The 111,494-nt window shown below is 61.9% G+C and carries 119 protein-coding genes, 3 pseudogenes and 2 riboswitches (2 of these 124 running past the window's edge); of the genes and pseudogenes, 37 read left to right on the plus strand and 85 right to left on the minus strand.

The window, feature by feature from the left end; genetic code table 11:
* Positions 1 to 95, plus strand: the final stretch of a protein-coding gene (locus TMS3_RS22805) for a lytic murein transglycosylase (protein WP_025167616.1). The gene continues 1,198 nt to the left of window position 1, outside the view; only the last 95 of its 1,293 coding nucleotides appear in the window; the start codon falls outside the window, past its left edge; it ends in the stop codon at positions 93 to 95.
* 108 nt (positions 96 to 203) lie between these two features.
* Here the strand turns inward: TMS3_RS22805 and TMS3_RS25215 are convergent.
* Positions 204 to 329: pseudogene (locus TMS3_RS25215) on the minus strand (lipoyl synthase); the annotation flags it as partial.
* Between the two features lie 137 nt (positions 330 to 466).
* On the opposite strand from TMS3_RS25215, the gene lipA reads away from it, so the two are divergent.
* Complete coding sequence (gene lipA, locus TMS3_RS22810) at positions 467 to 1,519, plus strand: lipoyl synthase (RefSeq protein ID WP_025167617.1); 1,053 nt, start codon at positions 467 to 469, stop codon at positions 1,517 to 1,519.
* A 105-nt stretch (positions 1,520 to 1,624) separates the two neighbouring features.
* On the opposite strand, the gene lipB is transcribed toward lipA, so the two are convergent.
* From lipB to TMS3_RS22865, 11 genes are all read right to left on the minus strand, one after another.
* Complete coding sequence (lipB, locus tag TMS3_RS22815) at positions 1,625 to 2,251, minus strand: lipoyl(octanoyl) transferase LipB (protein ID WP_025167618.1); 627 nt, start codon at positions 2,249 to 2,251, stop codon at positions 1,625 to 1,627.
* Positions 2,251 to 2,529 (minus strand): DUF493 domain-containing protein, encoded by a 279-nt coding sequence (locus TMS3_RS22820; protein ID WP_025167619.1) that lies wholly within the window; start codon positions 2,527 to 2,529, stop codon positions 2,251 to 2,253. Before TMS3_RS22820 ends, lipB begins: the two co-directional genes overlap by 1 nt.
* A gap of 78 nt (positions 2,530 to 2,607) precedes the next feature.
* Positions 2,608 to 3,768, minus strand: coding sequence for a D-alanyl-D-alanine carboxypeptidase family protein (locus TMS3_RS22825; protein WP_025167620.1), 1,161 nt, complete (start codon positions 3,766 to 3,768; stop codon positions 2,608 to 2,610).
* A gap of 117 nt (positions 3,769 to 3,885) precedes the next feature.
* The gene (locus TMS3_RS22830) at positions 3,886 to 4,890 is read right to left on the minus strand and encodes a septal ring lytic transglycosylase RlpA family protein (RefSeq protein WP_025167621.1); all 1,005 of its coding nucleotides are present in this window, start codon (positions 4,888 to 4,890) and stop codon (positions 3,886 to 3,888) included.
* The gene (gene mltB, locus TMS3_RS22835; RefSeq protein ID WP_025167622.1) at positions 4,890 to 5,900 is read right to left on the minus strand and encodes a lytic murein transglycosylase B; all 1,011 of its coding nucleotides are present in this window, start codon (positions 5,898 to 5,900) and stop codon (positions 4,890 to 4,892) included. The genes TMS3_RS22830 and mltB overlap by 1 nt, the downstream gene beginning before the upstream one ends.
* A 17-nt stretch (positions 5,901 to 5,917) precedes the next feature.
* Positions 5,918 to 7,021, minus strand: a complete 1,104-nt coding sequence (rodA, locus tag TMS3_RS22840) for a rod shape-determining protein RodA (RefSeq protein ID WP_200929754.1) — start codon at positions 7,019 to 7,021, stop codon at positions 5,918 to 5,920.
* Positions 7,022 to 7,062: 41 nt separating this feature from the next.
* The gene (mrdA, locus tag TMS3_RS22845; RefSeq protein ID WP_025167624.1) at positions 7,063 to 8,952 is read right to left on the minus strand and encodes a penicillin-binding protein 2; all 1,890 of its coding nucleotides are present in this window, start codon (positions 8,950 to 8,952) and stop codon (positions 7,063 to 7,065) included.
* Between the two features lie 13 nt (positions 8,953 to 8,965).
* Complete coding sequence (gene rlmH / locus TMS3_RS22850) at positions 8,966 to 9,433, minus strand: 23S rRNA (pseudouridine(1915)-N(3))-methyltransferase RlmH (protein ID WP_025167625.1); 468 nt, start codon at positions 9,431 to 9,433, stop codon at positions 8,966 to 8,968.
* Between the two features lie 12 nt (positions 9,434 to 9,445).
* Positions 9,446 to 9,817 (minus strand): ribosome silencing factor, encoded by a 372-nt coding sequence (gene rsfS, locus TMS3_RS22855; protein ID WP_025167626.1) that lies wholly within the window; start codon positions 9,815 to 9,817, stop codon positions 9,446 to 9,448.
* A gap of 37 nt (positions 9,818 to 9,854) precedes the next feature.
* On the minus strand, positions 9,855 to 10,508 hold the full coding sequence (gene nadD / locus TMS3_RS22860) for a nicotinate-nucleotide adenylyltransferase (protein WP_152985561.1): 654 nt from the start codon (positions 10,506 to 10,508) through the stop codon (positions 9,855 to 9,857).
* Positions 10,509 to 10,610: 102 nt separating this feature from the next.
* Positions 10,611 to 11,879: a glutamate-5-semialdehyde dehydrogenase gene (locus TMS3_RS22865; protein WP_025167628.1), complete on the minus strand. Its 1,269-nt coding sequence runs from the start codon at positions 11,877 to 11,879 to the stop codon at positions 10,611 to 10,613.
* A gap of 245 nt (positions 11,880 to 12,124) precedes the next feature.
* On the opposite strand from TMS3_RS22865, the gene TMS3_RS22870 reads away from it, so the two are divergent.
* Positions 12,125 to 12,841 carry a DNA-3-methyladenine glycosylase gene (locus tag TMS3_RS22870; protein WP_025167629.1) on the plus strand — a complete coding sequence of 239 codons (717 nt, stop codon included), beginning with the start codon at positions 12,125 to 12,127 and terminating at the stop codon, positions 12,839 to 12,841.
* Positions 12,838 to 14,154 (plus strand): bifunctional DedA family/phosphatase PAP2 family protein, encoded by a 1,317-nt coding sequence (locus TMS3_RS22875; protein ID WP_025167630.1) that lies wholly within the window; start codon positions 12,838 to 12,840, stop codon positions 14,152 to 14,154. Before TMS3_RS22870 ends, TMS3_RS22875 begins: the two co-directional genes overlap by 4 nt.
* A 174-nt stretch (positions 14,155 to 14,328) precedes the next feature.
* Here the strand turns inward: TMS3_RS22875 and TMS3_RS22880 are convergent, their stop codons facing one another.
* The 3 genes from TMS3_RS22880 to TMS3_RS22890 form a co-directional block, all read right to left on the minus strand.
* The gene (locus TMS3_RS22880; RefSeq protein ID WP_025167631.1) at positions 14,329 to 14,919 is read right to left on the minus strand and encodes an LON peptidase substrate-binding domain-containing protein; all 591 of its coding nucleotides are present in this window, start codon (positions 14,917 to 14,919) and stop codon (positions 14,329 to 14,331) included.
* An 89-nt stretch (positions 14,920 to 15,008) separates the two neighbouring features.
* Positions 15,009 to 15,725, minus strand: a complete 717-nt coding sequence (locus tag TMS3_RS22885; RefSeq protein WP_025167632.1) for an LrgB family protein — start codon at positions 15,723 to 15,725, stop codon at positions 15,009 to 15,011.
* Positions 15,722 to 16,084, minus strand: a complete 363-nt coding sequence (locus TMS3_RS22890; protein ID WP_025167633.1) for a CidA/LrgA family protein — start codon at positions 16,082 to 16,084, stop codon at positions 15,722 to 15,724. Before TMS3_RS22890 ends, TMS3_RS22885 begins: the two co-directional genes overlap by 4 nt.
* A gap of 284 nt (positions 16,085 to 16,368) precedes the next feature.
* On the opposite strand from TMS3_RS22890, the gene TMS3_RS22895 reads away from it, so the two are divergent.
* The 7 genes from TMS3_RS22895 to TMS3_RS22925 all read left to right on the plus strand — a co-directional run bounded on the left by TMS3_RS22895 (position 16,369) and on the right by TMS3_RS22925 (position 23,492).
* Complete coding sequence (locus TMS3_RS22895; protein ID WP_025167634.1) at positions 16,369 to 16,824, plus strand: MaoC family dehydratase; 456 nt, start codon at positions 16,369 to 16,371, stop codon at positions 16,822 to 16,824.
* A gap of 132 nt (positions 16,825 to 16,956) precedes the next feature.
* Entirely contained in the window at positions 16,957 to 18,615 is a 1,659-nt protein-coding gene (locus tag TMS3_RS22900; protein WP_025167635.1) for a C13 family peptidase, read from the plus strand.
* A 31-nt stretch (positions 18,616 to 18,646) separates the two neighbouring features.
* Complete coding sequence (locus TMS3_RS22905; RefSeq protein WP_025167636.1) at positions 18,647 to 19,288, plus strand: oxidoreductase; 642 nt, start codon at positions 18,647 to 18,649, stop codon at positions 19,286 to 19,288.
* Positions 19,289 to 19,313: 25 nt separating this feature from the next.
* A complete protein-coding gene (locus TMS3_RS22910) occupies positions 19,314 to 19,664 on the plus strand; it encodes a DUF5629 family protein (RefSeq protein ID WP_025167637.1) in 351 nt (116 codons plus the stop codon).
* A 16-nt stretch (positions 19,665 to 19,680) separates the two neighbouring features.
* Positions 19,681 to 20,292 (plus strand): class I SAM-dependent methyltransferase, encoded by a 612-nt coding sequence (locus TMS3_RS22915; RefSeq protein WP_025167638.1) that lies wholly within the window; start codon positions 19,681 to 19,683, stop codon positions 20,290 to 20,292.
* A 93-nt stretch (positions 20,293 to 20,385) separates the two neighbouring features.
* The gene (locus tag TMS3_RS22920; protein ID WP_200929752.1) at positions 20,386 to 23,013 is read left to right on the plus strand and encodes an EAL domain-containing protein; all 2,628 of its coding nucleotides are present in this window, start codon (positions 20,386 to 20,388) and stop codon (positions 23,011 to 23,013) included.
* A 107-nt stretch (positions 23,014 to 23,120) separates the two neighbouring features.
* Positions 23,121 to 23,492 (plus strand): thiol-disulfide oxidoreductase DCC family protein, encoded by a 372-nt coding sequence (locus tag TMS3_RS22925; protein WP_025167640.1) that lies wholly within the window; start codon positions 23,121 to 23,123, stop codon positions 23,490 to 23,492.
* A gap of 17 nt (positions 23,493 to 23,509) precedes the next feature.
* On the opposite strand, the gene TMS3_RS22930 is transcribed toward TMS3_RS22925, so the two are convergent.
* From TMS3_RS22930 to TMS3_RS22945, 4 genes are all read right to left on the minus strand, one after another.
* Positions 23,510 to 23,830 carry a YceK/YidQ family lipoprotein gene (locus TMS3_RS22930; protein WP_051394293.1) on the minus strand — a complete coding sequence of 107 codons (321 nt, stop codon included), beginning with the start codon at positions 23,828 to 23,830 and terminating at the stop codon, positions 23,510 to 23,512.
* Positions 23,823 to 24,455: a flavin prenyltransferase UbiX gene (ubiX, locus tag TMS3_RS22935; protein ID WP_025167642.1), complete on the minus strand. Its 633-nt coding sequence runs from the start codon at positions 24,453 to 24,455 to the stop codon at positions 23,823 to 23,825. The genes TMS3_RS22930 and ubiX overlap by 8 nt, the downstream gene beginning before the upstream one ends.
* A gap of 149 nt (positions 24,456 to 24,604) precedes the next feature.
* Positions 24,605 to 25,957, minus strand: a complete 1,353-nt coding sequence (mpl, locus tag TMS3_RS22940) for a UDP-N-acetylmuramate:L-alanyl-gamma-D-glutamyl-meso-diaminopimelate ligase (protein WP_025167643.1) — start codon at positions 25,955 to 25,957, stop codon at positions 24,605 to 24,607.
* A 223-nt stretch (positions 25,958 to 26,180) separates the two neighbouring features.
* Positions 26,181 to 28,079 carry a sigma-54-dependent Fis family transcriptional regulator gene (locus TMS3_RS22945; protein WP_025167644.1) on the minus strand — a complete coding sequence of 633 codons (1,899 nt, stop codon included), beginning with the start codon at positions 28,077 to 28,079 and terminating at the stop codon, positions 26,181 to 26,183.
* 320 nt (positions 28,080 to 28,399) lie between these two features.
* Here TMS3_RS22945 and TMS3_RS22950 point away from each other — a divergent pair.
* The 5 genes and pseudogenes from TMS3_RS22950 to TMS3_RS22970 all read left to right on the plus strand — a co-directional run bounded on the left by TMS3_RS22950 (position 28,400) and on the right by TMS3_RS22970 (position 33,788).
* Positions 28,400 to 29,369: pseudogene (locus TMS3_RS22950) on the plus strand (aldehyde dehydrogenase family protein).
* Between the two features lie 200 nt (positions 29,370 to 29,569).
* The gene (gene eutH, locus TMS3_RS22955) at positions 29,570 to 30,850 is read left to right on the plus strand and encodes an ethanolamine utilization protein EutH (RefSeq protein WP_025167647.1); all 1,281 of its coding nucleotides are present in this window, start codon (positions 29,570 to 29,572) and stop codon (positions 30,848 to 30,850) included.
* A gap of 72 nt (positions 30,851 to 30,922) precedes the next feature.
* Positions 30,923 to 32,317 (plus strand): ethanolamine ammonia-lyase subunit EutB, encoded by a 1,395-nt coding sequence (locus TMS3_RS22960; protein ID WP_025167648.1) that lies wholly within the window; start codon positions 30,923 to 30,925, stop codon positions 32,315 to 32,317.
* Positions 32,318 to 32,326: 9 nt separating this feature from the next.
* Positions 32,327 to 33,196, plus strand: coding sequence for an ethanolamine ammonia-lyase subunit EutC (eutC, locus tag TMS3_RS22965; RefSeq protein ID WP_025167649.1), 870 nt, complete (start codon positions 32,327 to 32,329; stop codon positions 33,194 to 33,196).
* A gap of 136 nt (positions 33,197 to 33,332) precedes the next feature.
* Positions 33,333 to 33,788 carry a GNAT family N-acetyltransferase gene (locus tag TMS3_RS22970; RefSeq protein WP_025167650.1) on the plus strand — a complete coding sequence of 152 codons (456 nt, stop codon included), beginning with the start codon at positions 33,333 to 33,335 and terminating at the stop codon, positions 33,786 to 33,788.
* Positions 33,789 to 33,871: 83 nt separating this feature from the next.
* Here the strand turns inward: TMS3_RS22970 and TMS3_RS22975 are convergent, their stop codons facing one another.
* The gene (locus TMS3_RS22975; protein ID WP_025167651.1) at positions 33,872 to 35,470 is read right to left on the minus strand and encodes a serine/threonine-protein kinase; all 1,599 of its coding nucleotides are present in this window, start codon (positions 35,468 to 35,470) and stop codon (positions 33,872 to 33,874) included.
* Positions 35,471 to 35,594: 124 nt separating this feature from the next.
* On the opposite strand from TMS3_RS22975, the gene TMS3_RS22980 reads away from it, so the two are divergent.
* Both TMS3_RS22980 and ppa read left to right on the plus strand, forming a co-directional pair.
* The gene (locus TMS3_RS22980; protein ID WP_025167652.1) at positions 35,595 to 36,434 is read left to right on the plus strand and encodes a M90 family metallopeptidase; all 840 of its coding nucleotides are present in this window, start codon (positions 35,595 to 35,597) and stop codon (positions 36,432 to 36,434) included.
* A gap of 77 nt (positions 36,435 to 36,511) precedes the next feature.
* A complete protein-coding gene (gene ppa / locus TMS3_RS22985; protein WP_025167653.1) occupies positions 36,512 to 37,039 on the plus strand; it encodes an inorganic diphosphatase in 528 nt (175 codons plus the stop codon).
* A 502-nt stretch (positions 37,040 to 37,541) separates the two neighbouring features.
* Here ppa and TMS3_RS26130 read toward each other — a convergent pair.
* Entirely contained in the window at positions 37,542 to 38,138 is a 597-nt protein-coding gene (locus TMS3_RS26130) for a hypothetical protein (RefSeq protein WP_025167654.1), read from the minus strand.
* A 290-nt stretch (positions 38,139 to 38,428) separates the two neighbouring features.
* Between TMS3_RS26130 and TMS3_RS22995 the strand changes: the two genes are divergently transcribed.
* From TMS3_RS22995 to TMS3_RS23035, 9 genes and pseudogenes are all read left to right on the plus strand, one after another.
* Positions 38,429 to 39,283, plus strand: coding sequence for a DUF6502 family protein (locus TMS3_RS22995; protein ID WP_025167655.1), 855 nt, complete (start codon positions 38,429 to 38,431; stop codon positions 39,281 to 39,283).
* Positions 39,280 to 40,668, plus strand: a complete 1,389-nt coding sequence (locus TMS3_RS23000) for a DUF5666 domain-containing protein (RefSeq protein ID WP_025167656.1) — start codon at positions 39,280 to 39,282, stop codon at positions 40,666 to 40,668. Before TMS3_RS22995 ends, TMS3_RS23000 begins: the two co-directional genes overlap by 4 nt.
* Positions 40,669 to 40,861: 193 nt before the next feature.
* On the plus strand, positions 40,862 to 41,614 hold the full coding sequence (locus TMS3_RS23005) for a hypothetical protein (protein ID WP_025167657.1): 753 nt from the start codon (positions 40,862 to 40,864) through the stop codon (positions 41,612 to 41,614).
* A gap of 361 nt (positions 41,615 to 41,975) precedes the next feature.
* On the plus strand, positions 41,976 to 42,746 hold the full coding sequence (locus TMS3_RS23010) for a sulfite exporter TauE/SafE family protein (protein ID WP_025167658.1): 771 nt from the start codon (positions 41,976 to 41,978) through the stop codon (positions 42,744 to 42,746).
* Between the two features lie 130 nt (positions 42,747 to 42,876).
* Complete coding sequence (locus tag TMS3_RS23015; protein WP_025167659.1) at positions 42,877 to 43,119, plus strand: exodeoxyribonuclease VII small subunit; 243 nt, start codon at positions 42,877 to 42,879, stop codon at positions 43,117 to 43,119.
* Positions 43,116 to 44,003: a (2E,6E)-farnesyl diphosphate synthase gene (ispA, locus tag TMS3_RS23020; protein ID WP_025167660.1), complete on the plus strand. Its 888-nt coding sequence runs from the start codon at positions 43,116 to 43,118 to the stop codon at positions 44,001 to 44,003. Before TMS3_RS23015 ends, ispA begins: the two co-directional genes overlap by 4 nt.
* Positions 44,004 to 44,171: 168 nt before the next feature.
* Positions 44,172 to 47,463: pseudogene (locus tag TMS3_RS23025) on the plus strand (carboxyl transferase domain-containing protein).
* A gap of 147 nt (positions 47,464 to 47,610) precedes the next feature.
* Entirely contained in the window at positions 47,611 to 49,509 is a 1,899-nt protein-coding gene (gene dxs, locus TMS3_RS23030; RefSeq protein ID WP_025167661.1) for a 1-deoxy-D-xylulose-5-phosphate synthase, read from the plus strand.
* Positions 49,510 to 49,571: 62 nt separating this feature from the next.
* A riboswitch (cobalamin riboswitch) is annotated at positions 49,572 to 49,805 on the plus strand.
* Between the two features lie 100 nt (positions 49,806 to 49,905).
* Positions 49,906 to 51,804, plus strand: coding sequence for a TonB-dependent receptor (locus TMS3_RS23035; RefSeq protein WP_025167662.1), 1,899 nt, complete (start codon positions 49,906 to 49,908; stop codon positions 51,802 to 51,804).
* A gap of 133 nt (positions 51,805 to 51,937) precedes the next feature.
* Here TMS3_RS23035 and TMS3_RS23040 read toward each other — a convergent pair whose 3' ends face one another.
* The 13 genes from TMS3_RS23040 to nrdR form a co-directional block, all read right to left on the minus strand.
* Positions 51,938 to 52,735, minus strand: coding sequence for a cobalamin-binding protein (locus TMS3_RS23040; protein WP_025167663.1), 798 nt, complete (start codon positions 52,733 to 52,735; stop codon positions 51,938 to 51,940).
* Positions 52,735 to 53,151, minus strand: coding sequence for a hypothetical protein (locus TMS3_RS23045; protein ID WP_025167664.1), 417 nt, complete (start codon positions 53,149 to 53,151; stop codon positions 52,735 to 52,737). The genes TMS3_RS23040 and TMS3_RS23045 overlap by 1 nt, the downstream gene beginning before the upstream one ends.
* On the minus strand, positions 53,148 to 53,768 hold the full coding sequence (gene ribA, locus TMS3_RS23050) for a GTP cyclohydrolase II (protein ID WP_025167665.1): 621 nt from the start codon (positions 53,766 to 53,768) through the stop codon (positions 53,148 to 53,150). The genes TMS3_RS23045 and ribA overlap by 4 nt, the downstream gene beginning before the upstream one ends.
* Positions 53,769 to 53,893: 125 nt before the next feature.
* Complete coding sequence (locus TMS3_RS23055; protein WP_025167666.1) at positions 53,894 to 54,541, minus strand: retropepsin-like aspartic protease family protein; 648 nt, start codon at positions 54,539 to 54,541, stop codon at positions 53,894 to 53,896.
* Positions 54,542 to 54,558: 17 nt separating this feature from the next.
* Entirely contained in the window at positions 54,559 to 55,287 is a 729-nt protein-coding gene (locus TMS3_RS23060; RefSeq protein WP_025167667.1) for a substrate-binding periplasmic protein, read from the minus strand.
* Positions 55,288 to 55,304: 17 nt separating this feature from the next.
* The gene (locus TMS3_RS23065; protein WP_025167668.1) at positions 55,305 to 55,835 is read right to left on the minus strand and encodes a phosphatidylglycerophosphatase A family protein; all 531 of its coding nucleotides are present in this window, start codon (positions 55,833 to 55,835) and stop codon (positions 55,305 to 55,307) included.
* A complete protein-coding gene (thiL, locus tag TMS3_RS23070) occupies positions 55,828 to 56,796 on the minus strand; it encodes a thiamine-phosphate kinase (RefSeq protein WP_025167669.1) in 969 nt (322 codons plus the stop codon). Before thiL ends, TMS3_RS23065 begins: the two co-directional genes overlap by 8 nt.
* Positions 56,797 to 56,813: 17 nt before the next feature.
* Positions 56,814 to 57,305, minus strand: coding sequence for a transcription antitermination factor NusB (gene nusB / locus TMS3_RS23075; RefSeq protein WP_025167670.1), 492 nt, complete (start codon positions 57,303 to 57,305; stop codon positions 56,814 to 56,816).
* A complete protein-coding gene (gene ribH / locus TMS3_RS23080) occupies positions 57,302 to 57,778 on the minus strand; it encodes a 6,7-dimethyl-8-ribityllumazine synthase (RefSeq protein WP_025167671.1) in 477 nt (158 codons plus the stop codon). Before ribH ends, nusB begins: the two co-directional genes overlap by 4 nt.
* A gap of 185 nt (positions 57,779 to 57,963) precedes the next feature.
* Positions 57,964 to 59,058, minus strand: a complete 1,095-nt coding sequence (gene ribBA, locus TMS3_RS23085; protein ID WP_025167672.1) for a bifunctional 3,4-dihydroxy-2-butanone-4-phosphate synthase/GTP cyclohydrolase II — start codon at positions 59,056 to 59,058, stop codon at positions 57,964 to 57,966.
* 12 nt (positions 59,059 to 59,070) lie between these two features.
* Entirely contained in the window at positions 59,071 to 59,733 is a 663-nt protein-coding gene (locus tag TMS3_RS23090) for a riboflavin synthase (RefSeq protein WP_025167673.1), read from the minus strand.
* 166 nt (positions 59,734 to 59,899) lie between these two features.
* Positions 59,900 to 60,064, minus strand: a riboswitch (FMN riboswitch).
* 63 nt (positions 60,065 to 60,127) lie between these two features.
* Positions 60,128 to 61,237, minus strand: a complete 1,110-nt coding sequence (ribD, locus tag TMS3_RS23095) for a bifunctional diaminohydroxyphosphoribosylaminopyrimidine deaminase/5-amino-6-(5-phosphoribosylamino)uracil reductase RibD (protein WP_029866585.1) — start codon at positions 61,235 to 61,237, stop codon at positions 60,128 to 60,130.
* Positions 61,237 to 61,701, minus strand: coding sequence for a transcriptional regulator NrdR (gene nrdR, locus TMS3_RS23100; RefSeq protein ID WP_025167674.1), 465 nt, complete (start codon positions 61,699 to 61,701; stop codon positions 61,237 to 61,239). The genes ribD and nrdR overlap by 1 nt, the downstream gene beginning before the upstream one ends.
* Before the next feature lie 146 nt (positions 61,702 to 61,847).
* On the opposite strand from nrdR, the gene TMS3_RS23105 reads away from it, so the two are divergent.
* The 3 genes from TMS3_RS23105 (at position 61,848) to trxA (ending at position 63,946) form a co-directional block, all read left to right on the plus strand.
* Complete coding sequence (locus TMS3_RS23105; protein WP_025167675.1) at positions 61,848 to 62,294, plus strand: YbaY family lipoprotein; 447 nt, start codon at positions 61,848 to 61,850, stop codon at positions 62,292 to 62,294.
* Entirely contained in the window at positions 62,291 to 62,950 is a 660-nt protein-coding gene (locus tag TMS3_RS23110; RefSeq protein ID WP_025167676.1) for a class I SAM-dependent methyltransferase, read from the plus strand. The genes TMS3_RS23105 and TMS3_RS23110 overlap by 4 nt, the downstream gene beginning before the upstream one ends.
* 126 nt (positions 62,951 to 63,076) lie before the next feature.
* Positions 63,077 to 63,946, plus strand: coding sequence for a thioredoxin (gene trxA, locus TMS3_RS23115; RefSeq protein WP_025167677.1), 870 nt, complete (start codon positions 63,077 to 63,079; stop codon positions 63,944 to 63,946).
* A 99-nt stretch (positions 63,947 to 64,045) separates the two neighbouring features.
* On the opposite strand, the gene TMS3_RS23120 is transcribed toward trxA, so the two are convergent.
* On the minus strand, positions 64,046 to 64,390 hold the full coding sequence (locus TMS3_RS23120) for a hypothetical protein (protein WP_025167678.1): 345 nt from the start codon (positions 64,388 to 64,390) through the stop codon (positions 64,046 to 64,048).
* Positions 64,391 to 64,517: 127 nt separating this feature from the next.
* On the opposite strand from TMS3_RS23120, the gene TMS3_RS23125 reads away from it, so the two are divergent.
* From TMS3_RS23125 to TMS3_RS23140, 4 genes are all read left to right on the plus strand, one after another.
* Positions 64,518 to 65,078: a DUF2796 domain-containing protein gene (locus tag TMS3_RS23125; RefSeq protein ID WP_025167679.1), complete on the plus strand. Its 561-nt coding sequence runs from the start codon at positions 64,518 to 64,520 to the stop codon at positions 65,076 to 65,078.
* Positions 65,079 to 65,378: 300 nt separating this feature from the next.
* On the plus strand, positions 65,379 to 66,086 hold the full coding sequence (locus tag TMS3_RS23130) for an ABC transporter ATP-binding protein (protein WP_025167680.1): 708 nt from the start codon (positions 65,379 to 65,381) through the stop codon (positions 66,084 to 66,086).
* 1 nt (position 66,087) lies between these two features.
* Positions 66,088 to 67,353 carry an ABC transporter permease gene (locus tag TMS3_RS23135; protein WP_025167681.1) on the plus strand — a complete coding sequence of 422 codons (1,266 nt, stop codon included), beginning with the start codon at positions 66,088 to 66,090 and terminating at the stop codon, positions 67,351 to 67,353.
* Positions 67,354 to 67,364: 11 nt separating this feature from the next.
* The gene (locus TMS3_RS23140) at positions 67,365 to 67,889 is read left to right on the plus strand and encodes a DUF3299 domain-containing protein (RefSeq protein WP_025167682.1); all 525 of its coding nucleotides are present in this window, start codon (positions 67,365 to 67,367) and stop codon (positions 67,887 to 67,889) included.
* A gap of 106 nt (positions 67,890 to 67,995) precedes the next feature.
* On the opposite strand, the gene TMS3_RS23145 is transcribed toward TMS3_RS23140, so the two are convergent.
* The 6 genes from TMS3_RS23145 to TMS3_RS23170 are packed head-to-tail and all read right to left on the minus strand — an operon-like array spanning position 67,996 to position 72,857.
* Entirely contained in the window at positions 67,996 to 69,093 is a 1,098-nt protein-coding gene (locus tag TMS3_RS23145; RefSeq protein ID WP_025167683.1) for a tetratricopeptide repeat protein, read from the minus strand.
* 1 nt (position 69,094) lies between these two features.
* Positions 69,095 to 69,778 carry an energy transducer TonB gene (locus tag TMS3_RS23150; RefSeq protein WP_025167684.1) on the minus strand — a complete coding sequence of 228 codons (684 nt, stop codon included), beginning with the start codon at positions 69,776 to 69,778 and terminating at the stop codon, positions 69,095 to 69,097.
* Complete coding sequence (locus TMS3_RS23155; protein WP_025167685.1) at positions 69,778 to 70,188, minus strand: ExbD/TolR family protein; 411 nt, start codon at positions 70,186 to 70,188, stop codon at positions 69,778 to 69,780. The genes TMS3_RS23150 and TMS3_RS23155 overlap by 1 nt, the downstream gene beginning before the upstream one ends.
* 11 nt (positions 70,189 to 70,199) lie before the next feature.
* Positions 70,200 to 70,748 carry a MotA/TolQ/ExbB proton channel family protein gene (locus TMS3_RS23160; protein WP_025167686.1) on the minus strand — a complete coding sequence of 183 codons (549 nt, stop codon included), beginning with the start codon at positions 70,746 to 70,748 and terminating at the stop codon, positions 70,200 to 70,202.
* Entirely contained in the window at positions 70,741 to 72,090 is a 1,350-nt protein-coding gene (locus TMS3_RS23165; protein WP_025167687.1) for a MotA/TolQ/ExbB proton channel family protein, read from the minus strand. Before TMS3_RS23165 ends, TMS3_RS23160 begins: the two co-directional genes overlap by 8 nt.
* The gene (locus TMS3_RS23170) at positions 72,087 to 72,857 is read right to left on the minus strand and encodes a DUF3450 domain-containing protein (RefSeq protein WP_025167688.1); all 771 of its coding nucleotides are present in this window, start codon (positions 72,855 to 72,857) and stop codon (positions 72,087 to 72,089) included. Before TMS3_RS23170 ends, TMS3_RS23165 begins: the two co-directional genes overlap by 4 nt.
* Before the next feature lie 190 nt (positions 72,858 to 73,047).
* On the opposite strand from TMS3_RS23170, the gene TMS3_RS23175 reads away from it, so the two are divergent.
* Positions 73,048 to 73,734 (plus strand): OmpW/AlkL family protein, encoded by a 687-nt coding sequence (locus tag TMS3_RS23175; protein ID WP_025167689.1) that lies wholly within the window; start codon positions 73,048 to 73,050, stop codon positions 73,732 to 73,734.
* 67 nt (positions 73,735 to 73,801) lie between these two features.
* On the opposite strand, the gene TMS3_RS23180 is transcribed toward TMS3_RS23175, so the two are convergent.
* The 8 genes from TMS3_RS23180 to TMS3_RS23215 all read right to left on the minus strand — a co-directional run bounded on the left by TMS3_RS23180 (position 73,802) and on the right by TMS3_RS23215 (position 83,360).
* Entirely contained in the window at positions 73,802 to 74,740 is a 939-nt protein-coding gene (locus TMS3_RS23180; protein WP_025167690.1) for an NAD-dependent epimerase/dehydratase family protein, read from the minus strand.
* Positions 74,733 to 75,617, minus strand: coding sequence for a sugar nucleotide-binding protein (locus TMS3_RS23185; RefSeq protein WP_025167691.1), 885 nt, complete (start codon positions 75,615 to 75,617; stop codon positions 74,733 to 74,735). The genes TMS3_RS23180 and TMS3_RS23185 overlap by 8 nt, the downstream gene beginning before the upstream one ends.
* 344 nt (positions 75,618 to 75,961) lie before the next feature.
* Positions 75,962 to 77,017 (minus strand): ABC transporter ATP-binding protein, encoded by a 1,056-nt coding sequence (locus tag TMS3_RS23190; protein ID WP_025167692.1) that lies wholly within the window; start codon positions 77,015 to 77,017, stop codon positions 75,962 to 75,964.
* A 54-nt stretch (positions 77,018 to 77,071) separates the two neighbouring features.
* Positions 77,072 to 77,929: an ABC transporter permease gene (locus TMS3_RS23195; RefSeq protein WP_025167693.1), complete on the minus strand. Its 858-nt coding sequence runs from the start codon at positions 77,927 to 77,929 to the stop codon at positions 77,072 to 77,074.
* Positions 77,926 to 78,834 (minus strand): ABC transporter permease, encoded by a 909-nt coding sequence (locus tag TMS3_RS23200; RefSeq protein ID WP_025167694.1) that lies wholly within the window; start codon positions 78,832 to 78,834, stop codon positions 77,926 to 77,928. The genes TMS3_RS23195 and TMS3_RS23200 overlap by 4 nt, the downstream gene beginning before the upstream one ends.
* A 96-nt stretch (positions 78,835 to 78,930) precedes the next feature.
* Complete coding sequence (locus tag TMS3_RS23205; protein ID WP_025167695.1) at positions 78,931 to 80,034, minus strand: extracellular solute-binding protein; 1,104 nt, start codon at positions 80,032 to 80,034, stop codon at positions 78,931 to 78,933.
* 228 nt (positions 80,035 to 80,262) lie between these two features.
* Positions 80,263 to 81,726: an aldehyde dehydrogenase family protein gene (locus TMS3_RS23210; protein WP_029866587.1), complete on the minus strand. Its 1,464-nt coding sequence runs from the start codon at positions 81,724 to 81,726 to the stop codon at positions 80,263 to 80,265.
* A complete protein-coding gene (locus tag TMS3_RS23215) occupies positions 81,720 to 83,360 on the minus strand; it encodes a 5-guanidino-2-oxopentanoate decarboxylase (protein ID WP_025167697.1) in 1,641 nt (546 codons plus the stop codon). Before TMS3_RS23215 ends, TMS3_RS23210 begins: the two co-directional genes overlap by 7 nt.
* Positions 83,361 to 83,555: 195 nt before the next feature.
* Here TMS3_RS23215 and TMS3_RS23220 point away from each other — a divergent pair, with 195 nt between their 5' ends.
* The gene (locus tag TMS3_RS23220; RefSeq protein WP_025167698.1) at positions 83,556 to 84,455 is read left to right on the plus strand and encodes a LysR substrate-binding domain-containing protein; all 900 of its coding nucleotides are present in this window, start codon (positions 83,556 to 83,558) and stop codon (positions 84,453 to 84,455) included.
* A 139-nt stretch (positions 84,456 to 84,594) separates the two neighbouring features.
* Here the strand turns inward: TMS3_RS23220 and TMS3_RS23225 are convergent, their stop codons facing one another.
* Together TMS3_RS23225 and TMS3_RS23230 are read right to left on the minus strand one after the other, a co-directional pair.
* Entirely contained in the window at positions 84,595 to 85,098 is a 504-nt protein-coding gene (locus tag TMS3_RS23225) for a single-stranded DNA-binding protein (RefSeq protein WP_025167699.1), read from the minus strand.
* 17 nt (positions 85,099 to 85,115) lie between these two features.
* Positions 85,116 to 86,504 (minus strand): MFS transporter, encoded by a 1,389-nt coding sequence (locus TMS3_RS23230; RefSeq protein ID WP_025167700.1) that lies wholly within the window; start codon positions 86,502 to 86,504, stop codon positions 85,116 to 85,118.
* Positions 86,505 to 86,637: 133 nt separating this feature from the next.
* Between TMS3_RS23230 and uvrA the strand changes: the two genes are divergently transcribed.
* The gene (uvrA, locus tag TMS3_RS23235) at positions 86,638 to 89,481 is read left to right on the plus strand and encodes an excinuclease ABC subunit UvrA (RefSeq protein ID WP_025167701.1); all 2,844 of its coding nucleotides are present in this window, start codon (positions 86,638 to 86,640) and stop codon (positions 89,479 to 89,481) included.
* 58 nt (positions 89,482 to 89,539) lie between these two features.
* Here uvrA and bfr read toward each other — a convergent pair whose 3' ends face one another.
* From bfr to rpsG, 34 genes are all read right to left on the minus strand, one after another.
* The gene (gene bfr, locus TMS3_RS23240; protein ID WP_025167702.1) at positions 89,540 to 90,004 is read right to left on the minus strand and encodes a bacterioferritin; all 465 of its coding nucleotides are present in this window, start codon (positions 90,002 to 90,004) and stop codon (positions 89,540 to 89,542) included.
* A gap of 186 nt (positions 90,005 to 90,190) precedes the next feature.
* Positions 90,191 to 92,386, minus strand: coding sequence for a catalase/peroxidase HPI (katG, locus tag TMS3_RS23245; protein WP_025167703.1), 2,196 nt, complete (start codon positions 92,384 to 92,386; stop codon positions 90,191 to 90,193).
* 330 nt (positions 92,387 to 92,716) lie between these two features.
* The gene (locus TMS3_RS23250) at positions 92,717 to 94,096 is read right to left on the minus strand and encodes a Na+/H+ antiporter NhaC family protein (RefSeq protein WP_025167704.1); all 1,380 of its coding nucleotides are present in this window, start codon (positions 94,094 to 94,096) and stop codon (positions 92,717 to 92,719) included.
* Between the two features lie 166 nt (positions 94,097 to 94,262).
* Positions 94,263 to 94,649 (minus strand): 50S ribosomal protein L17, encoded by a 387-nt coding sequence (gene rplQ / locus TMS3_RS23255; protein ID WP_025167705.1) that lies wholly within the window; start codon positions 94,647 to 94,649, stop codon positions 94,263 to 94,265.
* A 42-nt stretch (positions 94,650 to 94,691) separates the two neighbouring features.
* Entirely contained in the window at positions 94,692 to 95,693 is a 1,002-nt protein-coding gene (locus TMS3_RS23260; protein ID WP_025167706.1) for a DNA-directed RNA polymerase subunit alpha, read from the minus strand.
* A 22-nt stretch (positions 95,694 to 95,715) separates the two neighbouring features.
* Positions 95,716 to 96,336, minus strand: coding sequence for a 30S ribosomal protein S4 (gene rpsD / locus TMS3_RS23265; RefSeq protein WP_025167707.1), 621 nt, complete (start codon positions 96,334 to 96,336; stop codon positions 95,716 to 95,718).
* 17 nt (positions 96,337 to 96,353) lie between these two features.
* Positions 96,354 to 96,743, minus strand: a complete 390-nt coding sequence (gene rpsK, locus TMS3_RS23270; RefSeq protein WP_013789773.1) for a 30S ribosomal protein S11 — start codon at positions 96,741 to 96,743, stop codon at positions 96,354 to 96,356.
* A 30-nt stretch (positions 96,744 to 96,773) separates the two neighbouring features.
* Positions 96,774 to 97,130, minus strand: coding sequence for a 30S ribosomal protein S13 (gene rpsM, locus TMS3_RS23275; RefSeq protein ID WP_025167708.1), 357 nt, complete (start codon positions 97,128 to 97,130; stop codon positions 96,774 to 96,776).
* 132 nt (positions 97,131 to 97,262) lie between these two features.
* Complete coding sequence (gene rpmJ / locus TMS3_RS24835) at positions 97,263 to 97,379, minus strand: 50S ribosomal protein L36 (RefSeq protein WP_002555468.1); 117 nt, start codon at positions 97,377 to 97,379, stop codon at positions 97,263 to 97,265.
* 28 nt (positions 97,380 to 97,407) lie between these two features.
* Complete coding sequence (gene secY / locus TMS3_RS23280) at positions 97,408 to 98,736, minus strand: preprotein translocase subunit SecY (RefSeq protein WP_025167709.1); 1,329 nt, start codon at positions 98,734 to 98,736, stop codon at positions 97,408 to 97,410.
* Positions 98,737 to 99,171, minus strand: a complete 435-nt coding sequence (gene rplO, locus TMS3_RS23285; RefSeq protein ID WP_025167710.1) for a 50S ribosomal protein L15 — start codon at positions 99,169 to 99,171, stop codon at positions 98,737 to 98,739.
* A 3-nt stretch (positions 99,172 to 99,174) separates the two neighbouring features.
* Complete coding sequence (rpmD, locus tag TMS3_RS23290) at positions 99,175 to 99,354, minus strand: 50S ribosomal protein L30 (RefSeq protein ID WP_025167711.1); 180 nt, start codon at positions 99,352 to 99,354, stop codon at positions 99,175 to 99,177.
* A 2-nt stretch (positions 99,355 to 99,356) separates the two neighbouring features.
* Complete coding sequence (rpsE, locus tag TMS3_RS23295; RefSeq protein ID WP_025167712.1) at positions 99,357 to 99,857, minus strand: 30S ribosomal protein S5; 501 nt, start codon at positions 99,855 to 99,857, stop codon at positions 99,357 to 99,359.
* Positions 99,858 to 99,860: 3 nt separating this feature from the next.
* On the minus strand, positions 99,861 to 100,211 hold the full coding sequence (rplR, locus tag TMS3_RS23300; protein ID WP_025167713.1) for a 50S ribosomal protein L18: 351 nt from the start codon (positions 100,209 to 100,211) through the stop codon (positions 99,861 to 99,863).
* A gap of 10 nt (positions 100,212 to 100,221) precedes the next feature.
* Positions 100,222 to 100,755, minus strand: coding sequence for a 50S ribosomal protein L6 (gene rplF, locus TMS3_RS23305; protein WP_025167714.1), 534 nt, complete (start codon positions 100,753 to 100,755; stop codon positions 100,222 to 100,224).
* Positions 100,756 to 100,768: 13 nt separating this feature from the next.
* On the minus strand, positions 100,769 to 101,161 hold the full coding sequence (gene rpsH / locus TMS3_RS23310; RefSeq protein WP_025167715.1) for a 30S ribosomal protein S8: 393 nt from the start codon (positions 101,159 to 101,161) through the stop codon (positions 100,769 to 100,771).
* 203 nt (positions 101,162 to 101,364) lie between these two features.
* Positions 101,365 to 101,670, minus strand: a complete 306-nt coding sequence (gene rpsN / locus TMS3_RS23315) for a 30S ribosomal protein S14 (protein WP_025167716.1) — start codon at positions 101,668 to 101,670, stop codon at positions 101,365 to 101,367.
* A 13-nt stretch (positions 101,671 to 101,683) separates the two neighbouring features.
* Positions 101,684 to 102,223, minus strand: coding sequence for a 50S ribosomal protein L5 (gene rplE / locus TMS3_RS23320; protein WP_025167717.1), 540 nt, complete (start codon positions 102,221 to 102,223; stop codon positions 101,684 to 101,686).
* Between the two features lie 20 nt (positions 102,224 to 102,243).
* Entirely contained in the window at positions 102,244 to 102,558 is a 315-nt protein-coding gene (rplX, locus tag TMS3_RS23325; protein WP_025167718.1) for a 50S ribosomal protein L24, read from the minus strand.
* An 11-nt stretch (positions 102,559 to 102,569) separates the two neighbouring features.
* A complete protein-coding gene (rplN, locus tag TMS3_RS23330) occupies positions 102,570 to 102,938 on the minus strand; it encodes a 50S ribosomal protein L14 (RefSeq protein WP_014854220.1) in 369 nt (122 codons plus the stop codon).
* 23 nt (positions 102,939 to 102,961) lie between these two features.
* Complete coding sequence (gene rpsQ, locus TMS3_RS23335; RefSeq protein WP_025167719.1) at positions 102,962 to 103,228, minus strand: 30S ribosomal protein S17; 267 nt, start codon at positions 103,226 to 103,228, stop codon at positions 102,962 to 102,964.
* Between the two features lie 2 nt (positions 103,229 to 103,230).
* Positions 103,231 to 103,422 (minus strand): 50S ribosomal protein L29, encoded by a 192-nt coding sequence (rpmC, locus tag TMS3_RS23340; protein ID WP_002555481.1) that lies wholly within the window; start codon positions 103,420 to 103,422, stop codon positions 103,231 to 103,233.
* A complete protein-coding gene (rplP, locus tag TMS3_RS23345) occupies positions 103,422 to 103,835 on the minus strand; it encodes a 50S ribosomal protein L16 (protein ID WP_003243901.1) in 414 nt (137 codons plus the stop codon). Before rplP ends, rpmC begins: the two co-directional genes overlap by 1 nt.
* A gap of 12 nt (positions 103,836 to 103,847) precedes the next feature.
* Positions 103,848 to 104,534: a 30S ribosomal protein S3 gene (gene rpsC / locus TMS3_RS23350; protein WP_025167720.1), complete on the minus strand. Its 687-nt coding sequence runs from the start codon at positions 104,532 to 104,534 to the stop codon at positions 103,848 to 103,850.
* Positions 104,535 to 104,547: 13 nt separating this feature from the next.
* Positions 104,548 to 104,880: a 50S ribosomal protein L22 gene (gene rplV / locus TMS3_RS23355; protein WP_025167721.1), complete on the minus strand. Its 333-nt coding sequence runs from the start codon at positions 104,878 to 104,880 to the stop codon at positions 104,548 to 104,550.
* Between the two features lie 11 nt (positions 104,881 to 104,891).
* The gene (gene rpsS, locus TMS3_RS23360) at positions 104,892 to 105,167 is read right to left on the minus strand and encodes a 30S ribosomal protein S19 (protein WP_002555486.1); all 276 of its coding nucleotides are present in this window, start codon (positions 105,165 to 105,167) and stop codon (positions 104,892 to 104,894) included.
* A gap of 16 nt (positions 105,168 to 105,183) precedes the next feature.
* Complete coding sequence (rplB, locus tag TMS3_RS23365) at positions 105,184 to 106,008, minus strand: 50S ribosomal protein L2 (RefSeq protein ID WP_025167722.1); 825 nt, start codon at positions 106,006 to 106,008, stop codon at positions 105,184 to 105,186.
* Between the two features lie 14 nt (positions 106,009 to 106,022).
* Positions 106,023 to 106,322, minus strand: a complete 300-nt coding sequence (gene rplW / locus TMS3_RS23370) for a 50S ribosomal protein L23 (protein WP_025167723.1) — start codon at positions 106,320 to 106,322, stop codon at positions 106,023 to 106,025.
* On the minus strand, positions 106,319 to 106,921 hold the full coding sequence (rplD, locus tag TMS3_RS23375; RefSeq protein ID WP_025167724.1) for a 50S ribosomal protein L4: 603 nt from the start codon (positions 106,919 to 106,921) through the stop codon (positions 106,319 to 106,321). Before rplD ends, rplW begins: the two co-directional genes overlap by 4 nt.
* Positions 106,922 to 106,933: 12 nt before the next feature.
* The gene (rplC, locus tag TMS3_RS23380) at positions 106,934 to 107,569 is read right to left on the minus strand and encodes a 50S ribosomal protein L3 (RefSeq protein WP_025167725.1); all 636 of its coding nucleotides are present in this window, start codon (positions 107,567 to 107,569) and stop codon (positions 106,934 to 106,936) included.
* A gap of 82 nt (positions 107,570 to 107,651) precedes the next feature.
* Positions 107,652 to 107,963 (minus strand): 30S ribosomal protein S10, encoded by a 312-nt coding sequence (rpsJ, locus tag TMS3_RS23385; protein ID WP_025167726.1) that lies wholly within the window; start codon positions 107,961 to 107,963, stop codon positions 107,652 to 107,654.
* Between the two features lie 142 nt (positions 107,964 to 108,105).
* Complete coding sequence (tuf, locus tag TMS3_RS23390) at positions 108,106 to 109,299, minus strand: elongation factor Tu (RefSeq protein ID WP_025167727.1); 1,194 nt, start codon at positions 109,297 to 109,299, stop codon at positions 108,106 to 108,108.
* 30 nt (positions 109,300 to 109,329) lie between these two features.
* Positions 109,330 to 111,435, minus strand: coding sequence for an elongation factor G (gene fusA, locus TMS3_RS23395; RefSeq protein ID WP_025167728.1), 2,106 nt, complete (start codon positions 111,433 to 111,435; stop codon positions 109,330 to 109,332).
* A gap of 30 nt (positions 111,436 to 111,465) precedes the next feature.
* Positions 111,466 to 111,494, minus strand: the final stretch of a protein-coding gene (gene rpsG, locus TMS3_RS23400) for a 30S ribosomal protein S7 (protein ID WP_003186074.1). It continues 442 nt past the right edge of the window; the window shows 29 of its 471 coding nt (coding positions 443-471); its start codon lies off the right edge, out of view; the stop codon is at positions 111,466 to 111,468.

The raw sequence follows: 111,494 nt of genomic DNA on the forward strand, positions 1-111,494 counted from the left end.
CCCGCAAGGCGGTGCGCGCCTTTCAGCAGAGGCGTGGTCAGCCGGCGGATGGTTACCCAAGCTACGAACTGCTTGAACAGCTACGAAATCACTGACAAGCAGCATAAAAAGGGCGACCCTCGGGTCGCCCTTTTTATGCTGCGGTACATAGACTCAGCCCCGGATCAGTAGCTCCTGACCTCATGCGCCGGCTGATCGGCGGGTTAGGACGAGCGCACCAGCGGCCCGGAGGCGACGCTCTTGCAGCCCATCTTGAGGCCTTCTTCGGCAAACCTGGAGAATGTGTCCGGATGCACCAAGCGCTGCACCGGCAGATGACTGCGCGAGGGCTACAGGTACTGTCGGCGGTTCCGCTCCACGCCTGCAGGGAGACGGCCGCCAGCTTGCGAGAAGACCTTCTGTGATAGACTTCGCGGCGGCCACAAGCCTCTCGCCAATGGAGCCTCTAACGGAGCCCAGATTTCCGATGTCAGACACGTCCTCGCCTAAACCTGTTGCCAGCGGCGACAAATTCCGCACCATTCAGGGCACCACTGCGATCAAGGATGGCCAGAAGCGCCGTACTTCGGCCGAACCCCAGGTGTATGAACCCAAGCCCAAATGGCTGCGGGTCAAAGCGCCTGGCGGCAGCCGCTTCGAAGCGGTCAAGCGCAATGTCAGCGAGCACCGCCTGAGCACCGTTTGCCAGGAGTCGCACTGCCCGAACATGGGCGAGTGCTGGTCCAACGGCACCGCCACCATCATGCTGATGGGCTCGGTGTGCACCCGTGCCTGTCGTTTCTGCGCGGTGGATACCGGCAACCCGAACGGTTGGCTGGACCTGGAAGAGCCACAGAACACGGCCAAGTCGGTCGAGCTGATGGCGCTGCGCTATATCGTCCTGACCTCGGTGGATCGCGACGATCTGCAAGATGGTGGCGCCAGCCACTACGCCGCCTGCGTGCGTGCCATCAAGGAGCGCACGCCACAGGTGGTCGTAGAAGCCCTGACCCCGGATTTCAACGGCGACCTGCAGGCCATCGAACGGGTGGTGGATTCCGGCCTGGAGGTGTTCGCGCAGAACGTCGAAACGGTCAAGCGCCTGACCCACGTGGTGCGCGACCCGCGTGCCGGCTACGAGAAGACCTTGCGCGTGCTCGAGCATGCCAAGCGCCACCGCCCGGATGTGCTGGCCAAGACCAGCCTGATGCTGGGCCTGGGTGAAACCGACGAAGAAGTCATCGAAACCATGGATGACCTGCGCGCCATCGGCGTGGACATCCTCACCCTCGGCCAGTATCTGCAGCCCACTCGCAACCACCTGCCGGTCAAGCGCTGGGTCAGCCCCGAGGAGTTCAATCGATTCCGCGATATAGGCCTGGGAAAGGGCTTCATGGAAGTGGCTGCCGGCCCGCTGGTGCGCTCCAGCTACCGAGCCGACAAGGTATTCGAGAAGAACAACCTGGGTCTGGCCGCACCGGTTCCGGTACCGGGTCAGGACGTCGCCCCGAGCATCATTCCGACACTCAACCTGAATTGACGACTCCCGGATTACGCCTTCGGCTAATCCGGGCGAAGGCTGTTGTACTGACGTAGCCTGGATTAGCCAAGCGTAATCCGACAATCACGCCGCGCCCCACCCTGCCTAAAGCCGGGGTTCATAACCCAGCCGCTGGCGTAGCGCTTGCTCTAGGCGCTGCGTCACCTCGTCGAACGAGGGCGGCGCGTCGAGTAGATCCCTCAGCTGCACCATTTTCAGCCCCGTATAGCCGCAGGGGTTGATTCGCCAGAATGGCGACATGTCCATATCCACATTGAGCGCCAGGCCGTGGAACGAGCAGCCTCGGCTAACTCTCAGCCCCAACGAAGCGATCTTCTCGCCGTTGACATACACGCCGGGCGCATCGGCCTTGGGCGCCGCCTCCACGCCATAGCTGGCCAGCACATCCACCAGGCTCTGCTCCATCGCCGTCACCAACTCGCGCACGCCTAGATTCAGGCGGCGCAGATCGAGCAGCAGATAGGCCACCAGCTGTCCCGGGCCGTGGTAGGTAACCTGCCCGCCGCGCTCCACCTGAATCACCGGGATGTCACCCGGCGCCAACAGATGTTCGGGCTTGCCGGCCTGACCCTGGGTGAACACCCGGGGGTGCTGCAGCAGCCAGATTTCATCGGGCGTCAGCTCATCGCGCTCGGCGGTCAGCCGACGCATCGCGTCCAGGGTCGGCAGATAATCCACGACACCGAGGTGGCGCACGACGAGCTCGGCCACTAGAGCACCATTTGCACGCGGCCGGTGGCGCGCAAGTCGACGTGAATGGCTTGCAGCTGCTCCACACCGGTGGCGGTGATGAGCACTTGAACCGAAAGGTAGCGACCATTGCGGCTGTCGCGCAGCACCAGGGTGCCGGCGTCTAGATCAGGCGCATGGCGCTGGATCACTTCGATCACCAGATCGGCAAAACCGTCGCCGGCCTCACCGATCACCTTGATCGGATAGCGCTCACAGGGAAACTCGATTTTTGGAGCTTTAACATCAGTATCAGTCATGGCGGTGGCGGACTCGTGATCCGCGAAGACCTGTGCCAGCCACGCCTGGATAAGGCGCGCTGGCGGCGGTCAACACAGTTAGTTGAACAAAGCGTAGAAGAACAGACGAATGCTATCCCACAGGCGACGGAAGACGCCACCCTCCTCGACGGTATCCAAGGCGACCAGATCGGCGCTGTGCACCACCTCATCCGCCAGCTTCACCTCAACCTTACCGATGACATCGCCCTTCTGGATCGGCGCGATCAACTGTGGATTGAGGGTCATACCGGCTTGCAGCTTATCCAGCTGACCCTTCGGCAAGGTCAAGGTCAGGTCATTGGCCAAGCCGGCCTTGACCTGACGGTCGGCACCTTTCCAGATTTGGGCCTGGGCTAATTCTGTGCCCTTCTGATAGAAGGTGCGGGTCTCGAAGAAGCGGAAGCCGTAGGTCAACAGCTTCTGCGTCTCGGCGGCGCGGGCTTGTTCGCTGTTGGTACCGAAGACCACCGAGACCAAACGCATGCCGTCGCGCACGGCAGACGAGACCAGGCAATAACCGGCTTCATCGGTGTGCCCGGTTTTCAGGCCATCGACTGTCTTGTCGCGCCACAGCAGCAGGTTGCGGTTCGGCTGTTTGATACCGTTCCAGAAAAACTCCTTCTGCGCGTAGATGGCGTAATGCGCCGGATCTTCATAGATGATCGCGCGCGCCAGCTTGGCCATGTCATGGGCCGAGGAGTAATGCTCCGGGTCCGGCCAGCCAGTGGCGTTGCGAAATTGGCTGTTGCTCATACCCAGACGCTCGGCACTGGCGTTCATCAGGTCGGCGAAGGCCTCTTCGCTGCCGGCGATATGTTCTGCCAGTGCCACGCTGGCGTCGTTGCCGGACTGGATGATGATGCCGTGCAGCAGGTCATCGACCGAGACCTCCTTGCCCACCTCGATAAACATCTTCGAGCCGCCCATGCGCCAGGCCTTCTCACTGATGCGCACCATGTCGGTTTCTTTGATCTGACCGCGGTTGATGTCCAGAGTCGCCAGGTAGGCGGTCATCAACTTGGTCAGACTGGCAGGCGGCAGACGCTCATCGGCGTTGTGCTCGACCAGGATGTTGCCGCTCGCGGCGTCCATCAGTACATAGGACTTAGCTGCCAGCTGTGGCGGTGCCGGAATCACCATTTGAGCGGCCCAGGCGACCGGCGCAGTGAGCAGCAGTAGGGACAAGGAAACGCGTTGGGTAAAACTGGTGATATTCATCCGTCTCTCAAAGTTGCTAAGGGTCAAACAGGCCCGCAAGGGCAAATTAGGGGTGCCGTGCCGGGTAAACAGCCTCGGCTTGGTGCTTAGTCTGGCGAACGGCCGATAAGTGCCAGGTCAATCCGCCTTCACCAGCCTCGATGGACCGAGATTGGCCAGCCGCACGCTGTCTTGCAATTGCTCAGCCTCGCCCTGACTGCTGATCGGGCCCAGACGAACGCGGTGCAGGATCTGCTGGTTGTGCACCACTGAGCTGATGAACACCGGCGCAGTTACTGTCCCGCTCAACTTGTCCTTGAGCAGCTGAGCAGCGTCCGGATTGGCGAAGGCGCCCACTTGGAGATACAGGCCAGAGGCTGCGACTGAAACGTTTTTTTTTGCGCTGACTTCAAGCGGCAGCACCGCAGCCGCGTGCTGCTGCGCGGGCGGCGCATACTGCTCGAGCGGAGCCGCTAGCGGCTGTGCGATTGTCTTCACCTGAGCAACCTGCTGCGGCTGAGCGAGCACCATCGGCACCGGCTGGCCGCGCTGGGCCCACCATTCCTGTGGATCGATACCCTCGACCTTGACGCGTGCCGTGCCGCTCTCGGCATAACCGAGTTTTTTCGCCGCAGCAAAGGACAGGTCGATGATCCGATCGGAATAGAACGGCCCGCGGTCGTTGACCCGCAGGATCGCAGTCTTGCCGTTTTCCAGGTTGGTCACCTTGACATAACTGGGCAGCGGCAAGGTCTTGTGCGCTGCGGTCATGCCGTACAGGTCGTAGGTTTCGCCGTTGGCGGTGGCCTGGCCGTGGAACTTGGTGCCGTACCAGGACGCCGGACCAGTCGCCTGATAGCGCCGGGCATCGGGGATCGGGTAGTAGGTCTTGCCCAGCACGGTATAGGGGCTGGCCTTATAAGCGCCGTTATGCGGCATCGGCACCGCGTCGCGGATGCGTGACACATCGACGTCCCACCAGGGTGCGCCATCCTTGTGCGGACGACTGTAATTACCCGGACCGGAAATCCCACCGCCCGCTTGCGTCGGAGCAACAGGCTGCGGCGCACGACTGGAGGCACAGCTCGCCAGCAACAGCGCGAGTGCGCCACAGGCGGCGAGCTTAAACGGCACACGCGTCATCAGTGCGCCCCTCGTGCGTCAACCAGCAACTCGGCCAGTTGATTCACCGCCATGGCGTACATCACGCTACGGTTATAGCGGGTAATCACGAAGAAGTTCGGCAGGCCCAACCAATACTCGTCGCCCTCGGCGCCTTCCAGACGAAAGGCGGTGACGGGCAGTTCGTCGGTCAGAGGCATGGCGCTGGCCCAGCCCAGCTGGCGCAGCTCGGCGGCTGTCTTCACCGGATCAAGGCCTTGGGTCAGGCCTTGCTCGGCCTGCTCGCCCTTGATGCTGGCAGCGCTGACTACCGGCTCACCCGGCTGCCAACCGTGCCGTTTGAAATAGCTGGCGACGCTGCCGATGGCATCGTCCGGGTTGGTCCAGATATTGATATGGCCGTCGCCATCGAAGTCCACCGCATAGGCGCGGAAGCTGCTCGGCATGAACTGCGGCAAGCCCATGGCACCGGCATAGGAACCTTTCAGGCTGAGCGGATCGACCTGCTCCTCGCGCGCGAGCATGAGAAACTCACGCAGTTCCTTGCGAAAGAACGGCGCCCGCGGAGGATAGTCGAACGCCAGGGTCGACAGCGCATCAACCACCCGATAGTTTCCGGTATTGCCGCCGTAAAAGGTTTCCACCCCGATGATCGCCACGATCACCTGAGCCGGTACGCCGTACTCCCGTTCCGCACGCGCCAGGACCTGTTCATGCTCGCGCCAGAAATCCACGCCACGGGCGATACGCGAGTCGGTGATAAAGATCGGCCGGTAATCTTTCCAGGGTTTGACCTTCTCCGCCGGGCGCGAAATGGCATCCAGAATGGATTGCTTGCGCTCGGCTTCGGCAAACAGGCTGACCAGTTGTTCACTGGCGAAGCCGTAATCCCGGGTCATCTCGGCGACAAACTCGGCGACCTGCGGTGAGTGCTCATATTCAGCGGCGGCAGCCTGCTGAGTCAGGCCGAACAGGCCCGCCAAGCCGAGCCAAGGTGCATGCCGAGTAGCCCAGCGACGCAGTATTTGCATTGAATTCATAACCCCAATTAAACCTGAGTAATCCATTTACGGTGGGTGTGGATCGACATCAAAATCCCGAACCCCGAGAGCAGGGTAATCAGTGAGGTTCCGCCGTAACTAATGAACGGTAGCGGCACCCCCACCACCGGCAACAGCCCGCTGACCATGCCGATATTGACGAAGACATAGACGAAGAACGTCATGGTCAAGGCTCCGGCAAGGAGCTTACCGAACAGCGTCTGCGCTTGCACGGTAATCACCAATCCGCGAGCAATCAGCAGCACGTACATCAACAGCAACAAACATACACCGACCAGGCCGAACTCCTCGGCGAGCACGGCAATGATAAAGTCCGTGTGGCTTTCCGGCAAAAAATCCAGGTGCGACTGGGTACCGAGCAGCCAGCCTTTACCCAGCACCCCGCCCGAGCCAATTGCCGCCTTAGACTGAATGATGTTCCAACCACTGCCCAGTGGATCACTCTCCGGATTAAGGAAAGTCAGCACTCGCTGCTTCTGATATTCGCGCAAGACGAAGAACCACATGCCCACGGCGACCGGCACCAAAGCCGTCACCGCACCAAGTATCCAGCGCCACTGCAGGCCAGCCATAAACAGCACGAAGGCGCCGGAGGCGATCACCAGCAGCGAGGTACCGAGATCCGGCTGCAGCAGAATCAGCACAAAGGGCACGAGAATCAGCGCCAGACTGATACAGATATGCTTCAAGCGTGGCGGCAGGCTGCGGCCCGATAAATACCAGGCGATGGTCGCCGGCATGATGATTTTCATGAATTCGGAAGGCTGGAAACGGATCACCCCGGGGATATTGATCCAGCGGGTGGCGCCCATGGCGTTATGCCCCATGACATCCACCGCCACCAGCAAGCCAACGCCCGCCAGGTAGGCCAGCGGCACCCAGCGCGCCATAAACCGTGGCTCGAGCTGGGCGATGATGAACATGCCCACCAGGCCAATGCCGAATGAACTGGCCTGTTTGATCAGCAGAGCAACGTTCTTGCCGCTGGCCGAATACAGGATAAACAGGCTGCCGGCCGCCAATATCAGCAGTAACAACAACAAGATGCCATCGATGTGCAGACGCTGCAGCAGGCCGGCACGTCGACGCAACACATCGTCTTCGCTGGACAGGGTGCGATCGAAGTTACTGTTCATCGACGACTGACCTCTGCGTTCAAGGGAGGTGCGTACTCGGCCTTCAGCTGACCGCCGTCATCCAGTAGCCAGGCGTCCATCACCTGCTTGACCACTGGCGCCGCCACGCCCGAACCGGACTCGCCATTCTCCACCATCACGGCCACGACGATCTGCGGGTTTTCCACCGGCGCGAAGGCGACGAACAAGGCATGGTCGCGATGGCGCTCCTGAACCTTGCTGCGGTCGTACTTCTCACCCTGCTTGATCGCCACCACCTGCGCGGTACCGCTCTTGCCGGCGATGCGGTACACCGCACTGTCACCGACCTTGCGCGCGGTGCCGCGCGGGCCGTGCATGACCTGTTCCATGCCGAAGCGGGCGTAATCCCAGTATTTTGTATCGTGCAACTGGATGTCCGGCAGCGGCTCAGAATCGACTGGCGGCTGGCCTTCGATGCTCTTGGCCAGGTGCGGACGAATCCACTTGCCACGACTGGCCATCAGTGTCGCGGCCTGAGCCAACTGCAGCGGTGTGGTTTGCATATAACCCTGACCGATGCCGAGAATCAGTGTCTCCCCCGGGTACCAGGGCTGGCGATAGCGCGCACGTTTCCAGTCACGCGAGGGCATCAGCCCGGATGTTTCCTCGAACATGTCCAGGGACACCCGCTGACCGAGACCAAAGCGCGTCATGTAGTCGTGCATCCGATCGATGCCCATCTTATGTGCAAGGTCATAGAAGTAGGTGTCATTGGAGCGCATGATCGCCATTTCCAGATTCACCCAGCCATCACCACTGCGGTTCCAGTTACGGTACTTGTGCTTGACGTTGGGCAACTGGTAGAAACCGGGATCGAACACCCGCGAAGAGGGGGTGATCACCCCGGCATCCAGGGCCGCAACCGCCATCATCGGCTTGATGGTCGAGCCCGGCGGGTAGAGGCCGCGCAATACCCGGTTGAACAACGGCCGATCGATCGAATCGCGTAGCTCGGCGTAGGCCTTGAAACTGATGCCAGTGACGAAGGGATTGGGATCGAAACTCGGCTGACTGACCATGGCCAGCACCTCGCCGGTCGCAGGCTGGATCGCCACGATAGCGCCGCGGCGACCACCCAACGCCGCTTCGGCTGCCTCTTGCAAACGCACATCGAGAGTCAGCCGCAGGTCCTTGCCCGGCAGCGGGTCGGTGCGTTTGAGCACCCGCAACACGCGGCCGCGGGCGTTGGTCTCGACCTCTTCGTAGCCCACTTCGCCGTGCAATTCCGCCTCGTAGAAGCGCTCGATACCGGTTTTACCGATATGGTGAGTACCGCTATAGGCGACTGGATCGAGACCTTTCAACTCTGCCTCGTTGATCCGCCCGACATAGCCCACCGAATGGGCGAAGTGCTCGCCCTGCGGGTAATGCCGGACCAGCTGCGCGGCCACCTCGACCCCCGGCAGGCGGAACTGATTGACCGCGATGCGGGCGATCTGCTCTTCACTCAACTCGAACAGCACCGGCACCGGCTCGAATGGCCGGCGCCCCTGACGCACACGCTTCTCGAACAGCGCGCGCTCGTCGTCACTGAGTTCCAGCACCTCGACTATGACATCCAGCACCTGCTCCCAATCACCCGCCCGCTCACGGCTCAGGGTCAGACTGAAGCTGGGGCGGTTGTCCGCGACGATCACCCCATTGCGGTCGAAGATCAGCCCGCGCGTCGGCGGAATCGGCTGGACATGCACCCGATTATTTTCCGACAGGGTCGAGTGATACTCGTACTGCACCACCTGCAAGTAATACAGGCGGGCGACCAGCAGACCAATCAGCAAAAAAACCACAGCCGCACCGACCAGCGCACGCCGGCGGATCAAGCGCGCGTCTTTGTCATGGTCGTTGAGGCGAATCGGTTGAGGCATCGGCGACTGCTGGTTATTTGTGATACGGGTGGCCGGACAACACCGTCCAGGCCCGATAAATTTGCTCGCCGATGAGGATGCGCACCAGCGGGTGCGGCAAGGTCAACGGCGACAGCGACCAACGCTGCTCGCTGCGCGCCTGCACCTCCGGCGCCAAGCCTTCCGGCCCACCGACCATGAGGTTGACCGTGCGCGCATCCAGGCGCCACTTGTCCAGCTCCACGGCCAACTGCTCGGTGCTCCACGGCCGCCCTTCGACTTCCAGGGTGACAATACGCTCCCCCGGCTGCACCTTGGCCAGCATGGCTTCGCCTTCCTGGCGAATCATCCGCGCCACATCGGCATTCTTGCCGCGCGTGGTCAACGGAATCTCCACCAGTTCAAGCGCCAGTTCGGAGGGCATGCGTTTGGCATACTCCTGCCAGCCGTCCTCCACCCAGCGCGGCATCCGCGAGCCGACGGCGATCAGCTTGATACGCACAGCGGCCGACCCTTACTCGTGGTCCGGGTGCAGATCCGGGCTGTGCTGTGCACGGCTCTGCTCGGCGCCCTGCCAGAGACGCTCGAGGTCGTAGAACTGACGGGCAGTCGGCAGCATCACGTGGACCACGATGTCGCCCAGGTCGAGCAGTGCCCACTCACCGGTATCCAGGCCTTCGCTGCCAATCGGGCGCACACCCTTTTCCTTGACCTTCTCCAGCACGTTGTCGACCAGCGACTTGACGTGGCGGCTGGAAGTGCCGCTGGCGATCACCATGAAATCGGTGATGCTGGTCTTCTCGCGCACATCGATGGTGGTGATGTCTTGTGCCTTGATGTCTTCCAGGGCAGCGATGGTCAGTTTGACCAGGTCTTCGCTGAGCATTTCTTGCTTCTTCATAAGTAACTCGTTTGTCTCGTGTTCAGTTAACGGCACGGTACAGCCCGTGCGCGTGGATATAAGCCAGCACCGCATCGGGCACCAGAAAACGTATCGACTTTCCGTCCGCCAATAGCGCGCGGATCTGCGTGGCGGACACCGCAAGCGGGGTCTGCCAGACAAAAGAAATCTGCCCGCCAGGCCCACTCAGGCTCAGCGGATCATTGACACTGCGCGCAGCCAGCAAGTTGCGCAGGGCTTCCGGAGCGTCGCTGTCGGCATCCGGGCGTTGCAGCACCAGAATGTGACAGTGCTCCAGTAACTCGGTCCAACGGTGCCAGCTGGGCAGCCCGCAAAAGGCATCCCAGCCCAGCAACAAAAACAGCTGATCGTCGGCGCCCAACTCGGCGCGCAACGATTCCAGGGTGTCGATGCTGTACGACGGCTTGTCGCGTTTCAGCTCGCGATCATCCACGCACAGCGGCGACAGGCCCGCCACAGCCAGCTCGACCATGGCCAAACGATCGCTCGCCGACACCTGCGGCGCACTGCGATGCGGTGGACGCGCACTGGGGATCAGACGCAGCTCATCGAGCGCCATGAACTCCGCCACTTCCAGCGCGCTGCGCAGGTGACCGATATGCAGCGGATCGAAAGTACCGCCAAACATGCCTATGCGCTGAGGGCGGGCAGTCAATTATTTCCCCGATTGCGTTGCCGCCTGAAAGCGGGCCAGGCAAGGCGCAGCCCGCAGCAAACCAGACTCCGAGGCAACGGCGGAAATAACTGACAGCACGCCCTAGTCATACTGCCCGCGCAGTTGACCGTCGCCGATCACCACATACTTTTCACAGGTCAAACCTTCCAGCCCGACCGGGCCCCGGGCATGCAGTTTATCGGTGGAGATACCGATCTCCGCGCCGAGACCGTACTCGAAGCCATCGGCGAAGCAGGTCGGGGCGTTGAGCATCACCGAACTGGAGTCGACCTCGGCGATAAAGCGCCGGGCCTGGCCCTGATGCTCGGTGACGATGGCGTCGGTGTGGTGTGAACCATAGTGATTGATGTGCTCGATGGCCTGTTCCAGGCCGTCGACCACACGAATCGACAGAATCGGCGCCAGATACTCGGCACTCCAATCTTCCTCGGTTGCCGGTTTGGCTTCGATCAACGCACAAGTGCGCTCACAGCCGCGCAGTTCGACACCTTTGTTGTGCAGACGTGCGGCCATATCCGGGAGAAATGCGGCGGCCACCGCCTGGTCCACCAGCAAGGTTTCCATCGCCCCGCAGATACCATAGCGGTAAGTCTTGGCATCGAATGCGATGTTCTGCGCTTTCAGCAGATCGGCATGGGCGTCGACAAACACGTGGCAGATGCCATCCAGGTGCTTGATCACCGGCACCCGGGCGTCGCGACTGATACGTTCGATCAAGCCCTTGCCGCCGCGCGGCACTATCACATCGACGAACTCCGGCATGCTGATCAACGCCCCGACTGCGGCGCGGTCGGTGGTCTCGACCACTTGCACCGCGGCGGCCGGCAGGCCAGCCTCGGCCAGGCCCCGCTGAATGCAGGCGGCGATGGCACGATTGGAGTGAATGGCTTCGGAGCCGCCACGCAGGATAGTGGCGTTGCCGGACTTAAGGCACAGGCTGGCGGCATCGATGGTCACGTTGGGCCGCGACTCATAGATGATGCCGATCACCCCCAGCGGCACGCGCATCTTTCCGACCTGGATACCCGACGGACGGTAGCTCATATCACGGATCGCGCCGACCGGATCGGGCAGGCTCGCAACCTGGCGCAGGCCTTCAAGCATGCCGTCGATGCGTGCGGGGGTCAGCGCCAGGCGATCGAGCAGCGCCGGTTCCAGACCATTGGCACGCCCGGCGGCGAGGTCTTTTTCGTTGGCCTCGGTCAATTCCGAGCGTGCAGCATTCAGGGCCTCGGCGGCGGCGAGCAAGGCGCGGTTCTTCTGCGCGGTGCTGGCGCGGGCGACCAAGCGCGAGGCGGCGCGGGCCTCACGGCCCAGACGGGTCATATAGTCGAGCACGGACTCAGTCATGGTCTCGGATGCCTGGCAACAAGGAAAGCGGCTGATTATAGCGGCGCCGCTGCCCCGCGCACAGCGGCGCCGGGCAGATGGTCGGCGAGTCGCATGCCAGCAGCCTCAACTGACCTTGCCAACCACCTGCGAATGACAGCTTTCCAAGCCGTTCACACGCCAGGACACGGGCGTTACAAGCCCCCACCTTGCAGTTTGCTATGATCGCGCCCAGCCCATGCCCAGCCGACCAAGCGTGACTGCTCATGCCACACGACCCCACCCTTAACTTGCCCTGGCCGCACGCGCGCGCCCTAAGCGCCGGTTTTTTTGACCGCGATGCCCGCCAACTCGCTCGCGAGCTGATCGGTAAGGTGATTCGCCATCGCTACGGCCAGCTCTGGTTGGCGGCGCGCATCATCGAAACCGAAGCCTATTACTGCGCGGAAAAAGGCAGTCACGCCTCCCTCGGTTACACCGAGAAACGCCGCGCCCTGTTTCTCGACGGTGGCCACATCTATATGTATTACGCCCGCGGCGGTGACTCGCTGAACTTCAGCGCCCAGGGTCCAGGCAATGCCGTGCTGATCAAGTCCGCTCATCCCTGGCTCGATCCGCACTCGAACGCTGCCAGCCTGGCCCAGATGCAGACCAACAACCCGGACAGCCATGGTCATCCGCGCCCTCTGGAAAAGCTCTGCGCCGGGCAGACCCTACTGTGTAAAGCACTCGGTCTGAAAGTCGTGGACTGGGATGCACAGCGCTTCGACCCGCAACGCCTGTTCGTCGAAGATGTCGGCGAGCAGCCCGCTGAAATAGTGCAAACCACTCGCCTGGGCATTCCAGCCGGGCGTGACGAGCACCTGCCCTACCGTTTCGTCGACGCCGCCTTCGCCCGCTGCTGCACGCGAAACCCGCTACGCCGCGGCCAAGTCGAGGGACGCGACTACCATCTACTCGGCCCACAGGATGCCCACCGATGAGCCAATGGCTCGACAGCCTGACCACCTGGCTCAGCAGCAACCCGCAGTGGCTGGGCTTTGCCGTTTTCCTGATCGCCTGCACCGAATGCCTGGCAATTGTCGGGATCATCATTCCGGGCACTTTCTTGCTGTTCGCCGTCGCCGTGCTGGCCGGCAACGGCGCACTGTCGCTCGGCGAAACGCTGGCCCTGGCCTATTGCGGCGGCCTGCTCGGCGATGCCCTGTCCTACGCAACCGGACGCTATTTTCATCAGGACATTCGCCGCTTGCCCGGCTTGCGTCACCACCCGCAATGGCTGGCCGGTGCCGAAATCTACTTCCAACGTTACGGCGTCGCCAGTCTGTTGGTCGGTCGCTTTATCGGCCCGCTACGGCCCATGCTGCCGATGGTCGCCGGCATGCTCAACATGCCCGTCGGGCGCTTCATTGCGGTCAGCCTGCTGGCAGCGGCGGGCTGGGTCATCGCCTACCTACTGCCTGGCTGGGCCACCGGTGCCGCACTGCGCTTACCGTTACCGGAGGGCTTCTGGCAACAGGCCGCACTGCTCGCCGGCGGCCTGGCGCTCGTTCTGTTTTTCAGCGTGCACAGCAGCCTGCGCGAACAACGTCACGCCAGCCTGCTCGCGGCGGGCTTGAGCCTGCTGCTGCTGTTCGGCCTGTTTATTGGCTGGCCGAGGCTGACTCCTCTCGACCAAGGCCTGCTGGCACTGCTCCAGGAACAACGCAGCGCCAGCCTCGACCAGCTGATGGTACTGATCACCCGCCTCGGCGATCTCAACAATCAGCTGGCCGCAGGTATTCTGCTGTGCCTGTTGTTGGCGCTTGCCCGGCAGTGGCGCGCCACGCTGTTTGCCGGCGGCACCCTGCTCGGTACCGCCGTGGCCAACGGCGCATTGAAAGCATGGTTCGCCCGCAGCCGCCCGGAGGTCCTGCTCGAACCGCTGGGCAGCTTCAGCTTCCCCAGCGGCCACAGCTCCGCGGCAGTTGCGTTCTTTCTGGTACTCGGGGTACTCGCCGGACGCGGCCAACCGGCTCGCCTGCGCCTGGCCTGGCTCCTGCTCGCCTGCCTGCCAGCACTGAGCATCGCAGTGTCTCGGGTGTACCTGGGGGTGCACTGGCCAAGCGACATAGTCGCCGGTGCTTTACTGGCCGGCAGCCTGTGCGCCTTGAGTCTGAGCCTGACACAGAGGCGCACGCCACTGGTGGCGCTGTCGGCCAAGGTGTGGTGGCTGGTCTTGCCCGCCTGTCTGGCCTTGCTCGGCGTCATCGCCACCTGGCACCTGTCGGCCGGGCAGCTGCTCTACCGCTATTGAGTCGCCCGGCTGGCTCCTAGCAGGCCGTTGAAAAATGTAGCGAGCGATGACCAGGCAAGGCGAAATCAGGCGAAAAAGCGCAGTGTACGAACTGTACATGAGCATTTTGAGACGCCGCTTCCCGGCCTGATTTCAACGCGACATAGCCGAGCTCAGTAGTTTTTCAACAGCCTGCTAGCCTGTGACTTCGCCCTGTAACTGGTCGAGCACGGTTTGCAGCAGACTCAGGCGCGCCTGCGGCTCGTCAAGCGCCAGCAGCTGCACCTTCTGCTCCGATGCCAAGGGCAGCAGGTAGGCCAACTGATTGGCCAAAGTCGCCTGATCGCCGATGGCCTCGCCCATGCCCAGCGCCGCAACCATCGGGTGGGCAGCCAGGGCATGGAGCAACGCCGTCAGGTCGGCATGCTCGGCGAGCAAGGGCAGCTCCGGGCCATCCTCCAGCCAATCGACTTCGGCCATGGTCAGCTGATCGGGCAGCACCTGGGCGCGACGCACCTTGAAACGCCGACCACCTTCGACACGAATCCCCAACAACCCGTTGGGCCGTTGCTGAAAATCGCGAATCAACGCCTCGCAACCAATCGCCGCGAAGCGTTCGGCAGCCTCGCCAACCTCTTCACCCTCGACTATGCACACCACACCGAATCCTTCACCGCGCTTCATGCAGCGGCTGATCATGTCCAGGTAGCGTGCCTCGAATACCTGCAGATCGAGCAGGCAGCCGGGAAACAGCACGGTGTTCAAGGTAAAGAGCGGCAAATTCATCGGCCAGTCCTCAGAGGTTGTAAGGAATCGAGCGCCGTTGCGAGGCAGTCTCCTGACTGCCCGCAGTAGGTGGGAGTTTTCACAAACTCTCAGGTCAGCAGGACAATAGCCAACGGCAGCAGCACTGCAGTGACCATACCCATCAGACTCATCGCCAGCGCGGCGAAGGCACCGCACTCCTCGCTTTCCTGCATCGCCCGTGCGGTGCCCACCGCATGCGCGGTCATACCCAAGGCCATGCCCATCGCGGCATGGTGATGCACCCCGCAACGCCGCAGCAGGGACGGACCGAGTATCGCCCCGACCACCCCGGTGATCATCACGAATACCGCGGCCAGGGCGGCGATGCCACCGATCTGACTGGCCACCAACATGGCGATAGGCGAGGTCACAGACTTGGGCGCCATGCTCATCAACATGATCCGCTCGGCGCCGAACAACCAGGCGAAGGCCACGCCCAGCAGCGTTGCCACTACCCCTGCGAGCAACAGTGTCAGCACAGTCGGCCAGAACAGCTGGCGAATCCTGCGCAAATTGAGGAACAACGGCACCGCCAGGGCCACAGTGGTCGGTCCGAGCAACAGCGTCAGGACCTCGGCGCTGACTTTATAGTCGGCAAAGCTCAGGCCACACAGCAGCAATACACCAATCACGATCAACATCGACAGCAGCACCGGCTGCAGGAACACCCAACGGGTTTTCTCGTAGGCCGCTACGCCCAGCTGATAGGCCCCCAGGGTGATCCCGGCGCCAAACAGCGGGTGATGCGTCATGGCTTGCCAGGCACCGTACCAATCGAGACTCATGCGTCCTCCCGCTGGCGCTGTTGCCGCTCGATGAGCCTCTGCATCATCCAACCGGCAAACACCACCGACAGCACCAGCGACAACACCAGCGCTCCCACCACCGCCCAGAAGTCCGCGACGATCGCCTCGGCGTAGACCATCACCCCGACTGCCGGCGGCACCAGTAGCAATGGCAGGTATTTGAGCAGGCTGCTGGCCGCCACGTGCAGCGGTTCACTAACCTCGCCATGCAGCAGCAAAAAGCCGAACAACAACAGCATGCCAATGATGGGGCCCGGCAACATCGGCAGTAACAACACATTGAGCGCAGAGCCGAGCAATTGGCACAGCACCAGCCAGGACAGCCCACGAAGCAGCATAGAAATCTCCGAATCAGGTAACGACGAGCATGGCGGCGACCGCATAGCCCGGCCCCAGACGCCTCGATGAGGTCGCGCCATTATAAGCAGGCAAGCTGCCCACTGACTAAACACCAGGGCAGAACAGCACCCGCGAAAAAATCTGCACGCCCGACACCTGGCCTATATAACCCACCATTCAGCTGGGTGCTGCAGGCTTGACCCCGCGCGCCGCTCATGATGATCTACGGCCAGAGCGGTTCAACGCGAAAAACAACACCCCCCCGTCTCCTCAAGGAGGAACTATGCCGTCAGTACCCGTCACACAGCTCAAAGACTATGTAGGCAAGGAACTTGGACGTTCCGCGTGGCTGACCATCGACCAGCAGCGGATCAATCAATTCGCCGAATGCACCGGCGACCACCAGTTCATTCACGTTGACCCGGAAAAAGCCAAACAGACCCCGTTCGGCAGCACCATCGCTCATGGTTTCCTGTCGCTGTCGCTGATACCGATGTTGATGGAAGACATCATGATCACCCCGCAAGGCCTGAAAATGGCGATCAACTATGGCCTGGACAGCGTGCGCTTCATCCAGCCGGTCAAAGTTGACTCCAAGGTTCGCCTGGTCGTCAGCCTGACCGACGCCAACGAGAAAAACCCCGGTCAATGGCTTCTGAAAGCCAAGGCGGTACTGGAGATCGAAGGCCAGGAAAAGCCGGCCTACATCGCCGAGCCATTGACGCTCTGTTTCGTCTGAGCTGGTAGCGTGTCACGGGGCATTCGATCCACAGATTGGCGCCCCGTTTTTCATCCTCCCTGTGCGTCACAGCACCGCGCACCCGCCACTTTGCGGCATACTCCCAAGCATGTCTCGACTCGGAAGTCTGTCATGCTCCGCCTCGTTCGCCTGGCTCCACTGAGCCTCGCTCTATTGCTTGCTGCCTGCGGCGACGGCGAACCGCTGTTGCCTGCCAACGCCACCCTGCCGGACGGCGGCCGCTACCGCGGAGAGGTGGTGGACGGTTTGCTGCAAGGCAACGGTCGTCTGGATTACCGCAACGGCAGCTGGTTTGTCGGCACGTTCAAGGATGGCCAACTGCAAGGTGCCGGAGAATGGCATGGCGCGAACGGCGAGCAGTACCTCGGTGAATTTCAGCAAGGCGTCTTTCATGGCCAGGGCCACCTGCGCGATGGCAACGGCGGAGATTATGAAGGCGAATTCGAACTCGGCCAGTTTAGCGGTGAAGGTCGCTTCAGCCAGAGTGGCCTGATCTATCGCGGCGAATTCAAGAACAACCAGTTCGAGGGCCTGGGCACGCTCGAGTGGACCGATGGCAGCAGCTTCAAGGGCCAGTTCAGCCAGGGCCAGCCACAGGGTCAGGGCGTGCGCACCGACGAATACGGCAACCAGTTCAGTGGTCAGTTCGAGCAGGGCCAATTGAACGGTCCGGGCAGCTTCAAGAGCCCTGACGGCGACGTCTACAGTGGCGGCTTCCGGGACAACCAGTTTCATGGTCAGGGACGCTACCAAAGCGCCGACGGCGATGTATGGAGCGGCGAGTTCGTCGCTGGCGCGCTCAGCGGTGAAGGCTCGTTCGAGGGTGCCGACGGCAGTCGTTACCTTGGCCAGTTCAGCGACTGGCGCTACCACGGTCAAGGCCGCCTGAGCCTGGCCGACGGCCGCCAGCACAGTGGCACCTGGCAACGCGGACAACGGATACGCGATGAGCAAGGCCAAGCTCTGCCCGACCCACTTGAGCTCGGCTTGCTGGAGCAAGGGCGACTGCTCGATACAGCCATCGCCGCCCTGCCGGCCTCGACCCCCGAGATCGAACTCTACACCCTGACCCTGGCTGGCGACGGCAAGCAGAGCGTATTCATGCGTGAAGCCGACTACGTGAGCAACTTCCTTGTCGAACGCTTCGCTTCACGCGGCCAGATCACCCTGATCAATCATCGCGACCACCTCACCGACCGCCCGCTGGCCACCCGTGAAAGCCTGCGCCGGGCGATCCAGGCTCTGGCCGAGCGCAGCGGCCCGGAGGACCTGGTCTTCATCTACCTGACCAGCCACGGCTCGCGTAGCCATGAGCTGAGCCTCGACCAGCCGCGCCTGCAATTGGCCGACCTGCCGGCCAGCACCCTGGCGGCCCTGCTGAAGCCGCTACACGGGCGCCATAAGGTACTGGTGATCTCGGCGTGCTACGCCGGCGGCTTCATTCCCAAGCTGCAAGATGACAAGACTCTGGTGATCACCGCCGCCCGCGCCGACCGGGTGTCCTTCGGCTGTTCGGAAGAAAACGACTTCACCTATTTTGGCCGGGCACTGTTCGCCGAAGCCCTGCAGCAGACGGACGATTTGCAGCGCGCTTTCGATCTCGCCAAGGCAGCGGTTGCCAAACGCGAACAAGCCGAAGGCTTCGAGGCCTCGGAGCCCCAGATATGGGCGCCCAAGGCCGTTCTGGCGCACTGGCGCAAACTGCGTGAGCAACAGGCCAAAGCAGCATTGAGCAGCACAGCCACCGACAAAACCACGGCCAACCACTAAGCTGATCGATATCAGCGGAGAACCCACCCCTATGTATTTGACGCCCCAGCACATCCTTCTTGCAGGTGCCACCGGTCTGACCGGCGAACACTTGCTCGATCGCTTGCTCAATGAACCCACCGTCGCGCGCGTGCTGGCGCCGAGCCGCAGAGCGCTGGCAGAACACGCGCACCTGGAAAACCCGGTCGGCGAATTGCTCGAACTCTTACCGAAGCTGAGCGGTCCGGTTGACACCGCATTCTGCTGCCTCGGAAGCACCATCAAGCAGGCCGGCTCACAAGATGCCTTTCGCGCCGTTGATCATGACTTGGTGCTGGCCTTCGCCCAGCGCGCCCGCGAACTCGGCGCGCGCCACCTGATCGTAATCAGCGCGCTGGGCGCCAACCCTGGCTCCTCGGTGTTCTACAACCGCGTCAAAGGCGAGATGGAAGAGGCACTCAAGACCCAGGGCTGGGCGCAACTGACCCTGGTGCGACCGTCCCTGCTGCTCGGCCCACGCGCCGAGTGGCGCATTGGCGAACGCCTGGCCGCCCCCGTGATGCGCTGGCTGCCGGGCAAGTACCGCGGCATTGAAGCGACCGTTCTGGCCCGGGCCCTCTGGCGCCTGGCACTGGAAGAGCAGGACGGTGTGCGCATCGTCGAATCCAACCAGCTGCGCCGACTCGGCCGCTAAGCCCTTTCCTCGTTGAGTGAGCCCTATGAGCCCAACCCCTAACAGCCTGATCGAGGCTCTGCAAACCGCCGACATGCTGGAAATCGACGGCCTGCATGCCTGGCAGTTCAGCCTGGATAACGACCTTCTAGCCCAGGTCAGTGCCGGTTCGGCTGCCGCCAACAGCAACGATCAGATCGTGCTGCGCATCGAATGCATCGATGGCCGCGACCATCGCAAGTGGCAGTTTTCCCTCGCCGCGGTCATGGCCGCGCGCTTCGATGCGCAGAGCGACAGCTGGCACCTCGCAGATGGCGAGCAACAGCACCAGATCCAGTGTTTCGCCGCGATCAGCGGCAGCAACGATGATGAGGCTGACACCAGTCACGAGGCCTAGCCGCCGGGAGTCCGCCATGCAACTGTATGACCGCTATATCCTGCCGCACCTGATCGACTTCGCCTGCGGTATGGGCGAAGTGATGAAAGCGCGCGCGAAAGTGGTCCCGCAGGCGCAGGGACGGGTGCTGGAGATTGGCATCGGCAGCGGGCTGAACCTGGAATTTTACGACCCTGCACACGTCAGCCTGATAGTCGGCGTCGATCCCTCTGCCGAAATGCAGCACCTGGGACGTGAGCGTGCCGCACGGATCGCCATCCCCGTCGAGATGATCGCCCTGGAGCTGAATCAAATTCAGGCAGCCGACGCCAGTTTTGACAGCATCGTCTGCACCTTCACCCTGTGCTCCATCCCCGACGCGGTGGCCGCGCTCAAGGACATGCGCAGGGTGCTGAAACCCGGCGGGCGCTTACTGTTCTGCGAGCACGGCCTGGCTCCTGACCCGCCCGTGGTGCGCTGGCAACACCGGCTGACGCCGTACTGGAAACCGCTGGCCGGCGGCTGCCACCTCAACCGGGACATCCCCACGCTGATCGAGACCGCCGGTTTCACCCTCGGCGCCCTTAGCTGCGGCTACCTGAAAGGACCAAAGCCGATGACCTATGTTTATTCCGGCTGGGCCGACTAGCCGCGCTCCGCAACCAATGACGCCCTGGATGCAAACTCCAGAGCACTATTGCGACTATCGTTGCTGCATCATGACTCCGGTTATAACCCACGCATGAAACCACCCTCACCGCAGCTGCCTGCCCACCTCGGCCTCCACCTGTTGGGCGCCCTGGTGCTGTACCTCTGCCTCGCCGCTCCCTCCGGGGCACAACCGCGTGAAGTACGCGTTGGGGTCTACGCCAACGAGCCGAAAATTCTGCTGGGCTCGGATGGACGAATCTCGGGTATTTTCGGCGAGCTCTTGGAAGAAATCTCCCGCAATGAAAACTGGCGCCTGCAGCCGGTGCCTTGCGACTGGCAACGCTGTCTCGAGCTGGTGCAGAGCGGCGAGATCGACCTGATGCCGGATGTCGCCTTCAGCGAGGCACGCGCGCAGATCTTCGACTTCCACAGCAAGCCGGCGCTATACAGTTGGTCGCTGCTGTACAGTCGCCAGCGGGTCTTACTCACTTCACCACTGGACTTGCAGAACCAACGCATAACGGTGTTGGCCGGTTCCATCCAACAAGACTTTCTGGCCGCCATATTCGCAGGAGTTAAGGTGTCAGGAAACCTGATGCCGGTGGCGAGCCTCAAGCAGGGTTTCAAGATGGTCAGCGAAGGGCAGGCGGATGCTGCAGTGGCCAACCAGCAGTTCGGCGACATGCACGCCCCCTTATACGGCCTTCGCGGAACACCGCTGATGATCCCGCCCGTACGCATGTTCTACGCCACTCACAAGGGCAGTAACGACGACCTGCTGACCGCCATCGACCAGCACTTGCTGGCCTGGGAAGACAATCCTGATTCGTTTTACTTCCAGGCACTCGGCCGCTGGAGCGGCCCATCCGCGGCCCCGAGTATTCCGAACACGGTCTGGTGGGGGCTGGCAGGACTGGCCACCCTGCTGCTGCTGGCACTCGGCGGCACCCTGCTGCTGCGCCGCCAGGTGGCCGAGAAAACCCGCCACCTCAAGGCCAGCGAGCAGCGCCTGAACACCATTCTCGACAGCGTCGAGGCCTACATCTATATCAAGGACCCCGAGCTGCGCTACCAGTACGCCAACCGCAAGGTCTGCGAGTTCTTCGGCCAACCGCTGGAACAGGTGGTGGGACAGACCGACGAACGCTTCTTCGATGCCACCACCGCGGCCAACCTGCACGGTAACGACCGCCGCGTACTGCAGCTCGGCGAACGACTGGAGACAGAAGAAACCAATCGCAGCCTGGACGGCAGCAGCGAACACACCTTTCTCTCGGTAAAGCTGCCGCTGCGTAACCCGCAAGGCGGTATCTACGCCTTGTGCGGCATCTCCACCGATATCACCGAGAACAAGCGAAACCTCGAACAGATCAACCGCCTGGCGTTCTACGACCCCCTCACCGGCCTACCCAACCGCCGCCTGCTGTTTGACCGCCTGCAACACGCCCTGGCCCAAAGCGCGCGCAACCAGCTGGAAGGCGCGCTGTTGTTTATCGACCTGGATAACTTCAAGGACCTCAACGACACCCTCGGCCACGACATGGGCGACCAATTACTGGTCCAGGTGGCCCGACGCCTGAGCAGTCATGTGCGTGCCGAGGACACCCTCGCCCGTCTCGGCGGCGACGAGTTCGTGCTGATGCTGGAAGGGCTGCACCGAGAGCATGAGGGTTGCATACAGCAGATCGAAACGGTGGCCAACAAGATCCTCCAGGCCCTCGCCGCACCTTACTCACTGCAGGGGCACAGCTACACGAGCACCGCCAGTGTCGGCGTTGCACTATTTTCAGAAACCCATAACACGGTCGATGAAGTGCTCAAGCGCGCAGACTTGGCCATGTACCAAGCCAAATCGGCCGGGCGCAACACCTTGAAATTCTTCGACCCGGTGATGCAGGCCGAAGTCAGCGCACGCGCCAGCCTGGAAAGCGACCTACGGCAGAGTATCAGCGCGGGTCACTTCATCCTGCACTACCAGCCACAGGTGAACCATGAGGGCCAACTGCTTGGCGCCGAAGCCCTGATCCGCTGGCAGCACCCGAGCCGCGGCCTGGTGGCGCCAGCCGAGTTCATCCCCCTGGCAGAAAGCACGGGACTGATCCTGCCGCTGGGCCGCTGGGTTCTATACAGCGCCTGCCAGCAACTGGCCGCCTGGGCTGAACAGCCCAAGTTGGCCGGACTGACCCTGGCGATCAACGTCAGCGCCCGACAGTTCCACCACCGCGACTTCGTCGATGACGTACTCGCCGCCCTGAAAGAGGCCGGGGCCAACCCGGCTCGACTGGAGCTGGAACTGACCGAAAGCCAACTGGTGGAGGATGTCGAAGCGATGATCGTCAAACTGACCCAGCTCAGAAGCCGCGGGGTGCGCTTCTCGCTGGATGACTTCGGCACCGGCTACTCATCCCTCAGCTACCTCAAGCGCCTGCCCCTGGATCACCTGAAAATCGACCGTTCCTTCGTCCGCGACCTGCTCAGCGACCCTAACGATGCGACCATTGTGCGCGCCATCGTGGCCCTGGGCGGCAGTCTGGATCTGGAGGTGATCGCCGAAGGGGTGGAAAGCCCTGAGCAGCACGCTGCCCTGCTGCAGTTGGGTTGCCACAAGTTCCAGGGCTATCTGTTCGGTGCGCCGGGCCCCGTGGCGGCCCTGGAACAGTGGCCACCTGCCGCGATATTGGCGGGTGAATTGTTGCCTAGCACGCACAGCGCCGATTGATTTCGCTCCTTGATCGCGTCACGGCTCTTAGTCGAGGGTGGAACGCCGAACAGGCGGATCTGTGCCAAGCTCTGCAAACCAGCCTGAACACCTAGCGGCGGTACGCCATGAGCCAGCTCAGAGTCTTCTACAACAGCGCCTGCCCGGTGTGTAACGCTGGCATCGAGAGCCAGCGCCGACGCATGCAGGCAACGGACAGCTGCCCAGTCGAGTGGATCGACGTGCAGCGGAACCCCGCGGCGGTCGAAGAGCTGGGCGCGGAACTGGAGCAGGTGCGCGAGCGCCTGTACCTCAAGGATGAGCAGGGCCAGATCAAGATCGGCGTCGACGCCTTTAGCGCCTTGTTCCAGCGCACCCAGGGCCAACACTGGCTAGGCCGGCTGCTGCGCCTGCCCGGCCTGCATGGGCTGGCGCGCTGGAGCTACAACCTGTTCGCCCGCGCGCTGTATAGCTGGAACCGCCGCAAGCGGCATTGGTAAGTCCGCGCACCCGAGAGCTACAGACCGCCGCTGACGCCGAGGTGCAGGCCCAGTTCGGCGGCGATGGAAAACGGCAGCAACAAGGTATCCAGCAGCGCACTGGCGGGCAGATCCAGCGCCGCATACTTGGGCGCCTCCGCGCCGAAACGATCCAGCGGGCAACAGCCGCCATTCAGCGCATACCAGTCCAGCCGCGTGCCGGAATAGAGGAGCGGCGCACCGGGCTTGGCCGCATCCAGGGTGCGCACGCTGGCGCAGCCGCCGAGCAGACCTAGCGCCAGCAGCAGCAGCGTCAACCCCTTACAGACCCGACGCCGCGGCCGGCCCCGATCAATCATCGACGCTCACCTGATGATGCTCGCCCCAGCGCGGCAGCATGTCCTGCGGCACGTCCAGGCAGTTGAGGATGCGCGCGACGACGAAGTCGATCAAGTCGTCGATGGTCTGCGGCTGGTGGTAGAAGCCCGGCGCCGCCGGCAGGATGGTGGCGCCGAGATTGGACAGTTTGAGCATGTTCTCCAGGTGAATGCTGGAGAACGGTGCCTCGCGCGGCACCAGAATCAACTGACGGCGCTCTTTCAGCGCCACGTCCGCGGCGCGCTCGATCAGGTTGTTGCAGGCGCCCGTGGCGATCGCCGACAGGGTGCCGGTCGAACAGGGCACCACCACCATGGCGCTCGGCGCCCCAGAGCCGGAGGCCACCGGGGCCATCCAGTCTTCCTTGCCGTACACCCGAATCTGTCCCGGCGCGGCGCCGGTGTACTCGCTGAGAAACGCCTGCATGGCCTGCGGCTTGGCCGGCAGGGTCACATCGGTCTCGGTGGCCAGCACCAACTGGGCCGCCTTGGAGATCAGAAAGTGCACCTCGCGTTCTTCCTGCACCAGGCAGTCGAGCAGGCGCAGGCCATATTGCGCGCCCGAAGCGCCGGTCATGGCCAAGGTCACGCGATCCGGTCCACTCATAAATTCACCCTTAATGCTGTTGCGCTTGGTTATGCCGCGTTGAAAACCTGTTCAAAATGCTCATTTACTCGAAGTAAACTCCGCTTCTTCGCAGGTTTCTGCCTTGCCTAACCTGCGCTCACGACGCATTGCGTGCGAATTTTCGCTTTTCATTCAGCCAGGGCCTTGGCCAGTTTGCCGTGCAGGCCGCCGAAACCGCCGTTGCTCATGATCACCACCTGGGTGCCTGGCGTCGCCTGGGCCTTGACCCCTTCGATGATCGCCTCCAGCGAATCGCAGACCTGGGTCGGCACGCTCGACGAGGCCACCGTGGCGGCCAGATCCCAGCCGAGGTTGGCCGGCGCGTACCAGTACACCGAGTCGGCCTGCTGCACCGACTCCGGCAAGCCATCGCGGTGGGCGCCGAGCTTCATCGAGTTGGAGCGCGGCTCAACCACTGCGATCAACTGCGCACTGCCGATACGCTTGCGCAGTCCGTCGAGGGTGGTGGCGATGGCGGTCGGGTGGTGCGCGAAGTCGTCGTAAATCGTCACGCCGTTGACCTCGGCAACCTTCTCCATGCGCCGCTTGGCGTTCTTGAACTCGCCCAACGCAGCGATGCCCTGGGTCGGCACCACGCCGACATGCCGCGCCGCCGCGAGTACAGCCAGGGCATTGGCGACGTTGTGCTGGCCGGTCAACTGCCAATCGACCACACCTTCGACCTTGCCGGCGAAACTCACCTCGAAGCGCGAGCCGTCCTCGCTGAGCAGACTCGCCTGCCACTGACCGCCGGCGCCGGTGGTTTGCACCGGGGTCCAGCAGCCCATCTGAATGACTCGCTGCAAAGCGCTTTCGCTGGAGGGATGAATGATCAGGCCGTCGCCGGGAATGGTCCGCACCAGGTGATGAAATTGCCGCTCGATGGCCGCAAGATCCGCAAAGATGTCCGCGTGATCGAACTCAAGATTATTGAGGATCGCCGTGCGCGGGCGGTAATGGACGAACTTCGAACGCTTGTCGAAGAAGGCACTGTCGTACTCGTCGGCCTCGACCACGAAGAACGGCGTGCCGCCCAGGCGGGCGGAGATGCCGAAGTTCTGCGGCACCCCGCCGATCAGAAAGCCCGGGCTCATGCCCGCGTGCTCCAGCACCCAGGCCAGCATGCTGCTGCTGCTGGTCTTGCCGTGGGTACCGGCCACCGCCAGCACCCAGCGCCCCTGCAGCACATGGTCGGCCAGCCACTGCGGGCCGCTGACATAGGCCAGGCCTTTATTCAGCACATGCTCCACCGCCGGATTGCCGCGCGACAGGGCATTGCCGATCACCACCAGATCCGGTGCCGGGTCAAGTTGCGCAGGGTCATAGCCCTGGGTCAGTTCGATGCCCTGGGCCTGCAACTGAGTGCTCATGGGCGGGTAGACATTGGCGTCGGAGCCGGTCACCCGGTGCCCCAACTCCTTGGCGAGAACGGCCAGCGAGCCCATGAAGGTGCCGCAGATGCCGAGAATATGGATGTGCATGAATGACCTCTGAGACGGGCAGCCGAGGCCCGAAAATCCTGGCGGCAGATTAGCACAGCGACTCGCGCGCGGGAGCCGCGGAGCATCACGCGACGGGAGAATGATTGCCTCCGCCGCGCCGCACTTTCAGACCCGCTCATACGAATAAACACCCTGGAGAGGAGCCGGCGCACCAGCGCCTGCACGCACCCTGTAGAGAGCCGGAGCGGGAGGTACCGTCGCGCTACTGCGGGCGCTCGATCGCATGCTTGCGCAGCTTGCGGTACAGGGTGTTGCGGCTGATACCCAACTGCTCTGCGCTACGCGTCATATGCCAATATTGAGCCTCCAGGACCTTGAGCAACGCCACACGTTCGGCGTCGTCGAGTGGGGCGGAGTCGGGGCTTTCGCTCGCGCCGCTCAGGGCCGGCAGGCGGCGAATTTCCATCGGCAGTTCGGCATGGCGAATGACGCCGTCTTCACACAGCGCCACCAGGGTGCGCAGCACATTGCGCAACTGCCGCACATTGCCCGGCCAGTGGTAGTCGAGCAGGGTCTGCTGCGCCCGATCTTCCAGGTGTACCAGCTGGCCACGGGCCTCCTCGCCGAGCAGGTGCTGGAGCAGCTGCAGCTTGTCGCTGCGTTCGCGCAGCGGGGGCAGCTGCAGGACCAGGCCATTGAGACGATAGAACAGGTCTTCGCGAAATTGCCCGGCGGCCACTTGTTCAACCAGGTCGCGATGGCTGGCACTGATCACTCGCACATCGATGGTCTGTACCTCACCACCGATGGGTTCCACCTGACGCTCCTCGAGCACGCGCAACAGACGGGTCTGCAGCGCCAGCGGCATGTCGCCGATTTCATCGAGAAACAGGGTGCCACCGTCTGCCTGTTGCAGCTTGCCGCGCATACCCTCCTTGCGCGCCCCGGTAAAACTGCCACCGCGGTAGCCGAACAGTTCGCTCTCGATCAGGCTCTCCGGAATCGCCGCGCAGTTCAGTGCGACGAAGGGTTTGCCGCCGCGCGAGCTGACCTGATGCAGCGCCTTGGCGAAAGCCTCCTTGCCGGTACCGGTTTCGCCGCCGATCAGCAGCGGCACATCGCGCTCGTAAACCCGCAGGGCGCGGCGAAAGTCGTTCTGCAGGTCCGCATCGGCCAGGCACAGCCCGGGGGTCGCCAAGGTTTGCCCACCTTGAGCTTGCGGACTGCGCCGCGCCTGACCGCGGAGCATGGCAAAAAGCAGCTGACCGCGCTGGGTATACAGCGGCCAACTGGCGCTGGGCTGCAGCGAGGCACGGCCAAGCAAGTCATCCAGACGGCAGTCGAAAATCTCCACCAGAGTGCGCCCGAGCAGACGCTGACGGGCCAGGCCGAGCAGGTTAATCGCGCTCTGATTCACCGCACGGACCCGACCATCACCATCGAATGCCAGCAGGCCCTCACTGAACTGGCCAATATATTCGGCCTGAGCATGGAAACGCAGCAGCCACTCACCCTCATAACTGCGCAGGAAGTGGCAGCCCTCGATGGCCTTGGCCGACAGATTGACCAGGGCCATGGTGTGGAACTGGCTCTGCCGCGACACGTCGTGGCGTGCCGAGGATACATCGAGCACCGCCAGCAGCTCGCCATGCGGGTCGAACACCGGGCTGGCCGAGCAGGTCAATCCGGTATGGCGGCTGCGAAAATGCTCGTTCTGGTGGATGGCCAGCGGCTGGCGCTCGACCAGGCAGGTGCCGATGCCGTTGGTGCCCTCGCAGGCCTCGCTCCAGTCGGCGCCGAGCCATAGGCCGGCCTGCTCGAACGTGCGCTGTTCCGCCGCTTCGGTGACGCAATTGAGGATCAGCCCACGGGCATCGGTGAGCAGCACTGCGTGCCCGGAGCCGGCCAGTTGGCGAAACAGGCTGTTCATCTCGTCGCTGGAAATCTCCAGCACCAGCTGCAGCTGTTCGCGGCGCTCGAGCATGCGCGCGTGTTCGAGCACCGCAGGCGCCATTGATTGCGCAGGGTCGAGGTGGTGCTGTTCCAGGCAGCGCAGCCAGGAACGCGCAACCGAGGGATCGGCGGCCGGGCCGGCGACTTGCGCCTTGCCCTGTGCCACGGTCAGCACCTGCTGGGCGTGGCGACTCAGATGATTGTGCATTTTTATTGTTCTCCGCTACGGGGTGGCGGTAGGCAACCCGTGCCCTGGCGAGACACCCGCAACGGCGCAGCATCCACCAGCTCAGGCGGCATTGCAACGCCGCGCAGACCAGCGAGCCAGGGGCTGTACCGGCAGCGTGACAGAGTGTCACCCCCGACTGTACCTAAGTCGCGACAGTACTTTCGGATGAGACCTTTCAGATTCTAGTTCGACAGCTCTAGCACGACACTTTCATCAGCCTGGCCCGCCCCTTGCTCTAGGGTTTTACAAGCGCAGCAGCGCTGCACTCCCCAATAAGCACAAGAGCCAGGAGCATCACCATGATCTACGCAAAACCCGGAACACCAGGCGCTGTTATCAATCTCAAGCCGCGCTACGGCAACTTCATCGGTGGCGAGTTTGTCGCGCCGCTCAAGGGGCAGTACTTCAGCAACACCAGTCCGGTCGATGCCTCGCTGATCGGTGAGTTTCCCCGTTCCAGCGCCGAAGATATCGAGCTGGCCCTGGATGCCGCCCATGCCGCCGCCGATGCCTGGGGCAAGACCTCGGTGCAGAATCGCTCGCTGGTGCTGCTGAAAATTGCCGACCGTATCGAAGCCAACCTCGAACTGCTGGCCGTGGCCGAAACCTGGGACAACGGCAAGGCGGTGCGCGAGACGCTGAACGCCGACGTGCCGCTGGCCGCCGATCACTTCCGTTATTACGCCGGTTGCATCCGCGCCCAGGAAGGCAGCGCCGCCGAGATCGACGAACACACCGCCGCCTATCACTTCCACGAACCGCTGGGCGTGGTCGGGCAGATCATNNCTCAAGTGCGCCGCCGAGAACATCATTCCGAGCACCGTCGAGCTGGGCGGCAAGTCGCCGAACATCTTCTTCGAAGACATCATGCAGGCCGAGCCGGAGTTCATCGAGAAGGCCGCCGAAGGCCTGGTGCTGGCCTTCTTCAATCAGGGCGAGGTGTGCACCTGCCCATCGCGGGCACTGGTGCAGGAATCCATCTACCCGGNNGATGAAGCCGAAGCCCTGGCGATTGCCAACGACACCGAGTTCGGCCTCGGCGCCGGCCTGTGGACCCGCGACATCAACCGCGCCTACCGCATGGGCCGGGCGATCAAGGCCGGACGGGTATGGACCAACTGCTATCACCTGTACCCGGCGCACGCCGCGTTCGGTGGCTACAAGAAGTCCGGCGTCGGCCGCGAAACCCACAAGATGATGCTCGACCACTATCAGCAGACCAAGAACCTGTTGATCAGCTACGACACCAACCCACTGGGCTTCTTCTGATCGTTCCTCCCGGCGACTGCGGTCGCCGGGAGGCGCTTGATAGCCTGGCCTACTCAGCTCAACCTTACGCGCGCCAATTCGGCACCACTCTGCCTGCCAAATAGGCTGATGCAGATCGCAGCCCCTCGAGAGCATCGCGTCAGCAGGCGCAGATGAAGCGTGCGGTTTCAACAAAAACAACAATAACCCGGGACACAACCATGGACCAGATTGGCAATTACGTGCTCTATCTCATCATGTTCTGCGCCGTACTTGGCGCGTTCGCTGCCATTCACAACAGCGAAGAAGGGCTTGGTAAAGAATTCATGGAGGGTATCCACTCCACCGGCTACATCTTCGTGCCGGCGGCGGGCATCATGGCCTCCATCCCCTACCTGACGGTGGTAATCGAGAAAGTCTTCGGTCCATTCTTCGGCTCGCTCGGCGCCGACCCGGCGCTGGCGGCGACCATGATCATCGCGTCAGACATGGGCGGTTATCAGCTGGCCTCGGCACTCGCCGCCAGCAAGGAAGCACTGGTGATGGCACTGATCACGGGATTCATGGGCGGTGCCACCATCGTCTTTTCGATCCCGATGGGCCTGGCGATGCTTGACAAGCGCGACCATAAATACATGGCGCTGGGCATCATGTCGGGCATCCTGACCATCCCGCTGGGCGTGTTGATCGCCAGCCTGCTTCTGGCGTTCAGCAACCCTCTGGTACGTGACCTGGTAGCCACCAATGGCGAGGCCACCTATCAACTGGCACTGGGCTTGAGCAGCATTTTCTCCAATCTGCTACCGATCCTGATCTTCGTGGTCGCCCTGGCCCTTGGCCTGCGCTTCTTGCCAGACATGATGATCAAGGGCTTCATCATCTTCGGTCGGGCCATGGACGCGGCGATCAAACTGGTGCTGGTGTTCTCCATCGTCGAATACTTCACCGGGGTCTTTACCCTGGTGTTCGGTGGCTGGGGCTTCCACCCGATCATCGCCGACGCCGAAGACCAGGCCCGCGCACTGGAAACTGCCGGTTACATCGGCATCATGCTGGCCGGTGCGTTCCCGATGGTTTATCTGCTGCGTAAATACCTCGGCCAACCGCTGGAAAACCTCGGATCGAAAATCGGCCTGACTGCGGCCGGCAGCGCCGGCATGCTGGCGACCATCGCCAACATTCTTGCGATGTTCCGTCTGGTGCGGTTCATGCCGCCGAAGGACAAAGTGGTCAACATCGCGTTTGCTGTCTGCGCCGCCTTCCTGCTGGGCGATCACTTGTCGTTCACCGCCAACTTCCAGCCGACCATCATTCTGCCGGTACTGATTGGCAAGATAAGTGCAGGCTTTATCGCCGTCGGTCTGGCGTACTGGCTCTCGGTGCCCAAGGCCCTGCAACTTGAGGCGCAAGACCGGGCCGCCGGGATCATTACCAAAGGCGAATATCTGGACTTGCCAGTGCCCGACAACAGCCTGCCGGTCGGTGACAAAGCAACCGCCTGAGTCCGCTGCGTTAAGGTGCGCTGCCGACGTCTGTGCTCGGCAGCGCAGCCTCCCATTTGAATCGGAGACGAGATGGCAAGTTTTTCCCATACCGCAGGCGTCCAGACCTACCGCTTCGACGACCTCAAGGAGGTCATGGCCAAAGCCAGCCCGGCCCGTTCCGGAGACTTTCTGGCCGGCGTCGCGGCGCTCAACGATGGCGAGCGGGTCGCGGCGCAGATGACCCTGGCCAACATCGAACTCAAACATTTCCTGCAAGAACTGCTGATTCCCTACGAGAGCGACGAAGTCACCCGGCTGATCATTGATACTCACGACAAACAAGCCTTTGCACCGGTCAGTCACCTGACCGTCGGTGGCTTTCGCGACTGGCTGCTCAGCGATGCTGCCGACGAGCACAGTCTGCGCGCGCTCGCCCCGGGACTGACCCCCGAAATGGTCGCTGCCGTGTCGAAGATCATGCGCGTGCAGGATCTGGTACTGGTGGCACAGAAGATTCGCGTGGTCACCCGCTTTCGCAACACCCTCGGTCTGCGCGGCCGTCTATCCACCCGCCTGCAACCGAACCACCCGACCGACGAACCGGCGGGGATCGCCGCAAGCATCCTCGACGGGCTGCTGTACGGTAATGGCGACGCCATGATCGGCATCAACCCGGCCACCGACAGCATCGCCTCGATCTGCGAGATGCTGAAGATGCTCGACGGCGTCATCCAGCGCTTCGAGATTCCGACCCAGTCCTGCGTGCTCACCCACGTCACCAGCTCGATCGAGGCGATCAACCGCGGCGTACCGCTGGACCTGGTGTTCCAGTCGATCGCCGGAACTGAAGCCGCAAACGCCAGCTTCGGTATCAACCTGCAGATTCTGCAGGAGGGTTACGACGCCGGGCTTTCGCTGAAACGCGGCACCCTCGGCAATGACCTGATGTACTTCGAAACCGGCCAGGGCAGCGCCCTGTCGGCCAACGCCCATCACGGCCTCGACCAGCAGACCTGCGAGACCCGCGCCTACGCGGTGGCGCGCCACTTCAAGCCGTTTCTGGTCAACACCGTGGTTGGTTTTATCGGCCCGGAATACCTCTATAACGGCAAGCAGATCATCCGCGCCGGACTGGAGGATCACTTTTGCGGCAAGTTGCTCGGCGTGCCAATGGGCTGCGACATTTGCTACACCAACCACGCCGAAGCCGATCAGGACGACATGGACACGCTGCTGACGCTCCTGGGCGTGGCCGGCATCAACTTCATCATGGGCATCCCCGGCTCCGACGACATCATGCTCAACTACCAGACCACCTCGTTCCATGACGCGCTCTATGCACGGCAGACGCTCGGCCTGAAACCGGCACCGGAGTTCGAGGCCTGGCTGCAACGCATGGGCATCTTCACCCAGGACGATGGCCGCGTTCGCTTCGGCGAGCAACTACCGCCAGCATTCCGCCTGGCGCTGGCGCAACTGGTCTAAGGAATTCCTATGCAGTACATCGAACTCGAACAAGAGCGCCAACCGGGCACCTGCGGCGCGACCCATAACCCCTGGCAGGAACTGCGCCGCCTGACCAGTGCGCGGATCGCCCTCGGCCGCGCCGGCAGTAGCCTGCCGACCAACGCACAACTGGACTTCCAATATGCCCACGCCCAGGCGCGCGATGCCGTGCACCTGGCGTTCGACCATGCGGCCCTGAGCAGTGCGCTGGCCGAGCGCGGGCGCGCCAGTCTGCTGCTGCACAGCGCCGCCGCTGACCGCAACAGTTACCTGCAGCGCCCTGACTTGGGCCGACGCCTGGACCCGGCCTCGGCTCATCAGCTACGGGACTACGCGCAGGCCCATCCCGGCGGGGTCGACCTGGCCATCGTGGTGGCCGACGGGCTCTCGGCGCTGGCCGTGCACCGCCATACCCTGCCCTTTCTCGCGCGCCTGGAAGAACAGACGTGCGCCGAGGGCTGGTCGCTGTCGCCCGTGGTACTGGTGGAACAAGGGCGGGTCGCGGTGGCCGATGAGGTGGGCGAGCTGCTCGGGGCACGCATGGTGGTGATTTTGATCGGAGAGCGCCCCGGCCTGAGTTCGCCGGACAGCCTCGGCCTGTACTTCACCTATGCGCCCAGAGTCGGTTTGACCGACGCCTACCGCAACTGCATCTCCAACGTGCGCCTGGAAGGCCTGAGCTACGCCATGGCCGCGCATCGCCTGCTGTATCTGATGCGTGAGGCCTGTCGTCGACAGTTGTCAGGGGTCAGCCTGAAAGACGAGGCAGATGTGCCGGACCTCGCGTCAGGCATCTCCACGAACGGGCCGCGTAATTTTCTGCTCGCCGAGCCCCTGACCGCCGCGGAGGACGCTTAAGGTCCCCCGCGTAGCGATCAGCCGCCTAATCAAACGCTTGCTTGGATTGCGTATTCAAAATGCTTTAGGCAGCATCGAGTATTCGCAGGCATAGCCCCTGCGCCGCCAATCCAGCCAATAGAAGCCGAGGCCCGCCATGCGCATAGTCCAAGCCACCCTGGAACACCTGGACCTGCTGACCCCGCTGTTCGTCAAATACCGTGAGTTTTATGACGAGTTGCCCTACCCCGACTCCTCGCGCAAGTTTCTGGAAACCCGCCTGCGCCGCAAAGAGTCGGTGATTTACCTGGCGTTGGCCGATGACGAAGACAAGCTGCTCGGCTTCTGCCAGCTCTACCCGAGTTTCTCTTCGCTGTCGCTCAGGCGCGTGTGGATTCTCAACGACATCTATGTCGCCGAAGACGCGCGTCGGCAACTGGTCGCTGACCGCCTGCTGCAAACCGCCAAGAAGATGGCCAAAGAGACCAACGCCGTGCGCATGCGCGTCGCCACCAGCCGCGATAACGACGTGGCGCAGAAGGTGTACGAGTCCATCGGCTTCGTCGAAGACGAACAGTTCAAGAACTACGTGCTGCCAATTAACGGCGACTAAACAGTCCGTTGAAAGATGTAGAGCGCGACGTCCTGGGCTGCACTTGGCTGAACCACCGAGGGCCAACCATGTGCAGCAGTCGCTTAGCCGCTCAGGCTGAGCCACAAGCCGAGCAGTAATTGCGCTGTTAGCGTGGCCAACAGTGCCAGCTGCCAGCGCCGTTGGCGCCAACTATATGCACGCGCCAACCCCACGGAATGCTGCAACGGGTGCTGCAAGGCCTGGCGAAACTCCGACAAGGCCTCGAATCGAGCGCTAGGCTGCGGCGCCAGGGCTCGCGCCAACACGCCATCCCAGCCCGCCGGCAAGTAACCGGCGCAAGAGGCCAAAGACACATAGCGACTCTGGGCACCGCCCTCTGGACAGGCGATTTCCGGCCAACGGCCGCAGAGCAACCAGTAGCTCAGCGCCGCCACGGCGAACTGATCGGCGCGACCATCCACCCGCCCCTCGCCGCGCAACTCCGGCGCCAGCGGAATCGCCTCAGCGGGTAAGCGTTGCCGGGGTACGCCCGGTAAAAGCGCGGCATACTCGGGCAACAACAGCAAACGGCCGCCGTCGCCAACCAGAATATGCCGCGGGCTCAACCACAGCCCTTGCATACCCCGACGCTGCAACGCCCGCACCGCCGCGATCAATTGGTCGAGCAAGGCCAGCAGGCTTTGTCCATCCAGCGGCGCATGCGCCGCCGCCCAGTCGTTGAGGCTGCGCATTCCCGGCGCGGGCAACTCGAACAGCAAGAACGCATGCTGACGTGGCTGGTGCGACGACAACACTTGCGGCAAGCTGGCCACCGGGCTGCGGCGCAAGGCCCATTCGCGCTGCCAGAAGGCCTCATCGGCCGCCTCCTCGGCCAGCCACAACAACGCCTCGCACCCTGCCCTGTCACGGGCCTTGAACACCCGTCCCGGCGGGCCGAACGCACAGCCACTGAGCAAGGTCCAGCCATCCAGCTGCATCCCCGCCACCGCTTCGGACAACGCCGGCCACTGCTCCCGCTCGGTAGCGGGTGGCGGGCTGTCTGCTGCGCCCGGCAGGAGCAGTACCGCGGCGCCGGGCGCGCTCAGCAGCGGCGCCAACAATGCCGGCAGGTGGGCCACGCTGAGCGCCTCGCACTGCGTGTGGAAGGCCTGCAAATCGGCTACAGCGAGCAATGGCTGGGGCGCCAGCAGCAACGCCTCACCCTGGTTCAACGGCAACCGGTGCTGCACCAATGCCAGCTCGGCCTGCATCCCCAGATGCAGGCCGTCGCGCCCGACCAGACTCTGTAAGCCGCTGGTCTGGTAGCGCAGCAGGCCAATCGCGCCGGCCTGGAGAAACTGCACCTCGTCACCCTGCACCAGCAACAGCCCGGCGTTCAACTGAGGAATGCTGCGGCCTGTTTGCTGGCGAAAAAATAGGCGTTGGTTGAGCGCCGCCAGGACCTGACGCGCCGCCTGCACTTCACTCCAGCCTTGCGGCGTGCAGCGATAGTCGGCGAACACTTGATCCAGGTAACGCTCCAGGCGCTGCACCACTTCGGGGCAATCGCGCGCCCATAGCAGCGCCACCAACAGCACCGGCGCACGCCCCTGGCGGCCGGCCAGCCAACTCGCCCGAGTCCGCGCCGCCTGGCACGGCAGGTCGAGACCATGGCCCTGTACCAGGCTGACGGCGGGATGTTCCATACGTTCTATCGACATCGCGAGCACTCCCCAGGACGTGACCGCCCAGAGCGTTGCAGCCTTTATGCCGACTCGCCGCCGCTTGTCGCCTGCCCGGACCAGGCTTTAAGGTGAGTAGCCCACCAACCTGAGTCGAATAGCCATGTGGTCGCTCCGCGCCTGGCGCCGCCGGCGCATCCTTGCCCGCCACCCCATCAGCCCCGCGACCTGGGCCGCAGTGCGCCAACACCTGCCTCTGCTCGATGGCTTGGACGAGACTGAAGACCAGCGCTTGCGTGAGCGCGCGCAGTTATTCCTGCATCACAAACACCTCACCGCCCTGCCCGGCGTCGAACTGGATGAACTGGCGCGCCTGACGCTCGCGGCGCAAGCCGAACTGCCGCTGCTGCATTTGGCCGAGCGCGACTGGTACCGCGGTTTTCATGAAATTGTCCTCTACCCGGACGACTTCCTCAGCCCGCAACGCCACCGCGACGCCAGTGGCGTGGTGCACGAGTGGGACGCCGCCCACAGCGGCGAGGCCTGGCAGCAAGGCCCGGTGATCCTTGCCTGGCCCGGCGTGCAGGCTAGCGGCGACTGGGACGCCTACAACCTGGTGATCCACGAGCTGGCACACAAGCTGGACATGCTCGGCGGCGACGCCAACGGCTTGCCGCCGCTGCACCGCGACATGCGCGTCAGCGACTGGGCCAGTGCCATGCAGAGCGCCTATGACCGGCTCAACGCGCAACTGGACGCCAACCCCGCGGCGGACACCGCCATCGACCCTTACGCCGCCGAGGACCCGGCGGAATTCTTCGCGGTGACCAGCGAGTACTTCTTCAGCGCGCCGGACCTACTGGCCGCGGCATTCCCGGCGGTGTATGCGCAACTCAAGCTGTTCTACCGACAAGACCCACTGGCGCGCCTGCAACGCTTACAAACCGCCCACCCCGACTACCGCACTAGAACCAATGAGGGCCACTGCACGACCAATGGCTAAGCACCCCGGCGTAGCAACGCCTGGGGAATATGCCTATAATCGCGCCACTTTTTTGGCCCACCCCTGGGAGTCACCCCATGAGCTACAGCAAGATTCCAGCTGGTAAAGACGTGCCGAACGACATCTACGTCGCGATCGAGATTCCGGCCAACCACGCGCCGATCAAGTATGAAATCGACAAGGACAGCGACTGCCTGTTCGTCGACCGTTTCATGGCCACCCCGATGTTCTACCCGGCCAACTACGGCTACATCCCCAACACCCTGGCTGACGACGGCGACGCCCTCGATGTGCTGGTCGTGACCCCGTATCCGGTTGCACCGGGCTCGGTAATCCGCGCCCGTCCGGTTGGCGTACTGCACATGACCGACGAAGCCGGTGGTGACGCCAAGCTGCTCGCCGTCCCGCACGACAAGCTCAGCCAGCTGTACGTGGACGTCAAGGAATACACCGACCTGCCAGCCTTGCTGCTCGAGCAGATCAAGCACTTCTTCGAGAACTACAAGGATCTCGAAAAAGGCAAGTGGGTCAAAGTCGAAGGCTGGGGCAACGCCGACGCGGCCCGTGCCGAAATTATCAAGGCGGTTGCGGCTTACCAAAAATAAGCCCTGACTTCCCCCTTAAAGCCGGCCACAAGCCGGCTTTTTTATGCCTGAAAAAAGCCGACCTGCAGGATCTATGCAAGCAAACACTTCAATCAGTCGATACATCCAAAAAGGCTGAACATCCATCGCTAGAGCGGTTTGCCGGGGGGACGTATCAAATACCGAGGCGGTGCGCCTACGGTCTCGGGTTCAAGTAACCCCAGGCGTGGCTATTCCTGATAGCCGGTCGTTGACACCCTAGCTGACAGGACTAATCTCTAGATGTGGGAAAAATTCCCACATAACAATGCTAACTGGCTCCGAAGGATCGTGCGGAAACCGCAGTTGCACATTCGCTGCAGATAGATGGCCGCGCTGGTTGGCTGGCCGCCCCATTGGGCGACGGAAAACTTCCTGGTTACTGCGTTTGATACGCAAGTAACCATGCAACGCTAAGCGGAGGTTCATCATGCTGCTCAAGAAATGTTTGCTGGCTCTGGCAATTGGCGGAGTCCTGTCGGCATCAACGGTCCTGGTACCCGATTACATCGGTAGTTTCTCCAGCGTGTACGCCAAGGAGGGCGGCAGCGGTGGCGGTGGTGGTGGTCATGGCGGCGACGGCGGTGGTGGTCACGGTGGTGGTCACGGTGGTGGTCACGGCGGCGACGGCGGTGGTGGTGGTCACGGTGGTGGTCACGGCGGCGACGGCGGTGGTGGTGGTCACGGCGGCGGTCACGGTGGCGGTGGTCACGGCGGTGACGGTGGTGGCAGAGGCCACGGTGGCGACGGCGATGGCAGAGGAGGTCACGGCGGCGACGGCGGTGGCCACGGTAGCAACAGTGGTCCCGGAAGTGCGAACAGCGGACGTGGTCATGACAATGATGCGGATCACGAGGCCGGCGGACCGCATGGTGTCGGTCATGGTGCGGATGATGGTCCCGATCATGACGTCGGCGAGGCCCATGGTGTCGGCCACGGCGCAGATGACGGTCCCGACCATGACGTCGGCGAGGTCCACGGTGTCGGCCACGGCGCGGATGATGGTCCAGACCATGATATCGGCGACGACCGAACCGGGGTCTGAACAGTCACTCAGTTGTTCACAAAACCCGGAGCTCATCCGGGTTTTGTGGCGTTGGGTCGCTAACCTAGACGGTCGTAGTGCTCAAGGAGGCCGTTGAAAAATGTAGCGAGCGACGGCTAGGCAAGGCGAAATCGGCCGAAAAGCTCAGCGTACGAGCTGTACATGAGCATTTGAGGCTGATTTCAACGCTGTATAGCCGAGTACAGTAGTTTTTCAACGGACTGCTAGGCGATGGAGGCGCAATTGCCGAGAGTCTTGAGCGAAGCGCTGGGCTGACCGCTCAGGGGAGTTTCCCCACTCGACACTGTTCTCGAGGAATGCCTTGAATGCACTTGCCCACTCTGCCTCCCTCCCTACTGCCGGCGCTGCAGCACGTCATGCGCCCGCTGGTGAGGCTGATGCTCAAAAAGGGGGTCACCTATACCCGCTTTGCCGATCTGCTCAAGGACATATTCGTTGATGTCGCCGAGCGCGAGTTTCGCCTCGACGACACCCCCCCGACCGACAGCAGGATCAGCCTGCTGACAGGTGTGCATCGTAAGGATGTCAGACGCCTGCGGGCCAAGACGGCCGGGCAGGACGTCGCGCTGCCCGAGATCATTTCGTTTGGCGCTCACCTGGTCAGTGTCTGGTTGAACAACTCGCCGTTCTGCAAGCAACCTGGCCAGCCGCTGCCTATAGCTCGCCTGGCCAGCATGGGTGGCGAGTGTTCATTCGATGCACTGGTGGCTCAGGTCAGCAAGGATATCCGTGCTCGCGTCGTGCTGGACGAGTGGCTGCGTCTGGGCGTTGTGCGAATAGACGACCAGGACTGCGTCCACCTGGAGACGGTGGCGTTCATTCCGCAAAAGGGCTTTGATGAAAAAGCTGCCTATTTTCGGCACAACCTCCACGATCATGCCTGCGCCGCCGTGCACAACCTGACCGAAACCGGGGCGCCTTTCTTCGAACGCAGCGTGCACTACGACAGCCTGTCACCCTGGGCGGTTTCCCAGCTGCGTGAAGCCGTGGCGGTCGAAGGCATGCAGATGCTGAACGGCCTCAACCTGCTGGCAGCCGAGCTGGAAGAACGGGACGTTCCGCCCCCCGCCTCCAGACAGCGCATCACTATCGGCCTTTATTTCTACACTGAACCCAGCCCGTCAGCAGTCTCCACCCCGACCAAGGCCAATTCGTCATGAGTACTGCCTCTCGCCTCCTGTGCGCCTTCGCTTTTATTTGCGGTCCGCTCCTGCTTGCATCGCCAGCGCTGAATGCGGCTCCCGCCTGTCTTGAACCGGGCGGCATGGGCGGGACCGGCGCCGTGGCTACTGGCGGTATCGGCGGCACCGGCGCTCCAGCCGATAACGGTGGCGTAGGAGGTACCGGCGCGACCGATGACGGTGGAATGGGTGGTACCGGCATAGTGGGTACCATCACCGGCTTTGGCTCCATCTGCGTCAATGGCGTGGAAGTGCACTTCGATAGCGAGGTTTCGCTCAGCGAGAACGGCGTACCCGCCAGCAGCCACCAACTGGCTATCGGCCAAGTCGTGGCGGTGGAGGCTCGCACCTCGTCCAGAGGCCTGGAGGCGCGCAGCATTGCCATCCTGCATGCCTATGAAGGGCCGATTACCGACAGGGCCGCGGACTCGGCCTCGCTGCGGGTGATGGGGCAGTCCGTTCGCGTTGCTCCAGGTGCCCGCGTGGCCGAAGGGCTGCGCATCGGCGAGTCGGTGCGGGTCAGCGGATTGCGTAATGCTCAGGGCGAAGTGATTGCCAGTCGGATCGATCGGGCACCGAACCTGGCGCAGGTCAGCGCAATCGGTGCTGTCGAGCGAGCCGGTGACCTTCACGGACTGCTCCTGAGCAAACCGCTGGCGCCCAGCACCGAGGTGCTGGTGCGCGGGACCTGGGATGGCAGGCAGCTGAATATTAGCCAGACGCGTAGCAATCCTGGCATGCCCTTCGCCGGACGGGTGCGTAATGCGCTGGTGGAGGGATTGGTGCGCGGACAGCAGGGAGATCGCATTGAGTTCGGTGGCTTCACTGCCTATGTCGATCGCAGCACCGCCTATTCCGGCGGGCAGGCCGCCGATCTTGCGGTCGACCAACGTATCCGGGTGAGCGGCGTGTTCGGCAAGGGCCGGGAAATCCGCGCCGAGCACATTGAATTCACCCGGGAGCAGCCAGCAGCCTCCAGCCGGCAGGATTCCGGCCACGGCTCGTCTTCGGCAGAAACCGAGCAGCATGAGAGTCAAGTCTCCGACCGGGACGGCCATGAGTCACGCGAGCGCAACGACGATGGCGAGACGAGGGAGAAAATCGAGAGGAGACAGGAGTCCGCTTCCGGCGACCTGGAACGTCGCGAGCGGATCGAAACACGCGAATCCGATGACCGCCTGGAAACCAGAGTACGGATCGAGGTTTTCGAGAATGGTGTGCGGGTAGAGCGAATCGAAAGAATCGAGAGAATCGAAAAGCCGGAGCGCGCAGATAAACCAGAACGGGTTGAACGCATAGAGCGTGTAGACAGGCCTGAACGCGTCGAACGACCAGACAAGGTTGACCGATCCGGCCCCCACTAAAGATCGAGTCGATCGCTGCTGAAGGCTGACATATGCCCAAGCGGAAAGCAGATATCCGGCTAAGCTGAGCAAAATGGGTTGTCGCCCACTTGCCTGACCGGGAAACGGGGGTCACCGGGCTCTATGCTGGTTCCGTCAGGACGGGCAACTCGCGCGATGTGAACGTCGATATCTGGATAGCCACGAGGTAGCCATGAGAACCACTCGCCTGATCTGGCCGGGCCTGTTGGTGTTGCTGGGGGCGCCAGCCCTGGCCGAGGATTTCACGGTTTTGACAGGGCTCGATTACTCGCAGGGGAAATATGGCACCCCGACCACCAGCGAGACCTGGTATGTCCCGGTGATCGCCAAGTATGAAACCGGTCCCATGATTTACAAGTTGACCATCCCGTACCTGCGCATCACCAACCCCTCCGTGGGGCCGGATGGCGAGCCCTTGGCGGGGGACTGCGGCAGCGTTGAAAGCGGCGTGGGTGACACTGTGGCCAGCGCGGGTTTCGCGCTGCTGGACGGCCGTCGGGGGAATGGGCTGATGGTTGATCTGGTCGGCAAGATCAAGCTGCCGACGGCCGATGAAAACAACTGCCTCGGCACCGGCAAGACCGATTACTCCGCCCAGATCGACCTCGCGCAGGCCTTCGGCGCCATCAGTGGTTTTGCCACACTGGGTTGGAAGAAGTTCGGCGACCCCGCGGACACTGATTTGCGCGATCCGATTTTCGCCTCGCTCGGCTTGGTTACCCGACTGGCGCCGGCGACTTCCGTGGGGGCGGTTTATGACTGGCGCCAGAAGGTGACTGCCAATGGCGATGAGATCCAGGAGTTCACCCTGTTCCTGAGCCAAAGGCTCAGTCCGTCCTGGAAGGTGCAGTTGTATGCGCTTAAAGGGTTTTCCGATGCCAGCCCCGACTCCGGCGGTGGATTGCTGCTCAGTCACTCGTTCTGAATGGCCTGCATGCCTTGGCACAAAAAACTTTAAATTAAATCGTTATAAATCAACGATATAAAATATAAAACAGCCCATAACAGGTCGAATTACGACTATTTGAGTGCCCAGCCTCAATCGATCAAATTTGGCGCCCTCTCGCTTTTTCTGAGCAAGCCTACTCGGAAAACGTCTGAGGAGTTCGCCTAGCAACACGAACCGCAGAACTGAGCCGGAGCTTTTTCAAAGCCCACAAGCCGGCATGTTAATGCCCGCAGATTGGTCGGTGCTGGCGAAACCGCCGCCAAGCTTCGCCACCTTGGCCGACTTGGCCGTTTTCGGCGCTACGCGTAAGCTGCGCTCTTTTTGCACGGATCGCAGCATGAGCCTGTTCGATATGTTGTTACTGGTCCTGGCCGGCTTCGCCGCTGGGGGCATGAATGCTTTGGCGGGTGGCGGCACCTTCTTTTCCTTCCCGGCCCTGCTCGCCGCTGGCTTGCCGCCGGTCACGGCCAATGCCACCAATGCCGTGGCGTTGTGGCCCGCCAGCCTGGCCGGGGCCTGGGCCGCACGCGCCTCGCTGCGCCCGCTCGGCCGCTATCTGATACCGCTGTTGCTCGCCGGCCTCTGCGGTGGCCTGCTCGGCGGCTTGTTACTGCTGGCCGGCGGCGATGAAATCTTTCGCGGGCTGATCCCCTGGCTGCTGCTGGCGGCCACCGCCTTGTTCGCCGCCAGCCCCTGGCTCAGTCGCGCGCTGGCGGCACGCCGAGCACCCGCCGCGCAACCGCCGCACAGCCCCTGGTCGCTCGGTGCCCACATCGGCGTCTCGATCTACGGCGGTTATTTCGGTGCCGGCATGGGCATCCTGCAGCTGGCGGCCTTCGCCATCGAAGGCCATCCACTGGCCCGCGCCAACGCCCTGAAGAACCTGATTTCCGCGGTGATCTACAGCATTGCCACCCTCACCTTCGTGGTCGCCGGGCGTGTCAGCTGGTACGAGCTGGCGATACTGCTGGGCGGCGCCACCCTCGGTGGCTATGCCGGCGGTGCCCTCGGCCAACGCCTGCCGCCCAAGCTGTTGCGCGCACTGGTAATTGCAGTAGGCAGCGGCATGACCGGCTATTACTTCTGGGTGACGTATTTCGCGGTCTGAGCCGAGTAGCGAACGCTATTCGACCTCCAGCCAGGCGCTTTCTGCCGCCGCTTGATTTGCCCGAGCGGCGCGGCTCTGCTAGTGTCGCGCCGGTTACAAGCCCGCCGATACCCCGCTGAGAACGCCCGCCATGGCCCGTAAAAAAGCTGCGCTCGATTTCGAACAATCCCTCACCGATCTGCAGAACCTGGTCGAACGCCTGGAAACCGGCGAACTGACCCTGGAAGATTCGCTGACGGCCTTCGAGCAAGGCATCCGCCTGACCCGCGACTGCCAGGCCGCCCTGGCCCAAGCCGAGCAAAAGGTGCAGATCCTCCTGGAACGCGATGGCGAGCTGGAGGAAGCCCCCTTCGACGCGGATCGACAGGCATGATCGCAGCCTATCAGGCACGCAGCCAAAGCCGCGTCGATGCGTCCCTGGAACAGCTGTTTGCGGCCCCTCCCACGGAACTGGCCCGGCTTTATCAGGCCATGCGTTACAGCGTGATCAACGGTGGCAAGCGGGTGCGCCCGCTACTGGTTTACGCCGCCTGCGAAGCCCTCGGCGGCAAACCGGAGCAGGCCGATGGCGCGGCCTGTGCGGTCGAACTGATCCACGCTTACTCCCTGGTGCACGATGATTTACCGGCGATGGACGACGACGATCTACGCCGCGGCCAGCCCACCACCCATAAAGCCTTCGATGAGGCCGTCGCGATTCTCGCCGGTGATGGCCTGCAGAGTCTGGCCTTCGAGGTACTCGCCGACGCCCACTGCAACCCGCACCCCGCCGAGCTGCGCCTGAGCATGATCAGCTGCCTGACACATGCAGCCGGCCCCGCCGGAATGGTCGGCGGCCAAGCCATCGACCTCGGTTCGGTCGGCCAGCAACTCGACCAACCGGCGCTGGAAACCATGCACCGGCACAAGACCGGCGCGCTGATCGAAGCCAGCGTGCGTCTCGGCGCCCTGAGCAGCGGCCGCGCCGATGAGCGCAGCTTGCGGGCCCTGCACGCCTATGCCCAGGCCATCGGCCTGGCATTCCAGGTGCAGGACGATATCCTCGATGTGGAAAGCGACACCGCCACCCTGGGCAAGACCCAGGGCAAGGACCAAGCCAACCACAAGCCAACCTACCCGGCCCTGCTCGGTCTCGACGCCGCCAAGGCCTACGCCGAAGAACTCCGCGACCAGGCGCTGCACGCCCTGCGTCTGTTCGACAGCGCCGCCGAACCGCTGCGCGAACTGGCCCGCTACATAGTCGAACGCCGCAACTAGCCTCGGGTAATCCAGGCCACGCTCGGGTGGCGTCCGGCCTGGATCCGGGCCGCCCGGCAATCGGCGCCCACCATCACCCAGACTAATAGCCCAACCGCTGGCCGCTGAGGCTTCGTTTACCCTGGCCGTAGAGCGCCTAAGATGGCTCGCAGACTTAACGCCTGTGGAGTGGCCATGCCTTTTTCTGCCCTGCTGATCGCCAACCGTGGCGAGATCGCCATCCGTATCGCCCGCGCCGCCGCCGAGCTGGGCATCACGCTCTGTAGCGGTCTACGCCGAGGACGATGCCGCCTCGCTGCATGTGCGCAAGTCCGACAATGCCATTGCCCTCAAGGGCCGTGGCGTAGCGGCCTACCTGGATATGGAGCAACTGATCGCCATCGCCCAGGCCGAAGGTTGCGAGGCGATTCATCCGGGCTATGGCTTTCTCGCGGAAAATGCCGAGTTCGCTCGCCGCTGTCAGGCCGCAGGCATCCGCTTCGTCGGCCCCAGTGCCGAGGTACTCGAACTGCTTGGCGACAAGGCGCAGGCCAGAGCCCTGGCCGAGCGCTGTAACGTGCCCTTGGTCAGCGGCATCAGTCGCGCGGTCAGCCTGGACGAGGCTCGCGAGTATTTGCGCAGCCTCGGCAGCGGCGGCGCGGTGATGCTCAAGGCGCTGGCCGGCGGTGGCGGCCGCGGCATGCGCGCGGTGTTCGACGAAGCGGCGCTGGATCAGGCCTATGCCCGCTGCCAATCGGAAGCCCGCGCGGCCTTTGGCCTCGATGCGCTCTACGTCGAGAAGCTACTGAGCAACGCCCGGCATATTGAGATCCAGATCCTGGGCGACGGCACGGGCGCGGTCAGCCATCTGTGGGAGCGCGACTGCAGCCTGCAGCGCTGCCAGCAAAAGCTGGTGGAAATCGCCCCCAGCCCGCACCTGCCGCACGCCACCCGCGAGCGGATGATCGCCGCCGCGCTGACCCTGGCCGCCGAGGTCAACTACCAGGGCCTCGGCACCTTCGAGTTTTTGCTCGATGGCGATCAGCCCGAACTGTTCTACTTCATGGAAGCCAACCCGCGCATTCAGGTGGAACACACCGTCACCGAGCAGGTCACCGGCGTCGACCTGCTGCACAGTCAATTGCGCCTGGCCGCCGGCGCCAGCCTGGCCGAGCTGGGCCTTGAGCAGGCACCCGCGCTGCAAGGCTGTGCCCTGCAGCTGCGGATCAATCTGGAAACCCTGCACGCCGACGGCAGCACTCGCCCGGCCGTGGGCACCCTGAGTGCCTATGAGCCGCCCAGCGGACTGGGCCTGCGGGTCGACGGCTATGGTTACGCCGGCTACCCGGTCAACCCCAGCTACGACTCGCTGCTGGCCAAGCTGATCGCTCACGCGGCGGATTACCCCAGCGCCCTGCACCGCGCCTACCGCGCGCTGTGCGAGTTCCGCCTGGAGGGCGTGGCCAGCAATCTGCACCTGCTGCAGAACCTGCTGCGCCTGCCGCAGATCGCCGCCTACCAGGTCAGCACCCGCTTCGTCGAAGGTCAGCTGGAGTCGTTGCTGGCGCCACAGCAGCAGGCCCATGCGCACCTGTATTTCGCCCAATCGCCGGCTAGCGCCAGTGTTCCGCCGAGCAGTGTCGATGCTCCAGCTGGCACGCTGCCGCTGACCAGCCCCAGCACCGGCGTACTGGTCAGCCTGGAGGTGGTCGAGGGCGATGCCATTGCCGTCGGCCAAAGCATCGCCGTGCTCGAGGCGATGAAGATGGAGTTCGTGGTCAAGGCCAGTCACAGCGGCATCGTCCGCGCCCTGGCCGTGCAGCCGGGCAGTCCGGTTGGCGCAGGCCAGGCCTTGCTGTTCATCGAACCGGCCGAGGTCAGCGGCGATGAGCTGCACAGCGAGGAGAGCCTGGATCTGGAGCATATCCGCGCCGACCTCGCCGAAGTGCTGGAGCGGCATGCCATTACCCGCGACGAGCGCCGCCCCCAGGCCGTGGCCAAACGGCGCAAGACCGGCCAGCGCACCACCCGGGAGAACCTCGCGGCGCTGCTCGATGACGGCAGCTTCATCGAGTACGGCGCCCTGGCCCTGGCCGCCCAACGCCGCCGGCGCACGCCAGAGGAGCTGCTCGAACTGAGCCCGGCCGATGGTCTGGTGACGGGTATCGGCACGGTCAACGCCGCCGTGTTTGGCGATCAGACCGCGCGCTGCATGGCCATCGCCTACGACTACACGGTGTTCGCCGGCACCCAGGGGGTGATGAACCACAAGAAGACCGACCGCATGCTCAACCTGGCCGCACAGTGGCGCCTGCCGCTGGTGCTGTTCGCCGAAGGTGGCGGCGGTCGCCCCGGCGACACCGATTTCGTCGGCGTGGCAGGGCTCGACTGCCACACCTTCGTCGGCATGGCCAAACTGTCCGGATTGGTGCCGCTGGTCGGCGTGGTCTCCGGGCGTTGCTTCGCCGGCAATGCCGCGCTGTTGGGCTGTTGCGATGTGATTATCGCCACCGAGAACGCGAGTATCGGCATGGCCGGTCCGGCGATGATCGAAGGCGGCGGCCTCGGCCGCTTCACCCCGGAGCAGGTCGGCCCGGTCAGCGTGCAGGCACCGAACGGGGTGATTGACGTGGTGGTCAGTGATGAAGTCGACGCCGTGCGCGTGGCCCAGCAATACCTGAGCTATTTTCAGGGTCCATTGGCGGATTGGCAGTGCGCCGACCAGCGCCAGCTGCGCCATGCCATCCCGGAGAACCGCCTGCGCATCTACGACATCCGCCAGCTGATCGACACTCTGGCCGACAGCGACAGCGTGCTGGAGCTGCGCCGCCAGTTCGCACCCGGACTGATCACCGCCTTCATCCGCATCGAGGGCCGGCCCTTTGGCCTGCTGGCGAATAACCCGGCGCACCTCGGCGGCGCCATCGACGCCCAGGCTGGCGACAAGGCCGCGCGCTTTATGCAGCTGTGCGACGCCTTTGATATCCCCATGCTGTCGCTATGCGATACGCCCGGTTTCATGGTCGGCCCACAAGCGGAGCAACAGGCCACGGTGCGCCACGTGTCACGCATGTTCGTCGCCGCCGCCAGCCTCAGCGTGCCGTTTTTCACCGTGGTGCTGCGCAAGGGCTACGGCCTGGGTGCACAGGCAATGGCCGCCGGCAGCTTTCATTCGCCGCTGCTGACCATCGCCTGGCCGAGCGGCGAGTTCGGCGCCATGGGCCTGGAAGGCGCGGTACGCCTGGGCTTCGCCAAGGAACTGGCGGCCCAGCAAGACCCCGCCGCGCAGCAGGCGCTGTTCGACAAACTGCTGGCCAAGGCCTACCAGAGCGGCAAGGCCATCAACATGGCCAGCTACCTGGAGATCGATGCGGTGATCGACCCGCAGGAGACCCGCAGCTGGCTGCTGCGCGGTCTCAATGCGGCGCCTCAGCCGGCGGCACGCGAGGGCAAGAAGCGCAGTTTCGTCGACACCTGGTAAGTCCCTCAGCGTAGCCCGGATGCAATCCGGAAGTTCTGGGCCACCTCCCGGGATTGGATCCGGGCTACGCACAGCACAGCTTGTTTGGGCAGTTCCCGGCGCTTCGGGTAAACTGCGCCTCTTTTTGCGCCGATAACGATCCGCCCGATGCCGACGACCTTCCACGAGATTCCCCGCGAGCGCCCACTGACGCCCCTGCTCGACCGCGCAAGCACGCCGGACGAGCTGCGCCGCCTGGGCGAAGCCGAACTGGAGACCCTGGCCGACGAACTGCGCCAATACCTGCTCTACACGGTCGGCCAGACCGGCGGGCATTTCGGCGCGGGCCTCGGGGTGATCGAACTCACGGTCGCCCTGCACTACGTCTTCGACACCCCGGACGACCGACTGGTGTGGGACGTCGGCCACCAGGCCTATCCGCACAAGATCCTTACCGGCCGTCGCGAGCAGATGGCCAGCCTGCGCCAGAAGGACGGCATCGCCGCCTTCCCGCGGCGCGGCGAGAGCGAATACGACACCTTTGGCGTAGGCCACTCCAGTACCTCGATCAGCGCCGCCCTGGGCATGGCCATCGCCGCGCGCCTGCAGAACAGCAACCGCAAGAGCGTGGCGGTAATCGGCGACGGCGCGCTGACCGCCGGCATGGCCTTCGAGGCGCTGAATCACGCCTCGGACGTCGCCGCCAACATGCTGGTGATCCTCAACGACAACGACATGTCGATCTCGCGCAACGTCGGCGGGCTATCCAACTACCTGGCCAAACTGCTCTCCAGTCGTACCTACGCGAGCATGCGCGAAGGCAGCAAGAAGGTACTGTCGCGCCTGCCTGGCGCCTGGGAAATCGCGCGCAAGACCGAGGAGCACGCCAAGGGCATGCTGGTGCCCGGCACCCTGTTCGAGGAACTCGGCTGGAACTACATCGGCCCCATCGATGGCCACGACCTGCCGACCCTGCTGGCCACCCTGCGCAACATGCGTGACCTGGAAGGCCCGCAGTTCCTCCACGTGATCACCAAGAAAGGCAAAGGCTTCGCCCCCGCCGAAGTCGACCCGATCGGCTACCACGCGATCACCAAACTGGAGCCGATCAACACCCCCGCGGCGGTACCGAAGAAGCCAGCCGGGCCCAAGTACTCCAGCGTGTTCGGCCAATGGCTATGCGACATGGCCGCCCAGGACCCGCGACTGGTCGGTATCACCCCGGCGATGAAGGAAGGCTCCGATCTGGTGGCCTTCAGCGAACGCTTCCCCGACCGCTATTTCGACGTGGCGATTGCCGAGCAGCACGCCGTGACCCTGGCCGCCGGCATGGCCTGCGACGGTACCAAGCCGGTGGTAGCGATCTACTCGACCTTCCTCCAGCGCGCCTACGACCAGCTGATCCATGACGTCGCGGTGCAACACCTCGACGTGCTGTTCGCCATCGACCGCGCCGGCCTGGTCGGCGAAGACGGTCCGACCCATGCCGGCAGCTTCGATCTGTCCTACCTGCGCTGCATCCCCGGCATGCTGGTGATGACCCCGAGCGACGAGAACGAGCTGCGCCGCATGCTGACCACCGGCCACCTGTTCGACGGCCCGGCAGCGGTGCGCTACCCGCGCGGCTCAGGGCCGAATGCAGCGATCGAGGCGGGCCTGGAGCCCCTGGAAATCGGCAAGGGACTGATCCGTCGCCAGGGCCATAAAGTCGCCCTGCTGGTATTCGGCGTGCAACTGGCCGAGGCGCTGAAGGTCGGCGAAACCCTGGGCGCCACAGTGGTCGACATGCGCTTCGTCAAACCGCTGGACGAAGCCCTGGTGCGCCAGTTGGCGGCCAGCCATGAGCTGCTGGTGACCATCGAGGAAAACAGCATCATGGGCGGCGCCGGCAGCGCCGTGAGCGAGTTCCTGGCCCGCGAAAACCTGCTCAAGCCGGTGTTGCACCTGGGCCTGCCGGACTACTACGTGGAGCACGCCAAGCCGGCGCAGATGCTCGCCGAGTGCGGCTTGAACGAAGCCGGTATCGAAACCGCGGTGCGCCAGCACCTAAGCATGCTCGACAGCTGAAGGCTGCCGGACTGACCTGGCCCGCTGAATTGCTTTACCCGCTGTGTGCGCTTATGGTGCGCGGCGTTTTGTTTGTCCGAGGTCGCGGCCACACCAGCCGCGTGAATAGGGAAGCAGGTGCGCCGCTGTCACTACAGACAACGGCAAGGCCTGCGCTGCCCCCGCAACGGTAACCGACAGCATTTGTGCGCCAAGCGTACAGATGCAGAATTTCCCGACACACCACTGGGCTCGCCTGGGAAGGTGGGAAATCCACAGTCGGCAGCCCGGAGACCTGCCTCGGCGCAATGTGACTGGTGTTGCGGAGGGCATCACCGTCAAGCGCTGGCTGCCCGCCGCTTGCCCGTGCTTGTCCCTGCCCTCCTCAAAAGACGCTTACCTTTTGAGGAACCATCGATGAAGCTTTCCCCTCTTGCCTTGGCAGTGGCCCTGGCGCCCAGCCTGACCCTGGCCGACCAAGCCAGCGAGCCCTACGAGGCCCCGCCATTGGTGGTGACCCGCGGTACGCAGCTGCAACAACCAGCACCGGCCAGCGTCGCAGTGATAACCCGTGAAGAGATCGAAACCAGCGCTGCCAGCAATCTGGTCGACGTATTGCGCACCCAGGCTGGTCTACAAATCAGAGACACCCTCGGCGATGGCAACCGGGTCGCCATCAGTCTGCGCGGCTTCGGCGAGAATGCGGCAAACAACACCCTGGTATTGGTAGACGGGCGCCGCCTGAACAACCCTAGCCAGCAAACCGCTGATCTCAACAGCGTGCCTCTGGGCAATATCGAGCGCATCGAAATCATCCGTGGCGCCGGCACCGTGCTGTATGGCGACCAGGCCGTCGGCGGCGTGGTCAACATCATCACCCGCCAGCCGAGCACCAACCAGGCCTACATTGAAGCGGGCCGGGGCTCGAATGATCTGGAGGCCTATCGCGGCAACTTCAACCAGCTCCTCGGCGCCGGTTTTTCCCTCTATGGCAGCGGCGAAGCCAAGCATGCCGACGGCTACCGCGACAATAACAACGCCTCGTACAGCAACCTATTCAGCCGCCTGCGTTTTGATCACGGAAACGGCTGGGCACTCTACGAATACCAAACTATCGACGATGAGCTTCGCTACCCCGGCAGTCTCAGTGTCGCGCAAAGCCACGACGATCGTCGCGCAGCTGGTACACCCCACGATTTCAACGACAGTAAGACCCAGGTACATCGACTGGCCGTGCGCCAGAATCTGAGCAGCCACTGGGACGCCGACCTGGATGTCAGCCAGCGCGACAGTGACGGTATCGGCGCCCTCTTCGCTACCCCGTTCACCCAGGGCACTCGCGTCGACACCATCAGCCCACGCCTAACTGCCCATTGGGACAGCGCGCTGGGGCGCAGCGAGTGGCTGCTCGGTCATGACCACACCCAGAGTGACTACGAGCTCAGCTCGATCTTTGGTGACACCCGCTCGCGGCAGACGCTGCGCGACTGGTACAGCCAGCTTAGTCAGCCCCTAGGATCGCAACTAACCCTGACCCTCGGCTACCGCAACAGCGAGGCTGAAGATCACAACCTAACGCGTAACAGCTCCCAGACCGAGCGCGAAGACAGCTCCAGCCTCGGCCTGAGCTGGCAGGCCAATGCGCAGACCCGCGTATTCATCAAGCGCGAGGACGTACTGCGCTTCGCCAACATCGAGGACAACGCCTTTACCCTGCCCGGCGTCGACTTCCTCAGGCCGCAGACCGGCGAGTCCTGGGAGGGTGGCGTCGAGTGGCAGGATAGCATCCAGCACTACCAGATCAGCCTTTACCGTCTGGATCTTGAAGATGAGATCCTTTTCGACCCGGTCAACTTCGTCACCCTCAACCTGGACAAGACCCGCCGCGACGGGCTGCTGCTGGAAGGCCGCCGGCAATTGAGCGCGGACTTGCAACTGAACGGCCAGTACAGCTTCACCGATGCCACTTACCGCGCAGGAGCTTTCAAAGACAACGACGTACCCGGGGTGGCGCGACATACCGCAAGCCTGGGCCTGGGTTACCAGTTGCTCGCCGGCCTGACCAGCCAACTCGAGGCCAACTACATCGGCCCGCGCTACCTCTCTGGCGACGACGACCACTCTCTGCCGCGCGAAGGAGGGTACACCCTGTTCAATGTCGGACTCAGTTACGAAGTGCAGCAGTTCACCGGCAAGTTGCGGGTGAACAACCTGACGGGTAAGCAGTACGACAGCTTCGCCAACTATTTCGGCAGTAAGTCGGTTTACCCCGCCCCGGAACGCGAAGTGCAACTGAGCGTCGGCTACCGCTTCTAAGCTCAGCCTCGTAGCCCGGATAAAATCCGGGGACTCATAGCTGCTCCCGGATTTCATCCGGGCTACGGGCTACGGGCTACGGTGGACATTCGGCGTTGAGCGCCAGCACAAGCCCCACACACCGCAGGGCTTTTTACTGGGCTTCGGCCAGCTGCTCGCAGAGTTTCTCGGTCGCTGCCAGCATCTGAAAGCTTGGCCGTTCCAGGCCCTTGTCGGGCACCTGCAAAAGTTGCTTGCGCGCCACCGCGCTGAGCTGCGGCCAGATCCGCCAGCGTTCCAGCTGCGCGCCAGAGCCGGCGAGAATAACCTCGGGATCGCGCTGCAGCACTGCCTCTACGCTGACCTGCGGCGCCGGCAGGCTGAGGTCGGCAAACACGTTCTCGGCGCCGCACAGGCGCAAGGCATCGCTGATGATCTGCCCGCCGCCGATGGTGTACAGCGGCACGTCCCAGATCTGGTAGAACACCCGCAGCGGACGTTCACGCCGGTAGCGATCACTCAGTTGCTTAAGCCGCTCGCTGAAGCGCTGACGCAGACGCTGGCCCTGCTCGGCACGGCCGATGCGCGTGCCGATCTCGGCGAACTGCTCGGCCAGGTTCGCCAGGCTGTGCGGTTCGGCGATCAGCAGGGGGATGCCGAAACGCTGCAATTGCTCAAGCTGTGCACGGCCGATGCTGTCCGGCCAGAGTAGCAGCAGATCGGGCTGCAACTTGAGCAGACTTTCCATTTCCAGTTGGCCGTAGCGCCCCACCGAGGGCAGGTGCGCCAGGTCGGGCGGGCGTTCGCCGCCATCGAGCACGCCGACCAGCAGGTCGGCAGCGCCCAACTCCAGGACGATTTCACTTAAGGAAGGCGCCAGGCTGACCACCCGTTCGACCGCCAGCGCTGGCCAGGCCAGTAACGCGAGCAGGCAGAGACCGAGGCGGCTCATCAGCCGAGTTGGCGAGGAATGCGGTAGAGGTAGAGCAGTACCAGGCTGGACAGCCCCAGGAGCATCAGTGGAATCGCTTCCAGCCCGACGAATACCGCGATAGCGGCAATCCAGGCAGGTAACCCGGCGCCGAGAAATGCCAGGCGACGACGCCTGGCCAACTCCTGCCAGGCATCTGGTTCTTGCGCAGAATCCAGGGCCTGTTCGGTAGCCACCAGCGCACGCTTGTAGGCACTGAACAGCGGCAGGCTGACGAACATCGACGCCAGCCCCGCGACGAACAGCGGCATGACCAGCATGCTCGGTTGCCGATCAGCACCAAACAGCAGATTGAGCAATATCAGGGGTGCCAGGGTCAGCACCAGTTGCCCCCACCAGGCCAACGCCAGACGACGGCGAACCTGGCTGCGGGTCACAGGCTTTCCTCGGTCTCGCCCTGGTGCAAGCTGCCGAGCAGATGGCCAAGCTTGCCGGCCTTGGTTGCCAGGTACTTCTTGTTGTGCGGATTGTGGTCGATCTGCAGCGGCACGCGGTTCGCCACGGCAATGCCCATATCGCCCAGGGCTTTGACCTTGCGCGGATTGTTGGTCATCAGTTTGAGCGAGCTGATGCCCAGATGCTCGAGCATCGGCAGGCAGATCGCGTAATCACGCTGATCGGCGCCGAAGCCCAAGCGCTCGTTGGCTTCCACGGTATCAGCGCCGCCATCTTGCAACTCGTAGGCGCGGATCTTGTTCAGCAAGCCAATGCCACGGCCTTCCTGGCGCAGATAAAGCAGCACCCCGCGACCCTCGGCGGCAATCGCTCTTAGCGCAGCTTCGAGCTGGAAGCCGCAGTCACAGCGCAAGCTGAACAGGGCATCGCCGGTCAGGCACTCGGAGTGCATACGTCCTAGCACCGGCTTGCCATCGGCGACATCGCCGAAGGTCAGCGCGACGTGTTCCTTGCCAGTGGTCTCCTCAAGAAAGCCATGCATGGTGAACACGCCAAACGGTGTAGGCAGCTGGGAGGCGGCGACGAATACGACAGGCACCGGATGCTCCTAAATAGATAAGGACAGGGGAAAAACACAAGGGCGGCATTGTAACAGCAGCCCCCATCGGCAGGTCAGCCTGAATTACCGATGATAAGGATCGAAACCGTCAGCTGCACGGCCCGTCAATGCTTGGACTCCAGCATCAGCACATCCTGCTCGACGCGCCAGCCGATGCGGCTGAGAAAGCTCATGCCCAGCAGCGCTTCGGTCGGCGAGCCGCCCTCCAGCACCACGGCCTCGACGCCCAACACTTCCAGGGTGCCGACCTTGACGCTATTGAGATCGACCTTCCAGCCGCGCACCGTGCCACTGGCCGTGCTGACCTGCATGGGTCGCCCCACCGCGCGATAGTCGATACCCAGACGCCTGGCATGGCCGTCGTTGAGCGCAATCGAGGTCGCACCCGTATCGACCAGAAATTGCATCGGCTGACTGTTCACCGAACCGGCGACCCAGTAGTGCCCACCGGCGCCTTTGGCCACGCTCAATTGTTGCTTGTTCGGCTCGGCATAACCGCCACTGTACTCACGACTGAGGGCATAGGCGCGCTCCACACCGTCGACGCGAAGCACCGCTCCACGGCTGTCGGCGCTGACCACCAGCACGCCACCCGGGCCGGTCTGACCGACCTTCACCAGTTTGCGCTGACCACCGATATTGAGCACCGCTGCACCGGGGAACAGGCCGACCACCCGCACTTGGGGCGCAGCCCAAGCCTGCCCCATGACCGCCAGTAACAGGCTTGCGCAGAGTAATTTCAGTCCATGCATAGGGCTTATCGTCATCCTTAATCGAAGGGATAGGGCTGCTGCCAACGGGTGAATAACGGTCGCAGGCTGCCGTTTTTGACCAAAACGTCCATCCGCTGGTCGTAAAGTAGCGCCAGTGCGCGACCACGCGAGGTATCGGCAAAGCCCAGGTAGAGCGGCTGGCTGATCAGCGGGGTGATGCGGAAGGATGTCGAATCGCTGGCACCCTCGAGTAGTTTTTCGATCTCATCCTGCGCATCGATATAAAAATCCGCACGCTTATATTGCAGCATCCGCAGGATATCGCTATCGCGCCGAACTTCTCGGTAGTGTTTCAGATTTGGCAGATAGCGCTGAAAGGCGTAACCACGCAGCCACACCAGTTGCGCACTGGCCAAGCTCGCCAGAGTCGGTGCCGGACGCTGACTCAGACCCAGAGCACTGACCTGATCGGAATCATAGTGCCAACGCGGGTAGACCACGCCACTGTCCACTTCGTGCAGGTAGGAACCGACCCAGGCATCCGCCTCGCCCTGCCGTACTAGGCCAATTGATCGGGTGTAAGGCACACTTTGAATCACTAGCTCGACGCCGGCTGGCTCGAACACGCGGCGCAAAATATCCCAGGTCAGCCCCGTACCGTCAGCCTCGGTGTCCTTTTCCCAGACATCACTGGCCAGCAGGATATGCTGCGGCAAAGCTGATTCGGCCTGGACGCCAGCCCCTGCCAGCACACCTACTAGTAGCGCTAACCACCATCGCCGCATTGTCTGCCTCAGCAATACTAGAAACCCGACACCGTTGCCAAGCCGTTTGCCCAGCCCCATACCAGCAGCTGCATGGCCAACCAGGCAAACACCCCGGCCAGCACGTCATCGAGCATGATGCCGACCCCGCCATGCACATGCCGATCGATCCAGCGGATCGGCCAAGGCTTGAGTATGTCGAAGAAGCGGAACAGCAAAAAGCCCAGCAGTAGCCAAATCCAACCTTCCGGCACCAGCCAGAGAGTGATCCACATGCCGACCATTTCGTCCCAGACGATGCCTTCATGGTCGTGCACCCGCAGGTCATCGGCGACCTTGCCGCACAACCAGAAGCCAAACAGCATGGTGATGCCGAGCATCAGCCAGTAACCCCAGTCCGGCAGCATCTGCCACAGCGGAATGAACGGCAGCGCTACCAGCGAGCCCCAGGTACCCGGCGCTTTCGGCAGAGTGCCGGAACCGAAACCAAAAGCCAGGAAGTGCCAGGGGTTGCGCCATACCGACGGCGGCACCATCTCGGTGGGAACTTGCTCGGGATGATCAGTCACTAGGGTTTCCAAAATGTTGATAGCCCCGCGCCGGCGGCGTGATGCATTGACCGCGATGATCCAGCAGCTGCACGCCGTGACCGGCTTCGGCTCGACCGATCACATGCAGCGACCAGCCGGCGGCCTGCAACTCGGCAAGATGCTCGGCTGGCAGGGTAAAGGCCAACCGGTAATCGTCGCCACCACTCAGCGCACAGTGGCGAGCGGCGTCTTCTCCTAGCAGGGCCAGCAAGGCTGCCGACAGCGGCAAGCGTGCCTGCTCGACCATCAGCGCCACGCCCGAGGCCGCAGCAATATGCCCGCAGTCGGCCAGCAAGCCATCGGAAATATCCAATGCCGCGGTTGCCTTGCCGCGCAATGCCTGGCCCAGCGCCAGTTGCGGCTGCGGCGACCAGTAGCGCGCGAGCAGGGGCTCGGCAATCTCGGCCGCCGCCTGCCGTTGCCCCAGCACCAGCGGCAACGCGCCAGCGGCCGCGCCCAAATCGCCACCGACACACAGCAGATCACCGATCTGCGCGCCGGTCCGGGTCAGGGCCAGGCCGCGCGGCACCCGACCAAACACGGTAAGGGTCAGACTTAGCGGCCCGCGCGTGGTATCGCCGCCGATCAAGCTCAGCGCGCATTGCCGCGCCATCTGATCGAGGCCCGCGGCAAAGGCTTGCAGCCAGGTAGGCTCGGCAGTGGGCAAGGTCAGGGCGAGGGTGAAGCCTATGGGCGTCGCGCCCATGGCAGCCAGATCGCTGACCGACACGCCCAGCGCACGCTGGCCCAGCAGGAAAGGATCGGCGGAGTCGGGAAAGTGTACCCCGCTGACCAGGGTGTCGGTGGACACTGCCAGCTGTTCGCCAGCGGGCAGGTCGAGCAAGGCACAGTCATCGCCGATCCCCAGCGCCACGCCTTCGCCGACCTGCGCACAAGACGCAGCGGCGAAGTAATGACGGATCAGCTCGAACTCACCCAAGGGAGGCGGCGCCTGACTTAACGCTTGTTGGCGCGAACTTCATCGGCGCGCAAGCGCGGCGCCAGCTTGTCCAGCACACCGTTGACGAACTTGTGCCCGTCGGTTGCGCCGAACACCTTGGCCAGTTCGATGCCTTCGTTGATCACCACACGATAGGGAATATCGATGCGGTTCTTCAGCTCGTAGGTGGACAAGCGCAGGATCGACAGCTCGACCGGATCGATTTCCTCGAGCGGACGGTCCAGCAGCGACTCGAACGCACCGTCGATCTCGGTCTTCTGCCGCGGCACGCCGTGCAGAATCTCATGAAAGTAGGCACCGTCGACCGCCGCGAAATCGTTGTCGACACGGAACTGTGCTTCGATCTCGTTCAACGACTGACCGGCCATGTGCCAGGAGTACAGAGCCTGCATGGCCAGGGTACGCGCCTGACGACGCGCCAGGGTTTTACCACTGGGGGCTTTCTTACCCGGTTGCGGCTTCTGCCCGGTGCCGTCGTTCTGGCTCACTTGGCCTCCAACTGCGCCAGCAGGCTGACCATTTCCAGGGCGGACAGTGCAGCTTCCGCGCCTTTGTTGCCGGCCTTGGTGCCGGAACGCTCGATGGCTTGCTCGATGGAGTCGACGGTCAAGACGCCGAAGGCCACCGGTACGCCGAATTCCATGGAAACCTGAGCCAGGCCCTTGGTGCATTCGCCGGCCACGTATTCGAAGTGCGGGGTACCGCCACGGATCACTGCGCCGAGGGCGATGATCGCATCGAAATCGTCACGCTGAGCGACTTTCTGTGCCACCAGCGGAATCTCGAAGGCACCCGGTGCGCGGATGATGGTGATGTCATTCTCGCTCACGCCGTGGCGAACCAGAGCATCAACGGCGCCACTTACCAGGCTTTCGACAACGAAGCTGTTGAAGCGGCCGACCACCAGGGCAAAGCGGCCCTTGGGAGCGATGAAAGTACCTTCGATGGTCTTCAGGGTCATAAAACAATTCTCATATAGCGTTAAAGAGCCAGGGGGCAAAAAATCTGTAGTCCAACGGAACAGCGCGTAGCGAGCGCAGGACAGACCAGGCGGAAACAGGCAAGGCTGCGGAGTTTACTGGTGTACATGAGCAAGCCAAGCCTGTTTGCAACGCAGTATGTCCAAGCGCAGTAGCGCGGCGGTCGTTATTCAGCGGGCAGGTATTCTACAACTTCCAGGTCGAAACCGGATATCGCATTGAACTTCATCGGCGAACTCAGCAGGCGCATCTTGCGCACACCGAGGTCACGCAGAATCTGCGAGCCGGCACCGACGGTGCTGTAGGTGGTCGGGTTGACGACCTTGCTCTCGTCGCCCAACTGCCGATCCAGATGCGCCAACAGGTCCTGACCGGTCAGTGGATTGCCCAGCAGCAACACCACGCCGCTGCCGGCCTCAGCCACCTTGGCCATGGCCGCGCGCAGGCTCCAACGACCGGCCTGGTTGACCATGAACAGGTCGCGCAGCGGATCCATGTTATGCACCCGCACCAGTGTCGGCTGGTCCGCGCTGATGCTGCCCAGGGTCAGGGCCATGTGCACGTCGCCTTCCACCGAATCGCGATAGGTTACCAGGTGGAACTGGCCCAGCTCGTTGTCGATCTGCTGCTCGCCAATCCGCTCGACGGTACGCTCGTGAATTAACCGGTAGTGGATCAGGTCGGCGATGGTGCCGATCTTGATTCCGTGTTGCGCGGCGAACTCTTCCAGCTCGGGACGTCGGGCCATGGTGCCGTCGTCGTTCATGATCTCGCAGATCACCCCACTGGCCTCGAAGCCACCCATGCGCGCCAGGTCGCAGGCCGCTTCGGTATGACCGGCACGGGCCAGCACACCGCCCGGCTGGGCCATCAACGGAAAGATGTGCCCGGGGCTGACGATGTCGTCGGCCTTGGCGCCTTTGGCTGCGGCCGCCTGCACGGTGCGCGCCCGATCGGCCGCGGAGATGCCGGTGGTAACCCCTTCGGCGGCCTCGATGGAGACGGTGAACTTGGTGCCGAAACCTGAGCCGTTGCGTGGTGCCATCAGCGGCAGCTTGAGCAGTTCGCAACGTTCGCGGGTCATCGGCATGCAGATCAGGCCACGGGCGAAGCGCGCCATGAAGTTGATGTGCTCGGCCGTGACCGCCTCGGAGGCGATGATCAGGTCGCCTTCGTTCTCGCGATCCTCGTCATCCATGAGGATGACCATCTTGCCTTGGCGGATGTCTTCGATCAGTTCGTCAATGCTGTTAAGTGCCATGCGGGTCTTTCCTTAATTCTTCAGGTAGCCGTTTTCGGCCAGAAAACTTTCTGTCAGGCCCGAGGCTTTCGGCTCGGCGGCCTTATCACCGAGCAGCAAACGCTCCAGGTAACGCGCCAGCAGGTCGACCTCGAGATTGACCAGGCGCCCCGGGCGGTAGTCGATCATGATTGTCTCGGCCAGGGTGTGCGGCACTATGGTCAGCTCGAATTCGGCGCCATTCACCGCGTTGACCGTCAGGCTGGTGCCGTCGACGGTGATCGAGCCCTTGTGCGCGATGTACTTGGCCAGTTCGCGCGGCGCGCGAATCTTGAATTGCACGGCGCGGGCATTGTCGGCGCGCTCGATAACCTCGCCAACCCCGTCGATATGCCCGCTGACCAGATGACCGCCAAGCCGGCTGGTCGGGGTCAGGGCCTTTTCCAGATTGACCTTGCTGCCGGCCTTGAGGTCGACGAACGCGGTGCACGCCAGAGTCTCGCGGCTGACATCGGCCCAGAAGCCGTCACCAGGCAATTCCACCGCGGTCAGGCAGACGCCATTCACCGCGATGCTGTCGCCCAGTTTGACGTCGCTCAGGTCGAGCTTGGCGGTCTCGACATGGACCCGCACATCGCCGCCTTTCGGGTTCAGCGCACGGATACTGCCAATGGCTTCGATTATGCCGGTGAACATAGCGTCTCCCTGGACTCGGGCACAGCGCTGCGCCAACTGCCGGGGCAGCACGCTGGGGCCGGGTGATAAACATGTGACATTTAACTGAACTCCTGTTTTAGACAAAACAGGGCATGACTGATCGAAAGGGATCTACCGGCGCGCTACGGCGCACCCATGCAGACTATCCCGCTCTCTCTTTATCCGGACTCTAACCGTCGGCCCCGGAATCACACCGGGTCTGCTGACCTTGCTGCCGACCCGATCGAGGACAGTAGCAAGCGCTCGCGGGCTAGACGCTTGGCGCGCCATTACCGCCGGTGGGGAATTACACCCCGCCCTGAGAACGTTGCGACCACCGCGGTGGCCACGCGTGGCTTTTTACCATATTTGCCGCGGCGACGCATGGCCGGCGCTAGGCGGGCACCGCGATGATCCGCCAGTCATCGCCGACGGCACGCATCTCGACGATCTTCAGCTGCGGCGCTTCAGCCATGTGTGCCAACGGCCAGTCGAGCAAGGGCCGTGCGCTTGAGCCAAGGAACTTGGGCGCGACAAACAGCTGATACTCATCGACCAGGCCGAGCCGGGCGAAGGCACCGGCCAATCGCGGCCCGGCCTCGACCAGCACTTCATTGGCGCCGCGCGCCGCCAGCTCGACGAGCAACTGACGCAGGTCGACGTACCCGTCGGCGCCCGGCACCTCGAGCAACTCGTGTCCCTCATGCCGATAACGCTCGGCCTCGCTGGCCGCCACAGAGGTCGCCACCAGGGTTGACCCGGCCTGGAAGAACGGCACATCGAGCGCCACGCGCAGGCGACCATCGACCAGCACCCGCAGCGGCGGGCGGGTGACAGCCAGGGCGGTCAGCTCGGCGTCCAGACCCAACTCATCCGCGCGCACGGTCAAGCGCGCAGCGTCGGCCAGCACCGTATCGGCGCCGCTCAACACCACGCTGGAGCGCGCGCGTAGACGCTGCACCGCGGCCCGCGCCGCCGGTCCGGTGATCCACTGGCTTTCACCACTGGCCATGGCGGTACGGCCGTCCAGGCTCATCGCCAATTTGACCCGAACGAAAGGCAGACCCTGCTCCATGCGTTTGATAAAGCCGACGTTGAGCGCCCGCGCCTCGCCCTCGAGCACGCCGCACTGCACCTGAATACCAGCCTGTTCAAGCCGCTCCAAGCCGTTGCCGGCGACCTGGGGATTGGGGTCCTGCATGGCCGCGACCACCCGCGCCACGCCGGCAGCGACCAAGGCATCGGCACAGGGCGGGGTGCGTCCGTGGTGGCTGCAGGGCTCCAGGGTGACATAGGCAGTGGCGCCACGCGCCTGCTCGCCGGCCTGGCGCAACGCATGCACTTCGGCGTGCGGTTCGCCGGCGCGGGCGTGCCAGCCTTCGCCGACTATCTGACCATCGCGGACGACGACGCAGCCGACGCGCGGGTTCGGATGAGTGGAATACAGGCCCTTACGGGCCAGCTCCAGGGCGCGTGCCATAAAAGTCTGATCGCTGTGCATCATCAGTCTTTCGAGGGTTCGCGGGACAATCGGTCGATCTCTTCGCGGAACTCATTGAGATCCTGGAAGCGCCGGTACACCGAGGCGAAACGGATATAGGCGACCTCATCGAGTTTTTGCAACTCGCCCATCACCAGTTCGCCGAGCACCAGCGACTTGATCTCGCGCTCACCGGTGGCCCGCAGCTTGTGCTTGATATGGGCAATCGCCGCTTCCAGCCGTTCGATGCTCACCGGGCGTTTTTCCAGCGCGCGCTGCATGCCGGCACGCAGCTTGTCCTCGTCGAAGGGCTGACGGCTGCCGTCCTGCTTGATCAGGCGCGGCATCACCAGTTCGGCGGTCTCGAAGGTGGTGAACCGCTCTTCGCAGGCCAGGCATTCGCGGCGGCGACGCACTTGCCCGCCCTCAGCGACCAGACGCGAGTCGATGACCTTGGTGTCGTTGGCACCGCAGAAGGGACAGTGCATAGGAGGGCAACAGCCTTAGTTCAGAAAGGCGCCATGGTAGCGCATCCCGCAGGCAAGACAAGCCGAGTCCGTTAGGCTATATAGACGCGCGCAGGCAGCTACTCTTCTGCTCATACCTTTTCGTCACTCCGCCCCGATGGACACCCATGCCGCTGCGACTGTTTGCTCTACTTAGCCTCCTTGGCCTGCTCGCGGCCTGTGCCACCAAGCCACCGGTTGCGCCTCAGTTACCAGCCGAGCCCCCGCCGACAGCTGTCGAGGATACCGCGGCGCCCCTGCCCGCCTACTTGCGCGAACTCAGCGGCAGCCTGCTCGGCGTGCCCCATGGCGCCGAGGCCGAGTTGGCCCTGCTGGTGCTCGATCAGCGCGGCCTGCCAGACGGCCTGCTCGGCAACATCCAGATGCGCGGCGACGGCGCGCCACTGCCTTTTCGCCTGCCGTTCAATCCACAGGCATTCGCCCCTGGGGCGCGGATCGAACTGCGCGGCCGCGTCCATCTCTCCGGCCGGCTGATCCTGCGTTTACTGCCGCTGCCGATTCGCCACGCCCAGAGCCAGTCCCTCGGCGAGTTGCGCCTGGTGCCGGCGCCATGAAAGCACCTGTAGCGCTGCAGGCGGCGCTGGGCGAGTTGCTTGGCGACGCGCATCTGGTTGCTGCCACCCTGCCCGGCACCGCACTGAAACTCTGGCTGATCGATGCGACGAATATGGATCGCGCCTTCAGCCCGGAGGAAACCCGGCGAATTCTCGAAGACCCGCCTTACTGGTGCTTCTGCTGGGCCAGCGGTCTGGTGCTGGCGCGCTGGCTGGCGGAACGACCCGAGTGGGTGCGCGGCAAGCGCGTGCTGGACTTCGGTGCCGGTTCGGGCGTGGCGGCGATTGCCGCGGCCATGGCCGGCGCCCTCGAGGTGGTGGCCTGCGACCTCGACCCGCTGGCCCTCGAAGCCTGTCGAGCGAATGCCGCGCTGAACGACGTGGAGCTGGGCTATTCGACGGACTTCTTCCAGGAGACCGACCGCTTCGACTTAATCATCGTCGCCGACGTGCTCTATGATCGCGCCAACCTGCCGCTGCTCGACCAGTTCCTCAGTCGTGGCCAGCAGGCGCTGGTCGCCGACTCACGCGTGCGCGACTTCCAGCATCCGCTGTATCGCCGCCTCGGATTTTTGGAAGCCTGCACCTGGCCTGACCTGGCCGAGCCGGCAGAGTTTCGCCGGGTCAGCCTGTACCACGCACAACGCGAACACTGAACGGCCACCACGGCACGCAGCCGCTCAAGACTGCACAGGTTTGCATCGCCCTTGCTTTCCGTGCCCGGCGCCGCCATTTACTATGCTTGCCACTTTCATCCGCCGTGCGCCTTTTCGAGAACTCCGATGAGCGAAACTCCCTACATTTTCGACGCCAACACCAGCAACTTCGACCAGCTGGTGATCGAGAACTCCTTCCACAAGCCTGTACTGGTGGACTTCTGGGCCGAGTGGTGTGCCCCCTGCAAGGCCCTGATGCCGGTGCTGGCGCAGATTGCCGAGAGTTACCAGGGCGAGTTGCTGCTGGCCAAGGTCGACTGCGATGCCGAGCCAGACGTGGTGGCCCGCTTCGGCATTCGCAGCCTGCCGACAGTGGTGCTGTTCAAGGACGGTCAGCCGGTAGATGGCTTCAACGGCGCCCAGCCGGAGTCGGCGATTCGCACCCTGCTTCAACCGCATGTCGCCGAGCCCGCTGCACCTACTGCCAACCCACTGGAAACCGCCCAGGCGCTGTTCGCAGAAGGGCGCTTCGCCGATGCGGAAAACCTGCTCAAGCAACTACTCAGCGAGGACAGCGAAAACCCCGCCGCGCTGATCCTCTACGCCCGCTGCCTGCTCGAACGCGGCGAGCTGGGCGAAGCCGAAACCGTGCTCAATGCGGTCAGCGGCGATGAGCACAAGCAGGCTCTGGCAGGCGCACGCGCACAATTGACCTTTCTGCGTCAGGCCGCCGACCTGCCGGATGTGGCCAGCCTGAAAAGCCGCCTGGCACAGAACGCCGAGGACCACGAGGCGGCTTACCAGCTGACCATCCAGCAACTGGCGCGCCAGCAGTACGAGCCGGCGCTGGACGGCTTGCTCAAGCTGTTCGTACGTAACCGTGGCTACGCCGACGGCCTGCCGCACAGCACCCTGCTGCAGGTGTTCGACCTGCTTGGCAACGACCATCCGCTGGTCACGGCCTACCGCCGCAAGCTGTACCAAGCGATTTATTGAGTAGTTTGTAAGACCGGCGTAGCCAGCGAGCTTTGCAGGCCAGCGTCGGCGCAAGGGCCGATTCAACACGGGCGCAACCGCGCCCCGATGTCCGGTGCGCTAGCCGGCCTCCACCCAGCAATAAATCGGCGCATCCGCCCCACTTTCCATGCGCACCTGTGCGCAATGGCGCAGCCGCACCAGCAAGCGCTTGCCGGCCGCCTCGCTTCCCGCCAGCCCGGATAGCTGCTCAAGCAACTGCGGCCCCTCTATCTGCCCAGCCTTGCGCAACAGCTCCAGGGTGGTCTGCCACAGCGCATCGTTTTTCCCCGGCGCGCTCACCGGGGCCGCCGCGGTCTCTGCCGCCGCAGGCAGCTGCCCGGCCAATTGCGCCCAGTCCTGCGGGTCCAGCTCCAGGGTCAGGTCCACCGGCCAATCGCCGATCCGCCCACGAATACGCACCATCTTGTCACCCTCGAGTTAACTGCGGCCATGCTCCCACGCCGGCCACCCCCAGCCAAGCGAGACTGGCCAGATTAACCTGATGTTGTTATAACGTATCAATTACTATCAGATTCACCCGGAGATCACCATGCGCCGCCTGTTGCTTGCCCTGCCCTTCGCCCTGCTGCCCCTGAGCGCCAGCCACGCCCAGCAACATGAGCACAACGAACATGCCAGCCTCGGTGCCCACGCCCATGGCATGGCGCAACTGAATGTGGCGCTGGATGGCTCGGTTCTGGAACTGGAGCTGGAAAGCCCGGCCAACAACCTGGTGGGGTTCGAACATGCCGCCAACAGCCCGGCTGATCGGGCCAGGATCGCCAGCGCGCGTAGCCAGCTGGAACAACCGCAGGCCCTGTTCGGCCTGGCCACTGGCGGCTGCAGCCTGAGCACACAAGAACTGCAAAGCCCCCTGTTCGAACCTGAAGATCACGAGGAGCACGAGGAGCACGAACATGCCGGCGAACACAGCGAGATCCACGCCCACTACCGCTTCGCCTGCACTCAAGCAGACGCCGTGCAACAGCTGGACCTGAGCGAGCTGTTCAAACGCTTCCCCGCCACCCTAAAAATCCAGGTGCAACTGCTCGGCCCTAATGGCCAGCAGGGCGCAGAGCTGACGCCGGACAACCCGCGCCTGCCGTTTTGAGGGGCTGCCTACCCTGTTCGATTTCACAGGCCGCTGAAAAGGTAGCGAGCGAAGGCTAGACAAGGCGAAGTCAGGTGCAACGCAGCGAAGCGGAGTAACAGCCGGAGGCTGGCCCGCAGGGTGAGCGTAGCGAATCAAAAGCGGAGTTTACGAGCTGTAAATGAGCATTTTGAACCTGTCTTCAACGCCGTATAGTCGAGCGCAGCAGTTTTCAACGGTCTGTTAAAACTCCCTCGGAGCCTGGCATTCTAGCCTCCCCTGGATCACCGTTCGCCTGAGCTTTTGCATGATCAAGCCGCTATGACCACTCCCCTACTCGCACTCAGCAACCTCGGCTTCGCCTGGCCCGGCCAGGCGCCGCTGCTGGACATCGCCAGTTTCACCTTGCAGCGCGGCGAGACCCTGTTTCTCAAGGGCCCCAGCGGCAGCGGCAAGACCACCCTGCTCGGCTTGCTCGGCGGCGTGCAGCAGGCCGACCGCGGCAGCGTGCGCCTGCTCGAACAGGAGCTGAGCGCCCTCGGTTCCGCTGCCCGTGACCGCTTCCGCGTCGACCACACCGGCTACATCTTTCAACAGTTCAACCTGCTGCCATTTCTCTCGGTGCGCGAGAACGTCGAGCTGCCTTGCCACTTCTCCCGCCTGCGCGCTCAGCGCGCGCAGCAGCGCCATGGCAGTGTCGACCAGGCCGCCGCCAGCCTGCTGGCCCACCTCGGCCTCAAGGCCGAGCTGTTGCAGCGCCGTGCCGACAGCCTGTCGATCGGCCAGCAACAACGGGTCGCCGCCGCCCGCGCGCTAATCGGCCAGCCGGAGCTGGTGATCGCCGACGAACCGACCTCGGCACTGGATGCCGATGCCCGCGAGGCGTTCCTGCAGCTGTTGTTCAGCGAATGCCGCGACGCCGGCGCCAGCCTGCTGTTCGTCAGCCACGACCAGAGCCTGGCGCACCTGTTCGATCGCAGCCTGTCACTGGCCGAACTGAATCGCGCCGCCGCGCCCCAGGAGGTCTGAGGTGTACCTACTCCGTCTAGCCCTGGCCAGCCTGGGCAACCGCCGCTTCACCGCCCTGCTCACGGTATTCGCCATCGCCCTGTCTGTGTGCCTGTTGCTGGCCGTCGAACGGGTGCGCAGCGAGGCGCGCGCCAGCTTCGCCAATACCATCAGCGGCACCGACCTGATCGTCGGCGCCCGCTCCGGCTCGGTCAACCTGCTGTTGTATTCGGTGTTCCGCATCGGCAACGCCACCAACAACATCCGCTGGGACAGCTTCGAGCACTTCGCCAAGCATCGCCAGGTGAAGTGGGCGATCCCCATCTCCCTCGGCGACTCGCATCGCGGCTACCGGGTGATGGGCACCAACCCGGACTATTTCAGCCACTATCGCTATGGCCGCAGCCAGCCCTTGAACCTGAGCCAGGGCCGCGCCTTCGCCGACGACCCGTTCGAGGTGGTGCTCGGCGCCGAAGTGGCCGAGGCGCTGCACTATCGGCTCGGCGACCAGCTGGTACTGGCCCACGGTATAGCGACCATCAGCCTGCTCAAGCACGATGACAAACCCTTTCGCGTGGTTGGCATCCTGGCGCGCAGCGGCACTCCGGTGGACCGCACCCTGCACATCTCCCTGGCCGGCATGCAGGCGCTGCACATCGACTGGCAGAACGGCATGCCCGCGCGCGGCGCCGGCAAGGTCTCGGCCGAACAGGCGCGCGCCCTGCAGCTGCAACCCGAGGCAATCACCGCGGTGCTGCTGGGGCTCAAAAGCAAGATCGCCACCTTCAGCCTGCAGCGCGAGATCAATGAGTTTCGCGGCGAACCGCTGCTGGCGATCCTCCCAGGCGTTGCCCTGCAGGAACTGTGGAGCCTGATGAGCACGGCGGAGCAGGCGCTGTTCGTGGTCTCGCTGTTCGTCGTGTTGACCGGGCTGATCGGCATGCTCACCGCCATTCTCACCAGCCTCAACGAACGCCGCCGCGAGATGGCGATTCTGCGTTCGGTCGGCGCCCGCCCCTGGCATATCGCCAGCCTGCTGATACTCGAAGCTTTCAGTTTGGCGCTGGCCGGCGTGCTGCTCGGGGTACTGCTGCTGTATCTCGGCATCGCTGGCGCGCAGGGCTATGTGCAGGCCCACTACGGCCTGTATCTGCCGCTGAATGCACCCTCGCCCTATGAGTGGTCGCTGCTCGGCGCTATTCTCGCTGCCGCCCTGTTGATGGGCTGCATCCCGGCTTGGCGCGCCTATCGGCAATCGCTGAGCGACGGCCTGTCGATTCGTTTATGAGGCAACCACACATGTCCCGCCCGCTACTCGCCAGCCTGCTGCTCGCCCTCGCCACTTCGGTGAGCGCCGGCGAGGTACGTGAACTGACCTGGTCCGAACTGATCCCCGCCGATGCGCCCGTGCAAGTGATGCAAAGCGCCCCCCTGCATGACCTGTCGCAACTGGCCGACGCGCTGGCGGCCGAAGCCGCGCCCCCGGCCACGCAACAGTCACCCAACGCGCCGGTGGTCAAGGCCCTGAATGGCCAGGCGATCAAGCTGCCGGGCTACATAGTGCCGCTGGACGTCACCGAAGAAGGCCGCGTGACCGAGTTCTTGCTGGTGCCCTACTTCGGCGCCTGCATCCATGTGCCGCCGCCGGCGTCAAACCAGATCGTCCACGTCACAGCCGAACTGGGTGTGCTGCTCGATGCGCTGTATCAGCCGTTCTGGGTCGAAGGCCCACTGCAGGTCGAACAGAGCAGCAGCGAACTGGCCGAGGCCGGTTATCAGATGCAGGCGGACAAGATCTACGCCTACGAGGTGCCGGACAGCTAACAGGCAAAACCTCGGCCGCCGATCGCCAACAAGCTGGCGCCTACAGCGGCGGAATACAAAAAAGCCAGACTCAAGGGTCTGGTTTTTTTGTATGAGTCACTTGCTGTCAGCCGGCGCTGGCCACGCGCTTTTCCCGCTCGAAGCTCAGCTCGCTGCGCGCCCAGTTGCGCCAGGCCCGTACGGTGCGGCGCGCGGCGCCGGCGCGTTCGGCTTTGACCAGTGCGTCCAGCCCCGCCTGCCAGCGGGCTTGCTCCAGCTCCAGCTGGGCCAGGTTCAGCCAGTGTTTGGCGCTACCAGAACGCGCGGCCAGCTGGCGAAACAGGCGCGCCGCCGCAGCGCGCTCGCGCGCCTGCCACCAGAGCAGGCCGAGGCGTTCCTCGCGGGCCACGCTGCGCGCCAGCAAGCCCTGCTCGAGCATGCCCGCCAGCAGCTTGGCACCCTGCCAGGGTTGCTCCGCCGCACCGGCCAGCAACACCAGGTTGTCCAGCTCGCCTTCGCTGAAACGCAGGCCCTTGCTGTGCGCGGCGCGCAGAGTGGCCAGGGCCCTGTCGTGGTGCCCGCTCAGTTGCTGCAAGGCTGCCAGCTGCCGCCAGTGCTGGGCACTATTGGGCTGACGCGCGAGCAATTGGCGCTGCCAACGCTCGGCTGCCGGGTAGCGCTTGAGATCGGCATTCACCGCCACGAGAAACTGCAACCAGCTGTCGGCGGCATGCGGATTGGCCTGCACATAACGCTCGGCCAAGGGCAGCGCCTTGGCTGGCTGGCCCAGGCCCTGATAAGCCTGCACCAGCATTTGCAGCTGCTCTTCATCCGCCTGGGCCTGATACGGCGTCAGCAAGGCGACAACCTGGGCATAGCGGCGTTCGAGCAGGTTGAGCCTGGCCAGGTTCAGCCGTTCATTGGCCAACAACTCGGCGTCCAGCTTGCCGCTGCTGAGCGCCTTGTCGAGCAGTTCGATGGCCTTGGCGTTCTGCCCTTCGGCCCAGGCCAGGTAACCCCGACTGCGCCACAGCAGGGCCTGCTCCAGACTGCCCGGTTTGGCCTTGGCGGCATCCAGGGCGCGCCGGGCAGCGGCGTAGTCTCCCTGCTGCTGGGCACTCTGCGCGGTATTCAGGGCGCGGAACACCCCAGGTTCGACGGCTTGCCCGGCGGCCTGAACCGCACCAGCCGTGCAGAGCATCAGTAACAGCAACAGACGCTGCATCTCAGCGACCTCCCTCAAGACGGAAGTACAGGGTTTTCACCGCTTCGCGGGCCACCGCCAGACCGTTCTCGGTGCGCGGGGCGAAGCGCCAGCGCACCGCGGCACGCCGCGCCTCACGCTCGAAGACGTTGTGCGGACTGGACTCGAGTACGCGAATATTTTCCACTGCGCCGGCGCGATTGATGGTGAAAGCCAGTTTGACGTGGCCCTCAATGCCGCGCTGCAGGGCGTGGCGTGGATACTCCGGACTGACATCATTGAGCGGCATCACTTCACTCTCCGGGCCACCACTTTGCCCGCCGGACTCAGCCGGGCTCGGCGCACTCGATGGCGCGGCGCCAGCACTCAAACCACTCAGGCTGGGTGTCGGCGCGCTGCTGACGCTGATGCCACTGCTCAGGCTCGGCAGCTGCAGATCCAGCGCCGGCAGCGTGGCACTCGGCGCTACCGCCTGCGGGGTGGGCGGCGTCGGCGCTTGCGCCGTTTGCGGCTGCGGAGGCTGTGGCGCCTGCTGGCGGGTACGGGTGGCGGCGTTGCTCGACTCGCCATCCAGGCGCACAAAGTTGGCCACCGTCACTGGTTCATCCGATGGCTGACTGCGCGGCGGCGCGACCATGTAGAGCATCAGCGCGAACAGCGCCACGGCCATCAGGCAGGCGCCGACAAAAGCCAGCGGCAGGCGCATCAAAGCGCCCCCGAGGTAGCCGCCAGGGCAACGTCCTGCACCCCGGCCAGACGCGCCTGATCCATCACCTGCACCACCAGGCCGGTGCGTACATCCTGATCGGCCTGCACCACTACGGCGCCGTCCGGCTGGTCGACGCGCATGCGTTCGACATGGGCACGCACGCTGCGCACATCGACGACTTTCTTGTCCATCCACACCTGGCCGTCGGCGGTGATGGCGATGAGGATGTTGCCCTTGTCTTGCGGACTGGCGGTTTGCGCCTGGGGGCGCTGCACTTCGACGCCAGACTCCTTGATAAAGGAGCTGGTGACGATAAAGAAGATCAGCATGATGAAGACCACGTCGAGCATCGGCGTCAGGTCGATGCCGGTGTCTTCGTCTTGCTGGTGGTGACGGCGCATTCTCATGTTTTGCTGTCTCAGTCGTGACGCAGCTGGTCGGCCAGCCGCTCGAGGGCCTGACGGGCGTCGCGCTCGAGGCGCGCCAGGCTGAATAATCCGCTGATCGCCAGAACCATGCCGGCCATGGTCGGCAGGGTCGCCTGCCAGACGCCGGCGGCCATACCGCGCGGGTTGCCGGTGCCATTGATCGCCAGCACATCGAACACCGCGACCATGCCGCTGACGGTGCCGAGCAAGCCCAGCAGCGGGTACATCGCCACCAGGGTCTTGCTCAGGCGCAGCGGGCCCATCAGGTGCTGGCGGGCCTGGGCCAGCCAGGCGCTGCGCACCGCGCGCTGCCAGCTGCCATCGTCTTCTTGCAGCAGCTGCTGCCAGGCCTGACGGCGCTCGCCGACCCATTCGGGAAAGACCCTGCGCATGTACCAGAAGCGCTCGAACACCAGGGTCCAGAACAGCACGCAGAGCCCGGCCAGCGCCCACATCACCACACCGCCGGCGCCCATGAAGTCGAGCAGCGCATAGCCGCTGTCGACCAGCCGCAGCCAGAAGCCGAGCCAATCAGTCACGACGCGGCGCCCCGGACAGGTGCAGGGCGATCAAGCCGGCGCTTTGCTGCTCCAGCAGCTGAATCAAGCCCTTGCTGCGGCTGGCCAGCAGGCTGTGCAGGAACAGCAGCGGGATCGCCACCACCAGACCCAGCACGGTGGTGACCAGGGCCTGGGAAATACCATCGGCCATCAAGCGTGAGTCGCCGCCACCGCCCTGGGTGATGGCCTGGAAGGTGACGATCATGCCGGTCACGGTACCGAGCAAGCCGAGCAGCGGCGCCACCGCACAGAGCAGCTTGAGCAGGCTCTGGCCTTTCTCCAGCGGCGGGGTTTCCTGGAGGATGGCCTCATCGAGCTTCAACTCCAGGGTCTCCAGGTCGGACAGCTGCGGCTTCGGCCCCAGCACGCCGATCACCCGGCCCAGCGGATTATCGTCGCGCGGCTCACTCAACGCGTGGATCTGCGCCCTCACCCCTTGCCCCACGCGGAGCAGATAGACCATGCGCCAGAGCGCCAGCAACAGGCCGAACAGGCCCATGGCGACGATCAGCCAGCCAACCAGCCCGCCTTGTTGCACGCGATCCCACAGACTCGGCTGGCGCTGTAGCTGGGCCAACCAGGTGCCGCGACTCGGGTCGATGGGCAGGCTGGCGAGCGCCGCGCTGCTCTCCAGATAATCCTCGACCTGACCCAGCCCGGACGGCTGGCGCGGCGGCGCCAGCAATTCACCGGCATCGGCGTCGTAACGCAGGAAGGCGTCGTCGCTGAAGGCGGAGAACGCACCAACGCGCAGCACCGACTGCGCCTCGCGACGGCCATCGGCGGCGACCACCGGCAGCGCCACGCGCTCGACCCGGCCACTGGCGGCAAGGTCTTCGAGCAGCAGCATCCAGTAGCCGTCGAGGTCTTCCGCCGAGGGCAAGGTGCGGCTTTCAGCCAGGGCGTTGAGGCGCTGCAGGCGCTCGGGGTACTGCGCGTTGAGCAGGCTGTCCTGCCACTGCCCGGCGACATCGCCGGCGCTCTGGCGGACCACGCCGAACAACTCGCCGAGGTGCCCGACCCGTTGCGCCAGCAGCTTTTCCTGCTCGGCCAATTCGGCCTCCTGGCGGTCGAACTCGGCCTTCAAACCCTCGGCTTCGGATTTCTGCACCTGCAGGGCGGCTTTGGCGCTGGCCAGCCGCTGCGCGCGCTCGCCACGTTCAGTGATAAACGCCTGCTCGCGGCTGTGCATGGCGGCTACTTCGGCGGCACGCTCGCCACGGATACGCTGCAGCAGTTGATCCGGGTTCAGCGTTTCAGCGGCCTGGACAATAATCGGTAGCAGACTCAAAGCGGCTACAACAAGAAAACGACGGCTCATTGCTTAGCCTCCTGGGCCAGGGTTTTCACCGGCAGGTCGAGCAACGCCGGTGCCTGCTCCTGGCGGGCGATGGCAATGGCCTGGTGCAGCGGGCGCCGCGCACTGCTGTCCAGCGCCTGCCAGCTACGACTCTGTGGGTCCCACCAGCCGCTTTCGTGGCCGTCGAGTGTCTGGAAATACAGCATCACCCGACCCAGGCGCAGAAACTCGACGCTGCGCGAACCCGCAGTGCCCGGCAGTTCACCGCGCCAGGCCTCCAGGGTGCGACCGTAATCGCTCTCGACCTGATAGGCCTCGAGGATCCGTCGGTACTTTTCCGCCAGGCTGACATCGGCGCGCGGCAGCAGATCCTGCAGTTGCGCCAGGCGATCGCTGCGCTCGTCGGGCAGGAACGGCAAATCGGCGGCGATGAACTCGCCGAGCACTTCGACCATGCGGCGCATCTGTGGAGTGACCGCCTCCTGGGTGCGCTCGATGCCGTCCAGCTGCGCCTGGTAACCGGCCAGCTCCTTGCGCTGGGCGACGACCAGTTCGCGCAACTGCGCGTTATAGCCCTGCAAGGCCTCCGCCTGCTGCAGCGCATCGCGGTACTCATTGAGCATTTCGCGGCTGCTGTCATCGAGCTGCTCGATGCGCGCCTGGGAGGCCTTGGCTTCGGCGGCCAGCCGCTGGCTTTCGTCCAGCGCGGCGTCCAATGGCGCGGCCAGTAGCGGCGCACTGAGCAACGTCAGGGCAACGGCCAGCGAACGGAGGGGGTAAGGGTTCATGCAGGAAGAGTCCTCGACCGACAGGCTTACTTAAAAAGAGAAGCATTATCATCTATAGCCGTAGGCGAAGACAACGGACAAAAAGCCACAGGGAAATAAGGGATTTCATTGAGCCACGTCAAAAGCAGATTCGCTTAGCTCCCTAACATTGTCATCAACCCACATCACTGATGACTCGACTGGAGCCACTATGCGTACCACCCTGCTCTCCGCTTCCCTGCTGGCCATGGCATTGGTCACCCCCTTCGCCCAGGCCCACCAAGCCGGCGACATCATCGTGCGTGCAGGCGCCATCACCGTCGACCCACAGGAACAAAGCAGCGATATCTGGGTGGGTGCGCTAAACAGCAACGTGGTCGGCACTAAAGCCTCGCTGAACAGTGATACCCAGCTGGGGCTGAACTTCGCCTATATGCTGACCAGCCATGTCGGCATCGAATTGCTGGCCGCGACCCCGTTCACTCATGACGTAGGCGTGAAAGGCATGCCAGGCCCGTTTGCCGGCCTCAACGGCAAGCTCGGTGAGCTCAAGCAATTACCGCCCACTCTGAGCATCCTGTACTACCCAATGGACAGCGGCTCGGCCTTCCAGCCCTATGCGGGCGCGGGCATCAACTACACCTGGTTCTTCGACGACAAGTTGACCAGCGAAGCGGAAAACAAGGGCTTTAGCGGCCTGGACATGGAAGATTCCTGGGGCCTCGCCGCCCAGGTGGGCATGGACTACATGCTCAGCGACAACCTGATGATCAACGGCCAGGTACGCTATATCGACATCGACACCACTGGAACCACTTCCTTCGGCGGGCAGAAGGTCAAGGTCGACGTGGAAGTCGATCCCTGGGTCTACATGGTCGGTCTCGGCTACAAGTTCTGAGGATCGCACCCGCGCATAAAAAAACCGGCACAAGAGCCGGTTTTTTATTCCCAAGGACTGCCTTGGCTCAGCTCAACCCCAGCAACTGCTGCAGGCCGAAGCGAATCGAGGTGGGCGATGGCGGACGGTAGCATTCGAGCAGACGCTGGTTGTTCGCCCGCGAATGGCGGATGTCACCAGGGCGCGGCGGTGCGTAGCTGACCGCCGGCAAACCACCGAACAGGCTGCCGATTTCGCCCAGCAGCTGATTCAGGCTGACGCTCTGATTCCAGCCGACATTCACCGCGCCCTCCACCACCTGCGGCGCGGCCAGCGCCTGCAGCAGCAGCTCGACCAGGTCGGCGATATAGAAGAAGTCACGGGTCTGTTCGCCATCGCCGAACACGCTGATCGGCAGACCTTGCTGCGCGCGCGTGGTGAAGATGCTGATCACCCCAGAGTACGGCGAAGAGGGGTCCTGACGCGGCCCGAAGATATTGAAGAAGCGGAAGATCGCCGGTTCCAGCCCATGCTGACGCCGGTAGAAGTCCAGGTAGTGCTCGCTGGCCAGCTTGTCTGCCGCATAGGGGGTCAACGGCGCTTTGGCCGTCGCTTCGTCAATCGCCTGCCCTTCGCCATTGTTACCGTAGATCGCCGCGCTGGAGGCAAACAGCACGCGCCTGACGCCATGCTGTCGCATCGCCTCGCAGACGTTGAGGGTACCGACGAAGTTGCTCTGATGGGTGCTCACCGGGTCGTCCACCGAGGCTTGCACCGAGGCTACCGCCGCCAGGTGCACCACCGCACTGCAGCCGGCCACCGCCTGTAAGACCAGGGTGGCATCGGCCACATCGCCCTCGATCAATTGCAAACGCGGATGGTCCAGCGGCAGGTTGTCGCGCTTGCCCATCGACAGGTTATCCAGCACCCGCACCGCATGGCCTTGCGCCAACAGCGCATCGACCAGGTGCGAACCGATAAACCCGGCGCCGCCGGTGACCAGAATAGGGGAAAGGGGCTCAGACATGACGGTAATATCGATCCAATAGGCTCGGCAGACCGGCGCGCCAGGCGCGTGGTTTGATACCGAAGGTGTGGAGGATTTTCTTGCAGGCCAGCACCGCATGCTGCGGCTCATCGCCGGCATCTGGACGCGCGGCGTGCGCTTGCGCGGCCACTTCCTCGACCAGGCTGCCACGGAAGTTACGCGCCTCGCTCAACACCGCCTGACCCAGCCCCAGCGAAGTGGTCGCCTCATGCCCGCCATAGTGGTAGGTGCCCCACAGCGGCGACTGACAGTCGAGTTGCTTGAGTACCGCGAGAATCACCCGCGCCGCGTCATCGACCGGGGTCGGATTGCCGCGCCGATCATCGGCGAGCAACAAGGCGTCATCGCGCTCGGCGCGGGCCAGGAAACGACCGAGGCGCCCCTCGGAGCTCTCATCCAGTAGCCAGCCGAAACGCAGCAGTACATGCCGCGGGCAGGTCGCGCGCACGCTTTGCTCGAGCCGCCACAACGCCTGACCACGAACGCCCAATGGCTGCGGCTCTTCCTTTTCGCTGTAGGCGGTCACCCGCGAACCATCGAACACCCGGTAGCTGGACGGCTGCAGCAGGCGAATTTCATGGTGCTTGCACAGCTCGGCCAAGCGCTCGACCGCTCTTTCCTGAAGGGTCAGGCGCGTCTCGCAGACTTCTTCGGCCTGAAACCAGTCGAAGTAGTAGGCCAGATTGACCAACGCATCGGGGCGGGTCTCATCCAGCAGGTGAGTCAGGCTGGCGGCGTCCCAGCCGCTTTCCGGCGGACGAGGCGCCAGGAAGCCGATGTCCTCCTCGGCACCGAGGCGGATCAGCGCCTGTCCCAGGGCATTGCCGCCGCCCAGTAGCATCAAGCGCATTTGCATGGTTGTTCGCTGCGATCAATCGCGTCAGGCGCACTCATGGGGCAATACGGCGAAGCACTGGCCTCGCGCCCTTGCTCATCGCTCCTGACTCGACCACCGCCTCTCTCCCGGCTTGGCATTATCGTAGTTAGACGCTGGCACAGCGCCAAAGTGTCGCATTTTGCGGGTTTAAGCGCGCGCCGTCACTAGTCGCACGCGGCGCATCGGCGACAATCAGCGCAAAATCGAGCCACGCCGAGGCGCAGTAGCAGCTGCGCGGCAGTCAAGAAACACGCCCATACGCCACCCACCCTCCCGCCGCGTCGAGCGCTATCCACGCACCTAGCGGGTGCTCGCAAACCGGCTCAGGCGGTCAGTACGCGACAAGCCGCCGCCGGGATGGTCACCGACACCGGGTTGCCGATACTCAAGCCAATGCTCTGACAAGGCGTGCTCAACGCGGTCAGTGAGACGCCGGAGCATTCGATGGTGGTTTCGACGGTCGCGCCGCTGTCGCGCACGAAGGTCACGGTGCCCGGCAGGCAGTTGCCGGCAGAGGCCTGGGGCAACGACAACTGCAGGTCTTCCGGGCGCACCAGCAGCTTGATGCTGGCGCCGGCCTGAATGCTCTCGCAGATCGGCACCTGCAACGCCGCGCCGCCGGGCAGGCCGACCCGGCCGCTGCCCAGCGCAGTCGCCGGAAAAATATTGCCGCTGCCAATGAAGTCGGCGACGAAGGCGTTGGCCGGATTGCGGTAGATCTCGATTGGCGTGCCGACCTGCTGCACCCGATGCTCGCCGAGCACCACCACGATATCGGCCATGGTCATGGCCTCGCGCTGGTCATGGGTGACCAGGATGGTGGTGATGTTCAGGCGCTGCTGCAGCTGGCGGATCTCGATCTGCATGGACTCGCGCAACTTGGCATCCAGCGCCGACAGGGGTTCGTCCAACAGCAGCAGTTTCGGTCGCGCGGCAATCGCCCGGGCAATCGCCACGCGTTGGCGCTGACCGCCAGAAAGCTTGGCCACCGGACGGTCGACCATTTCCTGCAACTGGATCAGCTGCAGCAGTTCGGTCACCCGCGCCTGCTGATCGACCTTGCTCACGCCACGCAAGCGCAGCGGATAGGCGATGTTCTCACCGACGGTCATGTGCGGAAACAGCGCCAGCGACTGGAACACCATGCCGAAGTTGCGCTGGTGCGCCGGGGTGTGGCCGATGTCCTGACCGTCCAGGCGGATCTCCCCGTCGCTGAGGGTTTCCAGACCGGCGATCATGCGCAGCAGGGTGGTTTTGCCACAGCCCGAAGGGCCGAGGAAGCACACCAGCTTGCCCTCCGGCAGGTGCAGGTTGACGTCCGTCACGGCGCAGGCCGAGCCATAGTGTTTCCCGACGTTTTCTAGAACTAATCCGCTCATGCGGCACCTCGAATATGCTGTTGCCGGCAAGCCGCCACGGCCTGCCCGGCTGAATTAAAAGGACACGCCACCTTCGCCGACCAGCTTCTCCAGCGCCCAGATCAGGGCGAAGTCGATCAGCACGATCAGCACGGCGAACGAGAAAACCGTCGGGTCGAGGGATGACACGGTGCGGCTGTACATCCAGATCGGCACGGTCATCACGTCGATGTTGTAGAGGAAGTAGGTCACGGTGAATTCGTTGAACGAGATGATGAAGGCCAGCAGCATCCCCGCCAGAATCCCCGAGCGCATCAGCGGCACCACCACATCGACGATGGCGCGCAGCGGCGAGGCGCCGAGCATTTTTGCGGCCTCCTCGACCTCGCTGCCGATCGACAGCATGGCCGCGGTGCAATTTCTCACCACGAACGGCAAGGCGAGGATCACATGGGCGATCACCAGCCGCGAGGTGTTGAGCTGAAACGGCAAGCTGTCGAATATCAGCAACAGCGCCAAGCCCAGCACCACCATGGGAAACACCAGCGGCAGCGACATCAGCTGCAGCGCCGCCGCCTTGCCGCGGAACTCGCAGCGCACCAGCGCATAGGCGGCCGGCACCGCGATCAAGGTGGCGAACAGCATGCTCAGGGTGGCCACCAGCAGACTGGTAGTGAACGCCTGACCGAGGCTCAGCACGTCACTGGCGTCCGGCGAGACGAAGGTGTTCCAGGCCGCCTGGTACCACTGCAGGCTGTAGCTGGCCGGTGGGAAATCGAGGTTCGAGGCGCCGCTGAACGACATCACGATCATGGTCAGGATCGGCAACACCGCCAGCAGCAGGATGACCCCGGACAGGCCCATGGCGAAACGCCCGGTTTCACCCGGCAAGGGGGCGGCACCGCGGAACAGGCTCTTGAGTAGGTTGCTCATTGCGAAGCCTCGAGGATGCGCCGACGGCGGCCGGTGACGAATTCGGAGAAGGTCATGATCGCCAGCGTGGTGACGATCAGCACCACCCCGGCGGCTGACGCGGCGGGCCAGTTCATCAGCGGGGCGATCTGGTCATGCACCATCACCGCGAGCATCGGCACCCGGCGGCCACCGAGCAGCAGCGGCACCACGAAACTGCTGGCGTTGTAGGCGAACACCAGGGTGGCGCCGGTGATGATGCCCGGCAGGCTCATCGGCAACACCACCTGACGGAACACCTGCAAGCGACTGGCGCCGAGGGTCGCGGCCGCCTCCTCATAGCTGCGTGCAACGCCGCGCATGGCGCTGGCGATCGGCAGCACCGCCAACGGAAAGGCAGTCTGCACCAGGCCCATCAGCACGCCCGTCTGGTTGTACAGCAACATCACTGGTCGATCGATCAGGCCCAGGCCCAACAGCGCCTGGTTGAGCATCCCGCCCGGACCGAGGATCACCAGCCAGCCGTAGCTTTGCAGCAGCAGATTGACCAGCAAGGGCATCAGCACCGCGGCGAGGAACACCCGGCGCAACAGCGGCGACTGCAGGCGCGACATGCAGTAGCCAACCGGAGTCGCCAGCAGCACCGCGATCAGCGCGCTGACCAGGGCCAGACGCAGGGTCAGCAGCAGCGATTTGAGGTAATAGGGTTCGAGCAACTGGGCGTAGCTGGCCAGGCTGAAACCGCTCCACTCCGCACCCTTGGTGCCGACGCTCATGCGCAGCACCAGCAGGCTGGCGGCAATCAACACGCCGAGGAACAGCATCGACGGCGTCAGGAACAGCCAGGCCCGTGCCGAGGGGGAAATCGTCTTGGCCGGGCGCAGGGGCGCCGCGCCGACCGGACGGGTCAGAGTTGAATGTGCCATTTCGCTGATCTCATCAGTACAGAAGGGTGCCGCACACCGCACAGAGGCTCGCAGGCCCGCTGCGCGGTGCTGTTGACGGCAGGTACCGTAGCTACATCAGGAAGAGAAGATTTCCGTGTAGCGGCGAATCCACTGGTCGTGCACGGTGGCCAGGAAGGCGTTGTCGTGCATGATCGCCTTCTCCGAGATCTGCTCGGGCGTGAGGATGTACGGGCTCTTGCGCGCCTCGGCGGAGATGATCGCCTTGGCGTTGACCGGGCCGTTGAAGATGTCCTCGGCCATCTTGCCCTGCACCAGCGGGTCGAGCGAGTGGTCGATGAAGGCGTAGGCCAGGTCAGTATCGCCCGGGCGGTGCTTGGGCATGACCGAGAGCATCAGGTCGGTATAGAAGCCTTCTTTCATGCCGAAGGTGGCGCCCAGGCCGTAGGACGGATCGCGGATCTGCTTGGGGAAAAACGCCGGCGCATAGAGGCCGCCCATGTCCAGCGAGCCGGTGCGGAACAATTCGGCGATCTGATTGGGATTCTCGCCCAGGGTAATCACCCGGTCCTTGAGCTTCTCGAGCAGCTTGAAGCCCGGCTCGACGTTGTGCTCGTCACCGCCAGCCAGCTTGGCGGCGATGATGATCAGGTCCATGGCCTCGGTCCAGTTCGGCGGCGGCAGGAAGATGTTCGGCGCCATATCCTTGTCCCACAGGGCGGCGTAGCTGTCCGGCGCTTCTGTCACGGTGCGGGTGCTGTAGATCAGGCTGTTGCACCACAGCAGGTAGCCGATGCCATGGCCGCCGGCGCCGGTCTGGTACTGCGCCGGCACATCGCGCAGGTTGGGAATGCGGTTGAGGTCGGGCTTTTCCAGCAGCCCGGCGCTGGCCAGGCCTTCGGCGCCGACGCCGGCCAGGGTGATGATGTCGTATTGCGGGCGATCACCGGCGGCCTTGAGCTTGGCGACCATCTCCGAGGTGCTGCCGGTGCGGTCGGCGATTACCTTGGCGCCGGTCTTGGCTTCGAAGGTCGCAGCGATATTGCGCAGCGCCGCCAAACCGGTGTCATCCGACCAGGTGAGCAGACGTAGGGTCTTGCCCTGGAACTGCATGTCGCCGGCGCTGGCCTTGATGAAGGGAAAGGACAAGGCCGCGGCAGCCACGGAAGCGGCGCCCACCGTCTTGATGAATTGTCTTCTGCTGAAATCGTGTTCGCTCATCGCAGTTTCCTATTGTTTTTATTTGTCTTCAGGAGCTTGCGGCCTGGTTCCAGGCTGACGCCCGTGCCGCGCAATAAACCGTTCAACCTGCTGTGACAGCCCAGTTTTCCAGGCCGACGAAGCCATCCTGCGACGCACTCGACAGGCCAACAATCGATAAATAATCATCGAAGCCATGCGTGAAGCGCATGCCTCGCAAGCAGGCATGCGTGTGCCACAAACGCCCGATTAAAGGGCGCGAATCACGTGTTTGATTTCCTGGAATGCCTGCAGCCCCCAGGGGCCTAATTCACGGCCGATGCTGCTCTGCTTGTAACCACCCCAGGCGGTCTGCGGGAAGATCACCTGCGGCGCATTGATCCACACCAGGCCCGCCTGCAGGGCATTGGCGACCCGTTCGGCACGACTGGCGTCGCCACTGACCACGCTGGCCACCAGGCCGAACTCGCTGTCATTGGCCAGCTCGATGGCTTCCTGCTCGCTGACGAAGCTGCGCACACAGAGCACCGGACCGAAAATCTCCTCACGCCACAGGGCACTGTCCAACGGCACCTCGGTAAACACCGTGGGGCGCAGGAAGTAGCCACGCGACAGGCCCGCCGGCCGTTCACCGCCGGTCAGCAAGCGCGCACCGGCATCCAGGCCGTCGGCGATATGCCTGCAGACCCGCTGGTACTGGGCCTGATTGACCAGGGCTCCCATCTCCACGCCAGGCTCCAGCGGGTCACCGACGCGGATCGCTTCGGCCCGCACCTGCAAGCGTGCGAGAAACTCTTCGAGCAGCTCAGCGGCGACCAGCACCCGGCTGGTCGCCGAACACATCTGTCCGGCATTGAAGAAGCCACCGCCACAGGCCAGTTCGACGGACAGATCCAGATCGGCATCGGCGAACACCAGCAGCGAGGACTTGCCGCCCAGCTCCAGGCTCACGCCCTTGATGGTCTCGGCCGCGCGCTGCATGACCTGTACGCCCACCGCATTGCTGCCGGTGAAGGACAGCTTGGCCACCCCTGGATGCGCCGCCAGTGGCGCCCCGACCGCCAGGCCGGTGCCGCAGACCAGGTTGAACACCCCGGCCGGCAGACCGCTCTCTGCAATGATGTCGGCCAGCTCCAGCTCCGGCAGCGGGGTGACCTCCGAGGGTTTCAGTACCACGGTGCACCCCGCCGCCAGGGCCGGGGCCAGTTTCCAGGCGGTGGTTACCATGGGGAAATTCCACGGCACGATCAGCCCCACTACACCACAGGGCTCACGACGCAGTCGGGCGGAGAACTCCGCGCTTGGCAGCGCCACCGCGATGTCCTGCTGAACATCCAGCGACTCGGCCAGTTCGGCGTAATAGGTGAAGGTGGCGATTACGTCGTCGACATCGATCGCCGCTTCCGCCAGCGGCTTGCCGTTGTTGCGGGCCTGCAGCTGGATCAGGCGTGCGCGGCGCGCGGCGACCCCGGCGGCGATCCGGCGCAGACAGGCGCCCCGTTCGCCCCCGCTGCTGAGCCCCCAAGCCGGAAACGCCGCACTTGCCGCGCGCACCGCCTGCTCGACCGCCACGGCGTCGCCGCCGGCCACATCCAGCAACTGCTCCTCGGTCGCGGGGTTGATCACCCGCAAGCTGTCGCCACCGCTCAGCCATTGCCCATCGATATACAGGCCGGCCAGCGCGCCGTTGTGCGGCGGACGGCTGTTCAACATGCGGCCACCCCACTCATCCAGACCTGCTGATCGATCTCGATCAAAGTCGGCACCTGAGCCTCCCGTGCCTGGCGCAAGGCCGCGCGCAACGCCTTGGCGTCATTCGCCCGGCCCGCCGCACAGCCCAGGGCCGTGGCCGCGGCGACAAAATCCGGGGTAAAGATGTCCACACCCACAGGCTCGATGTCGCGGTTGACCATGTACTTCTTGATCTCCTCATAACCCTGGTTATTCCACAGCAGGACGATGATCGGCGCGCGCGCCTCCACCGCACTGGCCAGTTCGGCCAGGGTGAACTGCAATCCGCCGTCGCCGATCAGGCACACCACCGGACGCCGCGCGGCACCCTCGCGGCTGTCGCCGAGCAAGGCCCCGATGGCCGCCGGCAGTGCATAGCCGAGGGTGCCGTAGCCGGTCGAGGAATTGAACCAACGGCGTGGCTGCTCCAGATTCAGGGTCAGGTTGCCGCTGTACACCGGCTGGGTCGAGTCGCCGACCAATACCACGTCAGGCAACTCCTCCAGCACAGTCTGCAGAAAGCTGGTCTGCCCGCGCATTGGCAGGTCCCAGGAGGCCTCGAGGTCCGCACGCAGCCGCGCGGCGCGGGCGCTACCCCAGTCGGCGCGACGCGGGGCCAATGCCTGTTCGGCCAGCGCCGCATGCAAGGCCTCCAGCGCCAGCGCGGAATCGGCGACCAGCGCCATGGCCGGCGGGTAGTTACGCACCGCCTGATCCGGGTCGATGTCGATGCGCAGCAATGCACCAGGAATCTCGAAGCCACCGGCAAAGGTCACGTCATAATCGGTTTCACCCAGCTCGGTGCCGACCGCCAGCACCACATCGGCCTCGGCCACCAGCGCGCGGGTCGCCACGGTCGACTGGGCCGAACCGATCAACAGCGGATGGGCCGAAGGCAACAGGCCCTTGGCATTGATGGTCAGCGCCACGGGAGCCTGTAGCTGCTCGGCCAGACGGGCCAGCGCCGGCGCCGCGTCGATGGCGCCGCCGCCGGCGAGGATCAGCGGCCGCTTGGCCGCAGCCAGCCGGCTGGCCATTTGTGCGACGGCAGCCGGGCTGGCGCCGGGCCGGGCCAGCTCGATCGGCTGACTGCTCAGTAGCTCGTCGGCCTCCTCGACCAGCACATCCAGCGGAATCTCGATATGCACCGGACGCGGGCGCGCCGCCTGGAACACCGCAAAGGCACGCGCCAGCACCGCCGGCAGCTCGTCGGCCGAGAGCAGAGTATGGGAGAAGGCCGAGAAGCCGGCGACCAGATTGCTCTGCGACGGCAGTTCGTGCAGCTTGCCGCGTCCACCGCCGAGCTGGCTACGCGCCTGCACGCTGGAGATCACCAGCATCGGGATCGAGTCGGCGTAGGCCTGGGCCATGGCCGTGGCGATATTGGTCATGCCGGGGCCGGTGATGATGAAGCACACTCCCGGCTTGCCGCTGGTACGTGCATAGCCATCAGCCATGAACCCAGCGCCTTGCTCGTGGCGCGGCGTGACGTGCTCGATAGGTGAGCGGGCCAGGCCACGATAGAGTTCGACGGTATGCACGCCGGGAATACCGAATACCCGCTCAACACCGTAGCGCTCGAGTAGTTGCACCAATACTTCGCCACATGTCGCCATCTTCGTTGTCCTGTTCTATCACCTTGGGTTCTGCGCTAGTCGCCCGCCGGCCGGCCCCAAAAAACCTGAGGGCATCGAGCCGGCCACGGAAGCGAGAGAGTGCGCAGACGAGAGCTAATTTGACCGCTGCAAAGCCGACCTGACAACGCAAAATTTGTCATACTAGGCATGACCTCACCGCATAGCTGAGCACCGATGAAACGCCTCCCACCCTTACCCGCGCTGCATACCTTCGTGATCACCGCACAATGCTGCAACTTCACCCGCGCGGCCGAACTGCTGCACATCACCCAAGGCGCAGTGAGCCGGCAGATCGCCGGACTGGAGAGCCACCTGGGCTACCCACTGTTTCAGCGCCAGGCCCGCGGGCTGAGCCTGACCGCCCAGGGCCGCGAACTGTTTCCGCAGATCCAGCAGGCCTTCGGCCTGATCGACGAGGCGGTCGAGCGGGTCGGGGCACGACGCGAGGCGCTGCGACTGAAGGCCCCCACCTGTGTGATGCGCTGGTTGCTGCCACGCCTGATGCACTGGCAAGTCGAACGGCCGGACGTGCCGGTAGAGCTGACCACCACGGTGCAGCACTCGGTCGATTTTCGCAGCGAGGAGTTCGATGCTGCCGTGGTCTTCGGCGCCCAACCTGGCCAGACAGTGGTGGCACACCACCTGTTCGATGAGTTGCTGACCCCGGTCTGCTCCCAGCAATTGCTGACAGGCCCGCTGCCACTCCAACACCCCGCCGACCTGGAGCGTCATACCCTGCTACACCCCACCCGTGACCAGCGCGACTGGGAAGCCTGGCTGAAGGCCGCCGATACCAAGGTCGCCAGCATCGGCAAGGGCCAGCACTTCGACACCCTGGACCTGGCCATGTCAGTCGCCTCGCAGGGCCTGGGCGTGGCCATCGGTGACTGGTCGCTGATTGGCGAGGACCTGATTGCCGGACGCCTGGCCACGCCCTTCGAGCTGAAAGTACGCACCGGCGACGCCTATTTCCTGGTCTACCCCGAACGCCCACAGCCCTCGACACAACTCACCGAACTGGTCGACTGGCTGCGCCAGCAGGCTGCGGCGCGCGCCGCCCAGGCACCAGCCTGAATAGCTGCCCCTAACGCAGGCGGCATGACATGCGGGATGCGCCCTCCAGATCAACTCCCACGCAAAGAAAAACCCCTGTGACCGAATGAGCCACAGGGGTTTCGCGCTGAAACCTTACACCTTCCGTCTAAGGTACTTTCTAGAACGGAATGTCGTCATCGAAGCTGTCGAAATCCGGGGCAGGCTGGGCCGCCTGTTGCGGGGCCGGACGCGCTTCACGCGGGGCCTGCTGCTGCGGCGCTTGCTGCGGTCGCTGCTGGGCTGGACGCTGCTGGCGCGAGTCACCGCCGGCATTGTCTGGACGACCGCCAAGCAGCTGCATGGTGCCCTGCATGTCGACAACGATTTCCGTGGTGTAGCGCTTGATGCCGTCCTTTTCCCACTCGCGTGTCTGCAGCTTGCCTTCGATGTACACCTGCGAACCCTTGCGCAGGTATTCGCCGGCGATCTCGGCGACCTTGCCGAACAGCGACACACGGTGCCACTCGGTTTTCTCGACTTTCTGCCCGGTCTGCTTGTCGGTCCACTGCTCGCTGGTGGCCAGGCTCAGATTGGTGACTGCGTTGCCGCTAGGCAGGTAGCGGGTTTCCGGGTCCTGACCGCAGGTACCGACCAGAATGACTTTGTTAACCCCACGGGCCATAACGTTCTCCTAGGCTGTCAGCACGTCACCGGCGCCGGCTCGATCAGGCGCTCAAGGGACATGCGATCCAATTGTTGGGTATCCACTTTGATATAGATGGCGGCCTCGTCGACCACCACCACGGCATCCGCCACTCCGGGCACTGCCTGTAAACGCTCGGCCAGCCCTGCTTCTTGCAATGCCGCGACTGATAGCGGCAGGCGCAGGCTGGTGACATAAGGCGGTTCGCGCATAGTAACAGCAAAGCCCAGCCAAAGCAGGGCCAGGGCGGCGCATCCGAGGAACACCCCCGACAAGCTGTAGTGCTGGTACAGCCAGCCTCCCAGAATGCCGCCCAGCGCCGCGCCGAGGAACTGGCTGGTGGAGTACACGCCCATCGCCGTGCCTTTGCCACCCGCCGGCGCGACCTTGCTGATCAACGAGGGCAGCGAGGCTTCCAGCAGGTTGAAGGCAGTGAAGAACACCACGGTACCCAGCACCAATGCATGAAGAGTGGCGCCAAAGGCCCAGAAATACAGTTCACAGGCCAGCAGCACCGCCACCGCACCGAGCAATACGTGCTTCATCCGGCGCTTCTTCTCGCCATAGATGATGAACGGCAGCATGCCGAAGAAGCCCACCAGCAAGGCGGTCAGGTAGACCCACCAATGCTCCTCCTTGGGCAGACCGCCCTGCTCCACCAAGGCCAGCGGCAAGGCAATAAAGCTGGCCATGAGGATGGCATGCAGGACAAATATCCCCAGGTCCAGACGCAGCAAATCGGCATGCGTCAGGGTCGGCAGCAGCGCCTGCCTGGCCACGCCTGACTCACGATGGCGCAACACCCTCGACGCGCGCGGCACCATCAACAGCACGATAAAAATACCCAACAGGGCCATGCCCGCCGTAACCCAGAACAGTCCGGACAGGCCATAGGCGCGGGTCAACAGTGGCCCCACGACCATGGCCACGGCGAAGGACAAACCGATGCTCATGCCTATCATCGCCATGGCCTTGGTCCGATGCTGCTCACGGGTGAGATCGGAGAGCAGGGCCATCACCGCGGCGGAGATAGCCCCGGCCCCCTGTAGCACACGCCCGGCGATGACTCCCCAGATCGAGTCCGCATTGGCCGCCAGCGCGGCACCAGCGGCAAAAATCAACAACCCGACATAGATCACCGGCAAACGGCCGATGCGATCAGAAAGTATGCCGAAAGGGATCTGCAACACGGCCTGGGTCAGGCCGTAGGCGCCGATCGCCAGGCCAATCAGCACGGGAGTGGCGCCCGCCAGATCCATGCCATAGGTCGCCAACACTGGCAGCACCATAAACATGCCGAGCATGCGGAAGGCGAATACCAGCGCCAGCCCACCGGCTGCACGGGTTTCGCTGCCACTCATACGCTCGCTGTGCGGATCGTGCATGGATAATGCCCTGTGGAAATAGGCGGCGATTCTAACAGCCTCGCCCGGCGCGGCACAGCCGTGACGCTTTGCCGCGCAACACCCCAGGGCCGTATACTCGCGGGTTTCCGCCCGCCATGCGAGGCCGCTGTTTGTGGACAAGATTCTGATTCGTGGGGCTCGAACCCATAACCTGAAAAACATCGACCTGACTCTGCCGCGCGACAAGTTAATCGTGATCACCGGCCTATCTGGGTCCGGCAAGTCATCGCTGGCCTTCGACACCCTGTATGCCGAGGGCCAGCGCCGTTACGTCGAATCGCTATCGGCCTACGCCCGGCAGTTTCTGTCGATGATGGAAAAGCCCGACGTCGATACCATCGAGGGCCTGTCGCCGGCCATCTCCATCGAACAGAAATCCACCTCGCATAACCCGCGCTCCACTGTCGGCACCATCACCGAGATCTACGACTACCTGCGCCTACTCTATGCCCGCGTCGGTATTCCGCGCTGCCCGGATCACGATGTGCCATTGGAAGCACAAACCGTCAGCCAGATGGTCGACCTGGTCATGGCCTTACCCGAAGGCCGCAAGCTGATGCTGCTGGCACCGGTGATCCGCGAGCGCAAGGGCGAACACCTGTCGGTATTCGAGGAGCTACGCGCCCAAGGCTTCGTCCGCGCCCGGGTCAATGGCAAACTCTACGAACTGGATGAACTGCCCAAGCTGGACAAGCAGAAAAAGCACTCGATCGATGTAGTGGTCGACCGCTTCAAGGTCCGCGAGGACCTGCAACAACGCCTGGCGGAGTCCTTCGAGACCGCACTCAATCTGGCCGACGGCATCGCTTTGGTCGCGCCACTGGATGACGAACCGGGTGTCGCGGGCGAGGAAATCATCTTCTCCGCGCGCTTCGCCTGCCCGCATTGTGGTCACGCGATCAGCGAGTTGGAACCCAAGCTGTTCTCCTTCAACAACCCCGCTGGCGCCTGCCCCACTTGCGACGGCTTGGGCGTGAAGCAGTTCTTCGACACCAAACGCCTGGTCAACGGCGAGATGACCCTGGCCGAAGGGGCGATTCGCGGCTGGGATCGACGCAACGTCTACTACTTCCAGATGCTCGGCTCATTGGCAGCGCATTACGGCTTCAACCTGGAGATCCCCTTCGACGACCTGGCCGCCGAGCACCAGAAGACCATCCTGTTCGGCAGCGGAAGCCATAGCGTGGACTTCCGTTACCTCAACGACCGCGGCGACATCGTCAAGCGTGCCCACCCCTTCGAGGGCATAGTGCCCAACCTGGAGCGGCGCTACCGCGAGACCGAGTCGACCAGTGTGCGCGAGGAACTCTCCAAGCTCCTCAGCACCCAGCACTGTCCGGATTGCCGCGGCACCCGCCTGCGCCGCGAGGCGCGGCATGTCTGGGTCGGCGAGCGCACGCTGCCAGCGGTTACCGGCCTGCCGATCGGCGACGCTGCCGAGTACTTCGGCGGCCTTGCATTGACCGGCCGCCGCGGCGAGATCGCCGAGAAGATTCTCAAGGAAATCCGCGAGCGCCTGCAGTTTCTGGTCAACGTCGGCCTGGATTACCTGACCCTGGACCGCAGCGCCGACACCCTGTCCGGCGGCGAAGCGCAACGCATTCGCCTGGCCAGCCAGATCGGCGCCGGTCTGGTCGGGGTCATGTACATCCTCGACGAACCGTCGATTGGCCTGCACCAGCGCGATAACGAGCGCCTGCTCGGCACCCTGCGTCACCTGCGCGATATCGGCAACACGGTGATCGTGGTGGAACACGACGAGGACGCCATTCGCATGGCCGACTACGTGGTCGACATCGGCCCAGGCGCCGGCGTGCATGGCGGCCAGATTGTCGCCCAGGGCACGGCAGCCGAGGTGATGGCGCATCCAGACTCACTGACCGGCAAATACCTCTCCGGCCGAGTCAAGATTGAAGTCCCAAGCCAGCGCACGCCGAGGGACAACAAGCTCTTGTTGAAAATCAAAGGCGCACGCGGCAACAACCTGCGCAACGTCAACCTGGAAGTCCCGATTGGCCTCCTGACCTGTGTCACAGGGGTCTCGGGCTCCGGCAAGTCGACCCTGATCAACAACACCCTGTACCCCCTCAGCGCCACCGCACTGAATGGCGCCACCACCCTGGAAGCCTCGCCGCACGACAGTTGCGACGGCCTGCAGCACCTGGACAAGGTGGTGGATATCGACCAGAGCCCTATCGGTCGCACCCCGCGCTCCAACCCGGCGACTTACACCGGCCTGTTCACTCCGATCCGCGAGCTGTTCGCCGGCGTACCGGAGTCGCGCTCACGCGGTTATGGACCGGGCCGCTTCAGCTTCAACGTCAAGGGCGGACGCTGCGAGGCCTGCCAGGGCGACGGCCTGATCAAGGTGGAGATGCATTTTCTGCCGGACATCTACGTGCCCTGCGACGTGTGCAAGAGCAAGCGCTACAACCGCGAAACCCTGGAAGTGAAGTACAAGGGCAAGAACATCACCGAGGTGCTAGACATGACCATTGAGGAAGCGCGCGGCTTCTTCGATGCCGTGCCGGCGCTAGCGCGCAAGCTGCAAACCCTGATGGATGTGGGCCTCTCCTACATCAAGCTGGGCCAGAGCGCGACCACCCTGTCCGGCGGCGAGGCGCAACGGGTCAAGCTGTCACGCGAGTTGTCCAAGCGCGATACCGGCAAGACCCTGTACATCCTGGACGAGCCGACCACTGGCCTGCACTTCGCCGATATCCAGCAGCTGCTCGACGTGCTGCACCGCCTGCGCGACCACGGCAACACGGTGGTGGTGATCGAGCACAACCTGGACGTGATCAAGACCGCTGACTGGATGATCGACCTAGGCCCCGAGGGCGGCTCAAAAGGCGGGCAGATCATCGCCTGCGGCACGCCGGAAGATGTCGCCGAAATGCCGCAGTCGTATACCGGGCACTTCCTCAAACCGCTACTGGAGCGCGATCGAGCCTGATCTCGACAGCCGACATAAAAAAGCCCCGACAAATCGGGGCTTTTTTATGTCGGCTCACTTACATCTGCGACTGCAGATAGTTCTCCAAGCCAAGCGTGTCGATCAAGCCCAACTGAACTTCCAGCCAGTAGGCATGATCCTCTTCGGTATCCTTGAGCTGCACCACCAGGATGTCGCGTGTCTGGTAATCCTGATGCCGCTCACACAGTGCAATGCCTTTACTCAGGGCGGCTCGCACCTGATATTCCAAAGCCAGGTCGAGCTTGAGCATCTCCGGCACACTCTGACCGAAACGGAACGCATCCGGCACCATATCCGGCGCACCTTCGAGAAACAGGATGCGCTTCAGAATAGCGTCGGCGTGCTGGGTTTCTTCTTCCATTTCATGGTTGATACGCTCGTAGAGCTTGCTGAAGCCCCAATCCTCATACAGGCGCGAATGCACGAAATATTGATCGCGAGCCGCCAGTTCGCCCTTGAGTAGCATTTTCAGGTAATCGATAACTTCTACATGGCCTTTCATGCCCGGAATCCTTACAACATCCTGTGGAATCCGCGAATGCTCCGCGCCATGACCCCAGGGGTCAAGCAAAAAGCGCAGCGCCTCCACAAAGGGAGGCGCTACGAGTGGACAGCCGCTGCAGAAACCCCAGGCTGCGGGGCTTCAGCGAGCGACACAAGCAAGCCAGTTAAGATCTATGCCCCAAGATCACTCCAGGTCGAAGCGATCGAGGTTCATCACCTTGGTCCAGGCCGCGACGAAGTCGCGGATGAACTTCTCCTGCGCGTCCGAACAGCCATAAACCTCGGCCAAAGCACGGAGCTGGGAGTTCGAGCCGAAGAGGAGATCGACACGGGTGCCGGTCCATTGCACAGCAGCCGTGACGCGATCACGCCCTTCGAATACGTCCTTGTCGTCCGCTAGCGCCTTCCACGTCGTGCTCATATCAAGCAGGTTGGTGAAAAAGTCATTGGTCAGCGCCTCCGGTCGCCGAGTAAAGACACCGTGCTGGGACTGCCCAACGCTGGTATTCAGCACCCGCAACCCACCCACCAAAACCGTCATCTCGGGTGCAGTCAGCGTCAGCAACTGCGCCCGGTCGACCAGCAGCTCTTCGGCCGACACGCTGAAGCGCCCCTTGAGGTAGTTGCGAAAGCCATCCGCAATCGGCTCCAGCAGCGCGAAAGACTCAATGTCGGTTTGCTCTTGCGAAGCATCTGTGCGGCCTGGCGAGAAAGGTACGGTGACTGCCTGCCCTGCATTCTTCGCAGCCTGCTCAACACCTACACCACCGGCCAGCACGATCAGGTCGGCAAGCGAAACCTTCTTGCCACCAGACTGTGCGCCATTGAACGCGGCCTGGATGCCCTCAAGCACCATAAGCACTTTCGCCAGTTGCGCAGGCTGATTCACCTCCCAGTCCTTCTGCGGGGCCAGACGAATACGAGCACCGTTCGCACCGCCGCGCTTGTCCGAGCCACGGAAGGTAGACGCAGACGCCCAAGCGGTCGAAACCAGCTCAGAAACGGACAGACCTGACGCCAGAATCTTGCCCTTGAGGGCGTTAATATCCTGCTCATCGATCAACACATGATCGACCGCGGGGATCGGGTCTTGCCAGATAAGCTCCTCCGCCGGTACCTCAGAGCCGAGATAGCGTGCACGCGGCCCCATGTCGCGGTGCGTCAGCTTGAACCACGCCCGGGCAAACGCGTCAGCGAACAAGGCCGGGTTTTCCAGGAAACGCCTGGAAATCTTTTCGTAGGCCGGGTCAATGCGCAGTGACAGATCCGTGGTCAGCATGGTCGGTGCGTGATGCTTCGAGGGGTCATGAGCATCTGGAATGGTTCCGGCCCCCGCCCCCCCCTTCGCAATCCATTGATGCGCACCGGCAGGGCTCTTGGTCAGCTCCCATTCGTAGCCGAACAGATTCTCGAAGAAGTTATTACTCCATCTGGTAGGCGTGGTCGTCCAAGTGACTTCCAGGCCGCTACTGATGGTGTCACCGCCGCTGCCGGTGCCAAAACTGCTCTGCCAGCCAAAGCCCTGTGCTTCAATGTCGGAGGCTTCAGGATCTAATCCGACATGAGCAGCATCGCCAGCACCGTGAGTCTTGCCGAAGGTGTGACCGCCGGCAATAAGGGCGACGGTTTCTTCATCATCCATTGCCATCCGCGCGAAAGTCTCGCGAATATCACGCGCCGCAGCGAGCGGATCCGGATTGCCGTTCGGGCCTTCCGGGTTGACGTAGATCAGACCCATTTGTACGGCTGCAAGAGGATTCTCCAAGTCTCTATCACCGGAATAGCGCTTGTCATCCAGCCAGGTTTTCTCGGCACCCCAATAGATGTCCTCTTCAGGCTCCCAAATGTCAACGCGCCCGCCAGCGAAACCGAACGTCTTGAACCCCATCGACTCCAGAGCGACGTTACCGGTGAGAATCATCAGGTCGGCCCAAGAAATCTTCTGTCCGTACTTCTGCTTGATCGGCCAAAGCAACCTGCGTGCCTTATCCAGGTTGACGTTATCGGGCCAGCTGTTCAGCGGTGCAAAGCGCTGGCTCCCTGATCCAGCGCCGCCACGGCCATCGCCGGCACGATAAGTACCTGCACTGTGCCACGCCATGCGAATGAACAGAGGACCGTAGTGACCGAAATCCGCCGGCCACCAATCCTGCGAATCAGTCATCAGCAGCTCGAGATCCTTCTTTACGGCGCTCAGATCAAGGCTCTTGAACGCCTCTGCGTAACTGAACCCTTCGCCCAGCGGACTGGACAACGACGAGTTCTGATGCAAGGGCTTCAGATTCAGCTGGTTCGGCCACCAATCACGGTTCGAAGTACCACCGCCAGCGGTGTGCTTGGGAACGCCGCCCGAAAACGGGCATTTGCTTTCGGTTTTCATGTCTTCTCTACCTTTCATCATTTGCTTTCGACGATCCGCCATAGGTTCTGGACCGACTGCCGATAAGTGAAATCTATGGCTTATAGTCGCAGCCGGTTTCTCGATCAGCACAAAGGGGACGTTGGCAGGCCCTGACAGTCGATATGGCCTACACACTCACCTGCTCTGTCCTAATGAGACTCATCAACCCACCACAGCAGGCGATGGAAAAAGAGTAGACCGTCACTTTACTCACGACCAATATATTGATCACAAGCACTCGATAGTTTTTATCTTTTATCTACGCCATAAAAAACCGGGCAACGGCCCGGTTTGCCTTCAGCAACACGCCTACGCAATCAGAATAAAACCAACAAACGCCAAGCCTGCAGCAATCAGCGTGTAGGGCAGTTGAGTGAGCGCATGACTGATCAGATTGCAGCCTGACCCTTGGGCGGCCAGCACCGTAGAATCGCTGTAGAAACAAGCCTGGCTACCGAAGGCCGAGGCCGACAAGAGAGCTCCTATCACCAACGGAATATTGGCGTCCAGGGAGTAAGCCAATGGCATGACGATGGGAATGGTTACAGCGAATATGCCCCAGGAGGAGCCTGTAGCGAAAGCCAGTACGGCCATAGCCAAGAACACCAGACCGGGCAACAGTTGAGCACTCATATAGGGAGCGAGCGACTCCACCACGAACTGCGGCAACAACAACTGATCACAGACATCCTTGAAGATAAACGCCGCGATCACAGTGCCGATGGCCGGCAACATACTCTTGAAGCCCTCCGTCATCTGCTCGAGCATCTCACCCAGCGGCATCAAGCCCTGGACCAGGTAGAAGGGCACGACCAACGCAAGCGTGGTTAGCATCCCCATCCATATATCGATATCGAAATACAGAGTGAAGCCAACCAGCATCAACAACGGCACCACAAAGTTGTAAAGCTTTCCGTCCGCCTTATCGGCTTGCTCAAACTCCTGCTCAATGGCGCTTATCGAATAGTTATGTTCAGCGCTGAGTTCTCCTACATGCATGGCCCCTGCGGAACCATGGCGCACCAGCATCTCGGCTTTGCGCATCGGACCAATGGCAGGAACCACACCTACGGCCACCAACAAGACCAGCAGAACAGCCAGCCACGCATAAATCATGTAGGGAATGGCCTGCATATACACACTGATACCTTGTCCAGCCTCGGCAATACCATTGCTCTCCAGTAGGCCACCAAAGAACACCGCCCAGGTAGACAGAGGCACCAGCACACAGATAGGCGCGGCCGTGGAGTCGACCACATAAGCCAGCATTTCACGGGAAACCTTGAAGCGGTCAGTGACACGCTTCATGGTCTCACCCACCGTCAAGGCATTGAGGTAATCATCCACGAAGATCACCAGGCCCAAGGCAAAGGTCATCAACAGGGAAGAACGCCGGCCTTTGGCTAACTTCAAGGCAGCACGACCAAAGGCCAATGCTCCGCCGGTACGCACAAGCAACGCTATCAGCGCGCCGAAACTACCACAAACCAGAATCAACCAGCCGATGGTTTCGTCCTGCATTACCTTGAGCGAAATCGCGGCGAAACCGGCCAGTGAGTTACCGGGCGATAGCAATAGCAAGCCCGACACAGCCCCGAGAACCAAGGCTAAGATCGGGCGACGCAGCAGAATTGCGAGAATGAGCACAACAGCGGGAGGGATCAAACTAAGAGCGCTAGGTTCAGACATGATGGGCAATTGTTCTTATAGGGGCCGGTATCCGGCGGGATCGGAGACTGACGAACCTTACCCGACCCAACTCATGCACACAATATCAAACGCCGCGTTCACTATATCATTCATCGCAAACATAAAAAAACCGGGCAAAAGCCCGGTTTTTTATACAACCTACAACTTACTCAGCAGCTTCTACTGCGCCACCGACCGGACGGTCGACCAGCTCAACATAAGCCATCGGAGCGTTGTCGCCAGTGCGGAAACCGCACTTGAGGATACGCAGGTAACCGCCCTGACGGGTGGCATAACGCTTGCCCAGGTCGTTAAACAGCTTGCCGACGATAGCTTTCGAACGAGTACGATCGAAGGCCAGACGACGATTTGCAACGCTGTCTTCTTTAGCCAGAGTGATCAACGGCTCAGCAACGCGACGCAGTTCTTTCGCTTTCGGCAGAGTAGTTTTGATCAGCTCGTGCTCGAACAGCGATACCGCCATGTTTTGGAACATGGCCTTGCGGTGTGCGCTGGTGCGGCTGAGGTGACGGCCACTTTTACGATGACGCATGGTTCAATTCCTTACCAAACTGACGTTCGGTGATGATGACGATCAGGCTGTCGCCTTATCGTCTTTCTTCAGACTTGCCGGCGGCCAATTGTCGAGGCGCATACCGAGGGACAGACCGCGAGAAGCCAGAACATCCTTGATTTCAGTCAGGGATTTCTTGCCCAGGTTCGGCGTTTTCAACAGTTCTACTTCGGTGCGTTGAATCAGGTCACCAATGTAGTAAATGTTTTCTGCCTTGAGGCAGTTCGCCGAACGCACAGTCAGTTCCAGATCATCTACCGGACGCAGCAGGATCGGATCGATCTCGTCTTCCTGCTCAATCACCACCGGCTCACTGTCACCTTTGAGGTCGACGAACGCGGCCAACTGCTGCTGCAGAATGGTCGCGGCACGACGAATAGCTTCCTCAGGATCAAGAGTCCCGTTGGTCTCTAGGTCGATAACCAGTTTGTCCAAGTTGGTACGCTGCTCGACGCGAGCGTTTTCAACCACGTAAGCAATACGACGTACCGGGCTGAACGAAGCATCAAGCTGCAAGCGACCGATGCTGCGGCTTTCGTCTTCATCACTCTGGCGTGCATCTGCCGGCTCATAGCCACGACCACGAGCTACGGTGAGCTTCATGTTCAGCGCGCCATTTGCCGCCAGGTTAGCGATTACGTGGTCGCCATTGACGATTTCGACATCATGATCCAGCTGAATATCGGCAGCGGTAACTACACCCGAGCCCTTCTTCGCCAGAGTCAGCGTCACTTCGTCGCGACCGTGCAGCTTGATAGCCAGACCTTTAAGGTTGAGCAGGATCTCAATCACATCTTCCTGAACACCTTCGATGGCGCTGTACTCATGGAGTACACCGTCAATCTCGGCCTCGACTACTGCACAGCCAGGCATGGAGGACAACAGGATGCGACGCAGCGCGTTGCCCAGGGTATGGCCAAAACCACGCTCGAGAGGCTCGAGAGTGATCTTAGCGCGGGTCGGACTGACCACCTGCACATCGATATGGCGGGGGGTCAGGAACTCATTTACCGAAATCTGCATGGATGCACCTATTTTCTAGCCCTTACTTGGAGTAGAGCTCGACAATCAGGCTTTCGTTGATGTCGGCGGAGAGATCACCACGAGCAGGGACGCTTTTAAATACGCCGGACTTCTTCTCGGTGTCTACTTCTACCCATTCAACGCGGCCACGCTGAGCACAGAGTTCAAGGGCTTGAACGATGCGCAGCTGATTTTTCGCCTTCTCGCGAACTGCAACGACGTCACCAGCTTTAACCTGGTAGGACGGCACGTTTACAGTTTTACCGTTGATGCTGATCGACTTGTGCGAAACCAACTGACGGGATTCAGCACGGGTCGAACCATAGCCCATACGGTAAACAACGTTATCCAGACGACACTCAAGCAGTTGCAGCAGGTTCTCACCAGTAGCGCCTTTCTTACCGGCCGCTTCTTTGTAGTAACCACTGAACTGACGCTCAAGCACACCATAGATACGGCGAACTTTTTGCTTCTCACGCAGCTGAGTACCGTAGTCGGACTGACGGCTACGGCGCTGACCGTGAATACCTGGGGCTGCTTCGATGTTGCACTTCGATTCCAGAGCGCGTACGCCACTCTTCAGGAAAAGATCTGTGCCTTCACGACGAGACAGTTTGCATTTGGGACCAATGTAACGAGCCATTTCTCACTGTCTCCTGATTACACGCGACGCTTCTTCGAAGGACGGCATCCGTTATGCGGGATGGGCGTCACATCGGTGATGCTGGCGATCTTGTAACCGCAACCGTTCAAAGCACGGACAGCGGACTCACGACCCGGACCGGGACCCTTGACGTTAACGTCGAGGTTCTTCAGGCCGTATTCCAGCGCAGCTTGACCAGCACGTTCAGCAGCCACCTGGGCAGCGAACGGGGTGCTTTTACGCGAGCCGCGGAAACCCGAACCACCAGAGGTAGCCCAGGACAGGGCGTTACCCTGACGGTCAGTAATGGTCACGATTGTGTTGTTGAAAGAAGCGTGGATATGGGCGATGCCATCCACCACTGTCTTTTTGACTTTCTTACGAGTACGAGCAGCAGGCTTAGCCATGACTTAATTCCTGTCGATTCGCGGGCGCAATTACTTGCGGATCGGCTTACGCGGGCCCTTACGGGTGCGCGCGTTGGTCTTGGTACGCTGACCGCGGACCGGAAGGCCACGGCGATGGCGCAGACCGCGGTAGCAGCCCAGGTCCATCAAGCGCTTGATTTTCATGTTCACTTCACGACGCAGATCACCTTCGGTATTAACCTTGGCTACTTCGCCACGCAGCTGCTCGATCTGCTCGTCAGAGAGATCTTTGATCTTTACTGCCGGATTAACGCCAGCAACAGCGCAGATTTTCTGTGCTGTAGTGCGACCGACACCGAAGATGTAGGTCAGCGAGATAACAGTGTGTTTGTTATCCGGAATGTTTACGCCTGCAATACGGGCCATTCAGTGTAACTCCAATTGACAGCTACCTACGCCCCGGAAGCCAAGAAATAGGGCGCGAGATACTAACGCTGTAAAAACAAATAATCAACCCGGTAGCGCACTAGCTACCGGGTTTGTAACGCTTCAATCACATCAGCCTTGGCGCTGTTTGTGACGCGGTTCCGCACTGCAAATCACTCGCACAACACCTTCGCGACGAATAATTTTGCAGTTACGGCACAGCTTTTTCACCGATGCACGAACTTTCATTACCCACTCCTCGAACCTTATGGACACTTCAGCGAAGCATGCCGCTGCCGTAGCCCTTCAGGTTGGCTTTCTTCATCAGGGATTCGTACTGGTGCGAAACGAGGTGCGATTGTACTTGCGACATGAAGTCCATCACAACCACTACCACGATTAGCAACGAGGTCCCGCCAAGGTAGAACGGTACGTTGGCCGCCACCACCAGAAACTGGGGCAACAAGCATACGGCCGTCATGTACAGAGCACCGAACATGGTCAAACGAGTCAACACGCCATCGATATAGCGCGCAGACTGCTCACCCGGACGGATACCCGGAATAAAGGCACCGGACTTCTTCAGGTTTTCCGCTACGTCTTTCGGATTGAACATCAAGGCTGTATAGAAAAAGCAGAAGAAAACAATCCCCGCACTAAACAGCAAAATATTCAACGGCTGACCAGGAGCGATAGCCTGTGAAATATCCTGCAGCCAGCCCATACCTTCAGACTGACCAAACCAGGCACCCAGCGAAGCCGGGAACAACAGAAGGCTGCTGGCGAAGATCGCAGGAATAACACCCGCCATATTCACCTTCAAAGGCAAGTGACTGGTCTGCGCCGCAAAAACCTTACGGCCCTGCTGACGCTTGGCGTAGTGCACCGCAATGCGACGCTGACCACGCTCAATGAACACCACAAAACCAATGATCGCTACTGCCAGCAAACCGATGGCGATAAGGGCGAAAATATTGATATCGCCCTGCCGAGCAGACTCGAAAGACTGCCCGATCGCCGACGGCAGACCGGCTACGATGCCTGCAAAAATCAGCATCGAAATACCGTTGCCAACACCGCGCTCGGTGATCTGCTCACCCAACCACATCATAAACATCGCACCCGCCACAAACGTGGTGACTGCTACGAAGTGGAAGCCGAAATCGACCGAAAACGCTACACCCTGACTCGCCAGGCCTACGGACATTCCGATAGCCTGAACGAACGCCAAGAGCAAAGTGCCGTAGCGGGTGTATTGGCTGATCTTGCGACGACCAGCCTCACCTTCCTTCTTCAACTGCTCCAACTGCGGGCTGACAGCGGTCATCAACTGCATGATGATCGATGCCGAAATATACGGCATGATCCCCAACGCAAAGATGCTCATCCGCTCCAGCGCACCGCCGGAAAACATGTTGAACAAGCTAAGAATGGTCCCCTCATTCTGTCGAAACAGATCTGCCAGCCGGTCTGGATTGATTCCCGGCACTGGAATGTGTGCACCGATCCGATAGACGATAATCGCCATTAACAGGAAGCGCAGTCGAGCCCAGAGCTCGGATAACCCGCCATTGCTGAGCGCTGAGAGAGCACCTTGCTTAGCCATTTATTCCTCGAACTTACCGCCAGCTGCTTCGATAGCCGCACGCGCACCTTTGGTGGCAGCGATACCTTTAAGGGTGACAGCACGAGTAACCTCGCCGGACAGCATGACTTTCACGCGCTGTACGTTTTGGTTAATCAGGTTGGCATCCTTTAGCGCTTGCAGAGTAACAACGTCGCCTTCAACCTTATTCAGCTCGGAAGTACGCACTTCTGCGCGATCCATAGCCTTCAGGGAAACGAAGCCGAACTTAGGCAAACGACGGTGCAGAGGTTGCTGACCGCCTTCAAAACCCGGAGCAATGGTGCCACCGGAACGGGAGGACTGACCCTTGTGGCCACGGCCACCGGTCTTACCCAAACCGCTACCGATACCACGGCCCGGACGGTGCTTCTCGCGACGGGAACCCGGCGCAGGACTCAGATCGTTCAGGTACATGTATTAACCCTCGACTCGCAGCATGTAGTAAGCCTTGTTGATCATCCCGCGATTCTCGGGAGTATCCAGGACCTCTACAGTGTGACCAATCCGACGCAGACCCAGACCCTTCACACACAGCTTGTGATTCGGGATACGGCCGCTAACGCTTTTGATCAGCGTAACTTTGACGGTGTTAGCCATGATTAGAAAATCTCCTTAACAGTCTTGCCGCGCTTGGCAGCAATAGAATCAGGAGACTGCATAGCCTTCAGCCCTTTAAAAGTGGCATGAACCACGTTCACTGGGTTGGTCGAGCCATAGCACTTAGCCAAAACGTTCTGCACACCAGCCACTTCCAGCACGGCGCGCATTGCACCGCCAGCGATGATACCAGTACCTTCAGAAGCCGGCTGCATGTACACCTTAGAGGCGCCATGGGCAGATTTCATCGCGTACTGCAGCGTAGTGCCGTTCAGATCAACCTGGATCATGTTGCGGCGCGCAGCTTCCATAGCCTTCTGGATTGCAGCAGGCACTTCACGGGACTTGCCACGGCCGAAACCAACGCGACCCTTGCCATCACCCACCACGGTCAACGCGGTGAATGTGAAAATGCGGCCACCCTTAACGGTTTTAGCAACGCGATTAACCTGTACCAGCTTCTCGATATAGCCTTCGTCGCGCTTTTGGTCGTTATATGACATAACTTAGAACTCCAGCCCGCCTTCACGAGCAGCATCAGCCAGCGCCTGAACGCGGCCGTGGTACTTGAAGCCAGAACGGTCGAATGCAACCTGAGTTACACCAGCGGCTTTCGCACGCTCAGCAACCAGCTGACCAACTTTCTTGGCCGCGTCGACGTTGCCAGTGGCGCCATCACGCAGTGCTTTGTCCAAAGTCGAGGCGCTGGCCACAACTTTGCTGCCGTCGGCCGAAATAACCTGGGCATAAATGTGCTGCGAAGAGCGATACACGCAGAGACGCACGACTTCTAACTCGTGCATTTTCAAACGTGCTTTGCGAGCGCGACGCAGTCTTGTTACTTTCTTGGCGGTCATTTGCTAGGCCCTACTTCTTCTTGGCTTCTTTACGGCGGACGACTTCGTCAGCGTAACGAACACCCTTGCCCTTGTAAGGTTCAGGACGACGGAAGTCACGAATCTCCGCAGCAACCTGACCAACCAACTGCTTATCGACACCCTTGATCAGGATATCGGTCTGGCTAGGGGTTTCGGCGGTAACGCCTTGCGGCAGTTCGTAATCGATCGGGTGCGAATAGCCCAATGCCAAGGACAGAACCTGTCCTTTGGCTTGCGCCTTGTAACCAACACCGACCAACTGGAGCTTACGCTCGAAGCCTTCGCTGACGCCGATTACCATATTGTTAACCAACGCACGAGTGGTACCGGCCATTGCACGGGTTTGCTGGTCGCCGTTACGAGCAGCAAAACGCAGCTCACCGGATTCCTCAAGCACCTCAATGGACGAATGAATATTCAGTTCCAAAGCGCCCTTGGCGCCTTTCACCGAAAGCTGCTGACCGGCGAGCTTAATCTCTACACCAGATGGCAACTTGACGGGGTTTTTAGCAACGCGAGACATGCTTATACCCCCCTTAGAACACTGTACATAGCACTTCACCGCCGACACCGGCAGCGCGCGCAGCACGATCCGTCATCACACCTTTGTTGGTGGAGACGATAGATACGCCGAGACCGCCACGAACTTTGGGCAGATCATCGACGGACTTGTACTGGCGAAGGCCTGGACGGCTGACGCGCTTAACTTCTTCAATGACCGGACGGCCTTCGAAGTACTTCAGCTCGATGGACAGCTGCGGCTTAACTTCGCCGCTGATCTGATAACCCGCAATATAACCTTCGTCCTTGAGAACTTGGGCTACAGCCACCTTCAACGTGGAAGACGGCATGCTTACGACGGACTTTTCAGCCATCTGGGCATTACGGATACGAGTTAGCATGTCCGCTAACGGGTCCTGCATACTCATGGGCTAGACGCTCCTGATACAAAAAGAATTAGCCTTACGGCTAGAGTCACCAGAACGCTGGACAAGATAAAGCCCAGGCTCAGGCGAGCCGAACATTCTAGAGAGTGATCAAAAATGAATCAAGCCCCAAAAGGGGCTTGATTCATTTTCTTGCACTGGATCAACGGCACCGAAGCACCGCCGACCCAGATTTAGACAATCACTTACCAGCTGGCCTTGCGCAGACCTGGTACATCGCCACGCATTGCCGCTTCACGCAGCTTGATACGCGACAGGCCGAACTTACGGAAAACACCGTGCGGACGACCAGTAATGCGGCAGCGATTACGCAGGCGAGAAGAGCTAGCATCACGCGGCTGCTTTTGCAACGCGATCTGGGCTTCCCAGCGAGCTTCCGGACTGGCTTCCAGATCGGAGATGACTGCCTTTAGCTCGGCACGCTTTTTGGCGTACTTGGCTACCGTTTGCTGACGCTTCAGCTCACGGTTTTTCATGCTCATTTTGGCCATGATCCAACTCCAATCAGTTGCGGAACGGAAACTTGAAGGCGCGCAGCAATGCACGACCCTCGTCATCCGTACGAGCAGTGGTGGTCAGGGTAATATCCAGACCACGCAGGACATCGATCTTGTCGTAGTCGATTTCCGGGAAGATGATCTGCTCTTTAACACCCATGCTGTAGTTACCACGACCGTCGAAGGACTTGGCATTCAGCCCACGGAAATCACGCACCCGCGGCAGGGAGATCGACAGCAGACGATCCAGGAATTCGTACATACGATCACTGCGCAAGGTAACCTTGACACCGATCGGCCAACCTTCACGAACCTTGAAACCTGCAATCGACTTACGGGCATGAGTCACAACGACTTTCTGACCGCAAATCTTTTCCAGATCGGAAACAGCATGGTCGATAATTTTCTTATCGCCAATTGCTTCGCCAAGACCCATGTTCAGGGTGATTTTGGTAATGCGCGGAACTTCCATCACGTTCGAAAGCTTCAGTTCATCCTTCAGCTTCGGCGCGATTTCTTTCCGATAAATCTCTTTTAGTCGTGCCATGGTCTTCTACCTAGCAGTGTTCAAGCATCAACCGCTTTTTGGGTCGACTTGAAGACACGAATTTTTTTACCGTCTTCAACTTTGAAACCAACACGATCTGCCTTGCTGGTTTCGCCATTGAAAATGGCCACGTTAGAAGCGTGCAATGGCGCTTCCTTTTCAACGATACCGCCTTGAACGCCCGACGCAGGGTTCGGCTTGGTATGGCGCTTGACCAGGTTGATCCCACCAACGACCAGACGGTCATCAGCGAGCACCTTCAGCACCTTGCCACGCTTACCTTTGTCTTTGCCGGCGATCACGATGATCTCGTCGTCACGACGAATCTTTTGCATGTCGGATCTCCTTACAGCACTTCAGGGGCGAGCGAGACGATCTTCATGAACTTCTCGTTGCGAAGCTCACGGGTCACGGGCCCAAAAATACGGGTGCCGATCGGCTCTTGCTTGTTGTTCAACAGAACAGCAGCGTTGCCATCAAAGCGAATGATCGAGCCATCAGGACGACGAACGCCGTGACGAGTGCGGACTACAACAGCAGTCATCACTTGGCCTTTTTTCACTTTGCCGCGCGGAATTGCTTCCTTAACGGTAACTTTGATGATGTCGCCAATGCCAGCGTAGCGGCGATGCGAGCCACCCAGCACCTTGATGCACATAACGCGGCGCGCACCACTGTTGTCGGCCACATCGAGCATGGATTGAGTCTGAATCATATAATTTCTCCGACCCCTAGTCCTTAGACTTCCACTGCGCGTTCGAGAACTTCAACCAGCGCCCAAGACTTGGTCTTGGCTACAGGACGAGTTTCGCGAATGGAAACCTTGTCACCGATATGGCACTGATTGCTTTCGTCGTGAGCGTGCAGCTTGGTCGAACGCTTGACATATTTACCGTAGATCGGGTGCTTAACACGGCGCTCGATCAATACGGTGATGGTCTTGTCCATTTTGTCGCTGACGACACGGCCGGTCAGCGTACGGACTGTTTTTTCGGCTTCAGCCATGATCACTTACCTGCCTGCTGGTTGAGCACAGTTTTCACACGAGCAATGTCGCGCTTAACTTGCGAGAGCAGGTGAGACTGCCCCAACTGGCCAGTTGCTTTCTGCATACGCAGATTGAACTGGTCGCGCAGCAGGCCGAGCAGTTGCTCGTTCAGCTGCTGTGCTGATTTTTCACGAAGTTCGTTCGCCTTCATTACATCACCGTCCGCTTAACAAAAGTGGTGGCGAGCGGCAGCTTTGCAGCAGCCAGGGCGAAAGCCTCACGCGCCAACTCTTCGGAAACGCCTTCGATCTCATACAGGACTTTACCTGGCTGGATCTGGGCTACCCAATATTCAACGCCACCCTTACCTTTACCCATCCGCACTTCGAGAGGCTTCTTGGTTACAGGCTTGTCAGGGAACACGCGAATCCAGATTTTCCCGCCACGCTTAACGTGACGAGTCAGAGCACGACGAGCGGACTCGATCTGGCGGGCGGTGAGACGACCGCGGGCAACAGACTTCAGCGCGAACTCGCCGAAGCTGACTTTGCTACCGCGCTGAGCCAGGCCACGGTTGTGGCCAGTCATCTGCTTGCGGAACTTCGTACGCTTTGGTTGCAACATTTGGCGTACCCCTTACTTAGCAGCTTTTTTACGAGGCGCGGGTGCTTGCGGCTTGAGCTCTTCCTGGCGACCACCAATCACTTCGCCTTTGAAGATCCAAACCTTGACACCGATCACACCGTAAGTGGTGTGCGCTTCGTACGTGGCATAGTCGATATCGGCACGCAGGGTGTGCAACGGCACACGACCTTCGCGATACCATTCGGTACGTGCAATTTCAGCACCACCAAGACGACCGCTCACTTGGATTTTGATGCCCTTGGCACCAATACGCATCGAGTTCTGAACAGCGCGCTTCATAGCGCGACGGAACATCACGCGACGCTCCAGCTGCTGAGCTACGCTCTGCGCAACCAGCATACCGTCGAGCTCCGGCTTGCGGATCTCTTCGATATTGATGTGCACTGGCACACCCATTTGCTTGGTCAGGTCCTGACGCAGCTTCTCAACATCTTCACCTTTCTTGCCGATCACGATACCGGGACGGGCGGTGTGGATGGTGATGCGTGCGGTTTGAGCCGGACGAGCAATGTCGATACGGCTCACGGACGCGCTTTTTAATTTGTCTTGGAGATACTCGCGCACCTTCAGATCAGCGAACAAATAGTCCGCATAAGTCCGACCGTCTGCGTACCAGACGGAGGTGTGCTCCTTGACGATTCCCAGGCGAATGCCAATGGGATGTACTTTCTGACCCATCTGATCGACTCCGTTACTTGTCCGCAACCTTGACAGTGATATGGCAAGACCGCTTGACGATGCGATCAGCGCGGCCTTTGGCACGCGGCATGATTCGCTTCAGCGAACGCCCTTCGTTGACGAAAACGGTGCTGACCTTAAGGTCATCAACATCTGCGCCTTCGTTATGCTCGGCGTTGGCCACAGCCGACTCCAGCACTTTCTTGATGATCTCGGCGGCTTTCTTACTGCTGAAAGCCAATACATTGAGCGCTTCGCCCACCTTCTTCCCGCGGATCTGGTCTGCGACCAAGCGGGCTTTCTGGGCGGAGATTCGAGCGCCCGACAACTTAGCGGCTACTTCCATTTCCTAACCCCTTAACGCTTGGCTTTCTTGTCTGCTACGTGCCCACGATAAGTGCGGGTACCAGCAAACTCGCCGAGTTTGTGACCGACCATGTCTTCGTTCACAAGAACTGGGACATGTTGACGGCCGTTATGCACAGCGATGGTCAGACCGACCATTTGCGGCAGAATCATCGAACGGCGCGACCAGGTTTTAACTGGTTTGCGATCGTTCTTTTCCGCCGCCACTTCGATCTTCTTCAGTAGGTGAAGATCAATAAAAGGACCTTTTTTCAGAGAACGTGGCACTGTCGTATCCCTCTATTTACTTGCGACGACGGACGATCATGTTATCGGTGCGTTTGTTACCACGAGTCTTCGCGCCCTTAGTCGGGAAGCCCCATGGAGACACCGGATGACGACCACCAGAGGTACGACCTTCACCACCACCGTGTGGGTGGTCGACCGGGTTCATGGCAACACCACGAACGGTCGGGCGAACGCCACGCCAGCGCTTGGCACCAGCTTTACCCAGCGAACGCAGGCTGTGCTCGGAGTTCGAGACTTCGCCCAGGGTCGCACGGCACTCAGCCAGCACTTTACGCATTTCACCGGAACGCAGACGCAGAGTCACGTAGACACCTTCACGCGCAATCAGCTGAGCCGAAGCACCAGCGGAACGTGCGATCTGAGCGCCTTTACCCGGCTTCAGCTCGATACCGTGAACAGTACTACCAACTGGAATGTTGCGCAGTTGAAGACTGTTACCGGCCTTGATCGGAGCCATCAGACCCGAGACCAACTGATCACCAGCAGAAACGCCTTTAGGGGCGATAATGTAGCGACGCTCGCCATCGGCATACTTCAGCAGGGCCAAATGCGCAGTACGGTTCGGATCGTATTCAATGCGCTCGACAGTGGCTGGAATGCCATCTTTGTCATTGCGACGAAAATCGACCAAGCGGTAATGCTGCTTGTGACCACCACCGATATGACGGGTAGTGATGCGACCATTGTTGTTACGACCGCCAGTCTTCGACTTCTTCTCAAGCAGCGGAGCGTAAGGAGCGCCTTTATGCAGCTCCTGATTGACCACCTTGACCACAAAACGGCGGCCAGCGGAAGTCGGTTTGCATTTAACGATTGCCATGATGCACCCCTCCCTTACTCAGCACTGCTGGCGAAATCGAGATCTTGGCCCGGCTGAAGGGAGATAACTGCCTTCTTCCAGTCGTTACGCTTGCCCAGACCGCGAGCGGTGCGCTTGCTCTTACCCAGAACGTTCTGAGTAGTCACACGCTCAACCTTCACGCTGAACAGGCTTTCGACGGCCTTCTTGATTTCCAGCTTGGTTGCATCGGTTGCAACCTTGAAAACGAATTGGCTTTTCTTGTCAGCCAGAACAGTAGCCTTCTCGGAGACGTGCGGGCCAAGTAGCACTTTAAATACGCGTTCCTGGTTCATCCCAGCAGCTCCTCGAATTTCTTCACGGCAGAAACGGTAACCAGTACCTTTTCGTACGCGATCAGACTGACCGGATCGGAACCTTGCACGTCACGAACATCAACATGCGGCAGGTTACGAGCAGCCAGGTACAGATTCTCATCAATAGCATCGGACACGATCAACACATCGGTCAGACCCATGCCATTCAGCTTGCCCAGCAGATCTTTAGTTTTCGGAGCTTCAACACTGAAGTCCTCAACTACTACCAGGCGATCAGTACGAACCAGCTCAGCAAGAATCGAACGCAATGCAGCGCGATACATCTTCTTGTTCAGCTTTTGATCGTGATTTTGCGGACGAGCAGCAAAGGTCACACCACCGCCACGCCAGATCGGACCGCGCGTGGTACCAGCACGAGCACGACCAGTGCCCTTCTGACGCCACGGACGCTTGCCACCACCGGATACATCGGAGCGGGTCTTCTGCTGCTTGCTGCCTTGACGGCCGCCGGCCATATAGGCCACAACTGCTTGGTGAACTAAGGTCTCGTTGTAATCGCCACCGAAAGTTGCTTCGGAAACCTCGATCGCTTGAGCGCCATTTACATTTAATTGCATGTCAGCTTCCCCTTAACCGCGAGCCTTGGCTGCCGGACGCACAACCAAGTTGCCGCCAGTAGCGCCAGGAACGGCACCCTTGACCAACAGCAGGTTGCGTTCAGCATCGACGCGCACTACTTCCAGGGACTGCACAGTCACGCGCTCAGCACCCATGTGACCGGACATTTTCTTGCCCTTGAAGACGCGACCCGGAGTCTGGCACTGGCCAATCGAACCCGGAACACGGTGGGACACGGAGTTACCGTGAGTATTGTCTTGGCCGCGGAAGTTCCAACGCTTGATGGTACCGGCAAAGCCTTTACCCTTGGACTGACCGGTGACATCCACCATTTGTCCAGCTTGGAAAATTTCAGCGTTGATCAGATCGCCGGCCTGGTAATCGCCTTCTGCAAGACGGAATTCCCAAACACCACGACCTGCCGCGACGTTCGCCTTAGCGAAGTGACCGGCCTGAGCCTTGCTGACACGCGAAGCACGACGCTCACCGACAGTAACCTGCACTGCACGATAGCCATCGGTTTCTTCAGTTTTGAACTGGGTGACGCGATTCGGCTCGATCTCAATGACCGTAACCGGAATGGAGACACCTTCTTCGGTGAAAATACGGGTCATACCGCATTTACGACCGACTACACCAATAGTCATGTTGTAACCTCATGAGTGTACGGGGCTTTCACCCGCTATGGCCGCCCATTTCAGAGCGTTACACGACTAAAACCCCAAGGTTTTAGCCGAGGCTGATCTGCACTTCCACGCCAGCCGCAAGATCGAGCTTCATCAGCGCATCAACGGTTTTATCCGTTGGCTGGACAATGTCCAGAACACGCTTGTGGGTACGAATTTCGAACTGATCCCGCGCGTCTTTGTTGACGTGCGGAGAAGTCAGTACGGTGTACCGCTCCTTGCGGGTAGGCAGAGGAATCGGACCACGCACCTGAGCACCAGTACGTTTCGCGGTTTCCACGATTTCCTGGGTAGATTGATCGATCAGGCGATGATCAAAAGCCTTCAACCGAATACGGATTTGTTGATTTTGCATTTTGACCTCAGATTCCAAGCTGCTATTCCCAACAGGCGCAATACGCCCGTTAAAAGGAGGCGCAATTCTATAGACGGCTCCTATGGGTGTCAACCCAATAAAAAAGCCCCCGCAAGCGGGGGCTCCTCTGCAGACCAATCGATTACTCGATGATCTTGGCAACCACGCCAGCACCAACGGTACGGCCGCCTTCGCGAATCGCGAAACGCAGACCATCTTCCATGGCGATCGACTTGATCAGGGTAACAACCATTTTCACGTTGTCGCCCGGCATTACCATTTCAACGCCTTCCGGCAACTCGCAGTTACCAGTCACGTCCGTAGTACGGAAGTAGAACTGTGGGCGATAGCCTTTGAAGAACGGAGTGTGGCGACCGCCTTCTTCCTTGCTCAGCACGTACACTTCAGCTTCGAACTTGGTGTGCGGCTTAACGCTACCTGGCTTAGCCAGGATCTGACCACGCTCTACGTCGTCACGCTTGGTACCGCGCAGCAGGATACCGCAGTTCTCGCCAGCACGACCCTCGTCGAGCAGCTTGCGGAACATCTCAACACCAGTGCAGATGGTCTTGACGGTGTCACGCAGACCCACGATCTCAACTTCTTCCTGGATCTTGATGATGCCGCGCTCAATACGACCAGTCACAACGGTACCGCGACCGGAAATCGAGAACACATCCTCAACCGGCATCAGGAACGGCTTGTCGATCACGCGAACCGGATCCGGGATGTAGGTATCCAGCGTCTCAACCAGCTTACGAACGGCACTGGTGCCCATTTCGTTGTCGTCCTGGCCGTTCAGAGCCATCAACGCGGAGCCGATGATGATCGGAGTGTCGTCACCTGGGAAGTCGTAAGCCGACAACAGGTCGCGAACTTCCATCTCAACCAGTTCCAGCAGCTCAGCGTCATCCACCATGTCAGCCTTGTTCAGGAAGACAACGATGTACGGAACACCAACCTGACGGGACAACAGGATGTGCTCGCGAGTCTGCGGCATCGGGCCGTCAGCAGCCGAGCAGACCAGAATAGCGCCATCCATCTGCGCAGCACCGGTGATCATGTTCTTCACGTAATCCGCGTGACCCGGGCAGTCAACGTGCGCGTAGTGACGGATAGTGGAGTCATATTCAACGTGGGAAGTGTTGATCGTGATACCACGAGCCTTCTCTTCCGGAGCGCTGTCAATTTGTGCGAAGTCACGAATAGCGCCACCGAAAGCCTCAGCACAGACCTTGGTCAGTGCTGCAGTCAGAGTGGTTTTACCATGGTCAACGTGACCGATGGTGCCAACGTTTACGTGCGGTTTGCTACGTTCAAATTTTTCTTTAGCCACGACAGTGATCTCCTTGCCTAAAGGGCTGAATCAGCCTTGCTTTTTGGTAACAGTTTCGACGATATGCGCCGGAGCTGTATTGTATTTTTTGAATTCCATAGAGTAGCTTGCGCGACCTTGGGACATGGAACGAACGTCGGTTGCATAACCAAACATTTCACCCAACGGAACCTCGGCACGAATGACCTTGCCGGAAACCGTATCTTCCATACCCAGGATCATGCCGCGACGACGGTTAAGGTCGCCCATCACATCACCCATATAGTCTTCAGGCGTAACAACCTCTACCGCCATGATCGGCTCAAGCAACTCACCACCACCCTTCTGGGCCAGTTGCTTGGTTGCCATGGAAGCAGCCACCTTAAACGCCATCTCGTTGGAGTCGACGTCGTGATAAGAACCATCGAAGACTGTAGCCTTCAGGCCGATAAGCGGATAGCCGGCTACAACGCCGTTCTTCATCTGCTCTTCGATACCCTTCTGGATAGCCGGGATGTATTCCTTAGGAACCACACCACCCACTACTTCGTTGACGAACTGCAAGCCTTCCTGACCTTCGTCAGCAGGAGCAAAACGGATCCAGCAGTGACCAAACTGACCACGACCACCGGATTGACGCACGAACTTGCCTTCGATTTCACAGTTCTTCGTGATGCGCTCACGATAGGAAACCTGAGGCTTACCAATGTTGGCTTCGACGTTGAACTCACGACGCATGCGATCGACCAGGATGTCCAGGTGCAATTCGCCCATGCCGGAGATGATCGTCTGACCCGTCTCTTCATCAGTTTTAACACGGAAAGACGGATCTTCTTGAGCCAACTTGCCCAAAGCGATACCCATCTTTTCCTGATCGTCCTTGGTCTTAGGCTCTACGGCAACCGAAATAACCGGCTCCGGGAAGTCCATACGAACCAGGATGATTGGCTTGTCAGCGTTGCACAAAGTCTCACCCGTGGTGACGTCCTTCATGCCGATCAAGGCCGCGATGTCACCAGCGCGCACTTCCTTGATCTCTTCACGGGCGTTTGCGTGCATTTGCACCATACGACCCACGCGCTCTTTCTTGCCCTTGACCGAGTTGATCACACCGTCACCGGAGTTCAACACACCCGAGTAAACACGGACGAAGGTCAAGGTACCCACGAATGGGTCGGTAGCGATCTTGAACGCCAGAGCCGAGAACGGCTCGCTGTCGTCTGCATGACGCTCCAACTGGATAGTCTCATCATCCGGGTCAGTACCCTTGATGGCAGGAATATCGGTGGGAGCCGGCAGGAAGTCGATGACGGCGTCGAGAACCAAGGGAACACCCTTGTTCTTGAAAGAAGAACCGCAAACAGCCAGAACGATTTCGCCAGCGATAGTACGCTGACGCAGAGCGCCCTTGATTTCCTCGATGGTGAGTTCTTCACCTTCAAGGTACTTGTTCATCAGCTCTTCAGTGGCTTCGGCCGCAGCCTCCACCATGTTGCTGCGCCACTTTTCAGCCTCTTCCAGCAACTCCGCAGGAATATCCTTGCGAACAGGAACCATACCCCTGTCAGCATCGCTCCAATAGACAGCTTTCATGTTGATCAGATCGATCTGACCCTGGAAGTTATCTTCAGAACCGATAGCCAACTGGATTGGCACCGGAGTGTGCCCCAGACGATTCTTGATCTGCTCAATCACGCGCAGGAAGTTCGCACCCGCACGGTCCATCTTGTTTACGTAAACAAGACGCGGAACACCGTACTTGTTGGCCTGACGCCATACGGTTTCCGACTGAGGCTCAACGCCCGAGGTGCCGCAGAACACAACAACAGCACCGTCGAGTACACGCAGGGAACGCTCAACCTCAATGGTGAAGTCTACGTGCCCCGGGGTATCAATGACGTTGAAGCGGTGCTCATCCTTGTACTGCTTCTCGGAGCCTTTCCAGAAGGCGGTAATAGCAGCAGAAGTAATGGTAATACCACGTTCCTGCTCCTGCACCATCCAGTCAGTGGTCGCGGCGCCGTCATGCACCTCGCCCATTTTGTGGCTTTTGCCAGTGTAAAAAAGGACGCGCTCTGTGGTGGTGGTTTTACCAGCATCCACGTGAGCGACAATACCAATGTTACGGTAGCGGTTAATCGGTGTAGTACGAGCCATAAAGCCCTCGCAAATTGAGTGACGCTAAAATTAGAAGCGGTAGTGCGAGAACGCCTTGT

The organism is Pseudomonas taeanensis MS-3 (genome assembly GCF_000498575.2).
GTDB lineage: Bacteria > Pseudomonadota > Gammaproteobacteria > Pseudomonadales > Pseudomonadaceae > Aquipseudomonas > Aquipseudomonas taeanensis.

Bases quoted from the DNA above. Each gene is read 5' to 3' on its own strand.
- TMS3_RS22885 (WP_025167632.1), bottom strand. From the start codon at position 15,725: ATGAGTCTCGATTGGTACGGTGCCTGGCAAGCCATGACGCATCACCCG.
- TMS3_RS23230 (WP_025167700.1), bottom strand. From the start codon at position 86,504: ATGCACGATCCGCACAGCGAGCGTATGAGTGGCAGCGAAACCCGTGCA.
- rplW (WP_025167723.1), bottom strand. From the start codon at position 106,322: ATGAACCAGGAACGCGTATTTAAAGTGCTACTTGGCCCGCACGTCTCC.
- TMS3_RS23130 (WP_025167680.1), top strand. From the start codon at position 65,379: ATGACCACTCCCCTACTCGCACTCAGCAACCTCGGCTTCGCCTGGCCC.
- rplV (WP_025167721.1), bottom strand. From the start codon at position 104,880: ATGGAAGTAGCCGCTAAGTTGTCGGGCGCTCGAATCTCCGCCCAGAAA.
- TMS3_RS23040 (WP_025167663.1), bottom strand. From the start codon at position 52,735: ATGAGCCGCCTCGGTCTCTGCCTGCTCGCGTTACTGGCCTGGCCAGCG.
- TMS3_RS23170 (WP_025167688.1), bottom strand. From the start codon at position 72,857: ATGAACCCTTACCCCCTCCGTTCGCTGGCCGTTGCCCTGACGTTGCTC.
- TMS3_RS23110 (WP_025167676.1), top strand. From the start codon at position 62,291: ATGAAAGCACCTGTAGCGCTGCAGGCGGCGCTGGGCGAGTTGCTTGGC.
- mrdA (WP_025167624.1), bottom strand. From the start codon at position 8,952: ATGCCTCAACCGATTCGCCTCAACGACCATGACAAAGACGCGCGCTTG.
- TMS3_RS23210 (WP_029866587.1), bottom strand. From the start codon at position 81,726: ATGTTGAACAGCCGTCCGCCGCACAACGGCGCGCTGGCCGGCCTGTAT.
- TMS3_RS22875 (WP_025167630.1), top strand. From the start codon at position 12,838: ATGAGCCAATGGCTCGACAGCCTGACCACCTGGCTCAGCAGCAACCCG.
- ribD (WP_029866585.1), bottom strand. From the start codon at position 61,237: ATGATGCACAGCGATCAGACTTTTATGGCACGCGCCCTGGAGCTGGCC.
- TMS3_RS23220 (WP_025167698.1), top strand. From the start codon at position 83,556: ATGAAACGCCTCCCACCCTTACCCGCGCTGCATACCTTCGTGATCACC.
- rsfS (WP_025167626.1), bottom strand. From the start codon at position 9,817: ATGCTCAGCGAAGACCTGGTCAAACTGACCATCGCTGCCCTGGAAGAC.
- TMS3_RS22865 (WP_025167628.1), bottom strand. From the start codon at position 11,879: ATGACTGAGTCCGTGCTCGACTATATGACCCGTCTGGGCCGTGAGGCC.
- TMS3_RS22900 (WP_025167635.1), top strand. From the start codon at position 16,957: ATGCTCCGCCTCGTTCGCCTGGCTCCACTGAGCCTCGCTCTATTGCTT.
- TMS3_RS23200 (WP_025167694.1), bottom strand. From the start codon at position 78,834: ATGGCACATTCAACTCTGACCCGTCCGGTCGGCGCGGCGCCCCTGCGC.
- ispA (WP_025167660.1), top strand. From the start codon at position 43,116: ATGATCGCAGCCTATCAGGCACGCAGCCAAAGCCGCGTCGATGCGTCC.
- eutC (WP_025167649.1), top strand. From the start codon at position 32,327: ATGCAGTACATCGAACTCGAACAAGAGCGCCAACCGGGCACCTGCGGC.
- rpsM (WP_025167708.1), bottom strand. From the start codon at position 97,130: ATGGCCCGTATTGCAGGCGTAAACATTCCGGATAACAAACACACTGTT.
- TMS3_RS22880 (WP_025167631.1), bottom strand. From the start codon at position 14,919: ATGAATTTGCCGCTCTTTACCTTGAACACCGTGCTGTTTCCCGGCTGC.
- rplQ (WP_025167705.1), bottom strand. From the start codon at position 94,649: ATGCGTCATCGTAAAAGTGGCCGTCACCTCAGCCGCACCAGCGCACAC.
- TMS3_RS22910 (WP_025167637.1), top strand. From the start codon at position 19,314: ATGAGCCCAACCCCTAACAGCCTGATCGAGGCTCTGCAAACCGCCGAC.
- TMS3_RS23060 (WP_025167667.1), bottom strand. From the start codon at position 55,287: ATGCGGCGATGGTGGTTAGCGCTACTAGTAGGTGTGCTGGCAGGGGCT.
- TMS3_RS22870 (WP_025167629.1), top strand. From the start codon at position 12,125: ATGCCACACGACCCCACCCTTAACTTGCCCTGGCCGCACGCGCGCGCC.
- rpsH (WP_025167715.1), bottom strand. From the start codon at position 101,161: ATGAGTATGCAGGACCCGTTAGCGGACATGCTAACTCGTATCCGTAAT.
- rplO (WP_025167710.1), bottom strand. From the start codon at position 99,171: ATGTACCTGAACGATCTGAGTCCTGCGCCGGGTTCCCGTCGCGAGAAG.
- TMS3_RS23145 (WP_025167683.1), bottom strand. From the start codon at position 69,093: ATGCAGCGTCTGTTGCTGTTACTGATGCTCTGCACGGCTGGTGCGGTT.
- rpmC (WP_002555481.1), bottom strand. From the start codon at position 103,422: ATGAAGGCGAACGAACTTCGTGAAAAATCAGCACAGCAGCTGAACGAG.
- TMS3_RS22895 (WP_025167634.1), top strand. From the start codon at position 16,369: ATGCCGTCAGTACCCGTCACACAGCTCAAAGACTATGTAGGCAAGGAA.
- TMS3_RS23260 (WP_025167706.1), bottom strand. From the start codon at position 95,693: ATGCAGATTTCGGTAAATGAGTTCCTGACCCCCCGCCATATCGATGTG.
- dxs (WP_025167661.1), top strand. From the start codon at position 47,611: ATGCCGACGACCTTCCACGAGATTCCCCGCGAGCGCCCACTGACGCCC.
- rpsK (WP_013789773.1), bottom strand. From the start codon at position 96,743: ATGGCTAAGCCTGCTGCTCGTACTCGTAAGAAAGTCAAAAAGACAGTG.
- ppa (WP_025167653.1), top strand. From the start codon at position 36,512: ATGAGCTACAGCAAGATTCCAGCTGGTAAAGACGTGCCGAACGACATC.
- ribBA (WP_025167672.1), bottom strand. From the start codon at position 59,058: ATGGCACTTAACAGCATTGACGAACTGATCGAAGACATCCGCCAAGGC.
- TMS3_RS22970 (WP_025167650.1), top strand. From the start codon at position 33,333: ATGCGCATAGTCCAAGCCACCCTGGAACACCTGGACCTGCTGACCCCG.
- TMS3_RS23125 (WP_025167679.1), top strand. From the start codon at position 64,518: ATGCGCCGCCTGTTGCTTGCCCTGCCCTTCGCCCTGCTGCCCCTGAGC.
- ubiX (WP_025167642.1), bottom strand. From the start codon at position 24,455: ATGAGTGGACCGGATCGCGTGACCTTGGCCATGACCGGCGCTTCGGGC.
- TMS3_RS22890 (WP_025167633.1), bottom strand. From the start codon at position 16,084: ATGCTGCTTCGTGGGCTGTCCTGGCTGGTGCTGTGCCAATTGCTCGGC.
- TMS3_RS23215 (WP_025167697.1), bottom strand. From the start codon at position 83,360: ATGGCGACATGTGGCGAAGTATTGGTGCAACTACTCGAGCGCTACGGT.
- TMS3_RS23225 (WP_025167699.1), bottom strand. From the start codon at position 85,098: ATGGCCCGTGGGGTTAACAAAGTCATTCTGGTCGGTACCTGCGGTCAG.
- secY (WP_025167709.1), bottom strand. From the start codon at position 98,736: ATGGCTAAGCAAGGTGCTCTCTCAGCGCTCAGCAATGGCGGGTTATCC.
- TMS3_RS23090 (WP_025167673.1), bottom strand. From the start codon at position 59,733: ATGTTCACCGGCATAATCGAAGCCATTGGCAGTATCCGTGCGCTGAAC.
- TMS3_RS23205 (WP_025167695.1), bottom strand. From the start codon at position 80,034: ATGAGCGAACACGATTTCAGCAGAAGACAATTCATCAAGACGGTGGGC.
- mpl (WP_025167643.1), bottom strand. From the start codon at position 25,957: ATGCACATCCATATTCTCGGCATCTGCGGCACCTTCATGGGCTCGCTG.
- TMS3_RS23155 (WP_025167685.1), bottom strand. From the start codon at position 70,188: ATGAGAATGCGCCGTCACCACCAGCAAGACGAAGACACCGGCATCGAC.
- rpsJ (WP_025167726.1), bottom strand. From the start codon at position 107,963: ATGCAAAATCAACAAATCCGTATTCGGTTGAAGGCTTTTGATCATCGC.
- TMS3_RS22930 (WP_051394293.1), bottom strand. From the start codon at position 23,830: ATGATTGATCGGGGCCGGCCGCGGCGTCGGGTCTGTAAGGGGTTGACG.
- rplX (WP_025167718.1), bottom strand. From the start codon at position 102,558: ATGCAAAAGATTCGTCGTGACGACGAGATCATCGTGATCGCCGGCAAA.
- rplC (WP_025167725.1), bottom strand. From the start codon at position 107,569: ATGACTATTGGTGTAGTCGGTCGTAAATGCGGTATGACCCGTATTTTC.
- TMS3_RS23120 (WP_025167678.1), bottom strand. From the start codon at position 64,390: ATGGTGCGTATTCGTGGGCGGATCGGCGATTGGCCGGTGGACCTGACC.
- rplP (WP_003243901.1), bottom strand. From the start codon at position 103,835: ATGTTGCAACCAAAGCGTACGAAGTTCCGCAAGCAGATGACTGGCCAC.
- fusA (WP_025167728.1), bottom strand. From the start codon at position 111,435: ATGGCTCGTACTACACCGATTAACCGCTACCGTAACATTGGTATTGTC.
- TMS3_RS22920 (WP_200929752.1), top strand. From the start codon at position 20,386: ATGAAACCACCCTCACCGCAGCTGCCTGCCCACCTCGGCCTCCACCTG.
- TMS3_RS22995 (WP_025167655.1), top strand. From the start codon at position 38,429: ATGCACTTGCCCACTCTGCCTCCCTCCCTACTGCCGGCGCTGCAGCAC.
- TMS3_RS23035 (WP_025167662.1), top strand. From the start codon at position 49,906: ATGAAGCTTTCCCCTCTTGCCTTGGCAGTGGCCCTGGCGCCCAGCCTG.
- TMS3_RS23105 (WP_025167675.1), top strand. From the start codon at position 61,848: ATGCCGCTGCGACTGTTTGCTCTACTTAGCCTCCTTGGCCTGCTCGCG.
- TMS3_RS22825 (WP_025167620.1), bottom strand. From the start codon at position 3,768: ATGAATATCACCAGTTTTACCCAACGCGTTTCCTTGTCCCTACTGCTG.
- TMS3_RS23150 (WP_025167684.1), bottom strand. From the start codon at position 69,778: ATGCGCCTGCCGCTGGCTTTTGTCGGCGCCTGCCTGATGGCCGTGGCG.
- rpsQ (WP_025167719.1), bottom strand. From the start codon at position 103,228: ATGGCTGAAGCCGAAAAAACAGTCCGTACGCTGACCGGCCGTGTCGTC.
- TMS3_RS22980 (WP_025167652.1), top strand. From the start codon at position 35,595: ATGTGGTCGCTCCGCGCCTGGCGCCGCCGGCGCATCCTTGCCCGCCAC.
- TMS3_RS23140 (WP_025167682.1), top strand. From the start codon at position 67,365: ATGTCCCGCCCGCTACTCGCCAGCCTGCTGCTCGCCCTCGCCACTTCG.
- TMS3_RS22925 (WP_025167640.1), top strand. From the start codon at position 23,121: ATGAGCCAGCTCAGAGTCTTCTACAACAGCGCCTGCCCGGTGTGTAAC.
- TMS3_RS23055 (WP_025167666.1), bottom strand. From the start codon at position 54,541: ATGCATGGACTGAAATTACTCTGCGCAAGCCTGTTACTGGCGGTCATG.
- TMS3_RS26130 (WP_025167654.1), bottom strand. From the start codon at position 38,138: ATGAGCTCCGGGTTTTGTGAACAACTGAGTGACTGTTCAGACCCCGGT.
- TMS3_RS23250 (WP_025167704.1), bottom strand. From the start codon at position 94,096: ATGTCTGAACCTAGCGCTCTTAGTTTGATCCCTCCCGCTGTTGTGCTC.
- TMS3_RS23180 (WP_025167690.1), bottom strand. From the start codon at position 74,740: ATGTCTGAGCCCCTTTCCCCTATTCTGGTCACCGGCGGCGCCGGGTTT.
- rplB (WP_025167722.1), bottom strand. From the start codon at position 106,008: ATGGCAATCGTTAAATGCAAACCGACTTCCGCTGGCCGCCGTTTTGTG.
- rpmD (WP_025167711.1), bottom strand. From the start codon at position 99,354: ATGGCTAACACCGTCAAAGTTACGCTGATCAAAAGCGTTAGCGGCCGT.
- rplF (WP_025167714.1), bottom strand. From the start codon at position 100,755: ATGTCTCGCGTTGCTAAAAACCCCGTCAAGTTGCCATCTGGTGTAGAG.
- TMS3_RS23185 (WP_025167691.1), bottom strand. From the start codon at position 75,617: ATGCAAATGCGCTTGATGCTACTGGGCGGCGGCAATGCCCTGGGACAG.
- TMS3_RS22820 (WP_025167619.1), bottom strand. From the start codon at position 2,529: ATGACTGATACTGATGTTAAAGCTCCAAAAATCGAGTTTCCCTGTGAG.
- TMS3_RS22830 (WP_025167621.1), bottom strand. From the start codon at position 4,890: ATGACGCGTGTGCCGTTTAAGCTCGCCGCCTGTGGCGCACTCGCGCTG.
- TMS3_RS23175 (WP_025167689.1), top strand. From the start codon at position 73,048: ATGCGTACCACCCTGCTCTCCGCTTCCCTGCTGGCCATGGCATTGGTC.
- TMS3_RS22975 (WP_025167651.1), bottom strand. From the start codon at position 35,470: ATGTCGATAGAACGTATGGAACATCCCGCCGTCAGCCTGGTACAGGGC.
- mltB (WP_025167622.1), bottom strand. From the start codon at position 5,900: ATGCAAATACTGCGTCGCTGGGCTACTCGGCATGCACCTTGGCTCGGC.
- rplN (WP_014854220.1), bottom strand. From the start codon at position 102,938: ATGATTCAGACTCAATCCATGCTCGATGTGGCCGACAACAGTGGTGCG.
- eutH (WP_025167647.1), top strand. From the start codon at position 29,570: ATGGACCAGATTGGCAATTACGTGCTCTATCTCATCATGTTCTGCGCC.
- rplR (WP_025167713.1), bottom strand. From the start codon at position 100,211: ATGACCGCCAAGAAAGTAACAAGACTGCGTCGCGCTCGCAAAGCACGT.
- TMS3_RS22905 (WP_025167636.1), top strand. From the start codon at position 18,647: ATGTATTTGACGCCCCAGCACATCCTTCTTGCAGGTGCCACCGGTCTG.
- rplD (WP_025167724.1), bottom strand. From the start codon at position 106,921: ATGCAATTAAATGTAAATGGCGCTCAAGCGATCGAGGTTTCCGAAGCA.
- TMS3_RS23190 (WP_025167692.1), bottom strand. From the start codon at position 77,017: ATGAGCGGATTAGTTCTAGAAAACGTCGGGAAACACTATGGCTCGGCC.
- rpsC (WP_025167720.1), bottom strand. From the start codon at position 104,534: ATGGGTCAGAAAGTACATCCCATTGGCATTCGCCTGGGAATCGTCAAG.
- rpsE (WP_025167712.1), bottom strand. From the start codon at position 99,857: ATGTCATATAACGACCAAAAGCGCGACGAAGGCTATATCGAGAAGCTG.
- rpmJ (WP_002555468.1), bottom strand. From the start codon at position 97,379: ATGAAAGTTCGTGCATCGGTGAAAAAGCTGTGCCGTAACTGCAAAATT.
- TMS3_RS23165 (WP_025167687.1), bottom strand. From the start codon at position 72,090: ATGAGCCGTCGTTTTCTTGTTGTAGCCGCTTTGAGTCTGCTACCGATT.
- TMS3_RS22960 (WP_025167648.1), top strand. From the start codon at position 30,923: ATGGCAAGTTTTTCCCATACCGCAGGCGTCCAGACCTACCGCTTCGAC.
- TMS3_RS22945 (WP_025167644.1), bottom strand. From the start codon at position 28,079: ATGCACAATCATCTGAGTCGCCACGCCCAGCAGGTGCTGACCGTGGCA.
- TMS3_RS23000 (WP_025167656.1), top strand. From the start codon at position 39,280: ATGAGTACTGCCTCTCGCCTCCTGTGCGCCTTCGCTTTTATTTGCGGT.
- rpsN (WP_025167716.1), bottom strand. From the start codon at position 101,670: ATGGCCAAAATGAGCATGAAAAACCGTGAGCTGAAGCGTCAGCAAACG.
- TMS3_RS23010 (WP_025167658.1), top strand. From the start codon at position 41,976: ATGAGCCTGTTCGATATGTTGTTACTGGTCCTGGCCGGCTTCGCCGCT.
- lipA (WP_025167617.1), top strand. From the start codon at position 467: ATGTCAGACACGTCCTCGCCTAAACCTGTTGCCAGCGGCGACAAATTC.
- TMS3_RS22915 (WP_025167638.1), top strand. From the start codon at position 19,681: ATGCAACTGTATGACCGCTATATCCTGCCGCACCTGATCGACTTCGCC.
- TMS3_RS23005 (WP_025167657.1), top strand. From the start codon at position 40,862: ATGAGAACCACTCGCCTGATCTGGCCGGGCCTGTTGGTGTTGCTGGGG.
- TMS3_RS23195 (WP_025167693.1), bottom strand. From the start codon at position 77,929: ATGAGCAACCTACTCAAGAGCCTGTTCCGCGGTGCCGCCCCCTTGCCG.
- TMS3_RS23015 (WP_025167659.1), top strand. From the start codon at position 42,877: ATGGCCCGTAAAAAAGCTGCGCTCGATTTCGAACAATCCCTCACCGAT.
- rpsD (WP_025167707.1), bottom strand. From the start codon at position 96,336: ATGGCTCGTTACATTGGTCCCAAATGCAAACTGTCTCGTCGTGAAGGC.
- bfr (WP_025167702.1), bottom strand. From the start codon at position 90,004: ATGAAAGGCCATGTAGAAGTTATCGATTACCTGAAAATGCTACTCAAG.
- ribH (WP_025167671.1), bottom strand. From the start codon at position 57,778: ATGACCCTGAAGACCATCGAAGGTACTTTCATCGCTCCCAAGGGCCGC.
- katG (WP_025167703.1), bottom strand. From the start codon at position 92,386: ATGAAAACCGAAAGCAAATGCCCGTTTTCGGGCGGCGTTCCCAAGCAC.
- rplE (WP_025167717.1), bottom strand. From the start codon at position 102,223: ATGGCACGACTAAAAGAGATTTATCGGAAAGAAATCGCGCCGAAGCTG.
- nrdR (WP_025167674.1), bottom strand. From the start codon at position 61,701: ATGCACTGTCCCTTCTGCGGTGCCAACGACACCAAGGTCATCGACTCG.
- trxA (WP_025167677.1), top strand. From the start codon at position 63,077: ATGAGCGAAACTCCCTACATTTTCGACGCCAACACCAGCAACTTCGAC.